The 115,343-nt window shown below is 37.9% G+C and carries 117 protein-coding genes, 1 other RNA gene, 1 pseudogene and 2 riboswitches (2 of these 121 cut by a window edge); of the genes and pseudogenes, 88 read left to right on the top strand and 31 right to left on the bottom strand.

The features are described 5' to 3' along the window. From dinG to AC1DEF_RS16440, 9 genes are all read left to right on the top strand, one after another. Nucleotides 1-2,166, top strand: partial view of an ATP-dependent DNA helicase DinG gene (gene dinG, locus AC1DEF_RS16480; RefSeq protein ID WP_230184587.1) — the 3' portion only. The gene continues 636 nt to the left of window position 1, outside the view; 2,166 of the gene's 2,802 nt are visible here — the last part of the coding sequence; the start codon falls outside the window, past its left edge; it ends in the stop codon at nt 2,164-2,166. A gap of 88 nt (nt 2,167-2,254) precedes the next feature. Next, nucleotides 2,255-3,052: a ComEC/Rec2 family competence protein gene (locus AC1DEF_RS16475; protein ID WP_057241804.1), complete on the top strand. Its 798-nt coding sequence runs from the start codon at nt 2,255-2,257 to the stop codon at nt 3,050-3,052. A 188-nt stretch (nt 3,053-3,240) separates the two neighbouring features. Then, nucleotides 3,241-3,411, top strand: a complete 171-nt coding sequence (locus AC1DEF_RS16470; RefSeq protein ID WP_013056102.1) for a YpmA family protein — start codon at nt 3,241-3,243, stop codon at nt 3,409-3,411. Between the two features lie 11 nt (nt 3,412-3,422). After that, the gene (locus AC1DEF_RS16465; protein WP_013056103.1) at nt 3,423-3,911 is read left to right on the top strand and encodes a cell wall elongation regulator TseB-like domain-containing protein; all 489 of its coding nucleotides are present in this window, start codon (nt 3,423-3,425) and stop codon (nt 3,909-3,911) included. A gap of 133 nt (nt 3,912-4,044) precedes the next feature. Next, complete coding sequence (locus AC1DEF_RS16460; protein WP_013082327.1) at nt 4,045-5,229, top strand: pyridoxal phosphate-dependent aminotransferase; 1,185 nt, start codon at nt 4,045-4,047, stop codon at nt 5,227-5,229. A gap of 157 nt (nt 5,230-5,386) precedes the next feature. Then, the gene (gene asnS / locus AC1DEF_RS16455) at nt 5,387-6,679 is read left to right on the top strand and encodes an asparagine--tRNA ligase (protein ID WP_028407969.1); all 1,293 of its coding nucleotides are present in this window, start codon (nt 5,387-5,389) and stop codon (nt 6,677-6,679) included. A gap of 336 nt (nt 6,680-7,015) precedes the next feature. Then, nucleotides 7,016-7,723 carry a DnaD domain-containing protein gene (locus tag AC1DEF_RS16450; protein ID WP_016763459.1) on the top strand — a complete coding sequence of 236 codons (708 nt, stop codon included), beginning with the start codon at nt 7,016-7,018 and terminating at the stop codon, nt 7,721-7,723. Nucleotides 7,724-7,863: 140 nt separating this feature from the next. Further along, nucleotides 7,864-8,535 (top strand): endonuclease III, encoded by a 672-nt coding sequence (gene nth, locus AC1DEF_RS16445; protein WP_043979488.1) that lies wholly within the window; start codon nt 7,864-7,866, stop codon nt 8,533-8,535. Then, complete coding sequence (locus tag AC1DEF_RS16440) at nt 8,522-9,013, top strand: YpoC family protein (protein ID WP_016763461.1); 492 nt, start codon at nt 8,522-8,524, stop codon at nt 9,011-9,013. Before nth ends, AC1DEF_RS16440 begins: the two co-directional genes overlap by 14 nt. Before the next feature lie 35 nt (nt 9,014-9,048). Here the strand turns inward: AC1DEF_RS16440 and AC1DEF_RS16435 are convergent, their stop codons facing one another. Together AC1DEF_RS16435 and recU are read right to left on the bottom strand one after the other, a co-directional pair. Continuing rightward, complete coding sequence (locus AC1DEF_RS16435) at nt 9,049-11,883, bottom strand: transglycosylase domain-containing protein (protein ID WP_477727445.1); 2,835 nt, start codon at nt 11,881-11,883, stop codon at nt 9,049-9,051. Between the two features lie 63 nt (nt 11,884-11,946). After that, nucleotides 11,947-12,546, bottom strand: coding sequence for a Holliday junction resolvase RecU (recU, locus tag AC1DEF_RS16430; RefSeq protein WP_318331107.1), 600 nt, complete (start codon nt 12,544-12,546; stop codon nt 11,947-11,949). 73 nt (nt 12,547-12,619) lie between these two features. Between recU and AC1DEF_RS16425 the strand changes: the two genes are divergently transcribed. Beyond that, nucleotides 12,620-13,615, top strand: a complete 996-nt coding sequence (locus AC1DEF_RS16425) for a DUF2515 family protein (protein WP_477727444.1) — start codon at nt 12,620-12,622, stop codon at nt 13,613-13,615. Between the two features lie 11 nt (nt 13,616-13,626). On the opposite strand, the gene AC1DEF_RS16420 is transcribed toward AC1DEF_RS16425, so the two are convergent. Further along, nucleotides 13,627-13,728, bottom strand: a complete 102-nt coding sequence (locus tag AC1DEF_RS16420) for a hypothetical protein (protein WP_016763465.1) — start codon at nt 13,726-13,728, stop codon at nt 13,627-13,629. Between the two features lie 227 nt (nt 13,729-13,955). Here AC1DEF_RS16420 and AC1DEF_RS16415 point away from each other — a divergent pair, with 227 nt between their 5' ends. The 3 genes from AC1DEF_RS16415 to AC1DEF_RS16405 all read left to right on the top strand — a co-directional run bounded on the left by AC1DEF_RS16415 (nt 13,956) and on the right by AC1DEF_RS16405 (nt 14,914). Next, nucleotides 13,956-14,210 (top strand): hypothetical protein, encoded by a 255-nt coding sequence (locus tag AC1DEF_RS16415; protein WP_318331109.1) that lies wholly within the window; start codon nt 13,956-13,958, stop codon nt 14,208-14,210. Nucleotides 14,211-14,255: 45 nt separating this feature from the next. Continuing rightward, nucleotides 14,256-14,606, top strand: coding sequence for a YppE family protein (locus AC1DEF_RS16410; protein WP_013056113.1), 351 nt, complete (start codon nt 14,256-14,258; stop codon nt 14,604-14,606). Nucleotides 14,607-14,776: 170 nt separating this feature from the next. Next, on the top strand, nt 14,777-14,914 hold the full coding sequence (locus tag AC1DEF_RS16405) for a hypothetical protein (RefSeq protein ID WP_176521252.1): 138 nt from the start codon (nt 14,777-14,779) through the stop codon (nt 14,912-14,914). A 90-nt stretch (nt 14,915-15,004) separates the two neighbouring features. Here AC1DEF_RS16405 and AC1DEF_RS16400 read toward each other — a convergent pair whose 3' ends face one another. Together AC1DEF_RS16400 and AC1DEF_RS16395 are read right to left on the bottom strand one after the other, a co-directional pair. After that, a complete protein-coding gene (locus AC1DEF_RS16400; protein WP_013082336.1) occupies nt 15,005-15,175 on the bottom strand; it encodes a hypothetical protein in 171 nt (56 codons plus the stop codon). A gap of 125 nt (nt 15,176-15,300) precedes the next feature. Next, complete coding sequence (locus AC1DEF_RS16395; RefSeq protein ID WP_013056115.1) at nt 15,301-15,495, bottom strand: YppF family protein; 195 nt, start codon at nt 15,493-15,495, stop codon at nt 15,301-15,303. Nucleotides 15,496-15,724: 229 nt separating this feature from the next. Between AC1DEF_RS16395 and AC1DEF_RS16390 the strand changes: the two genes are divergently transcribed. Beyond that, nucleotides 15,725-16,138: a YppG family protein gene (locus AC1DEF_RS16390; protein WP_013056116.1), complete on the top strand. Its 414-nt coding sequence runs from the start codon at nt 15,725-15,727 to the stop codon at nt 16,136-16,138. 31 nt (nt 16,139-16,169) lie between these two features. Here AC1DEF_RS16390 and AC1DEF_RS16385 read toward each other — a convergent pair whose 3' ends face one another. Further along, nucleotides 16,170-16,316: a hypothetical protein gene (locus AC1DEF_RS16385; protein ID WP_016763466.1), complete on the bottom strand. Its 147-nt coding sequence runs from the start codon at nt 16,314-16,316 to the stop codon at nt 16,170-16,172. Nucleotides 16,317-16,460: 144 nt separating this feature from the next. Continuing rightward, on the bottom strand, nt 16,461-16,937 hold the full coding sequence (locus AC1DEF_RS16380) for a CotG/ExsB N-terminal domain-containing protein (protein WP_477727443.1): 477 nt from the start codon (nt 16,935-16,937) through the stop codon (nt 16,461-16,463). A gap of 171 nt (nt 16,938-17,108) precedes the next feature. Between AC1DEF_RS16380 and AC1DEF_RS16375 the strand changes: the two genes are divergently transcribed. The 5 genes from AC1DEF_RS16375 to AC1DEF_RS16355 all read left to right on the top strand — a co-directional run bounded on the left by AC1DEF_RS16375 (nt 17,109) and on the right by AC1DEF_RS16355 (nt 22,875). Then, the gene (locus tag AC1DEF_RS16375; protein WP_097823974.1) at nt 17,109-18,194 is read left to right on the top strand and encodes a CotH kinase family protein; all 1,086 of its coding nucleotides are present in this window, start codon (nt 17,109-17,111) and stop codon (nt 18,192-18,194) included. 229 nt (nt 18,195-18,423) lie between these two features. Next, complete coding sequence (locus AC1DEF_RS16370; protein WP_477727514.1) at nt 18,424-19,476, top strand: spore coat protein; 1,053 nt, start codon at nt 18,424-18,426, stop codon at nt 19,474-19,476. A gap of 69 nt (nt 19,477-19,545) precedes the next feature. Continuing rightward, nucleotides 19,546-20,208, top strand: coding sequence for a hypothetical protein (locus AC1DEF_RS16365; RefSeq protein ID WP_014460954.1), 663 nt, complete (start codon nt 19,546-19,548; stop codon nt 20,206-20,208). A 167-nt stretch (nt 20,209-20,375) separates the two neighbouring features. Further along, nucleotides 20,376-20,493: riboswitch (SAM riboswitch) on the top strand. Nucleotides 20,494-20,564: 71 nt separating this feature from the next. Next, entirely contained in the window at nt 20,565-21,710 is a 1,146-nt protein-coding gene (locus AC1DEF_RS16360; RefSeq protein WP_097823972.1) for a trans-sulfuration enzyme family protein, read from the top strand. Beyond that, entirely contained in the window at nt 21,694-22,875 is a 1,182-nt protein-coding gene (locus AC1DEF_RS16355; protein WP_014460952.1) for a trans-sulfuration enzyme family protein, read from the top strand. The genes AC1DEF_RS16360 and AC1DEF_RS16355 overlap by 17 nt, the downstream gene beginning before the upstream one ends. A gap of 182 nt (nt 22,876-23,057) precedes the next feature. On the opposite strand, the gene AC1DEF_RS16350 is transcribed toward AC1DEF_RS16355, so the two are convergent. The 4 genes from AC1DEF_RS16350 to AC1DEF_RS16335 form a co-directional block, all read right to left on the bottom strand. Beyond that, nucleotides 23,058-23,324, bottom strand: coding sequence for a hypothetical protein (locus tag AC1DEF_RS16350; protein ID WP_013082344.1), 267 nt, complete (start codon nt 23,322-23,324; stop codon nt 23,058-23,060). Between the two features lie 62 nt (nt 23,325-23,386). Next, complete coding sequence (locus AC1DEF_RS16345; protein ID WP_097823971.1) at nt 23,387-24,046, bottom strand: SIMPL domain-containing protein; 660 nt, start codon at nt 24,044-24,046, stop codon at nt 23,387-23,389. 100 nt (nt 24,047-24,146) lie between these two features. Then, nucleotides 24,147-25,625 (bottom strand): sodium/proline symporter PutP, encoded by a 1,479-nt coding sequence (gene putP, locus AC1DEF_RS16340; protein ID WP_097823970.1) that lies wholly within the window; start codon nt 25,623-25,625, stop codon nt 24,147-24,149. Between the two features lie 292 nt (nt 25,626-25,917). After that, complete coding sequence (locus AC1DEF_RS16335; RefSeq protein ID WP_016763474.1) at nt 25,918-26,463, bottom strand: YhcN/YlaJ family sporulation lipoprotein; 546 nt, start codon at nt 26,461-26,463, stop codon at nt 25,918-25,920. A gap of 108 nt (nt 26,464-26,571) precedes the next feature. Here AC1DEF_RS16335 and AC1DEF_RS16330 point away from each other — a divergent pair, with 108 nt between their 5' ends. The 3 genes from AC1DEF_RS16330 (at nt 26,572) to AC1DEF_RS16320 (ending at nt 27,510) form a co-directional block, all read left to right on the top strand. Further along, entirely contained in the window at nt 26,572-26,739 is a 168-nt protein-coding gene (locus AC1DEF_RS16330) for a hypothetical protein (protein WP_013056129.1), read from the top strand. Between the two features lie 286 nt (nt 26,740-27,025). Beyond that, the gene (locus AC1DEF_RS16325) at nt 27,026-27,229 is read left to right on the top strand and encodes a cold-shock protein (RefSeq protein ID WP_013056130.1); all 204 of its coding nucleotides are present in this window, start codon (nt 27,026-27,028) and stop codon (nt 27,227-27,229) included. 104 nt (nt 27,230-27,333) lie between these two features. Beyond that, nucleotides 27,334-27,510 (top strand): hypothetical protein, encoded by a 177-nt coding sequence (locus tag AC1DEF_RS16320; protein ID WP_165575379.1) that lies wholly within the window; start codon nt 27,334-27,336, stop codon nt 27,508-27,510. Between the two features lie 224 nt (nt 27,511-27,734). Here the strand turns inward: AC1DEF_RS16320 and AC1DEF_RS16315 are convergent, their stop codons facing one another. The 3 genes from AC1DEF_RS16315 to AC1DEF_RS16305 all read right to left on the bottom strand — a co-directional run bounded on the left by AC1DEF_RS16315 (nt 27,735) and on the right by AC1DEF_RS16305 (nt 30,110). Continuing rightward, complete coding sequence (locus tag AC1DEF_RS16315) at nt 27,735-28,046, bottom strand: DUF6509 family protein (RefSeq protein ID WP_097824378.1); 312 nt, start codon at nt 28,044-28,046, stop codon at nt 27,735-27,737. A 150-nt stretch (nt 28,047-28,196) separates the two neighbouring features. Beyond that, nucleotides 28,197-29,747 carry a sensor domain-containing diguanylate cyclase gene (locus AC1DEF_RS16310; protein WP_477727442.1) on the bottom strand — a complete coding sequence of 517 codons (1,551 nt, stop codon included), beginning with the start codon at nt 29,745-29,747 and terminating at the stop codon, nt 28,197-28,199. Between the two features lie 111 nt (nt 29,748-29,858). After that, nucleotides 29,859-30,110 carry a hypothetical protein gene (locus AC1DEF_RS16305; protein WP_043979463.1) on the bottom strand — a complete coding sequence of 84 codons (252 nt, stop codon included), beginning with the start codon at nt 30,108-30,110 and terminating at the stop codon, nt 29,859-29,861. Nucleotides 30,111-30,231: 121 nt separating this feature from the next. Between AC1DEF_RS16305 and AC1DEF_RS16300 the strand changes: the two genes are divergently transcribed. The 13 genes from AC1DEF_RS16300 to AC1DEF_RS16240 all read left to right on the top strand — a co-directional run bounded on the left by AC1DEF_RS16300 (nt 30,232) and on the right by AC1DEF_RS16240 (nt 43,042). Beyond that, on the top strand, nt 30,232-32,502 hold the full coding sequence (locus AC1DEF_RS16300; protein ID WP_477727441.1) for a DEAD/DEAH box helicase: 2,271 nt from the start codon (nt 30,232-30,234) through the stop codon (nt 32,500-32,502). A 4-nt stretch (nt 32,503-32,506) separates the two neighbouring features. Further along, nucleotides 32,507-33,757 (top strand): ribonuclease H-like domain-containing protein, encoded by a 1,251-nt coding sequence (locus AC1DEF_RS16295; RefSeq protein ID WP_477727440.1) that lies wholly within the window; start codon nt 32,507-32,509, stop codon nt 33,755-33,757. Nucleotides 33,758-34,103: 346 nt separating this feature from the next. Then, nucleotides 34,104-34,601, top strand: coding sequence for a spore coat protein (locus tag AC1DEF_RS16290; RefSeq protein ID WP_043979458.1), 498 nt, complete (start codon nt 34,104-34,106; stop codon nt 34,599-34,601). Between the two features lie 63 nt (nt 34,602-34,664). Further along, nucleotides 34,665-35,216 (top strand): SLOG family protein, encoded by a 552-nt coding sequence (locus AC1DEF_RS16285; protein ID WP_477727439.1) that lies wholly within the window; start codon nt 34,665-34,667, stop codon nt 35,214-35,216. A gap of 104 nt (nt 35,217-35,320) precedes the next feature. Then, nucleotides 35,321-35,653, top strand: a complete 333-nt coding sequence (gpsB, locus tag AC1DEF_RS16280; RefSeq protein ID WP_013056140.1) for a cell division regulator GpsB — start codon at nt 35,321-35,323, stop codon at nt 35,651-35,653. Nucleotides 35,654-35,716: 63 nt separating this feature from the next. Further along, an RNA gene (gene rnpB / locus AC1DEF_RS16275) (RNase P RNA component class B) lies at nt 35,717-36,106 on the top strand. Between the two features lie 247 nt (nt 36,107-36,353). Then, nucleotides 36,354-36,698 (top strand): lmo0954 family membrane protein, encoded by a 345-nt coding sequence (locus AC1DEF_RS16270; protein ID WP_014460940.1) that lies wholly within the window; start codon nt 36,354-36,356, stop codon nt 36,696-36,698. A 36-nt stretch (nt 36,699-36,734) separates the two neighbouring features. Next, nucleotides 36,735-37,361: a PspA/IM30 family protein gene (locus tag AC1DEF_RS16265; RefSeq protein WP_013056142.1), complete on the top strand. Its 627-nt coding sequence runs from the start codon at nt 36,735-36,737 to the stop codon at nt 37,359-37,361. 135 nt (nt 37,362-37,496) lie between these two features. Then, a complete protein-coding gene (gene liaF, locus AC1DEF_RS16260; protein ID WP_013082358.1) occupies nt 37,497-38,225 on the top strand; it encodes a cell wall-active antibiotics response protein LiaF in 729 nt (242 codons plus the stop codon). Then, nucleotides 38,222-39,268, top strand: a complete 1,047-nt coding sequence (locus AC1DEF_RS16255) for a sensor histidine kinase (RefSeq protein ID WP_097823965.1) — start codon at nt 38,222-38,224, stop codon at nt 39,266-39,268. Before liaF ends, AC1DEF_RS16255 begins: the two co-directional genes overlap by 4 nt. After that, entirely contained in the window at nt 39,261-39,887 is a 627-nt protein-coding gene (locus tag AC1DEF_RS16250) for a response regulator (RefSeq protein ID WP_318331112.1), read from the top strand. The genes AC1DEF_RS16255 and AC1DEF_RS16250 overlap by 8 nt, the downstream gene beginning before the upstream one ends. Before the next feature lie 132 nt (nt 39,888-40,019). After that, on the top strand, nt 40,020-41,687 hold the full coding sequence (locus tag AC1DEF_RS16245; RefSeq protein WP_477727438.1) for a glycoside hydrolase family 13 protein: 1,668 nt from the start codon (nt 40,020-40,022) through the stop codon (nt 41,685-41,687). Nucleotides 41,688-41,896: 209 nt separating this feature from the next. Further along, nucleotides 41,897-43,042 carry a THUMP domain-containing class I SAM-dependent RNA methyltransferase gene (locus AC1DEF_RS16240; RefSeq protein WP_025749346.1) on the top strand — a complete coding sequence of 382 codons (1,146 nt, stop codon included), beginning with the start codon at nt 41,897-41,899 and terminating at the stop codon, nt 43,040-43,042. Between the two features lie 44 nt (nt 43,043-43,086). Here the strand turns inward: AC1DEF_RS16240 and AC1DEF_RS16235 are convergent, their stop codons facing one another. Further along, a complete protein-coding gene (locus AC1DEF_RS16235; protein WP_013056148.1) occupies nt 43,087-43,215 on the bottom strand; it encodes a hypothetical protein in 129 nt (42 codons plus the stop codon). 158 nt (nt 43,216-43,373) lie between these two features. Here AC1DEF_RS16235 and AC1DEF_RS16230 point away from each other — a divergent pair, with 158 nt between their 5' ends. Then, nucleotides 43,374-43,868 carry a hypothetical protein gene (locus AC1DEF_RS16230; protein ID WP_025749345.1) on the top strand — a complete coding sequence of 165 codons (495 nt, stop codon included), beginning with the start codon at nt 43,374-43,376 and terminating at the stop codon, nt 43,866-43,868. 34 nt (nt 43,869-43,902) lie between these two features. On the opposite strand, the gene AC1DEF_RS16225 is transcribed toward AC1DEF_RS16230, so the two are convergent. From AC1DEF_RS16225 to AC1DEF_RS16210, 4 genes are read right to left on the bottom strand one after another with little or no spacing between them, the layout of a single operon-like run. Continuing rightward, nucleotides 43,903-44,715, bottom strand: coding sequence for a carbohydrate ABC transporter permease (locus AC1DEF_RS16225; protein ID WP_013056150.1), 813 nt, complete (start codon nt 44,713-44,715; stop codon nt 43,903-43,905). 14 nt (nt 44,716-44,729) lie between these two features. Further along, complete coding sequence (locus AC1DEF_RS16220) at nt 44,730-45,683, bottom strand: carbohydrate ABC transporter permease (protein ID WP_043979440.1); 954 nt, start codon at nt 45,681-45,683, stop codon at nt 44,730-44,732. Further along, the gene (locus AC1DEF_RS16215) at nt 45,667-46,914 is read right to left on the bottom strand and encodes an ABC transporter substrate-binding protein (RefSeq protein ID WP_097823962.1); all 1,248 of its coding nucleotides are present in this window, start codon (nt 46,912-46,914) and stop codon (nt 45,667-45,669) included. Before AC1DEF_RS16215 ends, AC1DEF_RS16220 begins: the two co-directional genes overlap by 17 nt. Before the next feature lie 36 nt (nt 46,915-46,950). Beyond that, nucleotides 46,951-48,042 (bottom strand): ABC transporter ATP-binding protein, encoded by a 1,092-nt coding sequence (locus AC1DEF_RS16210; protein ID WP_477727437.1) that lies wholly within the window; start codon nt 48,040-48,042, stop codon nt 46,951-46,953. Nucleotides 48,043-48,374: 332 nt separating this feature from the next. Between AC1DEF_RS16210 and AC1DEF_RS16205 the strand changes: the two genes are divergently transcribed. From AC1DEF_RS16205 to AC1DEF_RS16185, 5 genes are all read left to right on the top strand, one after another. Next, on the top strand, nt 48,375-48,554 hold the full coding sequence (locus tag AC1DEF_RS16205) for a hypothetical protein (RefSeq protein WP_016763491.1): 180 nt from the start codon (nt 48,375-48,377) through the stop codon (nt 48,552-48,554). 221 nt (nt 48,555-48,775) lie between these two features. Continuing rightward, nucleotides 48,776-50,713, top strand: a complete 1,938-nt coding sequence (locus tag AC1DEF_RS16200; RefSeq protein WP_427075439.1) for an ATP-dependent DNA helicase — start codon at nt 48,776-48,778, stop codon at nt 50,711-50,713. 124 nt (nt 50,714-50,837) lie between these two features. Then, the gene (locus AC1DEF_RS16195) at nt 50,838-52,355 is read left to right on the top strand and encodes a carboxypeptidase M32 (RefSeq protein ID WP_477727436.1); all 1,518 of its coding nucleotides are present in this window, start codon (nt 50,838-50,840) and stop codon (nt 52,353-52,355) included. 97 nt (nt 52,356-52,452) lie between these two features. After that, nucleotides 52,453-52,554, top strand: a riboswitch (purine riboswitch). 103 nt (nt 52,555-52,657) lie between these two features. Continuing rightward, nucleotides 52,658-53,251, top strand: coding sequence for a xanthine phosphoribosyltransferase (locus tag AC1DEF_RS16190; RefSeq protein WP_028414042.1), 594 nt, complete (start codon nt 52,658-52,660; stop codon nt 53,249-53,251). Nucleotide 53,252: 1 nt separating this feature from the next. Next, nucleotides 53,253-54,563, top strand: coding sequence for a nucleobase:cation symporter-2 family protein (locus tag AC1DEF_RS16185; protein WP_013082372.1), 1,311 nt, complete (start codon nt 53,253-53,255; stop codon nt 54,561-54,563). 127 nt (nt 54,564-54,690) lie between these two features. On the opposite strand, the gene AC1DEF_RS16180 is transcribed toward AC1DEF_RS16185, so the two are convergent. Then, entirely contained in the window at nt 54,691-55,551 is an 861-nt protein-coding gene (locus tag AC1DEF_RS16180; protein WP_097823959.1) for a LysR family transcriptional regulator, read from the bottom strand. Nucleotides 55,552-55,681: 130 nt separating this feature from the next. Here AC1DEF_RS16180 and AC1DEF_RS16175 point away from each other — a divergent pair, with 130 nt between their 5' ends. From AC1DEF_RS16175 to AC1DEF_RS16130, 10 genes are all read left to right on the top strand, one after another. Further along, complete coding sequence (locus AC1DEF_RS16175) at nt 55,682-57,106, top strand: NAD-dependent succinate-semialdehyde dehydrogenase (RefSeq protein WP_377575828.1); 1,425 nt, start codon at nt 55,682-55,684, stop codon at nt 57,104-57,106. A gap of 398 nt (nt 57,107-57,504) precedes the next feature. Then, nucleotides 57,505-58,047 (top strand): GNAT family N-acetyltransferase, encoded by a 543-nt coding sequence (locus tag AC1DEF_RS16170; protein ID WP_318331114.1) that lies wholly within the window; start codon nt 57,505-57,507, stop codon nt 58,045-58,047. Between the two features lie 224 nt (nt 58,048-58,271). Then, a complete protein-coding gene (locus tag AC1DEF_RS16165) occupies nt 58,272-59,357 on the top strand; it encodes a type III polyketide synthase (protein ID WP_043979421.1) in 1,086 nt (361 codons plus the stop codon). Between the two features lie 5 nt (nt 59,358-59,362). Next, the gene (locus AC1DEF_RS16160) at nt 59,363-59,920 is read left to right on the top strand and encodes an isoprenylcysteine carboxyl methyltransferase family protein (RefSeq protein WP_230184562.1); all 558 of its coding nucleotides are present in this window, start codon (nt 59,363-59,365) and stop codon (nt 59,918-59,920) included. 374 nt (nt 59,921-60,294) lie between these two features. Then, nucleotides 60,295-63,912 (top strand): dynamin family protein, encoded by a 3,618-nt coding sequence (locus AC1DEF_RS16155; RefSeq protein ID WP_477727435.1) that lies wholly within the window; start codon nt 60,295-60,297, stop codon nt 63,910-63,912. A gap of 5 nt (nt 63,913-63,917) precedes the next feature. After that, on the top strand, nt 63,918-64,691 hold the full coding sequence (locus tag AC1DEF_RS16150) for a nucleotidyltransferase domain-containing protein (RefSeq protein ID WP_097823955.1): 774 nt from the start codon (nt 63,918-63,920) through the stop codon (nt 64,689-64,691). Beyond that, nucleotides 64,688-64,945 (top strand): DUF2533 family protein, encoded by a 258-nt coding sequence (locus AC1DEF_RS16145; RefSeq protein WP_013082381.1) that lies wholly within the window; start codon nt 64,688-64,690, stop codon nt 64,943-64,945. The genes AC1DEF_RS16150 and AC1DEF_RS16145 overlap by 4 nt, the downstream gene beginning before the upstream one ends. Nucleotides 64,946-65,050: 105 nt before the next feature. Then, a complete protein-coding gene (locus AC1DEF_RS16140; RefSeq protein ID WP_013056168.1) occupies nt 65,051-65,365 on the top strand; it encodes a hypothetical protein in 315 nt (104 codons plus the stop codon). Between the two features lie 130 nt (nt 65,366-65,495). Beyond that, the gene (locus tag AC1DEF_RS16135; protein WP_013056169.1) at nt 65,496-65,957 is read left to right on the top strand and encodes a divergent PAP2 family protein; all 462 of its coding nucleotides are present in this window, start codon (nt 65,496-65,498) and stop codon (nt 65,955-65,957) included. A gap of 61 nt (nt 65,958-66,018) precedes the next feature. Further along, nucleotides 66,019-66,294 carry a DUF6123 family protein gene (locus tag AC1DEF_RS16130; protein ID WP_013082383.1) on the top strand — a complete coding sequence of 92 codons (276 nt, stop codon included), beginning with the start codon at nt 66,019-66,021 and terminating at the stop codon, nt 66,292-66,294. Between the two features lie 6 nt (nt 66,295-66,300). Here AC1DEF_RS16130 and AC1DEF_RS16125 read toward each other — a convergent pair whose 3' ends face one another. Beyond that, a complete protein-coding gene (locus AC1DEF_RS16125; protein ID WP_097823954.1) occupies nt 66,301-66,699 on the bottom strand; it encodes a reverse transcriptase-like protein in 399 nt (132 codons plus the stop codon). Nucleotides 66,700-66,918: 219 nt separating this feature from the next. On the opposite strand from AC1DEF_RS16125, the gene AC1DEF_RS16120 reads away from it, so the two are divergent. From AC1DEF_RS16120 to AC1DEF_RS16110, 3 genes are read left to right on the top strand one after another with little or no spacing between them, the layout of a single operon-like run. Then, nucleotides 66,919-67,572, top strand: coding sequence for a ribonuclease H family protein (locus AC1DEF_RS16120; protein WP_016763503.1), 654 nt, complete (start codon nt 66,919-66,921; stop codon nt 67,570-67,572). A gap of 29 nt (nt 67,573-67,601) precedes the next feature. Next, nucleotides 67,602-67,784 carry a zinc-finger domain-containing protein gene (locus AC1DEF_RS16115; protein ID WP_013056173.1) on the top strand — a complete coding sequence of 61 codons (183 nt, stop codon included), beginning with the start codon at nt 67,602-67,604 and terminating at the stop codon, nt 67,782-67,784. Nucleotides 67,785-67,840: 56 nt separating this feature from the next. Next, nucleotides 67,841-68,113 (top strand): DUF2564 family protein, encoded by a 273-nt coding sequence (locus AC1DEF_RS16110; protein WP_013056174.1) that lies wholly within the window; start codon nt 67,841-67,843, stop codon nt 68,111-68,113. 59 nt (nt 68,114-68,172) lie between these two features. On the opposite strand, the gene cspD is transcribed toward AC1DEF_RS16110, so the two are convergent. Next, nucleotides 68,173-68,376, bottom strand: a complete 204-nt coding sequence (cspD, locus tag AC1DEF_RS16105; protein WP_013056175.1) for a cold-shock protein CspD — start codon at nt 68,374-68,376, stop codon at nt 68,173-68,175. A gap of 277 nt (nt 68,377-68,653) precedes the next feature. On the opposite strand from cspD, the gene AC1DEF_RS16100 reads away from it, so the two are divergent. The 3 genes from AC1DEF_RS16100 (at nt 68,654) to AC1DEF_RS16090 (ending at nt 74,858) form a co-directional block, all read left to right on the top strand. Continuing rightward, entirely contained in the window at nt 68,654-68,941 is a 288-nt protein-coding gene (locus tag AC1DEF_RS16100; protein ID WP_013082386.1) for a hypothetical protein, read from the top strand. A 302-nt stretch (nt 68,942-69,243) separates the two neighbouring features. Further along, entirely contained in the window at nt 69,244-70,485 is a 1,242-nt protein-coding gene (locus AC1DEF_RS16095) for an MFS transporter (protein WP_028414028.1), read from the top strand. A 167-nt stretch (nt 70,486-70,652) separates the two neighbouring features. Further along, a complete protein-coding gene (locus tag AC1DEF_RS16090; protein WP_477727434.1) occupies nt 70,653-74,858 on the top strand; it encodes a tetratricopeptide repeat protein in 4,206 nt (1,401 codons plus the stop codon). A gap of 31 nt (nt 74,859-74,889) precedes the next feature. On the opposite strand, the gene AC1DEF_RS16085 is transcribed toward AC1DEF_RS16090, so the two are convergent. Beyond that, entirely contained in the window at nt 74,890-76,185 is a 1,296-nt protein-coding gene (locus AC1DEF_RS16085) for a purine/pyrimidine permease (protein WP_097823952.1), read from the bottom strand. 252 nt (nt 76,186-76,437) lie between these two features. Between AC1DEF_RS16085 and AC1DEF_RS16080 the strand changes: the two genes are divergently transcribed. The 12 genes and pseudogenes from AC1DEF_RS16080 to AC1DEF_RS16025 all read left to right on the top strand — a co-directional run bounded on the left by AC1DEF_RS16080 (nt 76,438) and on the right by AC1DEF_RS16025 (nt 89,967). Then, on the top strand, nt 76,438-77,262 hold the full coding sequence (locus tag AC1DEF_RS16080; protein ID WP_477727433.1) for a M55 family metallopeptidase: 825 nt from the start codon (nt 76,438-76,440) through the stop codon (nt 77,260-77,262). Nucleotides 77,263-77,276: 14 nt separating this feature from the next. Further along, entirely contained in the window at nt 77,277-78,206 is a 930-nt protein-coding gene (locus AC1DEF_RS16075; protein WP_477727432.1) for an ABC transporter permease, read from the top strand. Nucleotides 78,207-78,252: 46 nt separating this feature from the next. Further along, nucleotides 78,253-79,146, top strand: coding sequence for an ABC transporter permease (locus tag AC1DEF_RS16070; RefSeq protein ID WP_477727513.1), 894 nt, complete (start codon nt 78,253-78,255; stop codon nt 79,144-79,146). 4 nt (nt 79,147-79,150) lie between these two features. Next, a complete protein-coding gene (locus tag AC1DEF_RS16065) occupies nt 79,151-80,149 on the top strand; it encodes an ABC transporter ATP-binding protein (RefSeq protein WP_097823950.1) in 999 nt (332 codons plus the stop codon). Nucleotides 80,150-80,172: 23 nt separating this feature from the next. After that, complete coding sequence (locus AC1DEF_RS16060; protein ID WP_078081634.1) at nt 80,173-81,816, top strand: peptide ABC transporter substrate-binding protein; 1,644 nt, start codon at nt 80,173-80,175, stop codon at nt 81,814-81,816. An 88-nt stretch (nt 81,817-81,904) separates the two neighbouring features. Next, a complete protein-coding gene (locus AC1DEF_RS16055) occupies nt 81,905-82,849 on the top strand; it encodes a S66 peptidase family protein (protein ID WP_477727431.1) in 945 nt (314 codons plus the stop codon). Nucleotides 82,850-82,880: 31 nt separating this feature from the next. Continuing rightward, nucleotides 82,881-83,786 (top strand): C40 family peptidase, encoded by a 906-nt coding sequence (locus AC1DEF_RS16050; protein WP_097824377.1) that lies wholly within the window; start codon nt 82,881-82,883, stop codon nt 83,784-83,786. Nucleotides 83,787-83,798: 12 nt separating this feature from the next. Continuing rightward, nucleotides 83,799-84,806: an ABC transporter ATP-binding protein gene (locus AC1DEF_RS16045; protein ID WP_097823948.1), complete on the top strand. Its 1,008-nt coding sequence runs from the start codon at nt 83,799-83,801 to the stop codon at nt 84,804-84,806. A 14-nt stretch (nt 84,807-84,820) separates the two neighbouring features. Further along, nucleotides 84,821-85,582: a serine hydrolase gene (locus tag AC1DEF_RS16040; RefSeq protein WP_255255725.1), complete on the top strand. Its 762-nt coding sequence runs from the start codon at nt 84,821-84,823 to the stop codon at nt 85,580-85,582. Between the two features lie 341 nt (nt 85,583-85,923). Then, complete coding sequence (locus AC1DEF_RS16035) at nt 85,924-86,475, top strand: hypothetical protein (protein WP_097823946.1); 552 nt, start codon at nt 85,924-85,926, stop codon at nt 86,473-86,475. A 151-nt stretch (nt 86,476-86,626) separates the two neighbouring features. Continuing rightward, nucleotides 86,627-87,112, top strand: a pseudogene (locus tag AC1DEF_RS16030) (GNAT family N-acetyltransferase); the annotation flags it as partial. Nucleotides 87,113-87,198: 86 nt separating this feature from the next. Continuing rightward, nucleotides 87,199-89,967 carry a bifunctional diguanylate cyclase/phosphodiesterase gene (locus tag AC1DEF_RS16025; RefSeq protein ID WP_318331119.1) on the top strand — a complete coding sequence of 923 codons (2,769 nt, stop codon included), beginning with the start codon at nt 87,199-87,201 and terminating at the stop codon, nt 89,965-89,967. Between the two features lie 38 nt (nt 89,968-90,005). Here the strand turns inward: AC1DEF_RS16025 and AC1DEF_RS16020 are convergent, their stop codons facing one another. Together AC1DEF_RS16020 and AC1DEF_RS16015 are read right to left on the bottom strand one after the other, a co-directional pair. After that, a complete protein-coding gene (locus AC1DEF_RS16020) occupies nt 90,006-90,842 on the bottom strand; it encodes a TIGR03943 family putative permease subunit (protein WP_028408025.1) in 837 nt (278 codons plus the stop codon). Nucleotides 90,843-90,858: 16 nt separating this feature from the next. Further along, on the bottom strand, nt 90,859-91,728 hold the full coding sequence (locus AC1DEF_RS16015; RefSeq protein WP_043979385.1) for a permease: 870 nt from the start codon (nt 91,726-91,728) through the stop codon (nt 90,859-90,861). Nucleotides 91,729-91,990: 262 nt separating this feature from the next. Between AC1DEF_RS16015 and AC1DEF_RS16010 the strand changes: the two genes are divergently transcribed. From AC1DEF_RS16010 to AC1DEF_RS15995, 4 genes are all read left to right on the top strand, one after another. Continuing rightward, nucleotides 91,991-92,941 carry an ABC transporter substrate-binding protein gene (locus AC1DEF_RS16010; RefSeq protein ID WP_097823943.1) on the top strand — a complete coding sequence of 317 codons (951 nt, stop codon included), beginning with the start codon at nt 91,991-91,993 and terminating at the stop codon, nt 92,939-92,941. 90 nt (nt 92,942-93,031) lie between these two features. Further along, nucleotides 93,032-94,039, top strand: coding sequence for a FecCD family ABC transporter permease (locus AC1DEF_RS16005; protein ID WP_043979380.1), 1,008 nt, complete (start codon nt 93,032-93,034; stop codon nt 94,037-94,039). Then, nucleotides 94,036-95,016, top strand: a complete 981-nt coding sequence (locus AC1DEF_RS16000) for a FecCD family ABC transporter permease (protein WP_097823942.1) — start codon at nt 94,036-94,038, stop codon at nt 95,014-95,016. Before AC1DEF_RS16005 ends, AC1DEF_RS16000 begins: the two co-directional genes overlap by 4 nt. An 18-nt stretch (nt 95,017-95,034) precedes the next feature. Then, complete coding sequence (locus AC1DEF_RS15995; protein WP_097823941.1) at nt 95,035-95,820, top strand: ABC transporter ATP-binding protein; 786 nt, start codon at nt 95,035-95,037, stop codon at nt 95,818-95,820. 21 nt (nt 95,821-95,841) lie between these two features. On the opposite strand, the gene AC1DEF_RS15990 is transcribed toward AC1DEF_RS15995, so the two are convergent. Both AC1DEF_RS15990 and AC1DEF_RS15985 read right to left on the bottom strand, forming a co-directional pair. Next, nucleotides 95,842-96,147: a transposase gene (locus AC1DEF_RS15990; RefSeq protein WP_318331121.1), complete on the bottom strand. Its 306-nt coding sequence runs from the start codon at nt 96,145-96,147 to the stop codon at nt 95,842-95,844. Between the two features lie 85 nt (nt 96,148-96,232). Further along, the gene (locus AC1DEF_RS15985; protein ID WP_097823939.1) at nt 96,233-96,784 is read right to left on the bottom strand and encodes a TVP38/TMEM64 family protein; all 552 of its coding nucleotides are present in this window, start codon (nt 96,782-96,784) and stop codon (nt 96,233-96,235) included. Between the two features lie 494 nt (nt 96,785-97,278). Here AC1DEF_RS15985 and AC1DEF_RS15980 point away from each other — a divergent pair, with 494 nt between their 5' ends. The 3 genes from AC1DEF_RS15980 to AC1DEF_RS15970 all read left to right on the top strand — a co-directional run bounded on the left by AC1DEF_RS15980 (nt 97,279) and on the right by AC1DEF_RS15970 (nt 98,459). Then, nucleotides 97,279-97,596 carry a hypothetical protein gene (locus AC1DEF_RS15980; protein ID WP_097823938.1) on the top strand — a complete coding sequence of 106 codons (318 nt, stop codon included), beginning with the start codon at nt 97,279-97,281 and terminating at the stop codon, nt 97,594-97,596. Between the two features lie 29 nt (nt 97,597-97,625). Continuing rightward, nucleotides 97,626-97,808, top strand: coding sequence for a hypothetical protein (locus tag AC1DEF_RS15975; RefSeq protein WP_029324165.1), 183 nt, complete (start codon nt 97,626-97,628; stop codon nt 97,806-97,808). Between the two features lie 126 nt (nt 97,809-97,934). Then, nucleotides 97,935-98,459, top strand: a complete 525-nt coding sequence (locus AC1DEF_RS15970; protein WP_097823937.1) for a cupin domain-containing protein — start codon at nt 97,935-97,937, stop codon at nt 98,457-98,459. 33 nt (nt 98,460-98,492) lie between these two features. Here AC1DEF_RS15970 and AC1DEF_RS15965 read toward each other — a convergent pair whose 3' ends face one another. The 3 genes from AC1DEF_RS15965 to desA form a co-directional block, all read right to left on the bottom strand. Beyond that, entirely contained in the window at nt 98,493-99,095 is a 603-nt protein-coding gene (locus AC1DEF_RS15965) for a response regulator transcription factor (RefSeq protein WP_013056197.1), read from the bottom strand. Next, nucleotides 99,092-100,234 (bottom strand): sensor histidine kinase, encoded by a 1,143-nt coding sequence (locus AC1DEF_RS15960; protein WP_025749309.1) that lies wholly within the window; start codon nt 100,232-100,234, stop codon nt 99,092-99,094. Before AC1DEF_RS15960 ends, AC1DEF_RS15965 begins: the two co-directional genes overlap by 4 nt. A gap of 117 nt (nt 100,235-100,351) precedes the next feature. Next, the gene (gene desA, locus AC1DEF_RS15955) at nt 100,352-101,395 is read right to left on the bottom strand and encodes a Delta(5) desaturase DesA (RefSeq protein WP_043979367.1); all 1,044 of its coding nucleotides are present in this window, start codon (nt 101,393-101,395) and stop codon (nt 100,352-100,354) included. Between the two features lie 223 nt (nt 101,396-101,618). Between desA and AC1DEF_RS15950 the strand changes: the two genes are divergently transcribed. From AC1DEF_RS15950 to AC1DEF_RS15910, 9 genes are all read left to right on the top strand, one after another. Further along, nucleotides 101,619-102,014 (top strand): ribosomal maturation YjgA family protein, encoded by a 396-nt coding sequence (locus AC1DEF_RS15950; RefSeq protein ID WP_318331122.1) that lies wholly within the window; start codon nt 101,619-101,621, stop codon nt 102,012-102,014. Between the two features lie 158 nt (nt 102,015-102,172). After that, nucleotides 102,173-102,727, top strand: coding sequence for a hypothetical protein (locus AC1DEF_RS15945; protein WP_097823935.1), 555 nt, complete (start codon nt 102,173-102,175; stop codon nt 102,725-102,727). Nucleotides 102,728-102,984: 257 nt separating this feature from the next. Beyond that, complete coding sequence (cls, locus tag AC1DEF_RS15940; RefSeq protein WP_097823934.1) at nt 102,985-104,487, top strand: cardiolipin synthase; 1,503 nt, start codon at nt 102,985-102,987, stop codon at nt 104,485-104,487. Nucleotides 104,488-104,522: 35 nt separating this feature from the next. Further along, nucleotides 104,523-105,377 carry a DUF1206 domain-containing protein gene (locus AC1DEF_RS15935; RefSeq protein ID WP_230184545.1) on the top strand — a complete coding sequence of 285 codons (855 nt, stop codon included), beginning with the start codon at nt 104,523-104,525 and terminating at the stop codon, nt 105,375-105,377. Nucleotides 105,378-105,461: 84 nt separating this feature from the next. Then, nucleotides 105,462-105,683 (top strand): spore germination protein, encoded by a 222-nt coding sequence (locus AC1DEF_RS15930; protein WP_013056204.1) that lies wholly within the window; start codon nt 105,462-105,464, stop codon nt 105,681-105,683. Nucleotides 105,684-105,900: 217 nt separating this feature from the next. Further along, nucleotides 105,901-107,346, top strand: coding sequence for a glycosyl hydrolase family 18 protein (locus tag AC1DEF_RS15925; RefSeq protein WP_097823932.1), 1,446 nt, complete (start codon nt 105,901-105,903; stop codon nt 107,344-107,346). Nucleotides 107,347-107,633: 287 nt separating this feature from the next. After that, nucleotides 107,634-108,836, top strand: a complete 1,203-nt coding sequence (locus AC1DEF_RS15920) for a macrolide family glycosyltransferase (RefSeq protein WP_057241867.1) — start codon at nt 107,634-107,636, stop codon at nt 108,834-108,836. 46 nt (nt 108,837-108,882) lie between these two features. Continuing rightward, complete coding sequence (gene galU, locus AC1DEF_RS15915) at nt 108,883-109,791, top strand: UTP--glucose-1-phosphate uridylyltransferase GalU (RefSeq protein ID WP_097823931.1); 909 nt, start codon at nt 108,883-108,885, stop codon at nt 109,789-109,791. A 104-nt stretch (nt 109,792-109,895) separates the two neighbouring features. Then, on the top strand, nt 109,896-111,107 hold the full coding sequence (locus AC1DEF_RS15910) for an MFS transporter (RefSeq protein ID WP_097823930.1): 1,212 nt from the start codon (nt 109,896-109,898) through the stop codon (nt 111,105-111,107). Between the two features lie 269 nt (nt 111,108-111,376). Here the strand turns inward: AC1DEF_RS15910 and AC1DEF_RS15905 are convergent, their stop codons facing one another. Further along, the gene (locus AC1DEF_RS15905; protein WP_097823929.1) at nt 111,377-112,600 is read right to left on the bottom strand and encodes an MFS transporter; all 1,224 of its coding nucleotides are present in this window, start codon (nt 112,598-112,600) and stop codon (nt 111,377-111,379) included. 419 nt (nt 112,601-113,019) lie between these two features. On the opposite strand from AC1DEF_RS15905, the gene AC1DEF_RS15900 reads away from it, so the two are divergent. From AC1DEF_RS15900 to AC1DEF_RS15890, 3 genes are all read left to right on the top strand, one after another. Then, the gene (locus AC1DEF_RS15900; protein ID WP_028408045.1) at nt 113,020-113,391 is read left to right on the top strand and encodes a thiol-disulfide oxidoreductase DCC family protein; all 372 of its coding nucleotides are present in this window, start codon (nt 113,020-113,022) and stop codon (nt 113,389-113,391) included. 154 nt (nt 113,392-113,545) lie between these two features. Next, the gene (locus tag AC1DEF_RS15895; protein WP_043979342.1) at nt 113,546-114,469 is read left to right on the top strand and encodes an oxidoreductase; all 924 of its coding nucleotides are present in this window, start codon (nt 113,546-113,548) and stop codon (nt 114,467-114,469) included. A gap of 153 nt (nt 114,470-114,622) precedes the next feature. Beyond that, on the top strand, nt 114,623-115,343 hold the 5' portion of the coding sequence (locus tag AC1DEF_RS15890) for an amidohydrolase/deacetylase family metallohydrolase (RefSeq protein ID WP_097823928.1). The gene runs 380 nt beyond the window's last position; 721 of the gene's 1,101 nt are visible here — the first part of the coding sequence; it begins with the start codon at nt 114,623-114,625; its stop codon lies beyond the right edge, outside the window.

The following is a 115,343-nucleotide window of genomic DNA, read 5'->3' as shown; positions in this document are numbered from 1 at the left end:
ATACATGGCATTGCGCTAAACAAATATCAGCCGCATTCAGCTAATGAAAAGCAGCACTCTCATACTTACGAAATATTTGAAACTGAAAAGCAAAAGCTGTTCCATCAGGCTCTGCCATTGTTTGAAGAACGAAAAGGGCAGTGGGAGATGATGAACTTTGTACAAGAGTGCTTTGCAGGTAATGAGCATGCTTTAATTGAAGCCGGGACCGGTATTGGTAAAACCTACGCTTATTTAGTTCCTGCCGTGTTTTATGCTTCTGTTCATCACCGCCCAGTTATTATCTCAACTAACACGGTAACGCTTCAGCAGCAAATCATCGAAAAAGATGTGCCCATTCTAGAAAAGATTGTTCCGTTTCCTGTTACGGCAGCTGTTTTAAAAGGAAGAGAACACTACATTAGTATAAGAAAATTTATTCAGCTCTTAAAAGAGCGCAATAATAATTACGATGCAATTCTTACAAAAGCGAAGCTGCTTATTTGGCTGACGGAAACGGAAACGGGCGATAGCGATGAAATCAACCTGCCTTCTGGCGGCAAACTTTTTTGGGAACAGCTAAATGAAAGCAATCCGTCTCCAAGTGACTTTAAGCATCCTTGGAAACTTTATTCTTTTTATGAACGAGCGCAGAACAGAGCGCAAAATGCCCATATAGTAGTGACAAATCATCGCTTGCTGTTGATGGATGTGATGAGTAATCATGAGCTGCTGCCTGAGTATGAACAGATTATTATTGACGAGGCTCATCACTTAGAAGACATTGCTGGAGAAGAGCTGGGGGAGCGCTTAGATTATTTTGCGGTTCATGCGCTATTAAACCGAATCGGAACCATCCAAGACAAAGGGCTGTTAAAAAAAATTCATCATACGTTTGTAAAGTATAGCATCGAGCTTAACACTGAATTTCTTCAAAACCTGTTTGTGCAGCTCCATTCTGAGTGCGATGACTTATTTCGTTTGATTCATTCTTTTGTCCAAAAAAGAATCGGCAATCAGCAGGGCGAGATTGGAAGAAGCAGCTATCGATATAAAGTGGAAAAAGAGCATGGGCATTACTGGACGGCTATTCAAGAAGCAGCGTCGCGCATTCGTTTTTTAATTCACGATCTTTTTACATGGAATGATGGGGCAAGACATTCCTTTGACGAACTATATGACAAAGTCACAAAAAATGAACAGTCGTCTCTTCATGAATTTCAAACGGCTGTTAAAGGATTTGAACACATATCTCAGCAAATAGAAAAGCTTTTGTTCAAACAGCAGAGTCATCACGTAACGTGGTTTGAGATTGAACCAAAAGGAGCAGCGAATGCTACGTATATCTATAGTCAGCCTACTTCCATTGCCGATACGCTGGCTGATGAATTTTTCGCCAAGAAACAAAGCGTTATTTTAACATCGGCTACATTGACGGTGAATGGAACATTTGATTATTTAATTCAAGAGCTAGGGTTATATGACTTTCAGCCTGCTCAACTCATTCTCCCTTCTGAGTTTGATTATGAGAAGCAAGCTAGAGTCTATATTCCTCAAGATATGCCTGCTGTTAACGAAGTATCATTATATGAGTATAGCGCTATGATGGCAGAAAGTATTCTTGACGTAGCTAAAGTAACAAATGGTCGTATGCTGGTGCTTTTTACTTCATATGACATGCTGAAAGCTACGTATGGTTATTTAAAAGAGTTAAACGATCTTGAAGAGTTTGTACTGCTCGGTCAAGGAGTCACAACTAGAAATCGTAATAGACTGCTAAAGGACTTCAGCCAGTTTGAGCATTCCATTCTATTAGGTACAAACAGCCTTTGGGAAGGAATTGATCTGCCAGGAGATTTATTATCATGTCTCGTAATTGTCAGACTTCCTTTTTCATCTCCAAATCAACCTTTGCTGACAGCTAAATTTGAGCAGATGAAAAAAGAAGGAAAAAGTCCTTTTATGAATTATTCACTTCCTCAGGCCGTTATCCGTTTTAAACAAGGATTTGGACGGTTGATTCGTTCGAAAAGTGACCGAGGAGCTATATTTATTTTTGATAATCGTATTACGCGAACAGCATATGGGTACCATTTCCTTCACTCACTTCCAAAAGTCCAGGTTGTTCAAAAAACGTTTTCGAATATCTTACTGGACTACAAAGAATGGTGGAATGAAAAGACTTGAGCATACGCTTAAGTCTTTTTTTATGCATACTGTTTCTTCACTTGAGAGACGATAGTAATATACTATGATAAGCAAATGAGGACATTGTATGATTAAAATATTAATAAGCGCCGTACTGTTTTTTAGTTTTATGAACTGCTCGGTTTCAGCAGCCGTCATTAAAAACGTAGATTTTGGTTTACAAGCTGATGAAGTAGTGATTACCTTTTTACCTCTTTCAGCTGGAGAAGCGAGTCTGATTCAAGACGGAAGCGGTGAGACTATTTTGATAAATACCGGGAATGCATCTTCCTATCCCGAGCTGAAGAAGTGGTTGAAGCGATATAAAGTGAAAAAAATCAACCAATTAGTGATTACGAAACAGCAAAAGTACTATGATTCAAATGTTCAGCGAGCTGTGAATGATTATCATATAGAGCGTATTATTGTCCCCGCTCAGTACCAGGCGGAATTTCAAACAGAGAAGTGGAAAGAAAATGATTTATTTCAGTTAACAAATAATATACACGTTGATGTCTTGCATGCATCGAAGCAAAAAATAGCGGCTATGGATCTATTATTTACGATCGGAGAACATCGGATTCTATATGCAATGAGCAGCTCAGATGAAGTAGAAGAAAAGTTTTTACGTATTCCTCTTACCCATGTAGATGTATTGAAAATTCCTGATTTTGGAGAGGGAACGTTTTTTTCGAATGCATTTTTGAAGCAATTAGATACACAGCTTGCCGTTTCTTTTACGAAACCAGGCCGTTCCTATTCCCCTCGACTGCTTTCAAATTTAACAGCTGAATGGATTGAATTATATGACGTAAGAGAGGGGAGCGCTTACTCTATTAAAATGTCGCTAAAATCCTATGATGTGATGAAATTTTCTGCAAAATAAACAAATTTCCTTTTGCAAAAAGAGGTAAATTCCTTATAATATTATATATGTTTACTTATTTATTCGGTTTTTACGCAAAACGTACAGACGGGATTGATGAGTGAAAAAGATGACGATGGTTTTTGATACCTGTTATAATACGAATATCGTCATTTTTGCGTCGTGATAGACGAGCTAGGAGGTTTACAATGGAAAGTAGGATTGAAGTATTATCAACTGTCCGCGTGGAAAATTCCTCGGATTTATATAAAATTGTTGATAGTTTGAATCGCACGTTGAAAAAGCAAGATTTGATGTTCGGATTAGCGTTAGATGAAGAAGATCAAAGCAAAGCTGTATTTACAATTTATCGTACATAAGTAGGGATTTTATGAAAAAGTTAATTATTGTAGCGGTAGCTGCTGTGCTTTTAATTATCGGAGGCATTTCTTTTAGCATTTATCACTCGTCCGTGAAGGATGTTCAGTCTGCTGAGGAAAAAGCAGCATCCCAAGCAAAAAAAGAATTTAATTTGAAATCTGTCACAAGCACCCAGCCATATTTCGGCAATCATGCATTTTATGTAGTAGAAGGTACAAACCGAAGCAATCAAAAGGTAATTGCTTGGATGCCTAAAAGCAAAAAGCAAACAGCTGTTTTAAAGAAAGCAAGCAGCGGGATCACAAAAGAGAAAGCCATTTCCATTGTGAAAAATGATAAAAACCCGCAGGAAATTAAGTCGGTGCGCCTAGGCATTGAAAATAAAAAGCCGCTGTGGGAAGTAACATATGTGGATAAAGATAAGAAACATTTAACATACTATTATCTTGATTTCTCTAGCGGTGAATTTATAAAACGATACAGCTTATCTCAATCATAAATCGTTTATACCATATGAAATACCATATGTGTCATAATATAAGGTTTCAGCGCTTTATGAAAATGAAGCCAATTTTTTATCTATAATCAGCTCGCGGGCTGATTATAGCTTTAGTTCATAGGGGGAGATTTTAGTGAAGTTAGCAAAACGTGTATCAGCATTAACGCCATCATCAACATTAGCGATTACAGCAAAAGCGAAAGAATTGAAAGCGGCTGGTCATGATGTGATTGGACTTGGAGCAGGGGAACCTGATTTTAATACGCCGCAGCACATTTTAGAAGCGGCTGTTACAGCAATGAATGATGGTCAGACAAAATATACGCCAGCAGGCGGCCTTGCACCATTAAAAGAAGCGGTAATTGAAAAATTCAAACGCGACCAAGGCCTGACGTATTCACCTTCTGAAATTATTGTTTGTACAGGTGCTAAGCACGCACTGTATACGTTATTTCAAGTTCTGTTAGACGAAGGTGACGAAGTGATTATCCCAACTCCTTACTGGGTGAGTTATCCTGAGCAAGTAAAGTTAGCAGAAGGTACACCAGTATTCGTTGAAGGTTCTGAAAATAACGAATTTAAAATCACACCTGAACAATTAGAAGCGGCTATTACTGCTAAAACCAAAGCTGTTATTATCAATTCACCAAGCAACCCAACAGGTATGATTTACACAAGAGAAGAGCTTCAAGCTTTAGGAGAAGTTTGCTTGAAGCACGATATTTTTATCGTATCAGATGAAATTTATGAAAAGCTTGTGTATGGTCAAAATGAACATGTATCGATTGCACAGCTTTCACCAGCGTTAAAAGAAAAAACAATTATCATTAACGGTGTTTCTAAGTCACATTCCATGACGGGCTGGCGCATTGGATATGCAGCTGGTGATGCTACAGTTATTAAAGCGATGACAAACCTAGCGAGTCACAGCACGTCAAATCCAACATCTATTGCTCAATATGCAACAATTGCTGCTTATAACGGCACTCAGGAGCCGGTGGAAATGATGCGACAAGCTTTTGAAGAGCGTCTAAACGTAATTCATGAAAAGCTGATTAATATTCCAGGATTCTCATGCTTAAAACCACAGGGTGCTTTCTACTTATTCCCTAATGCAATTGAAGCTGCAAAGTTAACTGGTTTTGATACAGTTGATGCATGGGTAGAAGCTATTTTAGAAGAAGAGAAGGTAGCGCTAGTGCCTGGATCAGGATTCGGTTCACCAGAAAACGTACGTCTTTCTTATGCTACATCACTAGATTTGCTAGAAAAGGCATTGGAACGAATTCAATCATTCATGACTCGTCACATGAAATAAAAAAGTAACAATAGGTAGAAACAAAAGAGCCTTTTAGCACAAATCACACGTGTTAGAAGGCTCTTTTTGTTTGTTACTTGTTATTATGTTTGTCGAAATGTATAATAGGATGGCATACATAATTACGAAATGTAAGTTTTTTGGAGGGATATTAATCGTGAAAATTACGATTTCAGAAGCAAGCAAGCATGTAGGAAAAGAAGTAACAATTGGTGCTTGGTTAGCGAATAAACGTTCAAGTGGTAAAATTGCCTTTTTACAGCTGCGCGATGGATCAGGATTTATGCAAGGGGTAGTTGTAAAAGCTGAAGTAGAAGAAGAAACTTTTAAATTAGCTAAATCTATGACGCAAGAATCATCACTATATGTAACAGGTGTAGTACGTGAAGATGAGCGCTCACCGTTTGGCTATGAATTAACAGTTACAAGCCTTGAAGTTATTCATGAAGCTGTTGATTATCCAATTACGCCAAAAGAACATGGAACAGAGTTCTTAATGGATAACCGTCATTTATGGCTGCGTTCTAAACGTCAACATGCTGTTATGAAGGTTCGTAACGAAATTATTCGTGCAACGTATGAATTCTTTAACGAAAACGGGTTTACAAAAGTAGATCCGCCAATCCTAACAGGAAGTGCTCCTGAAGGAACAACAGAATTATTCCACACGAAATATTTTGACGAAGATGCATATCTTTCTCAAAGTGGACAGCTTTATATGGAAGCAGCGGCAATGGCTCTTGGAAAAGTATTTTCATTCGGTCCAACGTTCCGTGCTGAAAAATCTAAAACACGCCGTCATTTAATTGAGTTTTGGATGATTGAACCAGAGATGGCTTTCTACCAATTCGAAGATAACTTGAAAGTACAGGAAGAGTATGTGTCTCATGTCGTACAGTCTGTTTTAACAAACTGTAAGTTAGAGTTAAATGTACTAGGCCGTGATACATCTAAGTTAGAACAAATTAAAGCGCCATTCCCTCGTATTTCGTACGATGACGCTCTTAAATTCTTACATGAAAAAGGATTTACAGACATTCAGTGGGGAGATGACTTTGGAGCACCACATGAAACGGCTATCGCAGAAAGCTATGACAAGCCGGTATTCATTACACACTATCCGACGTCATTAAAACCATTTTATATGCAGCCAGATCCAACAAATGAAGACGTAGTATTATGCGCAGATTTAATCGCACCAGAAGGCTACGGAGAAATCATTGGAGGCTCTGAACGTATTCATGATCAAGAGCTTTTAGCTCAGCGTGTAGAAGAGCACAAATTAGATACTGAAACGTATAAGTGGTATTTAGAGCTTCGTAAGTATGGCTCAGTTCCACATTCAGGATTTGGTTTAGGCCTTGAGCGTACGGTAGCATGGATTAGCGGCGTAGAACACGTTCGTGAAACGATTCCATTCCCACGCTTATTAAACCGTCTATACCCGTAAGGAAGTGAAAAAAGTATTCTGACTCTTGTAGTCAGGATACTTTTTTAGCTTTTTTTATGAATTATAAAAAGAAAAGAAAAACGAGGCTTTTACTTATATCATAAGGAAACAAAGGCAAACATAGAAAAGAGCCTAACTTAAAAGGGAGTTGCAATTCTCGAAAAAATAAGTTAGTGTAATATTCTTGGAAGGAAGTCATCGTTCGTATATATTTTATATGTGCAGAGCAATGGTACGGTTTCAGCGGAAAGTTTTACATAGAAGCTTTTTTAGCTTCGAATAATTATTACTTTGACTATAAACTTCATGATATACTAACTACTGAGGTGTTCGGATATGAAAAAAGAAACGTTAATTGAATGGTTTGAACAAGGCACAGTTTCAATTCCGAAGCTGCTGTTTAATCACTATAGCGATTTGGGAATGAACGAAACGGAATTCATGACGTTAATGCATATTTATGTTTCCATTGAAGGCGGTGAAGGTTTCCCGACACCTAACGAATTGGCGGCAAAAATGAGTATTTCAAGTGCTGTCTGTATGGATACGCTGCGAGCATTAATTCAGCGCGGCTTTTTATCTATTGAGCAAGATCAACAGCAAAACGCCCTTATTTGTGAACGTTATTCATTAAAACCGCTTTGGGAAAAGCTTATTCATCATATGATGCAAGAAACAAGAGAAGTAGAAAAAAGTGAAGAAGAACAAGAAGAGCTTAATTTATATACAATGTTTGAAAAAGAGTTCGGCAGAGCATTGTCTCCGTTTGAATGCGAAACGCTAGCGATGTGGATTGATCAAGATCATCATGATCCCATTATTATTAAAGCGGCACTAAGAGAGTCGGTGATGTCTGGAAAATTAAACTTCCGGTATATTGATCGGATTTTATTTGAATGGAAGAAAAATGGTATTCAGACCATTGATCAAGCCCGCAAGCATAGCCAAAAATTTCGTCAAAATCAACAGCCCAAAAAACTATCTTCTGTTAACCCTTCTCAGTCTACATCAGCCATTCCTTTTTTTAACTGGCTAGAGCAATGACAGGATAAAAAGCTGCTTCAAGATCCAAGTAATTGAATCTTGAAGCAGCTTTTTTAAAAGAATATGGACAAAAGTAGCATTTGACAGGAACCCTATTGTAAAATAGGAGGGAACTACCTGTAAGGAGAAGGAGAACTAGTATGTTAACGTTAAAACAAATCAGACAGTGCCTAGATGCTATGGCGGAAATGTTTCCTGACGCCCACTGTGAGTTAAATCATCGGAATCCCTTTGATTTAGTCATTGCTGTGGCGCTATCTGCTCAGTGCACAGATGCTCTAGTCAACCGCGTAACAGCGGATTTATTCAAAAAATATCAAACGCCTGAAGACTATTTAGCCGTTTCGTTAGAAGAGCTGCAGCAAGATATTAGATCAATCGGCTTATATAGAAACAAAGCTAAAAATATTCAAAAGCTCTGCCGTATGCTCATTGATGAGTATGGAGGAGAAGTTCCAACAGATCGTGATGAGCTGACCAATCTTCCAGGAGTAGGGCGTAAGACGGCTAATGTTGTTGTATCCGTAGCTTTTGGAGTACCGTCAATAGCAGTAGATACGCATGTAGAACGTGTAAGTAAACGCCTTGGGATTTGCAGGTGGAAAGATTCTGTTTTGGAAGTAGAAAAAACGCTAATGAGAAAAGTTCCGAAAGATGAATGGTCAGTCACGCATCATCGACTTATCTTTTTTGGACGCTATCACTGTAAAGCACAGTCTCCTCAATGTCATGTCTGCCCGCTTCTTGATCTTTGCCGAGAAGGAAAGAAACGAATGAAAGGAAGAGAGAAGAAGACAGATGTTACCGATTGAAGTGCCGTCACATTTCATATGCGAACCATTCTATTCAAAAGAAGACCGGATTCTTGAAGTGGGTGGAAAAAATTATTTTGCTTATGATATTTTATACGATGTACATAAAGAAACGAAAACACCTTGGAGGGATGTTCAAAAGAACATACGGCCATTTTTTGAAAAGTGGGAAACTCAAAGGGAAGAACTGTATACGCTTTTTTCTCTGCGAAAAGCAAAAGAAGCAGCCCCTTGTATGAAACAAGCTGCTGCTATGTACATTAGTTTACTGTTTTGGATTAACGGACAGCCCGTTCGGCGTTTAAATCGGCTGCAAGAAGATATAGCGGACCTAACCTATAAGCCTATTAACTGTGCTGAGAGACTTATGTTTTTGCTGCAGCGAGTTTCTTCTTATCAAGCGTATATTCAGCTGACAGAGTTATTTAATGAGCTACGTAAACAGTATGCAAAAATGCTTATTCTTCACAAGAAATAAAGCCCCTACACGTGTAGGGGCTTTTTACTGCTACGTTAATTTTCAGTTGTTGGCTCTTGCTGCGGTGTAGCAGGTGTTGACGGCGTCGATGGTGTAGCAGGGGTTGTTGGTGGTGTCTGACTTCCTGAGTCACTTCCACCATTGTCTGCTGGAGGAGTTGTTGTGCCTCCGTTATTACTGTTGTTGCCGCTGTTACCATCGTTAGCATTGCCGCTATCATTATTGTTATTATTGTTATTATCGGTATTGCCGCTATTGTTACCGCCGTTATTGCTGCCATTATTGTTGTTTTGGTTATCATCCGGCTGAGTAGATGAATCGTCCCCTTGATCAGAGCCGTTGTTTTGATCAGTGTTGCTATTGTCTTCATTTTGATTATCGTCCGTTGTTCCGTCATCTTCAGGCTTAGTAGAATCATCTTCGGTAGCTTGATCTGATGAATCAGGGACTTTTACAGAAGAACTAGCGCTTTCGCCCGTATTTGTTGTTACGGTGAAACTATACGTTGCGCCTGGTGCTGGGTTGGAAATTGTTTTTCCACCGGCTCCTGTGCCAGATGCGAGTTGTTCAGAACCGTTAGGAGATGACATTGTGACTGTAAAAGTCGTATCACTGGCTGCGTTTGCCGCTGACCAGTTAACTGAAATTGCTCCTCCGCTATACGAAGCAGTAATTTTTGGCTTCACATCTTTATTGTCTTTTTTCTCTTTTTTGTCCTCTTTTTTATCTTCTTTCTTTTCTTCTTTTTCTTTCTTCACAAACGTTTGAGATACTTTTGTCGGTGCAGTACCGCGTACAAAGTATTCTTTAGTAATTAAGCTCGAAGGAGTAGAGCCGCTTGGGCGTTTTAAGTCTTTGCCCGTTGGTTTTTCCACGGAACGTTCAACTACGCTGTCCGGCTGCTTGAAACTTCCTTTAGGTTTGCCTTCAGAAATATGAGTAATAACATGCTTAAAGATATTTTTTGCCATGCCTGTTTCATTAGGACTTAAAATATAGCCGTCTTTAGCAGTTTCATAGCCTGTCCATACGGAAATCGTATAGTTTGGCGTAAACCCATTAAACCAAACGTCTTTTTCACCAGCGTCTGGAATGTTGTATCGTTTTTTCTCGTCAGCACTAAAGTTTGAAGTTCCGGTTTTACCCGCAATTTCTAATCCAGGTGTACGAACAGCACGAGCTGTACCATATGATTCGTTTACAACAGATTTCATCATGTCCGTCATCATAAATGCCGTGTAATCTTGCATTGCGCGTTTTGATTTTGGTGTTAAATCAATTTCTGTTCCATCTGGGAATTTTACCTTTGTCACTGTATGAGGTGCATTGTACATACCTTCATTTGCAAAAGCGCTATAGGCTCCAGCCATTTGTAGCGGTGTAACACCTGTACGGAAGCCTCCGATAGAATAAGATTCAGAATAAGCTTCGCCATCTTCTTCGTCTAATTTTAGCCCAAGGCCAGTAGCAAACTCTTTTGCTTTGTCTGCCCCGGTTGCTTGAAACGCTTTTAAAGCAGGGATGTTCAGTGAGCGTCCTAAAGCTTCACGCGCTGAAACCCACCCTTTATAATTGCGTCCGAAATTTCGGATTGGTGTGCCGTTTGAATAATGATATTCTTCATCTTTTATCGGTTGTCCAGTGGACCACTTTAAGTTCTCAATCGCTGGGCCGTAATCTAAGATCGGTTTAATGGTTGAGCCGGGCTGGCGTCTCATATTTGTTGCAAAGTTTAAGCCGCCTGACACACGATTACGTCCGCCTCCAATTGCTTGAATACCGCCTGTTTCATTATCTACAACGACAAGACCTGCTTGGAATTTATCATTCGGGAAGTTGACTACTTTGTTATTCATCACATCATCCACATAGTCCTGAGCATTAGTGTCAAGCGTTGTATAAATTTCTAAGCCCGCAGAAAATGGATCTGCGTCTGTTTTCTTTTTTACTTCTTCGATTACTTGATCAATAAATACATCGTACTTAGATGTTGATTCAGTTTGTTTAGCTAAGTGAGCTTGTACATCTACTTGTTTTGCTTTGTCTGCCTCGGCTTGTGTAATGAAGCCGTTCTTAGCCATTAAGTTCAATACTGTGTTACGGCGTTTAGTAGCATTCTCTGGGTTTGTAACTGGGTTATAAGTAGTTGGCGCTTTTGGTAAGCCTGCCAACATAGCAGCTTCATCAAGAGTTAAATCTTTTACGCTTTTAACTCCGTAAAATTTCTCAGCTGCTCGTTCAATACCGTATACTTCACCTGATGCGAAATATATTTTGTTTAAATACATTTCAAGAATTTGTTGCTTGGAATATTTACGCTCAAGCTGGTAAGCTAACCACATTTCTTGTACTTTACGTTTAACCGTCTTCTTTGGTGATAAGAACGAATTCTTTACCACTTGCTGAGTAATCGTACTACCGCCCTCAGCACCGAAGCCGTTTTTAAAGTTCGCCATTAATGCTCCGCCAATTCGGTAAAAGTCGACGCCGTGATGTTTATAAAAACGAACGTCTTCCGTAGCGATAAATGCGTTTTTGACGACTTGAGGGATTTCATCGTATTGCACATATGTACGTTTTTGAGCTCCAATTTCTTTTACAACTGTCTTTCCATCGTTTGCATATACTTTAGATGAAAAAGAGTTTTTTAATACCGAGTCATCAACTTTTGGAGCATCGCTTATCATAGCAAAAAAAGTTCCCACTCCGGCAATGAGCCCGATGATTCCTATCAGTAAAACTGCGGCAACAATTTTACGAAATAGGCCTCCTTTTTTCTTCTTTTTCGGTTTTCCTTGAGATTTACCTTCTGGTTTGTTGTCATTCAAAGCTCTTCGTCGTTCTTCACGAGAGCGATAATTATCTGACATAAAAACTCCTACCTTTCAACGCATTGTAAGAGAATGATTTCCGTAAACATATATATCATACTCTTAAAAGTATAATTTATCTATAGTTTTTATGTAATCGATTCTCGGATGGTAACCAAGTTCGATGAAATGTCCTTTTTTTTCAATATCTGCCTTAGGGATTGATTTTCGTCCATCTTTTTTCATGGCACCCCAATAAGGAAAAAGGAACTGTGCTTCGAACAAGTATATTTCTTGTAAAGTAGAGAACATTAATATAACGAAACAAATCCCGTTTTGTTTCACAATTTGCTTCATATGTTCAATTTGATGTTCATGAAAATTACGCAGCGGAAATGAGGTTTTATTTCTCGTTTCTTTTGCTTCAAAGTCAAGGTGTTTTCCTTTATAGACTCCATTATAGTCTGTAGTAGAAGCCTGTTTAAAATAAGCTTCTTTAATAACAGCGGCACTTCTCTTCGGATAGTCTACTTTTACAATTTGAACAGGGGTTGGTTTTTTGTGAACAATGGCTATTCCTTTTGAAACATAGTATTCGTTTGTTTCGTTTAAATCGTCCTCCAGCGTCATACCACGATTGCTATAGCTAGCTTCTAGCTTTTTAGGGGAAGGACTGCTGGTATTCAATGGCTTATAGGCCTTTCCGTTAGGATAGCGAATCATAACCATCACTCCTTTAGTGTAAATCTATTAAACAAACAAATTCTATTATACCAAATCCTACAAATAAAAATAGATGAAAGAAGATGAAGAGATGTCACTCAATAGTTCGGAACAAGCGCTGTTGACGGCGATTAAAAAAACCACAGACAAGCTGAATATTGATAATATATCAAGAACCCAGGCTTATGCAACTTTTTATCATAGATATCCTGAAGTAAAGTGGGCATTTCTCGCAAGTATGGTGTCACGAAACGCAGGATGGAATATGTGTGATTTGCAAGGGGAAAACATGAAAAAAGCGTTATCAAAGCAAACGCGCGATTTATTATTTTTGACGTATGAAAGAGCAAATTGGCTTATTTTTAAAGATGTCTTCCCGCAATTACTATTGTATGCTGTTTCACGTAAAAAACATGTCTCTTACGTGCATTTACTTCCCTATTTAAATGTTTCATCTTTTATCGAAGAGAAGTGGAGACAATTTATGCACAGACCTTGTGAACTGCAGCTTATTCATGCGTTAATTGTGAATGAGCAGCATGTTATTCAACTGCCCGTTATTGAACAGCCTTTTTATCAAGATAGAGTGTTTAAAAGTACGCTGTTTTTTTTTCAAGATATATTCCACTTTAGTTCCGTCCTTTTTCCTACTACAAAAGGGGAATTATACGGTTGTTCTGTTCATGATTTTACAAAAGTAAATAATCGGATTGATTTGGGGAAGAAATTAGCGGCTTTATTATTTCATGAAAAGTATTATCCCTTGTTTTATGAATTTTCTTTGAAAACAAAGCATACGGGTTCGAGATACGATTATGAGCAGTATTTTGTGAATAAAACCAGCTGCCGTACACCTGCTCTTCGAAAGGTGTATCCGGCTATTAGACATCATGAAAAGAAGAGAAAAGAGTGGTTTTTAACGAAAAAAGAGGAACAAAAGCTCATGAAAAAGCCGTCTTTTCCAAAGAAAGTTCATTTTACAAAGTGGTATCTTCAAAAGCAAAAGCAGCTGTATATATTAATGAAAGTAGCGCAAGTATTTAATGTAAATAAAAACGGTCACAAGTGACCGTTTTGTTCTTAAGTAGAAGGCTGGTTAGGACCGTTTAACTTTTTAGGATCACCGTAGGTTTTTGTTTCAGGCTTATTTTTAGGCTGTGATTTTTGCTGTTTGTTGGCCATATCTAGGCACCTCCTATCATGTTGTAATAAACGTTCAGCAGCGGAATGTATCTGCTTAGCTGAAATGTCTATACTAGTGTTTTCAATATGTTCACTTTCGATTCACTATAAATGAAAATGTCGAAAACATCTTTCTTTGACGAATAGAAACTAGTTTTGTCATGTGTGAAGGGACAATGAAGAAAAGAGAGAATACGTTATGCAAAGGAAAATTTGGAGGGATGGCGATGAAACAAAGTATGGTTAAAACAAGCGAAATGATGACTTTATTAGATAGCTTACTAGAGCAAGTAGATTTAGTGGATAAAACGATGTCTATATCTATAAATGAAGCATTTACACATTGTGAAGAAACATATATGGAACAAGTTCATCGCATTGACCAATCACTGCAAGAAATTGAAGTAGCTGTGTATGAAAGCATGCCTTCCGAAACAGAATGGAATAGAAGCCGAAGAGAAATGGTTCTTCATACAGTATAAAGACTGTTTATGTTACAATAGTCATCGTAGAGGTGACGAATAACGATGAATGAAGATGTGAAAAAAAGTACGGAGATCATGTTTCAATATAATGAAGTAGCTGTAGAACGATTAGCGTCTATTCAACAGGAAGAAAATTATGAAGTGAAATTTTTTGAAGAAGTAAAGCCTTATGGAGATATTTTCTTCAAAGAACTTGATGAATGGGCTAGTCTCGTAACGGAATGGCTGAAGAAAGAGCGACCAAAATATATTCATGTTAATCAAGTAGAGACGTTAAAAGAAAATTTACAAAACGTTGTACTACAGTCGTTTTATCCTGAGACGCGAGAAAAGAGATTTAAAAAGATGTATCACTCAAATAAGTATGTGCTCGAGTCGATATTGAATAATTAATCCCGGCCTTCCGTTGAGACTTATAAGGTGGGGATTTTCTATGTATGAGATTGTGACAAAAGTATTTTACACGAAATGAAAAACGAACTATCGATCAAAATTTTTGATTCGTAGTTCGTTTTTTTTTTGATGAGAAGCATAGGTTTCATTTGTTTTGTTCCTTCTAGCAGTTGATTGGAGAGCAAGGCGAAGACTCCTGCGGGAAAAGCGGAACAGATGAGACCCCGCAGGAGCGCAAGCGACGAGGAGGCTCATCGGCCGCCCGCGGAAAGCGAAGCCTTGCACGGAGATCAACTGCGGTGTCATAAGCGGTTCAGCTCATGTATCCCATTTGTTCGTCTCAAGATTGGATTCATTTTGTTATGTCCCAGCCTCTTTTTATCATATCAATCAAAAAGTTAATCAAAATCTTTTTGAGATTGGATAGAAACAGCTGGGTGATCTTGTGAAGCGACTGTATCGATATGATAATCAACTTTTTCAGTATGTTTAGAAGCAACGGCGTTATTTGTTTTAGTTGCTGCACTTTGGCCTTGCTTTTTATGATCAAAATGTTTTCCACGACTCATGAGATAGACCTCCTTTATTGAATACTACGTTAAAGCTTTTATAGTATAAACAAGTCAAAAAAGAAGTATGTGTCCACTTTATAGGAAACAAAGAAACCACCGATTTCTCGGTGGTAGTAAAAAAATTAATCATCTTGTGCACTAAAATCGGGCTTAGTAGCTCCAATTTGTTCGAGTTCACGTACAGCGGCTTTGTAATTCATAGGAGTTAAAAAACCTTTTAAATACTGCTGCTGAGCAAAATCGAGTAATTCATTACTTGACTGCGGCTCATACTGTTTCACCGCAATAAAAGCTTCTTGAAGTTCGTTCACATACATGTAAATTCCCTCCTAATCCCCATTTGTGCCACTACGTATCGTAGTATCACTTGTTCTTATCGTACCATATATTTAAATAATCTCGTTTTTTTGAAAAATTTAAACTTTCGACAGAAACCTACATATTTTTGAATGTGTTTTCCAAAAGTACAAGTAGACGAACGTCACCTCTTATTTCTGCATACATACTATATATTATGTAATATTAAAAAGGAGGTATTGATTTTGCATGTATACAAGTAAGCATTATCCGTATTATGAGCAACATCAACCAGAACGTTTTGATTTAAGTCAGGTACATCCATTTCCGCAGTATCATCAGCAGCCATGGACGGAAGCTTATATGCCGCAACATCCGTACGCTCAGCAACAAATGCCTTTTGGTCCTCAGCAAATTCCCTACATGAACGGAATGTACCAGCAGCCCATGTACAATAATGCAGGTGCGCCTTTTAATCCATACCCTAAAGCTCAGCAACAAAAGCCTCAGCCTTCTCAATTTCAGTCATTAATGTCTCAGTTTAAATCGAGTGATGGCAACTACGATATGAACAAGATGATGAATACTGCGGGGCAGATGATGGGAGCCATGAACCAATTAACATCCCTAGTTAAAGGGTTTTCCGGGATTTTTAAAGTATAAGGACTAGAAGGTGTTTTCTAGTCCCTGCTTATTATTTTTTCTTTTGATTTTTCAAATAAGTTTCTCCAAGAAGTGTAAATACTTCATTGTAAGTTAATCCAGACTGAGCATTTAAACGTTTGACTTCTTCGACATCTGTTGTTGATGAAGTTGAAATTTGATGCTTGCTTTTTTTCATAAAACCTCTCCTTCTCTATGTAAAATGAATAACATCCCATCTTAGTATATTTCCAAATGTGCCCTACTATAAGTGGAAAAAAACGCCGAAGACACTCATGGGTCTTCGGCTTTTTTTTGCAATAAAGATGAGTGTTTAGAGAAATTAAGAGCGGCGTGAACGGCGAGCACGACGTGAACGACGAGAAGAACGACGAGAAGAACGACGAGAAGAACGACGTGAACGACGAGTAGAACGACGAGAGCGGCGAGTAGAACGACGAGAGCGGCGAGTAGAACGGCGTGAACGACGAGAAGAACGACGAGAGCGGCGAGTAGAACGGCGTGAACGACGAGAAGAACGACGTGAACGACGAGTAGAACGACGTGAACGACGAGTAGAACGACGAGTAGAACGACGAGTAGAACGACGAGTAGAACGGCGAGTAGAACGACGAGTAGAACGGCGAGTAGAACGACGAGTAGAACGGCGAGTAGAACGACGAGAGCGGCCAGTGCTACGAGAAGAGCGACGCGGCTTTGTTAGTGGACCGGCAGTTGGCTCTTGAAACATAAAAGATTTCAGTTCTGTACATTCTAGGGCTTCAGCAGCCTCTTTAATTTTTTCAGGTGTAATATGCAATACAAAAACCTCCTTGTCAATTGGACTAGGTCTTGCATTAATAGAATACGCACTGATGCTTGTCCTTGATATGAGTCAAAAGTGGAGTTTGCGCAAATAGTTGATGAGGTGGGGTATCATGGAGAATTTACCCTTCATATACTTTAATAATTGAAGAAAGGTGGTCGAATAATGAAGCAAAAAGAAATCCCTCAATACGCTCTGTTTGTGAATGTAAAAGATTTAAAGGAAATACAAAGAGATATTTGGTCAGAAGAAGCGGTTCAGGCAACGATGAAGTTTAACAAAAAACGCTACGATATTGATTTGCTGCTAAGAGGCTCCCACATTCGGAAGATGAAAAAAAAGTCATATTATATTGAATTTTATTCTCCAAAAATATTTCAGCGAGCCAAAGAAATACACCTAAACGCTGAATACAAAGATCCATCGCTTATGCGCAACAAATTGTCCCTCGATTTTTTCTCTTCTTTAGACGTTTTATCTCCTCATTCTCAGTTTGTCACTCTTAAGATTAATGGGAAAAATGAAGGAATATATCTTCAACTCGAATCGGTAGATGAACTATTTTTGAAAAAAAGAAATTTAGCGGATGGATCCATATTTTATGCAGTGGACGGAGATGCTAATTTTTCTTTGATGAGCGATTTGGATAAAAGGCCGAAAACAACTTTGTTATCTGGATATGAAGATAAAGCAGTGAAAGAAGGGGATGAGGAAAAATTAGAAAAGTTTATATTTAATCTTAATACGTGGACAAATAAGGAATTCGAACAGAATATTGAGAAGTACCTGAACGTCGACCGCTACTTATCTTGGTTAGTCGGTATTATTTGTATGCAGAATTACGACGGTTTTGTCCATAACTATGCCCTCTATCTAAATCATGAAAGCGGGCGCTTTGAACTGATTCCATGGGATTATGATGCAACTTGGGGAAGAGATGTAAATGGAAAAGTAATGGAAGGAGACTATGTCCGCGCACAAGGATTTAATACGCTTACAGCTCGCTTACTGGCCGTGAACAGCATTAAAAAGCGGTATATTCAAAAAATGAACAATGTTCTAAATAATCAATTTACAATAGAATACATGAAACCAATCATTTATCAACTGCATGAGTATATTGCTCCTTATGTATTAAAAGATCCTTACGTAAAAGATAACTTGGAACAATTTCACAAAGAACCGGAATTTATGCTGTCTTTTATAAAAGAACGAACAGCATATATTGAAAATAACCTTTTGACTCTTTAAAAAGAGGTAGATTTATAGGCAATTTATAGGCAACAGTGGATTTTGTTAATAATAGGCAAATGCAGGAAATCAATAGCTGTACATGATACGTATATATACAGTATGAATGACCAATAAGGATAACTAATAAGGAGGAAAAACAATGAGTAACTATTACTATGGCCAAGAACAAGGGCAAAATCAAAATCTACGCCAAAAATCAAGCCAAAAACGCAGCCGAAATATACAAATGCCTGATAAAGGCTATTCTTCTCACTTCAAACCCCTAAAAGGAAGAGTGGTGACCGTTTATCGTGGAGGACCTGAATCTAAAACAGGTTATTTGGTTGACGTGCAATCAGATTATTTAATCTTAGCAGTGGAAAGCAACAATAACAATAATAACAATAATGGTGAAAATAACAACCAAAACAACCAAAACAACCAAAACAATCAAAATAATAATCAACAAGAATATACACTTGTATATTATCACTTAGCGCATGTGAAAAGTATCACTGAAGATACTATGTCAAATTCGGCACAAACGTTTACTGGAATTAGCGCAGAATTAGAATTATATCGAGGAAAAACTTTTGCTACAACTTTATCATTGATGAAAACTAAATATGTGCAGGTTAACCAAGGTGGACCTGAGAAAAAAGCAGGTCAGCTTCTTGATGTCTTAGGTTCATTTGAATCTGCTTATATAGTATTACTCACAGAGGACGACGGTGTCGTCTATATTAATACTGAACACGTTAAGAGTGTGAGTGAATATCAAAACAACAATGGAGATCAAACTAGTCAATCTGCAAATGAACTCTTAGTGAGCCAAGAACCAGAATATATGAAATCCAAAAGCTTTAACGATCTTTTTGCCCACCTTTCTCATAAATGGGTATCAATCAATAATGGAGGACCTGAAGCTGTAGAGGGCGTGTTAGTACAAAGCCGAAATGGTACATTTACACTTGTGCAGAATAATCAAGTATTACGCTTACAGCCAAGACACGTTAAAACCATTTGTGTGGGAGCAAAAGGGGCTTTTAAGCAAAACGATAACAATCAAAATAATGAAGAAACAGAAGAAAATGGAGAGGCTGAAGCTGCGAAGTCTACAGAAGAACGTACAGGAAGCCGCACAGGTGATCGCTCGGGAGGACGCCGCACGGGAGGACGCACAGATCGCACGGGAGGACGCCGTACGGGTGGACGCACAGGAGGACGCCGTACCGGTTCACGCTCTTCAGCACCGGCCGAGAAAGTTATTAAAACGAAAAATTATCGTTGGAAAGCATGATGAAATGGAACATAAAAGGTGCTTATAAAGCACCTTTTCTAACATATAGGAAAAAGGAGGAGAATGAGTATGAGTATGAATCATTATATCAATAAAATTGTGGAGTTGGATATTTCAGGTAAAACGACATTTGTTGGCAGACTTATTGATCTTGGATTAGATATTATGGTTTTGTATAATGGACATGATTATTTGTATATTCCTCTTTTACACATGCATCGTTTGCGGGAAGTATCGGAAGAAGACTATACGGTTTTACGTGAAATAGAAGAGAATTTGATAGAAGAAAGTCAGCGGATTTCTTATCGTAATATTTTACAGCAGGCAAAAGGGAAATTTATTGAAATTTATGTAACGGGAGGGAAATCATTGCATGGCTATATCACAAGCGTGCTGAATGATTATCTTGTGTTTTATTCTCCAGTGTATAAAAATGTCTTTGTTTCTCTGCATCATTTGAAATGGCTTACCCCTTACAGTAATGAGTTAACCCCTTATTCTTTAAGTGACAAAGAGCTCCCCGTAAGGCCCGCCTCTGCACCTTTTGTCAGAAACTTTGAAGAGCAGCTTAAAAAATATGAAAATCAGCTGGTCGTATTAGATTTAGGGGATCAATCAGAAAAGATTGGCGTACTTAAAGAAGTTTCTAATAATATTGTTGAACTAATTACGGCAAATGGAGAAAGTATGTATTGGAAGTTAGCTCACGTAAAATCTGTACACTTGCCTTAGAAAAAGAGACCTCGCTTTCGTCTCTTTTTTTTATGTGTTTATCAGGACAAGTATATTGAATAAACAAATGAGATGATTTAAATTTTTTAGAAAATTATGTTGACAATATAGAAAATCTTTATTAAAGTTATTAACAACAAACGTTAACCACCAACAATTATATAGAACTCTTATCCAGAGTGGCGGAGGGACTGGCCCTGCGATGCCCGGCAACCATCAAATGAAACATTCATTTGAACGGTGCTAATTCCTGTGGAACATCAGTATTGTTCTAACAGATGAGAGAAATCGTGTATAAACGAACACTCTTCCATCTGTGAAGAGTGTTTTTTATTTTGAGTTAAGGAGAGAAATAGATGAAAATTGAAACTTTATTAGTTCGTTCAGGAGTAGGTCGTGACCCTTCAACAGGTTCTATTACAACCCCCATTTACCAAGCATCAACATTTGCTCATCCTGCTTTAGGACAAAGTACAGGATTTGACTATGCACGTACGGCAAATCCTACTCGTACAGCATTGGAAGAAGCAATTGCTGCTTTGGAAAAAGGAGAAGTAGGAGTAGCATTCGCTTCAGGAATGGCGGGTGTAATGGCAGTTTTAGCACTATTTAAAAACGGAGATCATTTAATTGTATCAGAGGATTTATACGGAGGAACGTACCGAGTACTAAATGAAATTTTTTCAGAGCAAGGAATTACTGTTTCGTACGTCAACACAGCCCATCTCGAACAAGTAAAAGATGCGCTTCGTCCCAATACGAAAGCTTTATTTATTGAAACACCTACGAATCCAATGATGCACGTGACTGATTTGCCCGAAGCAATTGCGTTAGCCAAACAGCATGATTTACTTACCATCGTTGACAATACCTTCATGTCCCCTTATTATCAGCGTCCTTTAGAGCTTGGAGCAGATATTGTGATACATAGTGCAAGCAAATACATTGGGGGTCATAATGATGTAGTTGCTGGTCTTGTAGTCGCTCGATGTAGTAGCTTAGGAGAGAAAATTCATTTTTATCAAAATGCAGCTGGGGCAATCTTAGGTCCACAGGATAGCTGGCTGTTATTACGAGGTGTTAAAACGCTAGCGCTTCGTATGGAAAAGCATAATGAAAACGCACTGAAAATTGCAAATTGGCTTACTGCTCATGATCTCGTGGAAAAAGTGTATTACCCTGGTCTTGAAACACATCCAGGCTATGAAATCATGAAGAAACAAGCAACTGGATTTGGAGGCATGATTTCTTTTGCTGTCTCACACCCTGACATCGTGTCAGTACTTTTAGAAAATGTCAAAGTTATTACATTTGCAGAAAGCTTAGGAGGCGTGGAAAGTTTAATGACATTCCCAGCTCGTCAAACACATGCTGATATTCCGGAAGAAATTCGAAATCGTGTCGGAGTAACAAACTGTTTACTGCGGTTATCAGTTGGAATTGAGCACGCAGATGATTTAATTAAAGATTTGAAGGAGGCATTTGATGCATACCAACAATAATAAACATAGATTTGGTACGAACTTAATTCATGCAAATACAGGAATTGACGGTCATTTTGGAGCGGTTAACGTACCTATTTATCAGGTATCTACATTTAACCAAGAAGATGAGACGAACAACGGCCGCTATGACTATTCTCGTTCAGGAAATCCAACTCGTGAGGCTTTAGAAAACACCATTGCTCAGCTAGAAAATGGATACGCTGGTTTTGCTTTTTCATCAGGTATGGCTGCTATCTCATCGGTGTTATCTATTTTTGAATCAGGGGATGAAATTTTAGTTTCACATGATACGTACGGCGGGACATATCGTGTATTAACACGATTATTTTCAAAGTTTGGTATCAAAACAACTTTTGTTGATACAACGAAGGTTGAGAAAGTAGAAGAAGCTATCACAAAAGATACGAAGGCTATTTATATCGAAAGCCCTTCAAATCCATTTTTGCAGGTAACGGATATTAAAGCAGTAGCAAGTTTGGCGAAGGAGCGCAACCTCCTTACAATTGTGGATAACACGTTTTTAACACCTTATCTACAGCAGCCCATTGACCTTGGTGTAAATATTGTGATTCATAGTGCTACAAAATATATCAGCGGTCACAGTGACGTCATTGGCGGTCTAGTTGTGGTAAGCGATGAAAAGCTAGCAGAAGAAGTAAAGTTTGTACAAAATGCTTTTGGTGCTATCTTAGGACCGCAGGATTGTTTTTTACTGCTTCGAGGAATTAAGACATTAAAAGTTCGTTTAGATCAGCAGTTAAAAACAGCGCTGCAGTTTGCAAAGTGGCTTGAAGAACAATCTCTAGTGAGCCGTGTATACTACCCGGGCTTAAAAAGTCATCCGGACCACAAACTGATTTCAGAACAAGCAAATGGATACGGAGCTATGATTTCTTTCCAAGTACAGGATGAAAAAGTAGCGCGACATATTTTACAAGGAGTCAAATTGGCTTCAATTGGCGTTAGTCTAGGTGCAGTTGAATCCATTCTAACGCATCCTGCAACAATGTCTCATGCGAGTATCCCAAAAGAAGTGCGTGAAGAAAAAGGAATTACTGATTCACTTCTTCGCCTTTCAGTAGGGTTAGAGGAATTTGAGGATTTGAAGCAAGACTTTAACGCTGTTTTTCAAAGCTTAGAAGAAAAGGCGTTAATTAAATAAAGAAAAGAGACTGGGACAAAAGTATTGTAGTTAAAGTTAAACAAGAACTATTAATCAAAATTACTGATTAATAGTTCTTGTTTTTTGTTGTCACGGTGAACGTAGGTTTCATCTATTTCGTTGCTTCTAGCGGTTCAGCTCCTTTATCCCATTTGTTCGTCTTTACACTGGATTGATATCCGTTATATACAGCTATCTAAAAGGTTTGTGTATAGGGACGTAAGCGCAACTTTTTCATCAGAGGAAAGACTGCTGTTTAGAATTCTTTTTATGCCAAGGTGATATTTTACATACGGTGTTTGCCGGACGCGTGGATGAGTCATTTCATCTTTTAAATCCTTCATAATGGCTTCGTGAAGCTGATCTTCACTTGTCATGGCTTGTTTAGAAGCGAACGAACGGTTCAACCATAGGGTTTGATAAGCTGCTAGTAAATGTTCAGAAGTCATTGTGCAAAGAGCTCCTTTAGATTAGTTTCTTCATTATAATAATCTATAGTTTACCATAAGTATTAATACGTGTACGTAACTTTTACAGAAGCAGATACAGTCAAGGACTGAGCTTGAATAGGGGGAGAGGCTGCTAATAACTTAGGCGAGGAGCCAGATGACTGATAGACGGGGCCTTCTTCGATTAAAATGGGGATTTGGTTAATAGGGAGCTGCAGCGTGTTGGCAATGGTAAAGGCCTTTTCTTTAGCGTTAAGCAAAGCTTTACTTATCGCTTCTTGTTCATATTTATCATCATTTGTAACGTGGAATTGAAGATCTTGCGCTACGTTGGCTCCGCTTGAAAAAGTAGCGTTATAGACATCGCCAGCTTGTTTTACATCTTGTACTCTTACTCTAAATAAGTGCTGTACTTCGTATCCAGTAAGAGTCGATTTTCCATCACTGTAATCATATTTAGGATTTATGGTGAACGAACCTGTTTCAATTTGCTGGTCATTGATTCCAAGTTTTTTTATTTCTTGCAGCAAAGTATTTGAAACAGCTGAATTTTCTTTTAAGGCTTCTTGAACGTCTCGGTTTTCCGTGCGGGTTCCAATCGTCATGGAAATTTCATTTGGAACTGCTGAAACACTTCCTTCACCAATTACTTTAATTTCTCTATTTTGTGTATCTACGCGCAGTTGCTGTGTAGGTTCGTAAGGGAAATAAGAATGTTGCATGTAAAAACCCTCCTTAATCTGTCTTTAGTACATATATATGACAACATGGCTTGCATTAAAAGCAAAAAGTACACAAGTTACGACTTGTGTACTTTTTTTACTATTTTGTATGCTGTTCTAATACGCTTTCCATGTTTCTAAATTGATCTTCTACAGCTTTTGAAGGCTTTTTTGTTAACAGACTTACTACAATAACAGCCAGCAAGCTTAAGAAAAATCCAGGAATCATTTCGTAAAGGGCATCCTTCAATGGAGTATTTACCCAAATTAATACTGTAGCAGCACCTACAATCATCCCTGCAAGTGCTCCCCATCGAGTCATACGTTTCCAGTAAAGACTTAGTAAAATAGCAGGACCAAAAGCTGAACCAAATCCAGCCCAAGCATATCCAACCAGTCCTAAAATCGTATCACTAGGTTTTAAAGAAAGCAAAATGCCAATAATTGCAACACCTAAAACCGCAGCTCTTCCAACCGTTACAAGCTCTTTGTCAGAGGCCTTGCGTCGGAAAAATGTTTTATAAAAGTCTTCTGTAACAGAGCTTGCCGTTACAAGCAGTTGAGAAGAAATAGTACTCATAATTGCGGCCAATAAAGCTGCATATAAAAATCCAGTAATTAATGGATTAAATAAAACATCAGCAAATTTAATAAAGATTGTTTCAGGATCCCCAAGTTTCATCCCAGTTTGATCCACATAAGCAATTCCAACAAGACCGGTTAACATAGCACCAACGATTGATAGGATCATCCAGCCCATACCGATACGACGAGCAGGCTTTAATTCTTTAATAGAAGAAATCGCCATAAATCGAACGATAATATGAGGTTGACCAAAGTAGCCGAGCCCCCAGGCTAAGAAAGAAATAATCCCTACTACGGTTGTCCCTTTAAATAAATCAAGGTAGGTTGGATCGATATTTTTAACAATATTTATTGTTGTTCCAACGCCGCCTAAGTCAGTAAAGGCTACAATGGGCACTAAAACGAGGGCAATGAACATAATAACGCCTTGCACAAAATCTGTTAAACTAACGGCTAAGAAACCGCCGAACAGAGTGTAGGCAATAACGACAGCAGCCGTTATAAACAGTCCGATTTGGTAATTCAAACCAAATGCCGATTCGAATAATCGTCCGCCTGATACCATACCAGCTGAAGTGTAAAGAGTGAAGAAAATAAAGATAACAATCGCTGATACGGTTCGAAGAATCTTGGCATGGTCGCCAAAGCGATTTTCAAAAAAGTCTGGAATTGTAATGGAGTCATTCGCTACTTCCGTATAAGTGCGAAGACGCGGAGCGAGGATTAAATAATTTAAATAAGCACCAATAGATAAACCTACTGCAAGCCATAAACTTGAAAGACCTGTCACATACATGGATCCTGGAAGCCCCATTAACATCCATCCACTCATATCTGAAGCGCCAGCTGAAAGCGCAGTAACGGCCGGACCTAGTCCACGTCCGCCTAGCATGTAACCCGATACGTCCTGAGTTGTTTTTGTGTAGGCATACCATCCTATTCCAAGCATTCCTACAAAATAAATGCCCAGTGAAATGTAAACACCAATATCCACCAAATCTCCCCTTTATGCATTTTTTATGCATGAAACGAGCAGTGCTCGCCATGCAAACATCTTATGGTTTCTAAAACTAACAAACTTTTCCCTTACTATCAACCCACAAAACCGTAAATTACCTAAGTCTAAAATCCCCTAAGCCTTTATATTATAGAAATGAAAACGTTTTCAAAATAAAGTAAAATAAAAATATTCAGAAATTTATAAGCGCATTTTTTATGCAATATTTTATGCAAAAAATAAAATAAAAAGAGCATTTCGTAAAATGCTCTTTTGACATTCATGTATATTAGCGTGAGTTCGGGAATACGCGGCGAACAACTTCTGAAAACTCATCAAACAGTCCAGAGACTGGTTTGCCGGTTTGAAGCTTGTCTACATATCCGTTCATACGGTTTACAAAGTCAGGGTTTGTTGATACAAACACTCGATGAACACTGCCGTCAGCTTTTCTCACTTCATGTGCGATCTTATGCTCCATATCTTTTGTGAGATTACCTTCTTTGTTATCGTCTAATACAGCTGCTACGTAAGCTGTATGATCGGTTACGATTACGTTAGCATCTTTAACGTTTTTTAATGCTACGATACGATCAGCCGCCACATCGGCTACTCTCATTCCGCCCGACTGGTTATATTGTTCTTTTTCGTTACGCTGTACATCTTGCGTATCGTTCACGTCATTCATTTTCGTTTTATTGTTTCCATTTTCATATGTGACGTTGCGGACTGTATCATCATCAATGACGCCATCTTTACCTTGATCTGCTGTGCTGCAGCCGAATAAAGAAAGGGTCGTCATGCAGCCTACAACAAACAAAAACGATTTCTTCATAGTATCACTCCTTATAAGTTTTAACCTTTCTTATAATTTGTTAAAAACGTGTGAAGCATACATGAAAAATATAAAAAAGCCTATACTATCGAAAAAGGAGGAATATGTATGAGTGGAATTCAACAAAGCATATTTGTGCTTCATACAAAAGAAGAAAACCATGAAGAAACAACAACGTTTGCACTAACTTCAGAAGAAGCTAAGTTATTATTTGAGACCCTGCAAAATAAACGAAAAGAAATTATCGACGCCCATATTGATAACATGTTGACGTAAGGAAGATCAATATTTTGCAAAACGGCTGAGCCATATACTAAGAATGGCCCAATATTTGCATTTTACATATAGGTATAGTATAATGTAAACGCAACCAAACTTAATAAATGTAATGAATACTACGTTTGACCATACACTCGAATTAGATTTAGTGAAAATTCACTTGTTATAAAGGAGATCTACTTCGCGTAGGTCTCTTTTATAATATGTGAATTTTTTATTTACGGTATAAATGTAAATATAGAGTAACATATTAAAATTTTTACATTTTTTGGAGGTTTTTTACATGGCTACTACAGGTACAGTAAAATGGTTTAACAGTGAAAAGGGCTTCGGTTTTATCGAAGTACCAGGCGAAAATGACGTATTCGTTCATTTTTCAGCTATCCAATCTGAAGGCTTCAAAACATTAGAAGAAGGCCAAAAAGTTGAATTTGAAATCGTTGAAGGTCAACGTGGACCTCAAGCGGAGAATGTTGTAAAATTATAATTCAACGCTACATATGAAAGCTGCCGACAGGCAGCTTTTTTTATACAAATTTGTTTTATTTGTATGATTAAGAAAATAGATTAAAGTAGGGAAGAAGGGAAGGCATGAGTTCATTTCATTGCTGTGCCACATGTCAACATTTTCAAAGTATTAAATTGGATAAGGGAATGAAATATCGATGCAAAAGACTGGGCTATGAAACCCGTCCTTCTTATCAGTTTACATGCTGGGAGCCAAAAGAAGTAGTTAAAAAGCTAATGGAAAAACGAAATCAAAAATGAGGATTGGACATAACGCAATCAATTCAATCTACAGACGAACAAATGAGATAAATGAGCTAGTAGGGATCGTTTTTTACACAACAGCTAGAAGCAGTTACATACATAAAACCTATGTTCACTCTACCAATGAAAAAATCCGAACGAGTTTGATTCTCCACCAAGAATCTCGATTCATCGTTCGGATTTTCCTTCAACTAAAATACGTTTGTCCCAGTCTCTTTTAATTATTCCTCGTTATTTGTATCTTCCTCTGAAGGTAAGTGCTTCCCGCAAAACTCTTTTACAGCTTCTTCTTCCTCTTCTTCAAGGTCGAAGTCTAAGACTTTATTTGTTGAAACTTCGTAGAAATGAGTTTGGGCAATAGAAGTGTTATCTTTGCCTTTAATATATACTAAGCGTAGTGCTAGGTCGTTGCCCGTATATAATTCGTCATCTTCTTCTACCTCAATGTATAAATGAAATTCATAGCGTTCACCTAGAAGGAGACCAAATGGATCCTGCAATTGTTCAGCTGTATATTCTTTAATTGTAAACATATGTACGTCCTTTCCATATATCAGTAAAATGCTTGCATCATCTATTATAGTTTTTCTTTGCAAAGAAAGAAAGTGTATGCGTAATCCATGCACGGATTTATTCCTTGATCATTCTATTTAGCGAATCGATGGCGCAAGAACTTCGATGATTTACTTAAAGGCGGAAGAAACGCGCGTATGTTTTTGCTTATACATGGCAGCATCTGCTTTTTGAATTAATGTATCTAGGTTGGTGTCGTCTGAAGGCGCACATATAATAAATCCGTAACTCGCAGACAGTGCATATGGCTTATTAAATTCTTTCTTTTTATCTTCTAGCTGTTCATTAATATTTTGCCACAGCTCTTGTACGTATTCTTCCGTTTGTTCAGGAGCAATTAATAAAAACTCATCGCCTCCGTAGCGAAAGAGCGTATCATCTTTGCTAATATAACCACTAATTGATTCTGCTATTGTTTTAATAAGCCAGTCGCCTTCTCTATGACCGTATTGATCATTTACTAGTTTTAAAGAATTAATATCGATAAAACATAATAGAAAAGATGTATGATTGGTTTTAGCTCTCAGCATTTCCAGCTGCAGTTTTTCCATTCCGCTTCTTCGATTTAAAATTCCGGTTAGCATATCAGTTGAAGCGTGCAAGCTCAATTCATGCTCAACCGCTTTTAAATCGGTTATATCGGTAATACCTGCGAGTATGCAGCTTTCGCTTTGATACTCTAGTAATTCATAATTGATCATAACCCACTTAGAATCTCCATGTTCACGTGCTTCTAGGATGTAGTTTTTTACATATTTCTTTTGTTGAAGACGTTTTAAAATATCCTCTCGATCTTCATCAGTAGGATAGATTATAAATCCGTCTATTTGATCAAGATCTTGAGAAGCAAGATTGTAAAAATGAATAGCTTTATTGTTAATGAGCAGCACTTTGTGGTCGGATAATCTCGTTAATAGTAAAGGATAGGGATTAATTTTGAACAGCGTAAAAAAATTACGTTCGCTTTCTTTTAGCTGTAAATGATTCATATATTCTTTGTGACGGTATGTATAAAGAATGTATGAAATAAGTAAAGCGATAGCAACTGCTGCAGTTGTATTGATCTGCTTTGAAATAAGAGAAAAAGAATCCGGTACATATCGTGATAAGCCGTATAGTAAAAAAAGATGGTTAGGAATAAAAATGATGCACAGCTGTTTTAATTTCATAGGACATAAAACAGCTGTGGAAATCAAGAGCATCATATACACGTCTACGCGACCTGTGAAAAGCTGACTGTTAATAGTAGAAAGTGCTGCAGCAAATACGTAATAAAATATATAGCCATATACAATGGTGCTTAAGTAGTTAGCAAACCGTTCTTTTCTCTTACTAACATAATAGAAAAATAAATAAAGAGAGGAGAGAGCAAAACTAGTGAAATGAATACCAATTAGTGTATGTCTAAACTGAGGTGTCCCCGCATGTTGAAGTAAAGAAAACCCTATATAAATATAAATAGGATAGGAAACTACAAGAGCAAGTGAAACTAGCTTGACTCTCTGTTGAAGCATCTCTACATTCGTTTTATCGAACATTTTATCTTCATTAACTTCTCTTCCTGAAGGAAAATGACATTTCTTCAGAAAGGAGAAAGGTAAAAGCGAAAGAAGAAATGACATGACCATCATCTCCATATCTTTTTTTAGGTATTTTAGCATGTTTGTATAAGAAAAGACATGAATTTTTTAGATGAGAATGTCTGCTTTTTGATCAAGAAAAAGCATAAAGATTTACATGATTAAAGGTGAGGCCAAAGAGCCTCACCTTTTTTATTGAAGTTTATTGGTTTCAGCATGTCGTACAAACATGGTCTCATCTTCTACTAAGCCGCAAGCTCCGCACTGAATACGTTTTTGCGGTCCGTTATAAGCAGCGTGAAAGGCATCGAGCGTATCGTTTGTGTATTCTTCTACGACGTCTCCGCTTCTTGGGTCCATTTTTACAGGTTTTGCATTTTGTTCAATAATATTAAAGCGCGTTCGATTTGTTTTGCAGCTAGGGCAAAGATAAGGGCTTCCCATTTTTAACATCTCCTTGAAAAATTTACTGTATTAATACCATGTCCGAATCCCCCAAAAACATACAAAAACTTATGGTTTTCTATCGAACGTTCATTCGTTAAAATAGAAGCAGGTGATGAAAATGAGAATACGAAAAAACTTACAAGAAGTAATGGATATCTTGCAAACGAATCCGTCATATCAAAAAAATATTGTTCATTGGCATACAATCGAAGAGAAAGAAGCTAAAACTGCGCCATTTCCGGCTTCTTTGCATACGAAACTGCGGCAAGCACTTGAGAACCGAGGAATTGGTTCGCTTTATACGCATCAAAAAACAGCGTTTGATTTGGCGACAGCTAAGAAGAATGTTGTGGCTGTGACGCCGACAGCATCGGGGAAAACATTGTGCTACAACTTGCCAGTACTCCAAAGTATTATGGAGAATGATCAGGCTAGAGCTCTTTATTTGTTTCCAACAAAAGCCCTTGCCCAAGATCAAAAAAGTGAATTAAATGAAATCATTGAAGAAATGGAAGTACCAATCAATAGCTACACGTATGATGGAGATACTCCGGCAAATATCCGTCAAAAGGTAAGAAAAGCAGGTCATATTGTTATTACGAATCCAGATATGCTTCATTCAGCTATTTTACCTCATCATACTAAATGGGTATCACTGTTTGAAAACCTGAAATACATTGTGATTGATGAACTTCATACGTACCGCGGTGTTTTTGGAAGCCACGTAGCCAACGTTATACGCCGGTTAAAGCGAATTTGCCGCTACTATGGAAGCAATCCTATCTTTATTTGTACATCAGCCACCATCGCTAACCCAAAAGAACTCGCTGAACATTTAACGGGAGCTCATGTTATGTTAGTAGATAACAACGGAGCGCCTAGCGGCCGCAAGCATTTTATTTTTTATAACCCGCCTATTGTTAATAAACCGTTAAACATTAGAAGAAGTGCTACGCTTGAAGTGCGAAATATTGCAGGAGAGTTTTTGAAAAATAAAATTCAAACGATTGTATTTGCACGAAGCCGAGTACGAGTAGAAATTATTTTAACGTATCTGCAGGAGCTCGTAAAAAACCAGCTTCAAAATAAGTCTATTCAAGGGTACCGCGGAGGATATTTGCCGAAGCAGCGACGGGAAATAGAAAGAGGACTTCGAGAGGGGAGTATTTACGGGGTAGTCAGTACGAATGCTTTAGAGCTAGGAGTGGATATCGGGCAGCTGCAGGTGTGCGTGATGACAGGTTATCCAGGCACGGTTGCAAGCGCTTGGCAGCAAGCAGGACGAGCAGGGAGACGTCACGGAGAAGCCGTCATTGTGATGGTCGCAAGTTCAAGTCCGCTTGATCAGTATATGATTCAGCATCCGGACTACTTTTTTAGCAGAAACCCAGAAACAGCTCGAATTAATCCTGATAATCTTGTTATTTTAGTCGATCATTTAAAATGTGCGTCCTATGAGCTGCCGTTTAAGCAGGGAGAAACATTTGATGGGGTAGAAATTGAAGACGTGCTGGAGTTTTTGCAAGAAGAGCGAGTGATTCATTTTAGCGGAGACAAATGGTACTGGATGAATGATTCGTTCCCAGCTCATAATATCAGTCTGCGTTCTGCATCCCAAGAAAATGTTGTCATCATTGATCAATCGGACGTTGCAAATGTGAAAGTAATTGGAGAAATGGATCGCTTTAGTGCCATGACGCTTCTTCATGATGAGGCGATTTACTTGCATCAAGGCATTCAGTATCAGGTAGAATACTTGGACTGGGATGAGAAAAAAGCGTATGTTCGCGAAGTCGATGTAGACTATTTCACCGATGCAAACTTAGCGGTTAACTTAAAGGTGCTAGAAGCTGATAAAGAACGGATGGAGAGAACATATTCAATTGGTTACGGCGATGTAATGGTCAGCGCTATGGCTACGATATTTAAAAAAATAAAGTTTGAGACGCATGAAAACATAGGGTCAGGTCCCATTTCACTTCCAGAAGAAGAGCTTCATACAAATGCCGTGTGGCTAAGCTTTGAAAAAGAACAGTTTTACGAATCTGAAGAACGATTGGAACAAGCGCTCATTTCCGTGGCAAATGCCCTTCAGTCAATTGCACCGCTTATGGTGATGTGCGATCCGTCTGATTTACATGTAGTGCCTCAGGTAAAAGCGGTGCACAACGAACAGCCGACTATCTTCTTATATGATCGATACCCGGGAGGCATTGGGCTAAGTGACAAAGTGTACGAACAAATGAATGATGTGCTAAGTCAAACCAATCAATTAATTGTAAATTGTTCTTGCGAAAGCGGCTGTCCGTCTTGTATCGGTATGGAAGCACAGGGAGAAAACGCAAAAAGCGATGCGCTCGTGCTGCTACAACAACTGCAAAGTAGGTGAACTCTTGTCTTTTAAAAATAAATTAAACCGTATGAAAAAGCATCTTCATGTTACAGAAGCAAAGCCGCCGGTTGAAAGTAACCCGCAGCGACCTAAGAGCGCATCTATTCCCTATGAGCAGGAATGGAAGGGAAATTATGCTGTGCCTTACTTTGCGGAAGACAGCTACTGTATGATTAGAGAGGTGGTTTACCCGCTCGACTACAAACATGGACATTATGAATTTAATGAGCTGAAAAAAGTAGTGGAAGTATGGAATCGGTCTACAGTTGCTCATCCGCTTTCATCGAAAGGCCACACATATTCAGATTTATTTTTCTTTGATACGGAAACGACGGGGCTTAGTACAGGTACGGGAACGACTATCTTTTTGCTAGGATATGCAAGGGTGCTAAAAGATTCCGTCGTTTTTCGTCAGCATATATTAACGGAGCCAAGTGGAGAAGTAGCATTTTACGAAAGTTTTTTAAAAGAAGTAGACTATACGACGCTTGTGACTTATAATGGGAAATCTTTCGATTGGCCTCACGTGAAGACTCGCCATACGCTATTGAGAGATCATTTGCCCAAGCTGCCTAAGTTCGGTCACTTTGATTTGCTGCATGCGTCAAGAAGGCTGTGGAAACACAAAATGAGTTCGGTGAAGCTTGCGAATGTCGAAAAAGAAATACTTGGAATTGAACGAGTTGATGATATTCCAGGTTTTTTAGCTCCCATGATTTATTTTGATTTTATTGAAACGAAGAATCCAAGAGGCTTATTCGATATTATGAAACATAATGAACATGATATTTTATCGCTTATTACCTTATACATTCATTTATCAAAGCATCTCCTTACTAGTGAGGAGTTTACAGAAAAAGAAACGTACGAAGTAGCAAGGTGGTACGAGCAGTTAGGGGAAAACAAGCACGCTTTCTCTCTTTATCAGGGCGTAGCAGAAAAAGAAAAAGAAGAGCATGAAAAAGCTCAGCTAGCGATGGCTTATCATTATAAAAAAGAGAAGAGTTGGAAAGAGGCAGTGGACATGTTTGAACCCTTGGTTCAAACATGTGAAGGTGACGTCGCTATAGAAGCATTGGTTGAGCTAGCTAAAATTTATGAGCATCGTCTCAAAGATGTTCATAAAGCACTTCTATATACTGAGCTGGCCTTGGAGAAGTGGAATCAACTCAGAGGAATGACTAAAAAAACGTCGAAGGAAGCGCTTGAAAAAAGACTTCTTAGACTAAAAAATAAATCAGCTAAAGCATAGACTTCAGCTGATTTATTTTAAAAAATTCAGAATTATTATTCTTTTGTTTTTGTAGATGTTTTATATTGTTCTATTTTTCAGTCATTGATAAAATTAGTCAATGTAAGACTTATTCTTACAGCTTAAAAACAGAACTTTGGTGAGATGGAGAGAGGCCCCATGAAAAATGTGATTTTAGTATCATTTTTCGCATTAATTTGTTTAACAGTAATTGTCTTAAGCAGTTTAAAAAATTCGTATAACTCCTTTATGTAGGTCAAAAATAGGTGTTTGTCTTAGTACATGTACATTGCCCTTCACATATTGTAATAGTGTAATAACTAAACAGTGAAAGGGGAAAAAGGATATGTATCCAAGACCAACAAAATGTATGCCACCAATTGTGCATCCAACAAAATGCTGCACGCAGTTTACTTCTCAGGAGGTAGTAGTACCTCACATTCATCCAAGTCATAATACATTGGTGAATCATACAAATGTGAAGCACGTACATTACTTCCCGCAGACGCAATCTGTTGTAAATGAAACTTCAAACCAACAGTTTTTTGGCGGCGCGCAGCAATATCCAACTCAAGTAGGAGGAGCAGGCTATCCAGGTCAAATGGGAGGCTATCCAAGTCAAGTAGCAGGTGCTGGTTATCCAGGTCAAATGGGAGGCTATCCAGGCCAAGTAGCAGGTGCTGGTTATCCAGGTCAAATGGGAGGCTATCCAGGTCAAGTGGCAGGAGCAGGCTACCCAGGTCAAGTAGCAGGTGCTAGTTATCCGGGACACAAAGGCTGCGGCCAAGGAAGCTGTCATACAAAAGGCGCGCATCAAGGACCAAATTCAGGGTATTTTAGATAATGTACGCTAATAGGAGCTGATTACATCAGTTCCTATTCTATTTTGTTATAAAGGAGTTATATAATGAAGGTGCTAACAGTTACCGGTTATAAGCCATTCGAACTTGGCATTTTTAATGAAAAACATCAAGGTATTACATATATAAAAAAAGCGCTCTATAAAAAATTACAGGAATTAGTAGAAGATGGATTAGAATGGGTATTGATTAGCGGCCAGCTAGGAGTAGAAATTTGGGCAGCAGAAGTGGTATTTGATCTTCAGCACGATTATCCCGAGCTTCAGTTAGCTGTTTTAACACCGTTTTTGGAGCAAGAAGAAAAATGGAATGACGTCAATAAAGAATTGTATGAATTCGTCTTAAGTCAAGCAGATTATGTAGATAGCATCACAAAAAAGAAATATGAAAGTCCAGCACAGTTTCGGTTGAAAAATCAATTTTTAGTAGAAAAAAGTGAAGGTATTTGTTTAGTTTACGACGAAGAGCACGAAGGAAGTCCTAAATATATGCTAGAAACGGCTAAAAAACGTGCTGAACGAGAAGAATACCCTATTATAATGGTGACGTCTCACGACTTACAGGATATCGTGGATGAAGAAAAATTTTCGTCTTTTTAACGCCACTTGGCGAAACATTTTAAAAGATAAATTGACATTTGAAGCTATTTTTGAAAAAATGAATTATAATAAAGATAAGGTTTATCGTATTCGAGGTGATAGAGATGTTAGCTGATAAAATCCGTTTAACGGCCAAAGAAATTTTAGAAAAAGAATTTAAAACAGGCATGAGAGGCTATAATCAAGAAGAAGTAGATAAGTATCTAGATTCTGTTATTAAAGATTATGAAGCATTTCATGAAGAAATTGAAGCATTACAAACCGAAAATTTACGCTTAAAAAAGCAAGTAGAAGAGTTATCTAAAAAGCCGCAACAACCTTCGTTTACCCCGCCGCCGGCTCAACAGCAGCAGCAAGCGGGTACGACAAACTTTGATATTTTAAAACGTTTGTCGAACTTAGAAAAACATGTGTTTGGAAGTAAATTATACGAATAACCTAAAAATAGGAGTTGCATTCAACTCCTATTTTTATTATACTAAGGAAAGTCGTTATCAATAACGTTCGGGTAATTGCTGCATCACATATGAGGATGTAGAGGAAAGTCCATGCTCGCACAGACTGCGATGTCTGTAGTGTTCGTGCCTAGCGAAGTCATAAGCTAGGGTAGCTGTTAAAAGCTAACGGCGGGGAAAAAGCCTAAGTCTTTTTTAAGATATGGCTTGACTACTCTGAAAGTGCCACAGTGACGAAGTCTTATCAGAAATGGTAAGAGTGGAACGAGGTAAACCCCTCGAGCGAGAAACCCAAATAATGGTAGGGGAACTTTCTGGAAGGAACTGAACGGAAGGAAGGACAAAATGGTTACATTTTGTAGATAGATAATTGCCACCGGAGTACGAGGTAGCTAGCCGCTTGCAGTACAATGGTACAAAACATGGCTTACAGAACGTTATTGAAAAGCAATCGACACTTGTTGTTATACACTATATTTTAATCCAACCCAGCTCTTCGTATAATGGAAGAGCTTTTTTTATGTCAAAATGACAGCTTATCATAAGCTGTCATTTTTTTGTACAATCAGACTGAGCTTGTTGTCAGCCTCAGGTCTTAGGAGAAAATAAAGCTTTAGCTCGTTTTGAAAAAACGTCATAATCCTTAAACTAAGTATATAGATAAGCGAAAGGAGGAGACAAAATGAAAAAAGTTGGGTTGTTTTTGATTGGAGCGGTAGCTGCTATCGTTCTTCTTGCAAATGCCGGTCCGATGGTAGGGCTTGCACTTGGCTTGGTTATTTTGTACGTAGCATTTAAAGGGTTTGTTAAAGCAGAGACCCCCTTTAAAAAATGGCTCTGGGGGTTTATTGGTGTTGTCGTACTCTTAACAACTGTTTCAAACCTCCCGGCCCTTGCTGGTATCATCGCAGCAGTCGTACTTTACATTGTATATAAAAAGTGGAACAGCAGCAGCCCTATAAAAACGGAAAAAGAAGATCCGTTTAAGCATTTTGAACGTCAGTGGGCTGACTTAAATCAAAAATAATAAAAGTTTACTTTATTATCTAAGGAGATGAACAAAATGAGAAACTTATTTACTCGAATGAAAGAAACGATTTCTGCAGACCTTCATCAATTGCTTGATCACAAAGAACAAAAAAATCCAATTGCTGCACTAAACCACTATTTGCGTCAATGCGAGCAGGAGACCGAAAAGGTAAGGCAGCTTGTTGAGCGACAGCACACGTTAAAAGAACAGTTTAATCGCGAATATCATCTGGCCCTTGACATGATGAAAAAGCGCCATGAACAAGCACAAGTAGCACAAGCAGCTGAAGAAGCGGAATTACATGAATTTATTTTAAAAGAACATGCTCACTACGAAGAGAGAGCAAAGCGCGTAAAAGAATCTTATGAAGATGCATCCAAGCAGTTAGAAGAGCTCGAACAAAAGTATGAAGAAATGAAGCATAAGGTAAAAGATATGCATATTCGCCGTATGGAACTAATGGGGCGCGAAAATATTGCTCGTGCGCATCATCGTATGAATTCAGTAATGAAAACAGAAGCATCTTATACGTCTTACAGCCAGTTTGACGAAATGGAAACCTATATTGACCAGCTTGAAAATCAAATTAATACAAATTACTATAGACAAACGGTAGACAGCAAGATTGCTGAATTAGAAAAAAGAGTAAAATCATCGTAAAAAATCAGTGTTTCTGCATAAAACATGGTATTCTAAAAAAGGCGTAGGTTTCTGCGTCTTTTTAAGGTGAGAGAATAGATACCTGCAGCATCCAAAGAACGCTATGTCATCTACGAGGAGAAGGGAGAGAGAGCTGTGCAAAGCGTAAACAAAACAGAATCTCTTATGTTCATTTTTATTTGCAGTTTATTTGTCCTGTTTATTGAAATTATGTTTTTTCACAGCGGCTTGATCTTTTCTGTATTAATTGCCGGTGCGTTCATGTATATTGGGCGAAAAAAAATGAGAAGAAAACTAGGGCGCATTTTATTTTGGATTGGCGTTATTGGGCTTGTGTTGAATATATTTAATACGGTTGCCTTTAAGTTTTTAGTTATTGCTCTTTTTCTGTATTTTTTACTTAGATTTATTCAATCAAGAAAGCATCCGGTTGAATTCAGACCAACTGACGAATTTACCCAGCAGCCAAACCAAAGTTTGGTGCAGGTCCGGCCGGTTTTGACGAATAAACTTCTTGGTAGTCAAAGAACCGAAGACTCCGTATACGAATGGGATGATATTAATATTCAAAGCGTATGGGGCGACATTGTGGTTGATTTAAGCAATACCGTTCTGCCAAAAGGCGATGCGGTTATTTTTATTCGTCAAGTGTTTGGAAATATTAAAGTGCTCATTCCTTACGAAACGGAAGTATCTGTGAATCATTCTAAACTAGCAGGAAACGTAACGGTTTTTGGACATCAGCGCGGCTTTTCGTTCAATGAAAATTTGTCTATCAAAACAGAGGAATTTGATCAATCTGCTCATAGGGTGAAGATTGTTACAACTGTTGTGATTGGAGATTTAGAGGTGCAAAGGATATGAGTATTCTTCAACGGCAGTTATTATGGGGGATTTTCCTAAGTTTTTTTGTATTTGTATCCGTGCTCCTTACCGTGTTTTTTGCATATCCTGTTTTTCAACTTAGCGACTTATGGAAAACAAGCGTATTTGGCATGCCTTTTGTGCTGTTTTCCTTCAGTTTGAGCCTTACGATTGGAAGCGTGATTGGAGGAATCATGGGGTTTATGTGGAGACAGCAGTGGACATATGTTGAAAACCGATTATATGAAATAGAAAATGGCCACCGGCATATGTCGGCAAATGAACCGCTTATTCAAGAAACGTCTCGAATTATAAGCCGTTTAAATAAAGTAGATCATAAAATGATTCTTCAAGCACAGCAATCTCAAAAGATGGCAACGGAAAAAGTGGAAAATCAGCAAAAGCAAGTGCAAGAAATTGTTTCTCAGGAACGAAATCGGCTTGCTAGAGAACTGCATGACTCCGTTAGTCAGCAGCTATTTGCCGCTTCGATGCTTATGTCTGCTATTACGGAGTCCAATCTTAGGCTGCAAGACTCTGAAGCTAAGCAATTAAAGATGGTTGAAAAAATGATTAACCAATCACAGCTTGAAATGAGGGCTTTGCTTCTTCATCTTCGTCCTGCAGCATTAAAAGGAAAATCGCTACAGGCTGGAATGAAAGAACTGATGAATGAGCTTGCTCAAAAAGTACCGCTTGAATTAAATTGGAAAATAGAAGGATTTGAACTTGATAAAGGCATTGAAGACCACTTGTTTAGAATTTTGCAAGAATCCGTATCAAATACGCTGCGTCATGCCAATGCAACAGCTTTAGATGTGCTGCTGATTAAACGTGACTTTTCCATTATTTTACGTATTGTTGATAACGGAGTTGGTTTTGATGTAGAAAAGGAAAAAGTCGGATCGTACGGTCTGCAAAATATGTACGAACGCGCAGTTGAAATTGGGGGCCTATTAAAAATTATTAGCTTGCCCGACAAAGGAACAAAGCTAGAAGTAAAAGTACCGTTAGTAGAAAGAGAGGAGAAGCAAAATGATTAATGTACTGTTAGTGGATGACCATGAAATGGTTCGTATTGGCGTAGGAGCGTATTTATCGTCTCAAGCAGACATCCATGTAATAGCTGAAGCAGCAAACGGCCAACAGGCCGTTGAATTAGGGCTTCAGCTGCGCCCGGATATTATTTTAATGGATTTAGTCATGGAAGAAATGGACGGGATTGAAGCAACAAAACAACTGATTAAGCAGTGGCCAGAAGCGAAAGTGATCATTGTCACTAGCTTTCTAGATGATGAAAAAGTATATCCCGCTCTAGAGGCAGGGGCAACAAGCTACTTATTAAAAACGTCTAAAGCAGGAGAAATTGCAGCTGCTATTCGCCGTACATATGAGGGGCAATCTGTATTAGAGCCCGAAGTAACCGGTAAAATGATGTCTAAAATGAGAAAACCGTCTTTACCTCATGAAGAACTGACGGCTCGTGAAATGGAAATTTTACTGCTAATGACACAAGGCAAAACAAACCAAGAGATTGCAGACGAATTATTTATTGCGCTAAAGACGGTAAAAACACATGTGAGCAATTTGTTAAGTAAGCTGGATGTACAGGACCGGACTCAAGCCGTCATCTACGCCTTTAAACACAAATTAGCGCAGTGAGAATCGTTATTCAAAAGAGAATAACGATTTTTTTTGTGAAAAACCTATTTTTTTGCATGTATTCATTATAAAATAGCGATATGCGTAAAGGCGAACGCTTACGTAAAAGCACTATTTTGAGGGGTTGAGCACATGGAAAAGAAATGGTGGAAAGAAGCTGTTGCGTATCAAATCTACCCGCGAAGCTTCATGGATTCAAACGGCGACGGAATTGGTGACATTCAAGGGGTTATTTCAAAATTAGACTATTTATCTGATCTTGGAATTGATGTCATTTGGATTTGCCCGATTTATCAGTCTCCTAACGACGATAATGGCTACGATATCAGTGATTATAAAGATATTATGAAAGATTTCGGAACAATGGAAGACTTTGATGAGCTGCTAGATGAAGTTCACCATCGCGGAATGAAGCTGATTATGGATTTAGTTATTAATCATACTTCAGATGAACACCCTTGGTTTTTAGAATCCAGGTCTTCTAAAGAGAATCCATATCGTGATTATTATATTTGGCACGAAGGTAAAGATGGCAAAGAGCCAAACAACTGGGAATCTATTTTTAGCGGATCAGCTTGGGAGTTCGACGAAAAGACAAAAGAATATTACATGCACGTATTTTCTAAAAAACAGCCCGATTTAAACTGGGAAAATGAAAAAGTACGTCATGAGCTTTATGAAATGGTTAACTGGTGGTTAGATAAAGGAATTGACGGTTTTCGTGTAGATGCTATTTCGCATATTAAGAAAGTGGCCGGCTTCCCAGACCTACCGAACCCTGAAAAGCTAGATTATGTGCCATCGTTTGAAGGGCATATGAATCGACCGGGAATTCAAGAACATTTAAAAGAGCTAAAAGAAAATACGTTTGCCAAATATGATATTATGACGGTTGGAGAGGCAAATGGTGTAACATCGGACAGCGCAGATGAGTGGGTAGCTGAAGATGGCGGAAACTTCAATATGATTTTTCAGTTCGAGCATATGGGACTATGGGATAAAGGAGAAGAAAAACCGCTTGATTTAATCGAGTTAAAAATGATTTTAACTAATTGGCAAAATGGTTTAGAAAAAATCAACGGCTGGAACGCTTTATATTTAGAAAATCATGACCAAATTCGTTCTGTAAATAAATTCGGCAGCGTAGCTTACCGAGTGGAAAGTGCAAAGTGCTTAGCTGCACTATACTTTTTAATGAAAGGAACACCGTTTATTTATCAAGGACAAGAACTTGGAATGACCAATGTTAAGTTTGATTCTATTGACGATTATGATGATGTTGGTATGATTAACTACTACCGTATTCAGCGTGAAAAAGGCGATACACATGACGAGATTATGAAAGTGATTTGGGAAACAGGCCGCGATAATTCAAGAACGCCAATGCAGTGGAATACAGAAAGAAATGCAGGGTTTTCTACTGGTACCCCTTGGATGAAGGTGAATCCAAATTACGTAGATATTAACGTAGAAGAGCAGAAAATTGATGAAAATTCGGTGCTGAATTTTTACAAACAGCTCATTAAAATTAGAAAACAGCATGATGTGCTGGTGTATGGAACTTATAAGCTATTGGCAGAAGAAGATTCCGCTATTTACGCGTATACGCGAACATTAGAAGGTAAAACCGCTGTTGTTATTTGTAATATGTCACCGAAAAATCAAACGTTCGAGTTTCCTTCAGAGAGCTCGTTTTCAAACAGAGAAGTGCTGATTCATAATTATCCGTTGGATAAAAATGAAACGCTTGAAAAATGTACGCTGCACCCATATGAAACACGTGCGTACTTACTTTCATAAACAAGTTGAGCAACCGATTGCGCAATCTTAAAGTGAAAAGCTTTTAAAAACACATTTATAGGCGACATAGGTGAAGAAACTGCTGGCTCTATCCAAAGCCAGCAGTTTTTGCATTTTAATAAAAAGACGGAGAAAGCTTTGACTACGGCGCATGTATATGGTACTTTTACACTTAGTGTAGATAATTAGAAACAAAATGAGGTTGAAAAATGGCGAAATATAAAATTATTGCAACAGCAGCAATGGGTATTGAAGCACTGGTCGCTAAAGAAGTGCGTGCTTTAGGATATGACTGTGAAGTAGATAATGGCAAGGTTATTTTTGAAGGGGACGAGCTCGCAATTGCTCGCTGCAATTTATGGCTTCGTACAGCAGATCGAATTAAAGTGCAGGTTGGACAGTTCAAAGCTCGTACGTTTGATGAGCTTTTTGAACAAACAAAAGCATTAAATTGGGGAGATTATTTGCCCGTAGATGCACAGTTTCCTGTATCGGGAAAATCAGTTAAATCTAAATTGTTCAGCGTATCAGATTGTCAAAGCATTGTGAAAAAAGCAATTGTTGACAGCATGAAAAAACATTATAACAAAACAACAGGCTGGCTCGAAGAAACAGGGTCAACGTTTAAAATTGAAGTAGCGCTATTAAAAGATGTTGCTACATTAACAATTGACGCAAGCGGTGCAGGACTTCATAAGCGCGGTTACCGCGTTGGGCAAGGGGAAGCTCCTTTAAAAGAAACGCTGGCAGCGGCTCTAATTATGCTAACGCCGTGGAATGCGGATCGTCCGTTTGTCGATGTTTTTTGCGGTTCAGGTACAATCGCTATCGAAGCAGCGCTTATCGGTCAAAATATTGCACCAGGATTTAACCGTGACTTCTTATCAGAAGAATGGCCATGGATGTCAGCAAGTATTTGGGACAAAGCGCGCGAAGAAGCAGAAGACTTAGCGAACTACGACCAAGTGCTAGATATTGCTGGTCATGATATTGACCATCGTATGGTAAAAGTAGCGGAGCAAAATGCATTTGAAGCTGGACTTGGAGATTTAATTCAATTTAAGCAAATGCAAGTGCGCGATTTTACGACGCCGAAAGAATATGGAATTATTATTGGTAACCCTCCGTACGGCGAACGTTTAAGCGATCGTCCTTCGGTTGAAAAAATGTACGCTGAAATGGGCGAAGCGTTTTCTAAGCTTGATACGTGGTCGATTTATATGCTTACATCTCATGAACAATTTGAACAATACTACGGTAAAAAAGCAACGAAAAAACGCAAATTGTTTAACGGGTTTATTAAAACAGACTACTATCAATATTGGGGACCTCGTCCTCCACGCAACGATCAATAAATACAAAAGCCAAGCGGTGTAAAAACCAGCTTGGCTTTTGTACGTTATTTTTTTTTCAAACCTCGATAAGCTAGCATTCCAAACATGCCTATACCGAGCACGACAATTAATAAAATAAACCAAAATGTAGCATTAAGCAGGTATTTATATAGTCCGTCATAATAATCATGCATATACTCACCCCATTATGTTTTTTATAGTATGAGCGAGTAGCAGGGCAATATATGTATTCATTTCTTTTCAATAGCAGGCCTAAAACGAGAAATGATTAGCTTATTTCTAACATACTTACGAAAGGGAAATCTCATACTAAAACCTAAGAGGTGATAAAATGAGAAAAAATCGATCAGCACGGATTTTTGGGGGGCTGATGCTTCTTTCATGGTTAACCATCCCTTTTATAGGACGACAGCATATTAAGCGCTATTTATCATCTACTATGTTTATTTCCTTTTTAATTATGGTTGAAAGCTATATTGCTGAAAAAAAGAAGTGGTGGATATTCCCTAATCCTCCTCATCCATATCTAACAGGTGAAGCTGCTTTACTTTTAGGTCCATTTTTAGCAGGTTCTTTATGGATTAAAAAGTTCACATATGGCCATTTTGGAAGGTATATGTTATTAAATGCAATCGTAGATACATTTTTTGTTTATCCTTTTCAACGAGCTATGAGCCGTGCAAAGCTTTTTAGGGTAGGCACATTTAAAGAGTACCATTTGCTAGGTATCTTTCTGTTGAAAGCTGCTTTAATGTACGTTTACCAACATCTAGTAGTAGAGAAACCGAAACCTCAGCGTGCTTTAAAAAATAATCCTATCGAATAAAGGGGCAGGCAGGGAACCGTGATTTTCTTGCCTGCTATTTTAATGCCCCAGATGTCATTCCTGAAATGAAATGCTTTTGCAAAAACACGTACGCAATCAATAATGGGATAGAAGAAAGAACGACTGCTGAAAACAGCATAGGGTAATTAGTCAGAAATTCCCCTTGAAAGTCCAATAGTGCAATAGGCAGCGTTTTTACTTCTTTAGATTTTAACAACAGCAAAGGGAATAACAGATCATTCCACACAATCACAAACGAAAAAATTCCTACTGTAGCCATTGATGGTATTGAGAGTCGAAGAGCAATTTTTGAATATATTTTCCACTCTGACGCTCCGTCCATGCGAGCAGCTTCGAATAGTTCCCTTGGCAAAGTTTTCATAAACCCCGTGATAATAAACACACCGATGGGAAGCAAAAAACTTATGGAGACGATAATGACGCCTGTTAGCGTATTGACGAGTCCAAGCTTATTCATCAGCAAAAAGACAGGAATCATATTGACTTGAGTAGGGACAATCATTCCGCAAACAAAAAAGCCGTATACAATCCATCCAAGCTTTTGAGGTAGCTGAATAATAGCATAAGCAATCATGCTTGAAAACCATAGAATAAAAAACGTGCTAAAGACGGTAACAATCACGCTGTTTTTAATATAGCCAAAGATGGGTTCATTGACGAGCAGCTGTTTATAATTTTCAATATTCCAGCCTGCTGGTAATCCGATTGGGTTGCTGTAAAGTTCAGGCGTTGTTTTAAAGGTTGTTAATAAAACCAAGCTTAAGGGCAACAGAATGATCAAACCGTATATCCCTAAAATCAGTTGTCTGAATGGGTTTTGTTTCATAAAAGAATCTCCTTTTACATTTTGGTCAAGCGAAGTACGCGAAATTGAAGAAACGTTAAAAGAGCAATTACAATCATAAATACAACTGAAATGGCAGAGGCATAGCCGAAACGAAAATTAATAAAAGCTTCGTGATAAAGAAGTGTCGAAAGAATTTCAGTTGAGTTGGAGGGACCTCCATTTGTCATTGCAATGATTAAATCAAATGCTTTAAAACTTTGTATGGTCGTATAAGCTACAACCATTGTCGTAGCTGGAGCTAACAGAGGCCACGTAATGCGCTTGAATTTTTGCCATCGTGTTGCTCCATCAATACTAGCAGCTTCATATAACTCACTGGGAATAGCTTGAATTCCAGCTACAAAAATAATAAGCATTTGACCAGTATGTGCCCAAAATTGTACAAAAGCCAAGCTGTAAATTGCGATATGTCCATTTCCAATCCAAGACTGGGTCCAATGCTCAAGGCCTATTTTACTTAAAAATAGGTTAACTCCTCCAATGTTGGGGTCATACATAAAGTTCCACGTGAAGGCAATCGACACGGACGAAATAATCGTCGGTACAAAAAAGAGTGAGCGATAAAATGTATTCCATGCAGAATTTTTATAAAGTAAAAGTGCAAATCCCAAGCTCAATAACGTTTGAAAGATCAGCACGCCAATTGTGAACTTTAAGTTGTTTGTAAGAGACTGTGTAAAAATAGCATCGTTTGTTAAAATTTCTTTGAAGTTTTGAAGCCCTACAAATGAGAACTGAGAAGACAATCCATTCCAATCAGTTATGCTTAAAAATAAAGCAGAAAGCGTTGGCAAGGCAAAGAAAACAGTATATATGATAAAGCCGGGAAGTAAAAACAACCATAGATGTCGGCTTTTAGAGATACTTTTAAATGAAAAGAGAGGAAAAGAGAACGAAGGGGTTCTCTTTTCTTCTTCTTGAATAGACGTATTAGTTTTTAGCGACACGTTCTACCTCTCCTTGTGCTTTTTCAGCAGCTTTTTTCGCTGACATACCGGATAGTACGTCCTGTACAGATGTTTCAACAGCTTTTGATACGCGCTCATTTAAAATTGTAAATCGAGGTTGGAAGACCGTTTTTTTGTCTTTCCATTTTGCGCTTTCTTTGAGTTCAGGTGAATCATATTTCACGTCTTTGACCGTTAATAACTGGCCAGTAGCATTCGCATACTCAGAAGAAATCTTTGGATCTGCAAGGAAAGTTAAAAATTTCTCAGCAGCTTCTTTGTGTTTTGATTTTTCAGCAACACCTAATAAGAATGTCGTGGTATGAACACCTTCGTATTTTGCTTTATCTTGATTCACTGTAATCGGTGCAAGCAAACCTTGATCAATCTTCGGATTTTGCTGTTTGACTGTAGCCATCATATAAGAACCTTGAGCAAGCATTGCGCCTTTTTCCTGAGCAAAAAGTGCTGCAGCACTTTCTTTTTTCGTACCAAGAGCATCTTTTTGGAAGTAACCTTTGTCATTTAATTCTTTAATTTGAGATAGAGTTTTGGTAAACCATTCATCAGTTAGCTTGCGCTTGCCCGTTTCTACTTCGTGAAGGGCGTTGTTTGTAGGTTCGTTATTCATAATCATTGGATTAATAAATTGAGAAGGACTTACGTCTCCTGAAAATAAGATCGGCGTGTATCCATTTTTCTTTAATGTTTCAGCTGTTTTTAAAAAGCTATTCCAATCTTTAGGAACATCTAAATTTAATTTTTCAAAAATGCCTTTGTTATAGACAGGGATGTTATAGACTAGCTGATAAGGAAGAGCATATTGCGTATTATCCGCTTTACCCGCTTGGATTAGCTTTTCGTCAAATTTGCTGAGTAAGTTTTGGTCGTCCAGCTTTGCAAAACCGTTTGCTTTGCGAATCGTTTCAAATTGACTTCCTGGAAAACTAGCAAATACATCGATACCTTCTCCAGATAGTAGAGATCCTTGAATTTGTGATTGATAGGAATCAGAAGGAAAGACGGTCATTTCTACATGAATGTTTGGATTTTTCTTTTCAAATTGCTCAATGATAGAATCAAAAGCTTTCGAATCTTCTCCTCGCCAATGCGTAAAGTTAATGGTTACTTTTTTAGAAGAGTCGCTGCTGTCGCCGCTTGTTGAACTGTTTTTGCCGCAGCCCGCGATGATCACGGTGAGCATTGCTAACAGAATTAATAATTTTTTCATTTTAGTTCCCCCACTTATAGAATTCATTTTAGATAGTTATTGGTCAATTTTAATACGGTTGGTAGATGCTTGATCAAAGAAATGAGCATGATTCATTTGAAAATGAAATGGAAAGTGCTGATGAACTTGAATATGTTCATCCCCAGGGATTTTAGCCACAAAGAGCTGGTCTCCTAAACTACTGTATAGTATGTACTCTGCTCCTAATAACTCAGACACATCTACCGGTAATGAAATATGAGGAGCATCAGAAGAGGCCCGCGTAATATGCTCAGGTCGAATTCCTATAGTAACGAACTGATTGTTGTAGCCTTTTTCATGTAACGAATGCATTTGATTTTCTGTCAGTTGAAACTCATGTTCACTGATGTGCAGTTTACGGTTCACTACTTTCCCTGTGAAAAAGTTCATTCCCGGTGATCCTATAAAACTAGCTACAAACGTATTCTCTGGAGCATTATATACTTGCATAGGTGAACCTATTTGCTGAATTTTTCCGTCTTTCATAACTACAATTCTGCTTGCCATCGTCATCGCTTCTGTTTGATCGTGGGTTACATAAATAATGGTCGTCTGCAGCTTCTGATGAAGCTTACTAATTTCAGCTCGCATTTGTACGCGAAGCTTCGCATCAAGGTTAGATAAAGGCTCATCCATTAAAAAAATTTGGGCATTCCGTACAATGGCTCTTCCTAAAGCCACCCGCTGACGCTGCCCTCCTGATAACGCTTTTGGCTTGCGTTTTAAATAGGGTTCTAAGTCCAAAATACGAGCCGCTTCACGAACGCGCTCATCAATTTCTTGTTTTGGGACTTTGCGGAGCTGCAAGCCAAATGCCATGTTGTCGTAAACTGTTAAATGAGGGTAAAGCGCGTAGTTTTGAAACACCATTGCAATATCTCGGTCCTTAGAAGGTAAATCGTTTGCACGATCTCCATTAATAAGCAATTTTCCTTCTGTTATCGATTCAAGGCCAGCGATCATTCGAAGGGTAGTGGATTTGCCGCACCCTGAAGGTCCTACAAATACAATAAATTCTTTGTCTTGAATATGAAGATTGAAATTATCAACTGCAAGACTATCTTTTCCGTATTTTTTATACACATGCTGTAACTGCAGTTCTGCCATTTTTTCTCCTTTCAGCAGGCTTTTAAAAAAATAAAAGCCTCTAATTGCACAGACGGATGGTACGTGTATCTGGCAATTAGAGGCTATCGGTTGACCGGTAAGCCTGTATTATGTAGTTTTGAGTGATTGAATCTGTAAGTAATTTTAAAATATATTATTCCTATATGTCAAGTGAGAATTAAAATATTTTAATAAGTTCGATTATTTTCTTAAATGAAAGAAGCCACTTATTAAGCTAGAGATGCTGGTTTTGAGAATAAAATAAACAGCTGGTGTATAGAATGATAGTATTCACTTTTATAGTAAGCACTACAGAGAGAGGATGTTTATAAATGGATAGAAACACGGAGTTCACTATGATTCGTCAAGCGTTGGAAAACAGCTATCATTTAATGCAGCAGGGAATAGAAGTAAGCGGAGAGACGCTTACTCAGCTGGAACAAGCAAAAGCCGAGTATGAAGCGGCCTTTTTATTGTCTCAGTCCACGGACTCAAAATTCCGCTGTAATTAATTTTTAATAGCACTTATTCCGTTTGCGTTCTACACTCAGCTTTTATACAAAAAGGTTCTGTCCTTACAGGCAGAACTTTTTTATGTTCAGCTCTTTTTATTGACATTTTAGATAAAGTAGTCAATAATTAAGTTTTGCTTACATGAGAAATTTACTAGATAAAAAGAAGTGAAGCTAATTTTTATTGATAGATATTTACATAAATAAAGGAGTCAGTATCGATGATGAGAGAGCGGTTGCCTTTTACAATTGAGCGGGATGAAAACTTTTTTGACAAATTAAATGAATGGATAGGTGATGTTTTTTATGATCATCTTCCAGACGCTGGGTTAGAACTTCGGGATGAACAAATTTTTATGGCTTTTCAAATCGAACGAGCTTTTAAAGAAAAAAATGTAATCTTTGCAGAAGCAGGTGTAGGAACAGGGAAAACTATTGTGTATTTACTGTACGCTATTTGTTATGCAAGGTATATTGGCAAGCCAGCTATTATTGCCTGTGCGGATGAAACATTAATTGAACAGTTAGTAAAAGCCGAAGGAGACATTGCAAAGCTCTCTGGTATTTTAGATATTAACATGGATGTTCGCCTAGCAAAATCTCAAGATCAGTATCTGTGTTTAAAGAAATTAGATGCTGTGACAGCACGAACAGATAATGAAAACATTGAAGAAATTTACGATACGCTTCCTGATTTTGTTCATGATCATAGCGGTATGCAGTCGTTCTATCACTACGGAGACCGTAAAGAATATCCTCATTTAACGGATGAGGAATGGAATCAAATTAACTGGGATACGTTTCAAGACTGCTCTTCCTGTGAGCAGCGTCATAGATGCGGCTTAACGCTTTCACGTGAGCACTATAGAAAAGCACATGACTTAATTATTTGCTCTCACGATTTTTACATGGAGCACATTTGGACATATGAAGCCCGCAAGCGTGAAGGACAGCTTCCCCTTCTTCCTGAAAGCAGCTGTGTTGTATTTGATGAAGGTCACCTGCTGGAATTTGCTGCACAAAAGGCTTTAACATATCGCATTCAAGAAGATACGTTAGAAAACTTGTTAACGCGTCTATTAGAAAATGACGTGCGAGAAGAATTTGCTGTGAAGATCGAGCATGCTATCGATGTATATGCAATGTTCTTTGACCGTTTAAGTGAAGCAAGTACAGAAATCGTTGGTTCTAGCCGTAAAGAAGTAGCCCGTACAAACGGATTACAAAGTGTAGGAAAAGAACTTTTATCGCTGCTTGAGCATATCGGAAACGAGCTTGTGTTTGAGAGTGAGACCTATACAGTAGACGAATATACGCTGCGAATTGTAGATGAGTACCTGGATCAAATTGATTATTCGCTGCGCTTATTTATGGACAACGAAAATGCCATCTACTGGGTAGAAGAAAATAACTGGCAGCTGACGTTGGTTATTATGCCGCAAGCAGTAAAAGACGTCTTAAAAGAACGAGTATTTGCGAAGAAAATACCATATATTTTCACTTCTGCCACTCTTTCAGATAACCAATCGTTCGATTATTTAGCATATAGCTTAGGAATTGCAAAGCCGCTTTCTTTTTCTGTTGAATCGCCATTTGATTATGATGAGCAAATGAAAATTGCGGTAAAAAATGTTTCGGATGATCAAGAAGAAGCGTTTGCTGAAAAATTCGCCTGTGCTGTTGCACAGCTCGAAAAAACGAACGGACGGGCACTTTTACTGTTTAACAGCAAAGAAGAACTAGAGATGTTCAAAGAAGTTTCCAAAGAGTTAAATCAGTACACATTTTTATTTGAAGGCGATCAAGAAATCAGTAAATTAGTATCTCAGTTCCAAAGGGAAGAAGAAACAATTTTATGCGCTGTTCATTTGTGGGAAGGATTGGATATTCCTGGACCTTCGCTATCTAATGTAATTATTTGGTCTCTGCCGTATCCACCAAATGATCCGGTCTTTGAAGCAAAGCGCAATCAAGTAGTCGATCCATTCTGGGATGCAGATATGCCTTATATGCTTCTTCGCTTAAAGCAAGGAGTTGGAAGACTGATTCGCTCTCATAACGATAAGGGTCTAATCACGATCTTTATGCCAAAAAGCACAGATTCAAAAGTGCGTTCAATCATTGAACAAAATGTCCCAACGAAAATAGAAAACATATAAAAAAGCGCGGTTGTAGCCGCGCTTTTTTATATGCATAATAGATTGAATATTCAGTTACATACACGCCGTTACTATTATGATAAAATAATTTATGGTGAAATAAGGAAAGTAAGGAGGAAAAACAATGAGAGAAGACATACAGAAAATTGAGAAACAGTTTTATGAATACATGAATAAAATCAAAAGTTATCACGAGGTAATCGGAGTGATGTACTGGGATTTGAGGACGGGTGCTCCAAAAAAAGGGGCGGATCAGCGTTCTGAAGTTATTGGCATGATGTCATCAGAAGCGTTCAATCTTTCTGTTTCTGATGAAATGGCAGGTTTTATTGAGAAATTAACGAACCCTGAGTCACAGCCTTACATAAACGATATTACGAAAAAAGCAGTGGAAGAATGTAAAAAAGAATATGACTTAAATAAAAAGATTCCTCCGCATGAATATAAAGAATACGTTACGTTAACTTCAAAAGCGGAGTCGGTTTGGGAAGACGCAAAAGAAAAAGCAGATTTTGCTTTATTTCAACCGTACCTCGAAAAAATTGTAGCGTTCAATCAGAAGTTTGTGGAGTATTGGGGTTATGAAGGAAACAAATATAACCGTTTATTGGACCTTTTTGAACCGGGGATGACGGTTGAAATCTTAGACGAGGTATTTGGAAAGCTACGGGAGCATATTGTGCCTCTTGTTCAGCGAATCGCCGGGTCGAATACAAAGCCAAATACGGAATTTTTATTCCGTACTTTCCCAAAAGAAGCGCAAAAGCAATTTAGTCTAGACGTGTTAAAAACGCTTGGCTATGATTTTGAAGCGGGGCGACTTGATGAAACAGTCCATCCTTTTGCTACTGGCCTAAATCCGGGAGATGTGCGCATCACGACTAAATATGCCGAAAACGATTTTCGAACGGCTATTTTTGGAACAATTCACGAATGCGGCCATGCTTTATATGAACAGAATATTTCAAAGAATCTTGTCGGTACGGTTCTATGTGAAGGTACTTCAATGGGAATTCATGAATCACAGTCGCTGTTTTTTGAGCAGTTTGTCGGGAAAAATAAAGCATTTTGGCAGCATCATTACGACGTACTAAAAAAGCATGCGCCGGGACAATTTGACGATGTAGTTTTAGAAGATTTTTACCGAGGAGTAAATGAGGCGAAACCGTCGCTTATTCGTATTGAAGCAGATGAGTTAACGTATCCTCTTCATATTATGATTCGCTATGAGATTGAAAAAGGATTAATAAACGGAGAATATAAAGTTGCAGATTTACCGGAAATTTGGAATGAGAAATACGAAGAATATTTAGGAGTTCGTCCAAGTCACGATGGAGAAGGCGTGCTTCAGGACGTACACTGGGCTGGAGGAAGCTTTGGGTATTTCCCTTCCTACGCTCTTGGCTATATGTACGCAGCGCAGTTTAAGCATACCATGTTAAAAGACTTGCCTAATTATGATGAACTTCTCGAAAAAGGAGAAATTTCGCCGATTACAAATTGGCTAACAGAACATATTCATCAGTACGGAAAAATGAAAAAGCCTCTTGAAATTTTAAACGATGTAACGGGAGAAGGCTTAAATGTAGATTATTTAATTCAGTATCTAGAAAAGAAATATGGAGAAATTTATCACGTATAAAAAGCGCTATAACCGAATATTATGTTTTGTATCGCAAGTAAATGTTCGAAAATATCTGTTTTAGATATTTTCAAATAAAAGATTTGCTGATATAATACAATTAACTCAATAACGCACTCATATAATGACGAGAATAAGGCTCGTAAGTATCTACCAAACTACCGTAAATAGTTTGACTATGGGTGAGCGATGAAGTTTGTTTTTCACTTTTGTGCGTAACAGCTCAAAGACATTGCTCTACTCATATACGAGTGCAGCTATGTTTTTGAGCTTTTTTAATACAAACGTTGGAGGAACGAACTATGAAAGCTTTGCAAAACAAAATTTTAACAGATGGTATCGTATTATCGGACACGGTTTTAAAAGTAGACACATTTTTAAACCACCAAATGGATCCTGTATTAATGAAAGAAATTGGAGAAGAATTTGCTTCGCGTTTTGAAAATGCAGGAATTACGAAGATTTTAACGATTGAATCATCAGGAATTGCTCCAGCGATTATGACCGCATTGAAGCTAAACGTTGAGATGGTGTTTGCTAGAAAAAGAAAATCTTTAACACTTCAAGACGGACTCATTACATCAAAAGTATATTCATTTACAAAAAAAGAAGAAAATGAAATTTCAGTTGCTGATAAATTTATTCGAGAAGATGACGTGATTTTAATTATTGATGACTTTTTAGCAAACGGCCAAGCTGCATTCGGCTTGATGGATATCGTGCAAAAAGCAGGTGCTAAAGTAGGCGGCATTGGTATTGTTATTGAAAAAGCGTTCCAAGATGGAGGAAAACAAATTCGTAAATCAGGCGTTAAAGTAGAATCATTAGCACGCATTCAGTCTTTATCAAATGGTAAAGTGACATTTGCTGAAGATAAACCAACAGTGGAGGTTTAATATGAATAAAGGAAAAGTCTTTTCACTTGGTTTACAGCATGTTTTAGCTATGTACGGAGGTGCGATTGTTGTTCCGCTTATTGTTGGAGGAGCCATTGGCTTGACTCAGCAGCAGCTTACGTATTTAGTGGCGATTGACTTATTTATGTGCGGTGTGGCAACGTTACTGCAAGTATGGAAAAATCGTTTTTTTGGAATTGGTCTTCCAGTTGTATTAGGGTGTACGTTTACTGCCGTAGGACCTATGATTTCAATTGGAGGTTCTTACGGCGTTTCCTCCATATATGGTTCTATTATCGTGGCTGGTTTACTCATCGTCCTTCTTTCTGCTTTTTTAGGTAAATTGGTTAAGTTTTTTCCTCCTTTAGTTACAGGTTCGGTTGTAACGATTATTGGAATTACGTTAATTCCCGTAGCGATTAAAGATTTAGCCGGAGGAGAAGGAAGTAAAGATTTTGGCAGCTTGAGCAATTTAGGTTTAGGTTTTGGCGTTTTGCTATTAATTATTGTTCTGTACCGATTTACAAAAGGGTTTATGCGATCCGTCTCTGTGTTATTAGGATTAGTTGTTGGAACAATTGCAGCGTCTTTTATGGGAAAAGTCGATTTTTCCGGCGTAAAAGAAGAAGCGTGGGTTCATATGCCACATGTGCTGTACTTTGGGATGCCAACTTTTAATATTATGGCCATTCTGACAATGTTTCTTGTTTTACTTGTTGGCATTGTCGAGTCAACAGGCGTTTATTTTGCTGTTAGTGATATTTGTAAAAAAGAAGTGGATGAAAAAGATTTGTCTAAAGGCTATCGTGCAGAAGGATTGGCGATTTTATTAGGCGGATTTTTTAACGCATTTCCTTATACAGCGTACTCTCAAAATGTAGGACTTTTACAGTTGTCAGGTGTTCGCACAAGGAATGTTGTATTTGCAGCGAGTGGAATTTTAATCGTTTTGGGTTTTCTACCTAAAATCGCAGCCGTGACGACAGTTATCCCGAGCTCTGTACTTGGAGGAGCAATGGTAGCTATGTTTGGAATGGTAATTTCTTCAGGTATTAAAATCCTTAGTCAAGTTGATTTAGCCAAACAAGAAAATCTTCTTGTGATTGCATGTTCGGTTGGCATGGGTCTAGGGGTGACGGTTGTGCCTGAACTCTTCAAAAACTTACCAGAGAGTCTTCAAGTGCTTACTGGAAGCGGTATTGTAATGGGGAGTTTTACAGCAATCTTTTTAAATATTGTCTTTAATATGATGAAATCACCACGTACGCAAGTTGCAGAAACAAAGTTAACAAACGAAGTAGTATCGAAATAAAAAGAGGCTAGAACAAAAGTATTTTAGTTAAAAAGATCCGAACGATTAATCGTTCGGATCTTTTCATTGTCATGGGGCGACAAGCGATCCATAGTAAATCATTCATCCAATTTGTTCGTCTTTCCTATTAAGACCGTGTTTTGAAAAACAGTGTATAAAGCATTTTCCCCACGTCAGGGTTTTTTGCCACTAATGAAATTTCTCTTTTGAATTTGAAGTCTGTAATGGGTAACGCTTTAATGTTTGAGCTTTGTAAATGGCGCATAAAAATTTCAGGGAGAATTGAAATACCTAAATTAGCTGAAATAAACCCCATAATACTTTGCGCAAATTCAATTTCATTGACAATGGAAATTTTTAAGTTATGACGCTTGTACGCTTTTTCTACTAGTGTCCGAACATCGCACCCTGGGGGAAGGACTACAATGGGTTCTTCTTTAAAATCTTCAAATGATACGCTTTCTTTTTCGGCTAACGGGTGCTGATCATTCACAAATAAATAAAAGTCTTCTTTGAACAATAGTTTTGACCAATAAGTATGTTGAACCTCTCGATCATCAAATAAAGCCCCGTCAATTTGATTGCTTTCTAACTGCTCCAATAAATCATAATAGTGATGCGAGATTTTTATATCAATATGGCGATTGTGGTCTTTAGCAGAAGCCAGTTGATAAGGTAAGTAAAAAGCAGCCATACTTTGCCACGTTCCGATAGTTAAATCACAGACTTCTTGCGTAGACACTAATTTTTTTTGAAGAGCATGAACGCTTGATAGTATGGATTCACCTTCTTGTAAAAGGATTTTACCTGCTGAGGTTAATTCTACTCCTGTAGCGGAGCGAATAAATAATGTTACTCCTAAATTTTCTTCTAGTTTTCTCATTTGCTTACTGAGCGCGGGCTGCGTCATATGCAGCTGTTCGCTTGCTTTGCTTAAGCTTTTTGTTTTGGCTGTTTCAATAAAAGACTCAAGCCATTCTGTTTTCATATTTATCACCTATAACCTTTTGTTATACCCATAGTATAGAAGGGAAGTTCTCATAAATCAATGAAGATGCTAGTGTATATAGTGTAGTTAACACAGCACAAAGAAATTCACACAACTAGGAGGATGAATGATGTATCCAAACAAACTATATATTAACGGTGAATGGACAACAACAGAAGAGAAAATTGATGTGATTAATCCAGCAACAAAAGAAGTAATAGGACAAATTCCAAAGGCAGGCGCAAAGGAAGCAGCACTTGCCGCTGATGCAGCGGCTGCAGCTTTTAAAACATGGTCGAAAAGAACCGCTCAAGAGCGCAGTGCTATTTTAATGAGATGGCATCAACTAATTGAAAATCATAAAGATGAACTAGCAGAAATTATGACAATGGAACAAGGCAAACCATTTGCAGAAGCAAAAGGTGAAGTGCAGTATGGTAATGATTATATTGCTTGGTTTGCTGAAGAAGGAAAGCGTGTATACGGTGAAACGATTCCAGCTCATCATACGCATAAACGTATTACGGTTAAAAAACAGCCTGTCGGCGTTGTAGCAGCTATTACACCATGGAACTTCCCTGCAGCAATGATTACGCGTAAAGTGGCCCCAGCTCTTGCAGCAGGATGTACAATTGTTCTAAAACCATCTGAAGAAACACCATTTACAGCATATCGTTTAGTAGAGCTCGCAGAAGAAGCGGGAGTTCCAAAAGGTGTGATCAATGTTGTTACTGGAGATGCAGCAGCTATTGGTGACACATGGCAAAAAGACGGACGCATTCGCAAATTAACATTTACTGGTTCAACAGCGGTTGGTAAACATTTAATGCGCGGTGCTGCGGATACTGTGAAAAAATTATCGCTGGAATTAGGCGGTCACGCACCGTTTATCGTAACAGAAAATGCAGATTTAGACGCTGCTGTAAACGGCGTAATTGCTTCTAAGTTTGTCAACGCAGGTCAAACGTGCATCTGCACAAACCGCGTATATGTACAAGAATCCATTGCAGATGCTTTTGTTGAAAAATTTGTAGCAAAAGCGGCGGAATTAACAGTAGGAAATGGATTAGAAGAAGGTACACAAGTTGGACCGTTAATTAACGACAAAGCGGTTGAGAAAGTAAAAGCACAAATTGCGGATGCAAAAAGTAAAGGAGCTAAAGTTGTGGTTGGCGGACAAGCTATAACAACTAAAAAAGGCTTCTTTATGGAGCCGACAATTATTACAAATGTAACTGATGACATGAATTGCATGTTTGAAGAAACGTTTGGACCATTGGCACCTGTAGCAACATTCAAAACAGTAGAAGAAGCCGTAGAACGAGCAAACAATAGCCCTTATGGTTTAGCCGCTTACGTATTTACAGAAAACATTAAAGAAGCAACGTTTGTATCTGAAGAGCTAGAATACGGCATTGTAGGAGTAAATGATGGCTCTCCATCTGCAGCTCAAGCTCCATTCGGCGGCTTTAAAGAAAGTGGTCTTGGACGCGAAGGAAGTCATTACGGCATTGAAGATTATTTAGAAGTAAAATATATCTCAATGGGACTTTAATAAAAAGTAGAGACTGGGACGAAAATATTTTATTCGAAGTGAAATACGAACTAGCAACTAATAATCAAAATTATTGGTTGTTAGTTCGTATTTTTTTGTTGTGGAGATAGACGTAGCTTTCATGTGTTTCGTTGTGTCCCAGCCTCTTTTTTATGCACTTTTGTAAAGAAAATTTGGAATAATAGTTCTTTAACGCAATTAATTGCATTTCTAGAATGTCTGTGCAAGAATAAGTATTTCAAAAATGGTTTAGCTTTGTTTAAAGCGTGGGTAATACAACAAATGCACATGATTGCTTGTTAGATGAAATAAAAAGCAGAACTTTACCACTGATAAATTACCCAAGCTAGAACCAAAATAGTAGTACTGAATGGTGAAAAATATAGGAGTTGATATAGATGATTACAGCAGAGAAAAACATAGTGAAATTTAAAGCAAAAGACGGACGTGAAGTCACTATTCGCCCTGCACAGGCCAGCGATGCAGAGCATATTACAACAGCGGTAAGAGAAATTATTGAGGCTGGGGAATTTATTCAAAAAGATGAGCCGCGTACAGTCGAAGAAGAGCAAGATTTTATTGCATTAGTAGAAAAGAACAATCACATGTACGTTGTAGCTGAAGTCGAAGGTGAAGTGCTTGGAATTGCACGTGTTCTTAGAGGCGAAATTAAAATGAAGAGCCACACGGGGCTCTTCCGTACATGGCTTATTTCAAAAGCACAGGGAATGGGAATAGGAAAACAGTTTATGAATTATACGCTAAACTGGTGCAAAGAAAATCATCTTCATAAACTTTCTTTAACTGTGTTTGCTTCGAATAAAGTGGCATACGAATTGTATAAAAAGGTAGGATTTGAACAAGAAGGCGTTATGAAAGAACAAGCTTATTTCAACAATGAATATGTAGATGAAATCTATATGTCCATTTTCTTTTCATAAAAAATAAGCACTTATTTTCGTCAATCCATAAATTGTATCTGTACATTCAGATTATTTGCGCTATAATAAAAGTGCACAACAAACATACACTTCTTCAAAACGTAGACTTTCCTGAGTTACAGGAAAGTTTTTTTATGTTTCGCCTCCATTCCACTAAAAAAGAATTGAATAAATCCCCAGCTATTACAAATGTTAAATGTAACGCAATCAAAGAGGTGAAGTGTATGCCAAAGATTATCTCGGTTGGATTTGGAGTTCCCCCTTACGAATTAACTCAGCAAGACACGCTGCTATTTGCAAAAGAACTTTTTTCCGAATCATTTAAAGATATTAATCGTCTGCTAACCGTTTTTCAAAATGGTCAAATTGAGAAACGTAATTTTGCCAAAGACTTATCTTGGTTTCAAGAAGACCATACATTCGAAGAAAAAAATGATGCTTTTATAGAATCTGCTGTTGAATTAGGTACAAAAGCAATTGAAGACTGCTTAACAAATAAGAACCATGTAAGTACCCCTTTGCCGTGTGGAGAAATTGAGGCTGTTTTTTATGTTTCAACAAGCGGTTTAGCTACGCCTAGCATTGAAGCGCGAATTATGAATAAGCTTGCGTTCTCAGACCATACAAAAAGAATTCCTATTTGGGGATTAGGGTGTGCTGGAGGAGCGTCTGGGCTTTCAAGAGCTTATGAGTATTGCAAAGCCTTTCCGCGTGCCAAAGTCCTTGTTTTATCCATTGAGCTTTGCAGTTTAACTTTTCAGCGAAATGATCGTTCAAAAAGCAACTTAATTGGTACGTCTTTATTTGCAGATGGAGTAGCGGCTGCTTTAGTCGCAGGTGACGAAGCTGATACCACTTTTGCTCTTGCAAAAAGCTATCCTAACATTTTACATACACAATCGACGCTCATGCCCAATTCAGAAGATGTAATGGGGTGGGAGATTAAAAATGATGGACTATTTGTTGTCTTTTCAAAAGACATTCCCACGATTATCGATTCGTGGTTAGGCGGAGAAGTTGAGTCATTTTTACAAACTCAGCATTTGACCAGTCGCGATTTGAAGCATTTTGTTGCTCATCCTGGAGGGAAAAAAGTGCTTGAAGCATATGTATCAACGCTGTCGTTAAACGAAAATATGATTGCTGATTCCCTAGATGTACTTAAAAACCATGGAAACATGTCTTCGGCAACCGTTTTGTATGTGCTAGACCGCTTTATGAAGAAAGAAATTCCGAGTAAAGAATATGGTTTATTAACAGCTCTTGGCCCTGGATTTAGTTCTGAAATGCTTCTATTAGAGTGGAGGTAAAGCGATTGTTTTTTTATAGCTTTTTTGTATTTATTATCTTACAGCGTCTATGTGAATTGGTTATTGCCAAAAGAAATGAAGCTTGGATGAAGAAGCAGGGAGCATACGAAGCTGGTCAAAGTCACTACAAATGGATGGTAAGCATGCATGCCGCTTTTTTTGCTGCTCTTTTTACGGAAGTGTATGTGTTAAACGATGGAATGTATCACTTTTCTTTTTTGTTGTTTAGCTTTTTTGCGCTTGTGCAACTTGCAAGAATATGGGCTATTTCTTCGTTAGGAAAGTATTGGAATACAAAAATTATCGTTTTGCCTAATGCGAAGGTTGTGCTAAGAGGTCCTTATCGTTTTATGAAGCACCCTAACTATACAGTAGTAGCGGCAGAATTGGTGTTAGTTCCGCTTATGTTTCAGGCATACTGGACGTTAGCTATTTTTTCTGTTTTCAATTTGTGTATATTAGCCGTCAGAATTCCCTTAGAAGAGCAAGCGTTAACGAATGAAACAAATTACGGCGAAGTGATGCAAAACAGGGGAAGTTTCTTTCCTGTAAAAAAATCTTAAAACTAATTGAAAATGATTATCTTTCATGATAAGATGAAACAAATGATAAAGATTATCAATTTCATCAAGTAGAAACGGTGGTGGACGTAATGGTTAGTCTTTTTGTGATCGGAGCACTTGCTACATATGTTGGCGTCACAACGTATGTAATGAAAAATATTGAAAAAGCCCAAAAGGCGTAACATACATGCGATGAATAAAAAAAGCTGTCAAATTATTGACAGCTTTTTTTATTGTTTTTGTAACTAAAAATTCAGTTTTTTATGGGAAAACGCATGCGAATCAAGTAAAATAGAGAAAGAATAAGCAGAAATGAAGATGGATAGAGCACATTTAAATACAGTCTTGAATGAGGCAAAAGGGGTAGAGTAATAATGGGTAAAGTGAGTGTGAAACATCAAGAAAATCTCCGATTGGAAGCATCTCTTTTTCATTTACATAAGCAATTTCAAGCAGCTGGAGATGAACAGCAGGCAGCAAAAGCAATACAGCTGTTAAAAAAGTGGGTGAACGGCGAATTTGTTGTAGCATTTTGCGGACATTTTTCGGCTGGAAAATCGAGCATGATTAACGAATTAATGGGGCAAGCAATTTTGCCTGCAAGTCCTATTCCAACAAGCGCAAACTTAGTATCAGTAAAAGCAGGGGATGAGCATGCAACCGTTTATTATCGCAAACAGCCGCCGGTGCGTTATGAAGCACCTTATGAGTATGAGCAAATTAAGCAGTTTGCTGTGGATGGAGATGAAGTAGAGTCCATTCATTTATCGATAGATACAGATGCTATTCCTAAAAATGTTGTGGTGATGGACACACCAGGAATTGATTCAACAGATGATGCACATCGTGTATCGACCGAGTCAGCTCTTCACTTAGCGGACGTTATTTTCTACGTAATGGATTATAATCATGTGCAGGCAGAATTAAATCTTCAATTTGCAAAACAGCTGCAAGAAGCTAATAAAACGCTTTATTTAATTGTAAATCAAATCGATAAACACCAAGAAGATCAGCTAACATTCCAAGCATTTAAAGAATCTGTAGAAACGTCATTTTTAAAGTGGAATGTGAGACCAGAAGGAATTTTCTATACGTCGTTAAAAGAGCCAATCAACCGTCATAATGACCTTTCGTACGTAAAATCTCTATTACTTGCTATGATGACGGAAAAAGAAAACCGACATCAGCATATTCAACATGCGATGCAAATGTTAATTGACGATCACCTTGCCTTTATTGAAGACCAAGAAGAAGAAAAGTTAACGATTCATGACGAGCTGCGCCATAAGCTGACGCTTGAGAATCATGAAATGAATAAGCAGCAAAAAGAGCAGCTTCTCGAAAAAGAAGCGGAAATAAGGCGTGCTGAAAAGCAGCTAGCAGAAACGTATCAACAAGAAACAGGTAAGATACTAAGCAACGCTAATTTAACACCATATGAAATGAGAGAAAAAGCTAGGCTGTTTTTAGAAACGACAAAGCCTGATTTTAAAGTAGGTCTTTTATTTGCTAAGAAAAAGACCGAGGAAGTAAAAAAAGAGCGGCTGACGTTATTTTTTGATGATATGAAAGAACGAGCAGCTTCTCAGCTGCAGTGGCACTTGCAGCAATATGTGCAAGAGCTGGTGAAAAATCAAAATCTTACCGATCCGGATCTTATACGCCAGGTTCAGCAGTTTGAAATTCCGTTAGAGCCGTATGATTTAATTGAAACCGTAAAGGCAGGAGCTACGATTAATGGTGATTATGTTTTAACATACGCAAAAGATGTAGCCGATCATATTAAGAAAAAAGCGACGCGATTATTATACGAGCTTTATGCGCAAATTGAACAGAGCAAAATCGAGCAAGATGAAGTAAAGCGTAAAAAAATTTATCAACACTTGCAGGAATGTGAAGTATTTGAAGAAGCGTATACATCTCTTCAGGAAATGAAATCAAAATTGGCACGTACAAAAGCTTTGCTTCAATCTTTACAGCAAACTGATGACGACCTAACGGCAGAAGATACAAACGAGTTGTCATATATGTTACAAGAAGAATATGAAACAGGCATCATGAAAGCTGAAGAAAAGCAAGAAGCTGTGAGTGAGCAGCAGTTAGTTTCACAGCCTGAGGAAGCTGTGCATGAAACAGGAACGGAAAAGGTTCTTCAAGATGTATCAGCTGTTCTCGAACAGCTCCGTTCATTTGGAAAGTTAGACCGCTTTATTACCAGGCTTCAAGAAAAGCGTAAAAAGCTATCAAATCAAACGTTTACTGTAGCTTTATTCGGAGCATTCAGTGCCGGTAAGTCATCTTTTGCTAATGCGTTGATTGGAGAAAGATTACTTCCAGTATCTCCGAACCCAACAACAGCAACCATCAATAAAATTATGCCTCCAACAGAAAAACGGCCGCATAAAACAGCTGTTGTGCAAATGAAAACAAACGAGCAGATGATCCAAGATTTAAATGGTGCACTTAAGCTGTTTCACCATGAAGTAGAATCAATTGACGAAGCGTTAACAATTATTCCAACACTGCAGGCAACAGAAGAGCTGCAGCTGCATTTGTCGTTTTTACAGGCAGTAGAAAAAGGCTACGGCGAAGTCAAGAAGCATATCGGTTCAGAAGTAGTGGTAGATACAGAAGGATTTCATGATTATGTAGCCAAAGAAGAAAAAGCGTGTTTTGTTCAATTTATTAACCTGTATTATGACTGTGAATTTACTCGCTTAGGCATTACGCTCGTTGATACACCCGGAGCTGATTCAATCAATGCGAGACACACTGGAGTAGCTTTTGAGTATATCAAAAATGCAGACGCCATTTTATTTGTAACATATTATAATCATGCGTTTTCAAAAGCTGACCGCGAATTTCTTATTCAGCTTGGCCGTGTAAAAGATGTATTTGCGCTTGATAAAATGTTTTTCTTAGTAAATGCAGCGGACCTAGCCAGCTCGGATACAGAGCTGCAGTTAGTTCAGACCTATGTAAAAGAACAGCTTGAACAGTATGGTATACGTTTTCCGCGCTTATACCCGGTATCAAGCTTGCAGGCTTTGCAAAACCACGAGGATAAAATGTTTCTGCCATTCAAAAATGCGTTTTACCGCTTCATAAATTATGAATTACCAGAGCTTGCTATCCAAAGTGTCTATGCAGATTTCGAACAAATTTTAGCAGTTTCCAATGAAATGAAACAGGTGCAAACAAAATCAGAAGTGGATAAAAAGCGATACATTCAATCTCTTCACATAAAAAATGAGCAGGTAGCAGCAAAACTGCATGAAATTCATTTTGAATATGAACAACAGCAGTTAGACCGAGAATTAGAAGAGCTCTTATTTTATGTAAAAAAACGTCTGTTTGTGAGGTACGATGACTTCTTTAAAGAAGCCTTCAGTCCGGCAAACTTAAGGGATGATCGAGGTGAAAAGCAAAAGCAGCTGCGCCTTTGTTTGCAGGAGTTGTTAACGTCTATTTCCTTCGATGCAACGCAAGAAGTGCGTGCGACCACTTTGCGAATCGAAAAATACATCGTAAAATTAATCGAAGACTGGCATCGAATGATCATTACAAAGCTACATCGCTATGAACCGACGTTTACTCCAACGCTGAACTCGTTAGAGCCTCCAAATGGCAGTGAAGTTGTGACAAGTCATCAATTTGATGAGAATGAATCGTATCAAAAAGAGCTTTCACTGTATAAAAACAATAAAAGCTTTTTTGAAAAAAATGAGAAAGTAAAGCTTCATGCTGCTTTACTAGAACGTATTAAGCCGGATGTTAATCACTACATTGCGAAAGAAGAAGCCGCTCTTCATTCACACTATACCCATTTAGTGAATCAGTACGTTCTAGCGCATAAACAGTCTGTATCTGAAGAATGGTATGATTATTACAAACAGCTGCAAGCGGCCGTGTCTGAAGAATTTCCAATTCAAGAATTGGTAAGTACAATGACGGTGCTAGAACATGTATTGGAGGAAAGAAAGGGTCATTAATTTTTATGTCTACACACATAAATAAACGGTTACAGGAAATTGAAAAAGAATATAATGTGGAAATTTTGTTTGCATGTGAATCAGGCAGCCGTGCTTACGGACTCGACACGTTAGCGAGTGATTTTGACGTCCGCTTTATATACAAGTATAAAGCATCACGCTATCTTCATCTCAATAGACCTCAAGAGGTCATTAATGTAGCAGAAGGCAATTATGATATGCAAGGGTGGGATTTGTACAAAACCATTTATTTGTTTACAAAATCAAACCCTTCGCTTTATGAGTGGCTATGGTCGCCTTTTGTTTATTATCAGAAGCCATCGTTTGCTGAGCCACTGCGGCAAATGATGGCTCACTCATATTCCTTAAAAGCATTGGGGTATCATTATTTTAAAATTTTAACGACAAATAGTAAAAGAAATCTGACATCTTCTGTTACAATAGAGGATATAAAAGTGATGCTTCAACTGATTCGTGCATTTTTATCACTGAAAGTAGTAGTAAAGCAGCGCAGTTTCCCTGTCATTTTATTTGCCAATTTATGTAAGCAGGCAAATCTCGACGATAGGCAGCAATCCATCATTGAGCAATTTGTACAGTGCAAGATAAGCGGGAAAGTTGCTTTTAATGTAAAGATGAAAAACTTTTTGGACAGCATTAAGAAAGAAGCTGCAGCGATAGAAAAAAGCTTAAAAGAATTACCGGAAAAGCAAATCAGTTATGAGGACATTAACTTATTTTTACTAAATCAGCATAATATAATGGAGGAACGAACATGAGTGTACATAAAGAAATTTCAGCCCATTCTAAAAAACAACACGAATTAGTACGTGCTTTTGCAAGCTTAGAAGCTCGACGCGAGCAAGCTATTGAAGCAGCTGTGCTTCTTTGCAAAGAAGGGAAACCCTTTTCTGTAGACGGTATTAATGCTGTAACAGCAGAAATTAATGAGCTGTCTCAAAAATATACCATCATTCCAGGCCGTAAAGTAGTGACAGAAGAAATGGTTAAAGAGTACGTAGCAAGAATATAAACGTGCTAAGCTCTGGTGTTTTTACCTTAATTTGAACAGGATATGACGTGCCGCTTGATCCATACTAATAGTGTACCAACGAGGTACAAATAGGAGGAGATAGCGATGGGTCGTCAAAAATTAGGTAATAAAAATGCGCAAGCGAATAACAATGCAAAGCATAATTATAACCAAGAGTTCTCTTCTGAGTTTAAAGCAAATCAGGCTCAAAAAGCAAAGCGTGCAAAAAGTGCAAATGACACTTATGCTGGGGAGTTTGCTTCTGAGTTCAACGTGCAACAAAACCAAAACAATTCTGTTAACAAGAAGTTAGAAGCTAATAAAAGTGCAAATAATCAATATGGCCAAGAATTCGGCTCTTATGCTGAAGTTGAATCTGCCAAAATGAATAATGCTGCACAAAAAAAGCGTAAAAAATAACAGAACTGTTTCCAAAAGCGCCGGGATTAGTCTGCTCTGTCAGCAGATTAGCCCGGCGTTTTTTGTTGGGCAATATTTGCTTGGGTACGAGATGTCAATCCATCGCAAACTATAGATGAGGTGAAGCAATATGAATAAAGGAATTGTCATTGCTCTTTCATCAATCGGTTTAGCCCAAGCCTTAAAAATCCCCATTAAAAAGTATCAAACAGGAAAATGGGATATGCGGATGATTGCTGCGTCGGGTGGAATGCCAAGCTCTCATTCAGCCGGCGTATCTTCTTTAGCGACCTATGTAGCGTTAAAAAGAGGTGTTTCTACGATTGATTTTGCGTTAGCATCTGTTTTTGGAATTATTGTGATGTACGATGCACAAGGAATTCGAAGGCAGACTGGCGAAATTACTATTAAAGTGAATACGTTAGATGAAGAAATTGAAAAGCTTGCGGGTCTTCCAGACGGAGGCTTTCACGATTTGACGGAACAGCGCTTGAAAGAAATGCTTGGGCATCAGCCTGAAGAAGTAATTGGGGGAGCCATTTTAGGAGTAGCACTTGGAGCGATTGGCTATTTTTTAGAAGGGAAATCATAGTCAAATAGCCAAAAGTAAGCTAAGATAAAGAAGAACCTTTGCAAAAGGATGGGACGAAAAAGTGACAAAAACAGCTCAAACCGTTGAAGAGTATCTTCTTTATCTTGAAGAAAAAGGCTTTCATTTAGCAGAAGATGCACGTGGATTTATTTCATTTGGTCAGCAGTATACGCGTGCAGCTGACGAGATGGTCATATTTACAATTGAATGGACACTAAAAGTACAAAAAGAATTTGACGGCAGTTTTTTTGTATCGCTCCTCGAGAATTTGACATCAAATCGTATTAGCAATCAAAAACAAGCCATTCAATATTTAAAGTCATCAGGTATGATTTAAGCAGGATTACATTCCTGCTTCTTTTTGATTAATGGCTTGTCTGGCCAGCTGATCAGCACCTGCATTTTGAGAGCTAGGGATCCACTTTATAAAAAATAACTCAAATTGACTGGACAATCTGAGGGCTTCTTCCAGTAAAGGAGCAAACGCTTTATTTTTAACGTATTCTTGGTTCATTGCGCGGTCTACTAGCTGAGAGTCCGTTCGAAAGGATACGCTCGTATACTTTTTTTCTAAACAAATTTTTAATGCATGAAGAAGTGCATGGTACTCTGCTTCATGATTCGTCATTGTCCCAAGAGCAATAGCGTAACGATGATGTTCACCATTTCCTTTAATTAAAATACCAGCTCCAGAAGGACCAGGGTTGCCAGCAGTGGCTCCGTCTATATAAACTTCAATCATCATACAGCCTCCTTGTTAAAACAATATAAGCTTAAACCATGTTTTTTCAACAATAGTATTGTATCATAAGTACTTCAGCTATTTTATATTAGCACGTATAAACGCTAAAATCCGCTTATTAGGTAAGAAAACTGTCATGAAAAGACATAATAGAAGATAAAATACAAAAAAGCAGAAAAAGTGTTGAATTCAAAATTGCTGATGAAAGGAATGCTCGTTATGAATTTCCAAATTGAATGGCATTATAAATCCTCGAAACATAAACAGTTAATTTTCACATCCGATTTCACAGATGCGAATGAGGCGCTAATGATTGTGGGTGATTTAGAAAAAACAGGTCGAACGAAGGAAATTTTTCTACTTGATGAGCAGCAGCAAAAATGGACTGTAAAAGAAGCGAAAAAGCTCTTACAGGAAGTACAGACAGAGCCTCACGATATTGTGGCATATTTTGACGGAGGCTATGAGCATGATACGCTCTTAGCGGGGCTTGGGGTTGTGATTTATTTTAAACAGAACAACAACTCTTACCGAATACGACGCAACTCAAGGCTGCAAGAGATTGAATCAAATAATGAGGCAGAGTATGCTGCTTTTTATTATTTAATACAAGAGCTTGAGGAACTTGGTGTTCATCATATACCGGTAACGTTTAGAGGTGACTCTCAGGTTGTATTAAATCAGCTGGCTGGGGAGTGGCCCTGTTTCGAAGAAGAGTTTAATCGGTACTTAGATCGAATAGAAGATAAAATGCAGGAGCTTGGTATCCGACCGGTATATGAGCCTATTTCAAGGAAGGAAAATGAAGAGGCTGACCAGCTTGCTACTCAAGCTCTTCAGGGGATACCAATTGCTAGCAGGAAGCAAGTGTAACACACAGAACGAAATGGAGATGAACGAGAGTGGAACGTAAACAATTATTAGAAGAAGTAACGGAGTTATTGGATTACTACTGTAGTGATTGTTTTGTAAAAAAAACGTTTAACAAAGAAAAGGGCAAAACATACGCTCAGACGTTTTGTATTAAAGAGTGTACCGTAGGAGAAAAAATTAAGCAGTATGGAGATTTGCTGACTAAAAAGTAAGCGTGTATAATTTGCCGGCAGCAGCTTCATTCTATCCATATGGAGGTGTTCTTTCAATGGATAAGTTTTCAAATGAAGAAGTAACAACAGGATATAATGATTTAAAGCAAGTAGAAGTGTCTATTCAATCTGCTCAAAAGATGATTGGGACAGCTACGATGAGTATGAGTCCTCAGCAGCTTGAAGAGGCAACGAATGCGCTTAATGATGCAAAAGCACAGCTTCAATCTGCCAAAGCTCATGGCACAGGAGTAGACGAGCAATTTCTTCAGCAGTGCATGCAGTCTATTCAAACATGTGAACAGCAGCTTACTGAGGCCAAACGCTAGGTATAACAAAAAAGAGACTCGGAAAAGAGTCTCTTTTACTATAAAATAAAAAGATCTATTTATGATAGCTTAGTGACATTAGCGGCTTGCGGGCCTCTATTGCCTTCTACAATTTCAAAAGATACCTCTTGGCCTTCTTCCAAGGATTTATAACCTTCGCTTTGGATGGCAGAAAAATGTACAAATACGTCGCTGCCGCCTTCAACTTCAATAAAGCCATAGCCTTTTTCATTGTTGAACCATTTTACTTTACCATTTTGCATAACTTGAATCCCCCTAGTACTGTGCAGCCTCATGCTGCTGAAACTCGAATTATCATTTCCAATAGAGGTAAATGATTGTTTATATTATATAATAAGAAGAAATAAAATTTCAACATTAAAATTTAACTTTTCTGAAAATTAAATTTTTATTTAACGTAGGCGTAGTACAATTATAACTAAAAAAATTTCGTATAAGATGAAAAATAACTGAAAATTTAGTTTATAATAAAAGTATAGTCAGCATAATTTTAAAGCGGTGATAAGGAGTGGGTCGTGTATGTATCGTACACAAGTAAATGGAAAAGAAATCATTTTGTTATTTTCAACGCTCGAAGCAGCAAAGAGCCGCAGCAACCTAGAGAAAGAGCAAATTTATAAGCGCGTATTGCATTTAAATGAGCAGCTGCTAATGTTTCAAAATGGAACAAGCTTCACCATTGGTGATCCGTTAGGATTAATTGTAGCTCAAGTGAAAAAAAGTGATTTGACAACCATATATATCGAACATATCATTGATAAACAGTTTATGTATGATGGAGAGGGTCATCGAGGTGAAGTAGTGTAACAAGATGACACCTATATATGAAGAAGCGTACGGAGATACTCGTACGCTTCTTCATATATAGGATTAAAAATATGCGATTTTACAAGTATTAACAGGGATAAATAACAAAGTTCAATAAATTAAAGAAGAACAGTGAAACCATGAATAGCAATCACCTTTTTAGCTAAAAAATATAGATACACATCATCTTATGTAATGAGATAGTTAAGCTTTAAAATCAATGAACACGAGAGGTTTTATAAAGCTTAAATTGAAAAACGTGTGATTGTGACGTTAATTAGAAGTAAGGTTTGGAGGACGCTATGGAAAGTAGAAAAAAATTGGATTTACTTGCTCTTGCTTCTGTGCCACTTATCATGACCCTCGGAAATTCAATGTTAATTCCGGTATTGCCGGTGATTGAAAAACGTCTACAGATAAGCTCGCTGCAGGTATCCATGATTATCACGGTCTATTCAATTTTCGCTATTTTTTTAATCCCGATTGCTGGTTATTTATCAGATCGATTTGGCCGCAAGAAAATTATTATTCCCAGTTTGCTGCTTGCTGCAGTAGGAGGGGCTTTAACAGGTTGGGCTTCATGGCAAATGGCCAATCCTTTCTGGGTTATTTTAATTGGCCGCGCGATTCAAGGAATAGGTTCAGCGGGAGCTATGCCTGTTGTGATGCCTTGTGTAGGAGATATGTTCAAAGACGAGCAAGAAATTACAAAAGGACTAGGTTTAATTGAAACAGCTAATACGTTTGGGAAAGTACTAAGCCCAATACTGGGAGCTTTTTTAGCGGCTATGATTTGGTTTCTTCCTTTTTGGTTCATTCCTATTCTTTGTCTTATTTCGATTCTTTTGGTTATCTTTTTAGTAAAAGTTCCGAAAAATGATAGTTCTTCTGAATCTGAACAAAAAAAGAAAAGTATTACGCAGTTTTTGAAGGATTTGAAGAAAACGCTCAAAGAAAATATTGGATGGCTTATGGCTATTTTTATTTTAGGCGCCATTATTATGCTTGTATTATTCGGTGTTTTATTTTACCTGTCGACCATACTAGAGGAGCGTTATCATATTGTGAATACGAAAAAAGGTTTAGTGATGGCTATTCCTTTGCTCGCTTTATCTATTTCTTCTTTTGTGGCGGGGAAAAAAGTTGGCAACAATAAAATCGTTATGAAGTGGTCTGCTTTTTTTGGCTTCTTATTGTTAACGTGTTCTTTCATCATTTTATTTTTTAATACGTCTCTTTTTAGTATTTTACTCACTTTAGTGCTTGGTGGAATTGGAATTGGAGCAGCTCTTCCCAGTCTTGATGCGCTTATTACAGAAGGAATTGAAAAGGAAGAGAGAGGAACCATTACGTCTCTTTACAGTTCGATGCGCTTTGTCGGAGTAGCAGCTGGACCTCCTCTTTATACACTGCTTATGAAGTGGTCGGACATGGCTGTGTTCCAAACGTCTCTAGGGGTTAGTGCGGTAGGTGCCATTTTAGTTTTAAAAGCTATTAAACCAAAGCCTGAAGGCGGCGTAAAACTGAAGAAAGCTGAAGTGTGATTTTATGGAGCTGTCTTATGATAAAAGACAGCTCTTTGCTATTTAAAGACCCGTCAATATGCTTAAATTTATATTGTGTCTAGAAAAAATCCTTGAAATTTCTTATACTTCAATTTATAGACAGCAGATGCAATAGTTCTTATTTTATTGAATAAGGTGGTTTTGAATTGAGTATAAATTATCAGAAATTAAAAAGCATGGTGGATCATTATCAAATATTTGATCTTGTAGCGTATATAACAGAAGAAGTACAAAGCCTTCAACCAAAGTGCCTTGCCGGGATTGTGAAAGAATGGTTAACAAATTTACAAACGGAAGAAGAGCTGTACGAGCTTATCCGCTTTTGTGATGAAGCTTTATTAAATCGTTTAAGTCGAATGTTAACGACATATGGCTATCGTCGATTTGGCTCGATTCGAATGGTGACTCTTTATTGTGATGATCTCCTGCGAGAAGGCAAGATACTCGACGCTGATGATAGACTTTCTGTATTAATTTCTCAGCTGGATACGGAATCAGTTAAAGAGGAACAGCTTGAGAAAATCTATTTTTTAAAGGTAAGAATTCTTTTAGAAATGAAACAAGTGGATGAAGCTTCTAAGTGGATGAAACAAGTAACGTCACATAATCAAAAGGGTATGGCTGACAGATGGGGATATTTTTATTTGCAGCTCAACGACAGAATGAAAGCTGAAGCCTGCTTAAAAGAAGGAACAACATATAAGGAGAATGGAGATTTTTGCTATGCAATGCTCGCAGACTTATATGCGTATGAAGGGAAGCATAAACAATCGCTTGAAACAATTAACGAGGCTATTGTCCGCTATCCACAGCTTCCGTCTTTATATATGGATAAAGTGATGCGATTAAAAGATTTAAAAGAGTATTCTCTCTTGCTTGAAACGATTGAATTTATCGACTCAAAGTTACCCTATCACGATTATCAAGATTTTTTTACGCTGCTGCGCGCAGACATTTATTTTGAACAGCAGCAGCAATCTCAGCTTACGCATCTGCTCTCGACTAAGCGATGTTTAAAAGATTCACCTTATCAAAAATTAATCGGAAAGCATACAGACGATAAATTCAGTACAATCAAGCTTCCTATTGTACCAATTGTTCAAAAAGATAATTATTGCGTGCCAGCCAGTATGAGTATGATGTTAAGGCTTTTACATACCGAAAAAACACAGGATGAGATTGGAATGCGTATTTACGGAGGCTTAGGATCCAAATTATCAACTGCGGTGAGCTACTTTGAATCTCTTGGCTTTGCAGCGATGTTTTTTACAGGCACAGTTGAACAGTTTAAAGAACTATTAGACAAAGGGCTGCCTATTTTGGTCAGTCTGGAATTTGAACAAGCTTCCCACGTTCAAGTTGTATTTGGCTATGATGATGAACTTGAACTTTTTCATGTACAAGATGCTAATTTTCTAAGTCCAACGTATGTAGAATATAAAAATTTTGATCAGCATTACGCTAATTCGGGGTTTTTATCAATTGTTGCTTCTAAAGCGGCAGCGGATCTCGCTTCACTTTCTAAAGAGCAAGATGTGTTTATTCGTCAGCTGTATGACTTAATCGAACTAGTTGAAGCGGATGAAGAGGCACACATTAATGATCTCGTTTCTTTACTAAAAGCAAATGAGCATGTTCCATTTGCCGCTATTTACAGTATGAAGCATTTGTATAGAAAAGAGCATGAAGCCTATATTCGTACGTGTATTAACCATGTGTTAGCGAAGTATAGCAATCATGATTATCTTAAGCTTCACGCTGCATATGCCTTTTTTAAACTTGACGACAGTAAGGGAGCATCTTCCTTGTTACACCACATAGATAACAAAAAGCATAGCTCTTTTTATCACTATCTTAAAGGAAGAATTGCGCTGGATGAAGAGAAGTATGATGAGGCTGTTGAAGCACTGCGCAGCTCCCTGCAATTAGACGTAGAGCAGCATTTGAACTGGAGCTATTTAGCACTTGCATATATGTACAAAGGAAACCTGGAAAAGGCTTTTGAATGCTCGACCATTTCCTTAAATATGTATGGCGATGAATCTTATACACAAATCAATCACGGACTTATTTTAATGGAGAAAGAAAGATATGCAGAAGCCAGAAATCTTTTCGACGCGTTATTAAAAGAAAACCCAAAAGATGCGCACAGCTGGTTTGAAAGAGCCCGTTGTGATGAACATTTAAAAAAGTTTCGTAAAGCTTACCGGGGATTTCAAGTAGCTAAACAGCTTTTGCCCACTGTTCCTTATCCATATCTTTCGATAGCTGATTTGCTACAATATCAACTAGAAAAAACAGACGAAGCTGAAAGCTATCTCAAAGAAGGCATGAAGCATCTCCCAAGCGACATGACAATTCGAGGAAGACTAGGCGATTTATACGTCGCGAATCAAAGGTACGAAGAAGCTATTGCTCTGTATAAAGAAGGCTTAAAAATAGAAGAAGATGCCCTTATGTATTTGGGCTTATCTTATGCGTATCTAGAAACAGGTGAACATTTAACGGCCGTTGATACGCTCACGCTTATTGCGCAGAAGTTTTCATCGAACAGCGACGTCCTGTTGGATGCAGGCAGCATGCTTTTGGATGCAGCAAAAGAGAAGAATCTAGACGACCAAACGATAGAGTTTGGATTTGCTCTTTATGAAGAAGGAATTCATTTTGCTCAAACAGCGCTAGCTGAAGTGTTAGAAGCATATACGAGTTATTTAGAAGACACGGCTTTACTGACTCGTGGAATTAAGTTTTTAACTGCAGAACATCAAGAGCACCCTAATGAGATTTTGTACATGTGCTACTTAGGCATATTATACGAACAAGTCAAGCAGCTAACAAAAAGTGAGAAACTTTATCAACAAGCGCTTCGTATCAAGCAAGATGCTTTGCCATATTATCGGTTAGGTGAAATATATCAATCAATGAATCGCATCACTGAAGCAAAAGAGGCCTTCCAAAAATGCTTAACTCTTGATAAAACATTTGAAGCCGCTTGTATGAAGCTTGCTGAAATGGCTTGTGAAGAACAAAATCGAACGGCTGAAAGGAATTGGCTGCTTCAATGGATACAGCTGAATCCTATGGAAGTAAACGTTGAGCACGCAGCTTCACTTTGTGAAACAGAGAAAGAGTATGAAGAGCTGTTAGAGGTATTAAAAAGCGTAAAGGAAATCGTTTTGCCTCAGTGGCTTGCTGACAGCCAGGCCCATGTGTATCGCCTAAAAGGAGACATTTCACAGGCTGAAACGTATTTAGAGAAGGCGCTTGAACTAGATCCACAGAATCCTGCTATTCGCCACCATCAGGCAAAATGGCTCATCATGGAGCATAGATATGAAGAAGCTAGAACAATTCTTACAGAGCTACTAAGTGAGAATCCGGAAGATTACGCTCTATTTCAAACGTTCATGTCTAGCTTTCCAAATGGAAAAAAACTGTCTGGGCTTACGGCAGATTTAAAAAAGATAAAAATGGAAAAACACAGCAAAAGCTTGTTATTTAAAAACGCAGCCGAGGCTTTAAATGAGTATGTCGATTCGATCGTAGAAGAGCAGCAAGGATCTATCTTCAAACGAAGCTTAGCAAAGTTCAAAGCAAAAGCAAAAACGGTTACGCTGCTCGGCTTAACGATTGAACTGTATGAACTTGCTATAAAAACGGATCCGAATAATAAAGAGGCTGTGCATGCATTTGCGGCTTTTTACGAAGAGAAAGGATTAATTGAAGATAGCATCACCGTGCTGAAAAAGTCGCTGCATCAAAGCTGGGATTTTGATGTTGGCTATCATTTAGCCAATATACTCGTTAATATCCATGAAAATGAACAGGCTGCACATGAAGCGCTAAACTTAGTTCAAAAACTTCTTGAACAGCAGCCGTATCATATAGATTTGCAGATATACCGGGCATTTATTTTGAGTAGCCTTGAAGAGGTAGAAAAATCGGAGACAGCTTTTCAAGAATTACTTCAACAGGAGATTTATCAGCCTGACATATATGCAGGACTAGCAAAACTGTATAATAAAACAGAACGTTATCATGAAACTGTTCAGCTTCTTCAAAAAGCGATTGAACAGCGTCAAGAGTATGAAGGGATGTATACTGATTTAGGTATCGCGTATCATTTAGAAGGTGAAACGGAAGCAGCAGCTTCGCTTATGATAACCAGAGTAGAAAGTGGAGACGAAGATCTTTTTATTCGCTATAACTTGGCATGCTATCTAGCTGTTCTTGGAAAAACTGCTTCTGCTCAGGAAGAGTTGGATTATGTTTTAGCACACGATGAAACGGGAGAATTCTATGAAATGGCTATGGCAGACGATGAACTAAAAGGATTAACGGTAAGAAGGTAAAAAAAAGAAGCTGGGTTTCAGCTTCTTTTTTTTATCCCTCTTTTGCACCTTGTCTTTTCAAAGAAATGGATTCAGAGATTTCCAGTGCAAGAATGATAATTGTGCCAAGAACTAATCCGTTGCTTAAAAACGTAGTAACTAAAGGTGGCAGTGTTGAAAAAGCTTGAGAAGGCAAAAACATAACCCCTATCCCCGACAGCAACGCAATACCGGCTTTTTTCATTGCTTTTTCGGGCTGTTTGGCATGCTTGAATTCTCCAATTCCAAGAGCCATCATACCTGTAAAAACAGGAAAGATTGCCGCGTATCCGACAGCAGGAGGAAGAGCGGACATAATGGATGTTAAAGGAGTAAAGATACTCAAAAAAAGCAAAAGACACGATGCTACAATAAAAGGAACTCGGCTATAAAGATTTGTAGCTGAAATAAATCCGCCGGAACCTGAAATAGGAACGGCACCGACACCTGAAAACAATCCTCCAAGCAGCTGACTTATACCCGAAACCATCCCGGAACGCTTAATATTGTCTTTTTCAATTTTTTCTCCTTTGTGTTTATAAACAGACTCAACAACACGAATAGAAGCGAGCATGTTTGTAATTAAAATGAGCGTCACAAAAAAAGCAGTGACAACCATATTCCATTCAACGCGAGGAGCTCCAAATACAAACACTTTAGGTATGTAAAATAACTGCGCCTGAAACTCGATAGGTTTAGCTAACCCTAGCATTGCAAATACTCCCCAGCCTACACCAATACTAATAATAATGCTGAGCTTATTTAACGTCCGGTGTGATAATAAATAAAAAGTCAGCAGCAAAATCGCAGCTGAAGCCAGCGCAATAGGAAGTTTAATAGCTGAATTCGTTTCTGTAATACCAAACATTCCTTTTAAAAAGGAACCGCTGAGCTGCGTCACTAATAAAATTAAATATGTACCGGTAACTGTCGGGGTAAAGTATTTTGCTAGTTTATCAATGAGACCAAACAGGCTCATCAAAATAGCGATTATCCCGCTTATAAGGAGGGTGAACTGCAGTACGCGGAGCGTTTCAGAGTGAGAACCAAATAGAACGGTTCCAAGACTCGCATACAGAGAAAAGACGCCCCACCAAACACCAGCTGGCCCTTCCATGATGGGATATTTATGCCCTATAAATACCTGCAAGAGCCCGGATAAAGCTAAAATAAATAACGTTCGCTGTAAAAATTGAATAGAATCCGCTGCGTTTAAATGAAACTGAGAAGCAATTACAATAGGAACAATCATACTATTAGAAATCATAAATAAAAACCATTGTAGTGAAGCAATGGAAACTCGAAACATTCTTAACACCTCAATTAATGCCGACGAGCGGCTGAATGAACCAACAGGCTGCTCTATTATTTTACCATGGGATTTCCAATTTGTAAGCGATATCTTGTTAAAAGGAAGATGAATAAAGTGTCAAAAAATTCAATATATTGTTGTAAAAAAAAGAAAGATAATTTATAATTTTCTTACAATTATAAATTATAAACATAAGAATAATTTATAATGAACTGACTAACAGTCAAGGAAGGAGGAGGAATAAGACAAATGAAACTATATCTGTCGGTTGATATGGAAGGAATTACGGGACTCGTCGATCACACAAATGTTCTGCGACAGAAAGAAAATTATGAGAGAAGCCGCAAAATAATGACGGATGAAGCAAATGCAGTAATTTATGCAGGATTTAGAGAACAGTGCTCAGAAGTTGTGGTAAATGACAGTCATTCGATTATGAATAATCTCCTTGTTGAACGGCTTCATCCAGAAACTCAGCTTATTTCAGGAAGCGTAAAACCATATTCAATGGTACAGGGATTAGATCAGACTTTTGATGGTGCTATGTTTCTAGGGTATCATGCTAAAGCATCCATGCCTGGTGTCATGTCTCATTCGATGATATTTGGTGCTCGCAATATGTACATAGACGATACGAATATTGGAGAGTTAGGCTTCAATGCATACGTCGCAGGCTATTACGGCGTGCCAGTTTTAATGGTAGCCGGTGATGACCAAACGGCGCTGGAAGCACAGCAGCTTATTCCAAACGTGACGACTGCTATCGTCAAACAGGCCATTTCACGTTCTGCAGCCAAAACATTAACCCCTAAGAAAGCAGAACAATTACTTCAAGAAAAAACAGCCGCAGCTATTCAAAACAAACACCTTGTTAAACCTTTAATTCCACCTAAACATCCAACCTTACAAATAGAATTTGCAAATTACGGTCAAGCAGAGTGGGCGCATTTAATGCCGGGAACAGAAATTGAGCCTGGAACGACGACCGTTCGGTTTCAAGCAAAAGATATTTTAGAAGCTTATCAGGCCATGCTTGTTATGACTGAATTAGCTACGCGCACAACATTCTGTTAGAAGGTGGGATAAAGGTGAAAAGTTATATTCTGAAACGATTTTTATCCATGCTTGTTACGCTGTGGGTAATTGTGACCTTAACCTTCTTTTTAATGCATTCGATTCCTGGATCTCCATTTAATGAAGAACGAGCGACAAGCGATGCAGTTCAAAAAAACCTGGAATCATTTTATCACTTAGATGAGCCGCTAGCTGTGCAATATATTCTTTATTTAAAATCCATTGTTACCTTTGACTTTGGTCCTTCCATTAAACAGCCGTCTCAAACGGTTAACGACCTTCTAGGAAGAGGGTTTCCCGTGTCATTTGAACTTGGAATGGTGACGTTAATTCTTGCGATAATTTCCGGTATTACACTAGGCATTATCGCTGCTCTTAGAAGGAATGGAATAATTGATTACATGGCGATGAGCATAGCAGTTATCGGATTGTCGGTTCCAAATTTTGTTATGGCCACGTTGTTAATTCAACAGCTTTCTGTTAATTTGAAAATTTTACCTGCCGCTACGTGGACGAGCCCTTTACATATGATTCTTCCGACTCTAGCTCTTGCCACAGGTCCTATGGCTATTATTGCACGTTTGACTCGCTCAAGTATGATAGAAATACTAACTCAAGATTATATTCGAACAGCACGTGCAAAAGGGCTTTCACCAGTAAAAATTGTATTTAAGCATGCGCTTAGAAATGCTTTAATGCCCGTTATAACAGTTCTTGGAACGATTGCGGCCAGCGTATTAACCGGCACATTTGTTATTGAACAAATCTTTGCTATTCCTGGCATGGGAAAATATTTTGTGGACAGTATTAATACGAGAGACTACCCGGTAATTATGGGCACGACGGTCTTTTACAGTTCGATTCTCATCATTATGCTTTTTTTAGTAGACATTGCTTACGGAATACTTGATCCACGAATCAAACTGTATAAGAAGGAGGGATAACGTGCTGGAAAAACAGGAGCATAAGCAAATTCCTGATGAGTGGTTTATGCCAAAGAAAAAAAAGAAATCTGAAGCTGAAGCAGTTGTAAGGCCGAGTCTTTCTTATTGGCATGATGCTTGGCGCAGGCTTGTAAAAAACAAGTTGGCCATGCTGGGTCTCTTTTTTTTAGTCATTCTCGCTGTGATGGCTATATTCGGTCCTATGTTTTCCCCCTACAGTGTAACGAAAGCTTCTTTTACAGAGCAAAATCTTCCTCCTTCAGCTAGTCATTGGTTTGGAACGGATGACTTAGGCAGAGATATGTACACCCGGACATGGTACGGGGCTAGAATCTCTTTATTTGTAGGACTGATGGCAGCGCTTATTGATTTTATCATCGGTGTCATTTACGGGGGATTCTCAGGCTACAAAGGCGAAAAAACAGATAATGTCATGATGCGCGTAATTGAAATTTTATACGGTCTTCCTTATTTATTAGTCGTGATTTTACTAATGGTAGTCATGGGCCCCGGGCTTTCTACGATTATTGTGGCACTTTCCGTTACAGGTTGGATCGGGATGGCGAGAATTGTACGGGGGCAAGTATTGCAAATAAAAAACTATGAATACGTGCTTGCATCCAAAACGTTTGGAACAAAAACTAGTCGTATCATTAAGCGAAACCTGCTTCCAAATACGATGGGACCGATTATCGTTCAAATGACACTAACCGTACCAACTGCCATTTTTGCTGAAGCTTTTTTAAGCTTTTTAGGGCTGGGTGTACAAGCTCCTTATGCCAGCTGGGGAGTAATGGCAAACGATGGTTTATCAACGATTCTATCAGGCTATTGGTGGCGTTTGTTTTTTCCCGCTTTTTTTATTTCTCTTACCATGTTTGCTTTTAATGTCCTTGGAGACGGACTGCAAGATGCACTTGATCCGAAATTAAGGAGGTAAGCAAATGGAAACAATGCTCCAAATCAAAAACTTACACGTACAGTTTTCAACTTACGGAGGGCGAGTTCAAGCTGTAAGAGGCGTTAGTTTTGATTTACATAAAGGAGAAACACTAGCGATTGTCGGAGAGTCAGGGTGCGGAAAAAGCGTGACATCTCAAAGTATTATGAGGTTAATTCCGACACCTCCGGGCAGGATCACAAGCGGATCTATTTTATTTAAAGGCCAGGATTTAACGAAACTATCAGAAAAGAAAATGCGAGACATTCGAGGCGCTGATATTTCGATGATTTTTCAGGATCCCATGACTGCGCTTAATCCAACTCTTCGCGTAGGTGAGCAAATTGCAGAAAATATTATGCAACATGAAAACATTTCAAAAGAAAAAGCCAAAGAAAAAGCATTTGAAATGCTGGAGCTAGTCGGAATTCCAAATCCTAAAGAACGCCTAAAGCAATATCCTCATGAATTTAGCGGGGGAATGAGACAGCGTATTGTCATTGCAATGGCTCTTGTATGCAATCCTGAAGTGCTAATTGCTGATGAACCTACCACAGCTCTTGACGTCACGATACAAGCGCAGATTTTAGAATTGTTTAAGGATATTCAGCAGAAAACGGATGTCTCTATCGTTTTAATTACCCATGATTTAGGTGTAGTTGCTCAAGTAGCTGACCGTGTTGCCGTAATGTATGCAGGAAAGATTGTAGAGATTGGAACAAGAAGGGACATCTTTTATACGCCGCAGCATCCGTATACAAAAGGATTGCTGCGTTCAGTTCCTCGGTTAGATTTATACGAAAGTGAACTTGTGCCTATTACAGGATCACCTCCCGATTTATTTGCACCTCCATCCGGATGTTCGTTCGCACCTCGCTGTCCTTACGTAATGGAAGTATGTGACCGCATGTATCCTGCGTCAACAAAGCTGAAAGAAAGTCACCAAGTGCACTGCTGGCTTCAAGATGAGAGAGCCCAAAAATTTGTAACAACTATAAGCTAGATTTATAGATGAATAGAGAACTTATGAAAGAGGGGGAAATGATGAAAAAAATAGGGTCTTTACTAATGATGTGTGTACTTATATTTGCACTTGCTGCCTGTACGGCCACAAAAGATTCAGGCGCGGAGCCAGAAAAGAAAAGCAGTACAGCAAAAGAAGACGGTAAGGTCCTTTATATGAATAATGGCGCAGAACCTACGTCTTTTGATCCGCCTATTGGATTTGATTCATATTCATGGAATATGCTTAATAACTTAATGGAAGGGCTGACTCGTTTAGGAAAAAGCGATGAGCCTGAAGGAGCAATGGCCGAGAAATGGGATATCTCTGAGGACAAAAAGGTCTATACGTTTCATTTACGAAAAGATGCTAAATGGTCAAATGGAGATGACGTGAAAGCAAGTGATTTCGTATTTGCTTGGAAGAGGCTGTTAGATCCTAAGACGGGTTCACCAGCGGCATTTTTAGGTTATTTCATCCAAGGTGGAGAAGAATTTAATACGGGTAAAGGTAGTGCTGATCAAGTAGGGGTAAAAGCGCTAGATGACAAAACCTTTGAAGTTACGCTTAAAAGCCCTCAAGCCTATTTCTTAAGCGTAGTTTCCAATCCAGCGTTCTTCCCAATTAATGAAAAAGTAGCAACAAAAAATCCGAAATGGTTTGCAGAAGCAGACTCGTTTGTTGCTAATGGTCCCTTCAAATTAACTCAATGGAAGCATAACAGTAATCTAGTCATGGAAAGAAACGATCAGTATTGGGATGCTGAAAATGTAAAGCTCGACAAGGTAAAATGGGCAATTGTTGAAAATACAAACACAGAATATCAAATGTATCAAAATGGAGAACTAGATGTTTCTGAAATTCCATCGGATTTAAGTGAAAAGCTGCTGAAAGATGGAGATGTTCATATCGAAGACCAAGCGGGAACTTACTTCTATCGCTTTAACTTAGATAAAGAGCCCTTTCAAAACAAAAATATCCGTAAAGCATTTGCAATGGCTGTAGATCAAGATCAAATTGTTAATTTTGTTACAAAAAATAAAGAAAAACCAGCTCGTGGGTTCGTATCTTACGGATTTAAAGATGCAGATGGAAAGGATTTCCGTAAAACGGGCGGCGATTTATTAAAAACAGATAGCAAAGAAGCAAAAGCACTTCTGAAAAAAGGAATGAAAGAAGAAGGATATAAAAAGCTGCCAGCTATTACGCTAACATACAGTACAGACGATACGCATAAAAAAATAGCAGAAGCACTGCAGCAAATGTTCAAAGAAAATCTAGGCGTAGATGTGAAGCTTGCCAATATGGAATGGAATGTTTTCCAAGAAGAACAAAAAGCGTTAAAGTTTCAGCTGTCACGAAGTTCATTTTTAGCTGATTATGCAGATCCAATTAACTTTTTAGAGAGCTTCCAGACGGGTCATTCAATGAACCGTACAGCTTGGAGCAATAAAGAATATGATGAGTTAATTAAACAAGCTATGAACGAAACGGATAATAAAAAACGTTTTGAGCTTATGTATAAAGCAGAAGGTATTTTATTTGATGAGATGCCAATCATTCCTATCCATTTCTACAACTATGTGTTTTTAATAAAAGATAACGTATCTGGAATTGTTCGTCATCCTGTTGGCTATTTAGATTTGAAGTGGGCAGATAAACAGTAAAGTGGAACTTTTCGTCAGAGGGGATTTCGATACCCTTCTGACCCAAGTTTCACTTTCTTCATTTCTTTACACAAAAGGAGTGTAACAAATGATAAAACCAAAACCATTACAAAAAGGTGATACAGTAGCTGTTATTGCACCTGCTAGTCCGCCTAATCAGCACAATCTAAAAAAAGGAATAGAATATTTAAAGGAAATAGGATTAAACGTAGTAACAGGCGCGCATTTATATAAAAAAAACGGGTACTTGGCAGGGACGGATGAACAGCGAGCAGCCGATATACATGCGATGTTTGCCAATAAGAAAGTAAAGGCAATTATTTGTGCATGCGGAGGTTACGGGACTGCTAGACTTGCCTCGCAATTAAACTACGATTTAATTAAGCGAAACCCAAAGGTTTTTTGGGGATATAGCGATATTACGTTTTTACATACGGCTATTCATCAGCACACAGGTTTGGTTACCTTTCACGGGCCAATGCTTTCGTCGGATCTCGGAAAAGAAGATGTTCATATAGAGACGAAGCAAGCTTTTTATCAATTATTTTCTCACCGTTCTTTGTGCTATACGGATCAAATTAGTCCCCTCGACACCATTTGTGAAGGAGAAGCAACTGGTCAGCTGATAGGAGGAAATCTGACTTTGCTGGTAAGCACGCTTGGCACACCATTTGAACTAGATACAAAAAATCGAATTTTATTTATTGAAGATATTGATGAAGAACCGTATGAAATTGACCGCATGATGACACAGCTGTATATGGCCAATAAACTGCAGGATGCAGCGGGAATTATTATCGGAGATTTTCATAACTGCTATCCTAAAAAACGTACGGAGTCGCTTTCTTTAGAGGAGGCATTAACAAGTTACCTGACTTCTTTAAAAAAACCTGTGATGAGAGGGTTTCGCATCGGGCATTGCTCGCCTCAAACAGCTGTGGCGATTGGAAGCTATGCCACGATGTCGACTTATGAACGAATGGTGGAATTTGAATCCGGTATTACATTACCAAAAGATAAAGTCGAACGCTGAAGGTTAAACCTGCGGGGAGGATAAATAAGTGATGGATAAAAAAACGTATTACGTTTGTGTAGCTGTGGCGACTGTTTGGACTTCCTATGACTCTAGCAGAGAAATAGATGACAATGCAATAAGTGTCCCAGTAAAACTGGATAAATGGCTAGAACAATTAACGTATACACGCCGGTTGGAGCTTTGTGAGAAAAATTTAGTTCAAACGCAGCTGTTACTAGGAGAAGAAGTATATGTAACAGAAATGAAAGGTAAATGGGCAAAAATCGTTATTCCTTCTCAGTTTTCTTCTAAAGATGAAAGAGGATATCCCGGGTGGGTTCCTTTTCACCAACTGATTTCTCAAACTGAATATTTTCCGTTGAATAAACCAACGGCGGTGGTATCAGCAACCATTGCGACCCTGCACCTAGCGGAAGAAGCCTTGCAAATTAGTTATCAAACGCAGCTGCCTCTTTTAAAAGAAGATAAAGAATGGCTAGAAGTTCAAACGCCGGTTGGCAGTGGGAAAATAAAACGTCAAGATGCTGTTGTAATAGAGGATAGAAACCGTAAAGTAAAAGGAACTGGGGATATGATTATTGCAGCGGGAGAACAGTTTTTGAATCTTCCATATTTATGGGGTGGCATGAGTGCCTGGGGATATGATTGTTCCGGGTTTGCCTATGCTACTCATAAAGCAAACGGATATCTTATTCCAAGAGATGCAACCGATCAAGCAAGGCAAGGAAAAGAAGTAGGGTTAGCCTCTATTCAACCTGGAGATTTGCTGTTTTTCGCTCATGAAAAAGGTGAAGGGTCTATCCACCATGTTGGTATTTATTATGGTAAAGGAAAAATGCTTCATTCACCTAAAACAGGTAAAACCGTTGAACTGATTGAATTAAAAGGAACGCTTTATGAAGAAGAGCTGTGCGCAGCCCGGCGCTATTATTAGGAGGTGGCAGTTATGACAACGAAGCATTTGTTAGAAGTAAAGCAGCTGAGCAAATATTTTTCGATTACGAATAAGCAGGTTTTGAAAGCAGTAGACGGCGTGTCTTTTCATATTTCAAAAGGAGAAACCTTTGGACTTGTTGGTGAATCCGGCTGCGGAAAATCAACTGCCGGGCGAACAATCATTGGGTTGTATAACCGTACATCAGGAGAGGTGCTTTATAAAGGGAAAAACGTGCATGAGCTATCAGAGAAAGAAAAATTTGCTTTTCATCGTAATATGCAAATGATTTTTCAAGATCCATATGCTTCACTAAACCCTCGTTCTACCGTGAAGGAGATTATCTCAGAACCAATGGAGGTTCACGGACTTTATTCGAATAAAAAAGAGATGCTGAACCGCGTGTATGAGCTGCTAGAAGATGTCGGGCTAAACCGTGATCATGCCAATCGCTATCCTCATGAATTCAGCGGCGGGCAGCGCCAGCGTATAGGGATTGCGAGAGCTTTAGCACTAAATCCAGAATGCATTATTGCAGACGAACCTATTTCTGCTTTAGATGTGTCTGTACAGGCTCAAGTAGTTAATTTATTAAAAAAACTCCAAAAAGAAAAAGGGTTAACTTATTTATTTATTGCACATGACTTGTCGATGGTAAAGCATATAAGCAATCGTATTGGAGTTATGTATTTAGGGCATTTAGTAGAATTAACAACAAGTTCGGAGCTGTATCAAAAACCGCTTCACCCTTACACTCAAGCTCTACTGTCAGCTATTCCTATCCCTGATCCTGACGTTGAGGATAATCGGAAGCGAATTGTTCTTAAAGGAGAATTACCGAGTCCAATTAACCCGCCCTCTGGCTGCGTGTTTAATACGCGCTGTCCTCTTGCAGTAGCAGCCTGTAAGACTCAAAAGCCAGAGTGGCAGGAAGTTGAAGACAATCACTTTGTAGCCTGTCACTTATACAATCAAAAGATAATGAGTAACAACTATATTGAAACAGCTGCGACAAAATGATGGAAAGAGCGAGAATGAAAATCGAAGATGCAGTTACTACATGGAAGCGGAGTAATAATGGACTTGTACGTATTCATATTGAAGGAAAAGAATCCATACAGATTAATTCTTTTATCCAACAACGAGCAGCAAGTACAATCAAGCTGCTGCTTGCAATAGAAGCGTTTCGTCAAATTGATGCGGGCATCTTGGCTTTAACATCTGTCATTCAAAGAACGGAAAAAAACACGGTTGGCGGAGCAGGCGTACTTAGAGCTCTTCCGCGGTTAACATATATTAAAGTGGAAGAGCTGCTTACCCTTATGATAATTGTTTCTGACAACACAGCTACAAATGAACTCATCTCTTTAGTAGGATTTGAAAAAATTAACGAATGTGCTAAAAATCTAGGATTAAAGAAAACCGTTTTAAACCGCTATATGATGGACGAAATCGCTGTTGAAAAAGAGATTGATAATTATACGTGTGCCTCTGATGTAGTAAAGTGTCTAAGGGAAATATATGAAGGAAACCTTTTGCAAAAATCTAGTCGCGGAAAAATAATGAGAATGTTAGAAATGCAGCAGTTTCAGCATAAGCTTCCAGCACGTATAGGATCAGCGTTTCAAGCTGCGAATAAGACTGGAGAACTACAGGGAGCAGAACATGATAGTGCTATTCTCATGCGAGGTAACGAAACGTATTATGCCGTTGTTTTGATAGATGGACTAAGTGACAATGCACAGGGAAGGAGATTAATTGCTGATATTGGATACCTTCTGTCATCTAACATCTAAAAATCTTTTGACCATATACTTCAATAAGCGGGATTGGTTTGGTCCCTTTTATTTAATGTCTTCTATCAAAGAAAAACTCACATTTATTAATAATAAATGCTTGTCTTCTCAGATTTTGGCGAGACCATTGTTTGCTGTGCTGGATTTGTGCTAGTAGTAGATAAACATGTTCTTTTTCATGAAATTTTATGAAAAAATAATGATAAATCATTCATCCTATACCAACTTATTCATATTTTTTATATAATAGAATAATAGTATATATTTTAAACGAATAGTGAATGTCTATGCAAAGCAGCAAGGAGCATGAAATTATTCGATTCATAAATGGTGGTGTATGTATGGCAAACGAACATGTAATGATAGATATTATAAAAGCATTTAAACGCAATTCAACTGAATCCATTGCCATGGATTTAATTAAGGAAGTGCGAGGGACATTTAGTCCATTACCTAAATATATAGCGGATTTAATTGATGAGCTGAGAAAATTAAATTTAAAAGACGAAGTGATCAGTGTAATCTTGTATCAATCTGTATATGTGGCAGATCATCAATTTAATATTAAAGATAACATTACCAATCGTCAGTTTGTAAAAGATACGATTGAAATGGGCAGAAGATGGGTGCATCAGTACGGCCGAATTGAAACAGTAGAAGAAGCAATTCATATTGCAGAGCAAGTATCTACAAAAGAGGACTTGCCTCATCATTTGCAAACAGCAACAATTGACGAAAAAATTACGCTTGAGGTGCAGCTTGATCATCAAACGTATGAAATGTTAAAAAATATAGCGGTTTATTATGATCATCATTCCTATGAACAGTCAATGACTGTAGCAATTAATCGTTTATATACGCAGCTGCGCGATGCACAATCAAAAAATAGTTAAATGTCAAATCTCACATGTTCCGTGCACCATGTGAGATTTTTTAAGATGTGAAAGAGGCGCAGATGAAAATATCTTGCTCCATCATTCACCAAAAGGAGGGAGAACATAGATGAGGGTATATTTATCTCCTCTTTAAAAAAAAGATGCTTCTAAAGTTTTTGAATATTGGTCGGATGAAGAGGTTACTAGATATATGAATATTGAGCCCTTTACGACGCTTTATCAAGCGGAAAGCATGATTGCACTTCTCCAAAGTTTGACGAAAGAAAGGAAAGCAACACGCTATGCTATTCGATTAAAGACTTCCGATGAGATCATTGGAACCTGCGGTCTAAACCGTATTGATTATGTTAAAAAGCAAGCAGAGATTGGGTATGATTTAGGCAGACCTTTTTGGAAAAAAGGCCTCATGACAGAAGCGATCTGCCTTTTGCTAGAAAAAGCTTTTGAAGAGTTTCATATACAAGAAATTGAAGCAAAAGTTGATCCTAATAATAAAGATTCAATTACTCTTTTAAAAACATTTTCGTTTCAACTAGAAGAGGCGTATGAGTCAGATGATTGTACTTGTTTATACACCGTCAACAAGGAAAAAGTGAGCGCAATATTGTCAGGACGTTCAAAAGGTAAGAAGTAAATCAAGCATAAGTTCTTTTGAAATAGTAAATATTTTTAGGCCTTAACCGATAACAAAGAAAAGAACGAATTGAAGGAAGGTCATGGATGAATCATCATACACATTTACTAGAAGGGACGTACAATGAGTTACTCGTTACACTCTCTTTCCTTATCGCTATTACTGCGGCGTACGCTTCTTTTGGGTTAGCTAATCGTGTGAAAATTTCCCGGGCAAAATTTATTCAGTTTTGGTTAATCAGCGGGGCATTTACATTGGGGATAGGCATTTGGTCAATGCATTTTATCGCCATGCTTGCTTTTCACCTGCCCGTAGATGTTTCATATAATTTATGGTTTGTTCTTCTCTCAATCTTGGGAGCGATAACGGGATGTTATATAGGCCTCTACCTCATTCACAAACAAAAGAAAAGTATAAAAGCACTTATCATTGCAGGGAGCTTTATGGGAGCGGGAATTGTTTTTATGCACTATTTGGGCATGATGGCTATGGACCCAATTATGATTTCGTATGATCCATTTATCGTTTTTCTCTCTATTCTTATTGCTGTTGCTGCTTCTAATACAGCTTTGTGGCTTGGTTTTTATTCAAAGCTAAATGAAGGGAAGCTTACCGTTTTTGCTAAGGTTATTTGTTCTACTATTATGGGCATTGCTATTGCAGGTATGCACTATACGGGCATGCAGGCAGCTTCTTTTTCAGGAATGTCAATGTCTGAACACTCAAACGGTTTTGCCTTAAATCCAATATATTTATCCGTCGTTATTGTTTTTTTTATTGTCTGCCTATTTACGGCTGTGTTTTTAACCATTTTTATGGATCGACGCGTACAAAAACAAGAAGTTTTAAAATGGGCTTTTTTTGAATCCGCTCTGGATGCTATTTTGGTGATCGATGAAAAAAGACATGTTTTATCGCTCAATTATGCAGCGGAAACGCTTTTCTCTCTTAAAGCATCAGATGTAATCGGGAGTAATGTTGTTAAGCTGCTGCCCTTCTACGAATTTTCTTCTCTACAAGATGGACGAACTGAGCACTCCCTTTTGATAAGTAATAGAGAAGTTACGGTTGAGATAACGGTGATGGCGGTAGGAATTGAAGAGACGGTTGAGTATATGCTGTATATCCGCAATATGACGCAAGAGCGCGAAGCGGAAAAAACGTTGATTGAAGCAAAAAATCGCTATGAAAACTTGTTTTACTCCTCTCCATTGGCAATTATGGTCCATCGAGAAGAAGAGGTCGTGTCTGTGAATGATGCTATGATTCAGCTTTTAGGAGTAACGGAAGACCAGCTCGTTGGTAAATCGTTATATGATTTCTTTTCATATGAACAAGTTCCCGATATTAAAAAAGGATTGAAGGCAGTAAAGGATAGAAAAGATGAGCCAAGATCTCCATTAGCTCAGTTGAAAATGTTTAATGCGTTAGGTAAGGAACTCTTTTTAGAAGTAAAATCTACGCTCATTCAAATTAATGGAGAGACGCTTTTTCAGACAGTAACTAGAGATGTAACGGAACAGAAAAAAGCTCAAGAATCGCTTCAATATATGGCTTTTCACGATATGCTAACAGATTTACCAAATCGAAGTATGTTTTCAAGCATTGTAGAGAAATCCATTGATTCAGCAGCTGCTTCAGGAAAAAAGCTTCATTTCTTATTTTTAGACCTAGATCGTTTCAAACAGGTAAATGACACGCTTGGTCATCATGCTGGAGATCAGCTTATGCTTCAGGTTGTCGATCGAATGAAGAGCTGCATAAGAAACCAAGATGTGCTTTCGCGTTTTGGAGGAGATGAGTTTTTAGTTTTACTGCATGATAGGACTGATGAAGAAGTGAAAAAAATCTGTCAATCATTAAATGACTGCTTATCCACTCCTTTTGTAGTGCTATCGAGAGATGTTTATTTAGGGGTAAGCATCGGAGTTAGTTTATTTCCTAAAGATGGAAAATTGCTTGAAGTGCTAGTTCGCCATGCTGATTTAGCGATGTACGAAGTCAAAAAACAAGGGCGTAATCATTATCTGTTTTATCAAAAAGAAATGCAGGTTCATACTACGCGACGAATGAGAATTGAAGATGGGTTACGCAAGGCTTTTGAGCTGGGCGAAATGGAGCTTCACTATCAGCCGAAAGTCAATATTCAAAGTGGCCATATTGTTGGAGTGGAGGCTTTAATCCGGTGGACTCATGCCGAGATGGGCGTCATTTCTCCCGCAGAATTTATTCCGATTGCTGAAGAAACAGGCGTTATTGTTACACTGACGAAATGGGTATTAAAAAAAGCGTGCCATCAAAATAAGTATTGGCAGCTTCAAGGACTTCCTCCCTTAAAAATGAGTGTGAACATATCAAGCGTGGATTTTGGCACAACTGATTTTGTTGATTATGTGTTAGGTGTCTTGCGTGAAGTAGAGTTAGAATCACGATATTTAGAACTTGAAATTACAGAAAGTGTAACGATGAAGCATGTTGAGCAAACAATCGAAAAGCTACAAATCTTAAAAGATGCAGGAGTATTTATTTCAATTGATGATTTTGGCTCAGGATACTCCTCGTTTAGCTATATTCAGAAGCTGCCTATTCATACGCTGAAAATTGACCGGTCTTTTATTAAAGATTTAGATCCTAATACAACGGAAGTATCGATTGTCAGAGCCATTATTACACTAGCCAAAAGTTTGCAGCTATCCGTCGTAGCAGAAGGTGTAGAAGAAGTTGAACAAGTAGAACTTCTTCATAAAGAAAAATGTGATGAAGTGCAGGGATACTATTTCTCCAAACCGATTTCAGCGGAGGAATTTTATGAGAAATTTCATAAAATCGAAGAAAAAATGGAATTTGTTCATTAATGTAAAAAGCCGTTCTTATTTAAAAGAACGGCTTTTAATTATTGGTTATTTCGATATACATAAGGGTCCTTTGGAGCCTGCTCCCGCTTCACTTTTGTTACTTTCAAAACAGGAATGGTTTTTTTGAACGGCTGATAATACATTGTACTGACTTCACCTGTAACAGTTGCCCAGTCGTCATTTTTAAAAGCAGCGTCATCTGGAAACTCAATGAGCATTCCAAACACCCCTGAATCTGCAATACAATGAATAATACCAAAGCGAAAGAGAAAATACTGATTCTTTTTTAGCTCCTTCGTTTGATACATAAATCCTTTAAATGAGATGGTTTTGCCACTGAATTGACCAGGATATCGGTAAATAGTTTCCATTGCATTTAAAAATTCCTCATCTTCTAAGTTGATATTCTCTCCTTTAGAAAATTTTTTAAGGTCATGATGAATCATTTGGTCATAGGCTTCTTCGCCGTAAAAAGAACTTGTATCCGGCTGTAAAAATTGATGAGAAGAATAAGGATCTTTTTTATCATAAATAGGAAAATGAAATCCTTTAGCTTCAACAATGTTAGAATCAAGGGTTGCGACAGGTAAAAATAAGACAGTGAATACAGGTAAAATATAAATTGGGTACCATGCTCTTCGTTTCCATTTGCTTTCTTGATGGTTATGGGCGCATCCGCAGCTACAATCATCATCATGTTTTTTAGGGCCTATCATGTAAAAGATTAATTCTGCGATAGTTAAAAACCAAAGTACAAAGATAGTACCAAATGAAATCCAAGAATATTTCATATTAATATATTTTGAGATATCCCCAGTTGCATGAAGGTGCATGAAGATGAACGTAAACCCTATTAAAATTAAAATACGAATCATGCTAAATCCCTCCTTATTAATGAACAATTAAGATCGAAACAATAAGTACTAAAATAAAGACATAAGCCAAAAGTGTAAAGACAAATTTAGTCTTAAACTGGCCTAGCATCATCAGCGTATTCTTAATGTCAAACATTGGGCCGAATACCAAGAATGAAACAATAGCACTGTCTGTAAACGTACTGCGAAACGAGGAAGCGATAAACGCATCTGCAGAAGAGCAAAGCGATAATACATATGCAAGTCCCATCATTACCGCGTTTGATGAAACATCGCCTTGACCTAATGAAAATAGAGTAGATGTCTTAACAAACGTCTGCATCCCGGCTGCAATTAATCCTCCGATAATCAGAAATTTCCCAACAGAAAAAAACTCATCAATAGTATGACGGGTAGCTTCTGAAACCTTCGCACTCATTTTTTTGGGGGAAGTATGCAGGTGAACCTCACGTTTCGTCTGAGGTGTTTTAAACTGAAAACTTAAAATGAAACCTACAAGTAAGGAAACAATAAAAGCCACTCCTGCACGATACAATACTATCTTCCAATCATTACCGAAGGCTACAAAGGTAGAAAATAAAACAACTGGATTAATAATAGGACCTGTTAACATAAAAGGAATAGCAGCATAAAGAGGAACTCCTTTTGCCATTAAACGTCTAGTAATAGGAACAATTCCACATTCGCAGGCTGGAAAAAGAGCTCCAATCACACTAGCTAATAGGACAGCACCTATTTTATTTTTAGGAATAACTCGAGCCATCATTTCATCAGTTACAAAAATTTGAATAATTCCTGAAATGATCACGCCCAGTAATACAAAGGGAAGGGCTTCAATGAGAATACTAATAAATATAGTATTCATTTGTAATAGAGACGAATTCACTATCTTCACTCCAAAATTAAGATTATTTAAAAGTGCGTTAGTACAATAAAGTTGAATATGGTCAACTTACAGATAGTGTATCGTAAAAAAGGGAGGGAATAAAGCTTTTTCAAGAAAGGGATTAAAAGGATTCTTCTGTTATTTATTCAAGAAATGTCCCATATTACGAGAAAACTATTGACGCACCTTTAATTAACAGATAACATTGATGATAATGATTATCAGCGTCAAACAGAGTATATACATAGGAGGAAGCGTTAAAATGAAGCAAGTTAAAAAGATTAGACTTGCCAGTGTAGCTGCTATTGTTTCTATTTTATTTGTTCTAGCAGGATGCGGGTCAACTCAAAATTCATCAAAAGAAAATTCAGATAATAGTCAAAAGATATCTGTGCAGCATGAGCTGGGAAAAACAAAAGTTCCTGAAAATCCCAAAAAAGTAGTTGTGCTTGAACTATCCTTTGTAGATGCTTTGCAAGGTTTAGGAATGAAGCCAGTAGGAATTGCAGACGACAACAAAAAAGATATGATTGAAAAACTCGTAGATGGGAAGATCAATTATACTTCAGTAGGAACACGTCAACAGCCAAATTTAGAAGTAATTAGTTCCCTGCAGCCGGACTTAATTATTGCCGATGTGCAGCGTCATAAAGCAATCTATAAAGAATTAAACAAAATTGCACCTACAATTGAATTGAAAAGTCGTGAATCTACATATGAAGAAAATATAGATTCATTTAAAACAATTGCGAAAGCAGTAGGAAAAGAAAAAAAAGCACAACAGCGCTTAAATGAGCATGAAGAAACAATTTCAAAATTAAAAAATGAGTTAAAAGAAGAAAGTGGTCAGATAGTCTTACCAGCAGTTGTCAGAGATACTTCTTTCCAAGCGCATACATCTTCTTCTTATGACGGAGAGTTCCTTGAAAAGCTAGGATTGAAGAACGCTGTACAAGACAAAGAAGCATATGCTGAGATGAATTTAGAACAGTTGTCAGACATTAATCCAGATATTTTAATCCTAGCAAATAACGAAGGTAAACTTGTAACAGATGAATGGAAAACAAATCCTCTTTGGAAAAATTTAAAAGCTGTTAAAAATGATAAAGTTTTTGTAGTAGACCGTGATTTATGGACAAGATTCCGAGGAGTGATTTCAGCTGAGGCAATTGGAAAAGATACGGTTAAGTTACTAAACAATAAGCAGCAGTAACATAACAGAGTCTGACAAAGAGGCGAGAATAGTTATTCTATTCTTGCTTCTATTTGTTTAGAAAAGAAAACTGTAGAAAGTGTGTTGGAAATGACAAATCTTGTCCAAAAGCAAAAAATGAATAAATACATTGTGTTGGTAGCTAGCGTTTGTTTGTTAATCATTGGAATGATTTTGCATGTGGCTGTGGGATCTTCTGCTGTCAGCTTTACAGAAGTAATTAAAGCAATTTTTGCGCCTGATGACTCTAAGCAGACAACAATCGTACAGACGCTTAGACTGCCAAGAGCTGTGCTGGCAGCTCTTATTGGAGCCAGCTTGGCAGTTGCTGGAGCATTGATGCAAGCTATTACACGAAATTCGCTTGCCTCACCCCAAGTGTTTGGAGTAAATGCTGGTGCTTCATTAGCGATTGTAATAGCTTTTATTTTATTTCCTGACCTTACCTCTCAATCAACTGTTTATATTGCCTTTTTAGGAGCAGCTTTAGGAGGAATAACTGTTTATTTGTTCGCATCGGGCGGAAAGATAACTCATGTGAAACTAGCACTTGCCGGAATGGCTGTGCATTTATTTTTATCGTCACTTACTCAAGGAGTAATTGTGCTAAATGAACAAGCTACGGACGTTTTGTATTGGCTTGTAGGTTCTATTAACGGGAAAGACTGGACTCATGTGAAAATTCTTTTACCTTGGTCGTTTCTAGGTCTTCTCCTAGCTTTTGGATCATCTCGCTCTATATCGATCCTAGTATTAGGAGAAAATATGGCAACAGGATTAGGAGAAAAGGTAAAATGGATTCGCTTTTTTGCAGGTATACTAGTCATTATGCTCGCCGGTGCATCTGTTGCCGTTGCGGGGCCAATTGGATTTGTAGGTCTCATTGTACCTCATATAGCTAGAAAATTGGTAGGAGGAGACTACCAGCGAATTCTGCCATTTTCAGCTATATTAGGAGCCATTTTGCTTGTTTATGCTGATGTACTGTCTCGTTTCATTGCATATCCTTTTGAGTCGCCAGTAGGGATTGTAACAGCTCTTATTGGAGCGCCTTTCTTTTTATACCTTGCTAGAAAGGGGAGGAATATTAAGCAATGAAAAGAAAACACCCTTATCAAATGTTAAGTATCTTATTGTTAGGTTTAATAATTACGATTGTAATTAGCTTAGGGATAGGAGCCGTTTATATTTCCCCGGGAGAAATCTTTCAGCAAATAATTGGAAGTTCTCAAGGGAGTTCATTTATTTTAACGAATTATCGTATTCCACGCACCCTCATTGCTATTGTTGTAGGTGCGGCTTTAGCAGTAGCAGGAGCTATTTTGCAAGGGATATTAAAAAATCCACTAGCTTCTCCCGATGTTATCGGTGTCACAAAAGGAGCGGGGCTATTCGCCGTTTTTATCTTAATTGTATTTCCAACTGCTTCTGTGCTTCTGCTGCCACTTTCAGCTTTTTTAGGAGCAGCAGCTATAGCCGTTATACTTATGGTGTTTTCCTACTCTCAAGGAGCTAAACCTCATACGCTGGCTTTAGTTGGCGTAGCGTTAGGAGCTATTTGTCAGGCTGGAATTCAGTATTTTATGATTAAGTTTCCAGATGACGTGAATACAACTCTTCTTTGGCTCACAGGAAGTTTATGGGGAAGAGGCTGGAGTGAGCTTGGGATGTTAATTCCTTGTGTTGTACTCGTGCCTGTTATTATTATATTTGCATCTAAGCTCGACATTTTAAACTTAGGGGATGAGATTGCAGTTGGCTTAGGAGAGCGAACAACATACGTTCGTTATACACTATTGAGTATGGCTGTGATATTGGCAGGGTTATCTGTAGCTGTGGTTGGGTCAATTGGTTTTATTGGTTTAATTGCTCCTCATATTGGTAGGAGGCTAGTAGGAAGCCGTTCGAAGTTCTTGTTACCAGTTTCAGCAGCAGTAGGTGCTTTATTCCTGCTAATTGCTGACAGTTTAGGAAGAGGGGTTATGCCGCCCGTTGAGATTCCAGCTGGAATTGTAACAGCTGTTATTGGCGCCCCTTATTTTCTATATTTACTGCGCCGTGAACAGAAAAAATAGAGGAAAGGAGGAACAGTAATGACAAAATTAACTGCTGAAAAGCTTTCACTATCATATGATTCAACTTCAGTTATTCATAATATTGACCTTCACATTCCAGAAGGAAAGGTAAGTATAATCATTGGATCAAATGGCTCTGGAAAGTCAACAATCCTTCGTTCATTGGCTCGTTTATTAAAGCCTACAGAAGGAAGTATATATTTAAATGGAAAAGATATTCATCGTCATTCATCAAAAGAAGTAGCAAAAAAACTGGCTATTTTGCCTCAAGCTCCTGAAGCTCCTGAAGATTTAACAGTAAAAGAGCTTTGCTATTACGGTCGTCACCCTCATAAGGGCTTATTTGCTCGCTATTCTGCTGAAGATCATCAAATTGTAGAGGAGGCTTTACAGGCAACCAAACTGTCTGATTTAAGTCATCGTACACTGGATGCTCTCTCTGGAGGACAGCGTCAGAGGGCCTGGATTGCAATGGCATTAGCGCAGGGTACGGAGCTTCTACTTTTGGATGAGCCTACCACATATTTAGATTTAGCTCATCAGATTGAAGTGCTTGAACTTCTTCGTTCTTTAAACCAAAAGAGAAATTGTACAATTGTGATGGTCTTACACGATCTAAACCAAGCAGCTCGCTATGCAGACCATTTAATCAGTATTTCAAACGGCCAGATTTACAAAGAAGGTTCTTCTGCTCAAGTATTTACAGAAGAAATGATAAGAGATGTGTTTAATTTATCTTCAACTATCATTCAAAATCCGGTCGATGGTTCACCTTTATGCATACCAACTGGAATCATAAAATAAACTGCATTTTAAAACAGCGTACTATTTTTGCATAGTACGCTGTTTTACATTTAAGGTCAGAGCTAACAGTTTATACAATACATAGATTCCAAGGTATGCCCCGGTTGATAAAAAAGCTGAATTTAAAAAGATTGCATGGATGCTCGTCATAAAAACAGCATGGTTTTTTAAGATACGATAGATAGAAGCAGCGGCTATATTTCCAAATACTAGCGCTGAAAGAAGGGCTAGCGTATTAAAAACTAGCTCTGCTCCTTTCCATTTGAGTGAGAAAAAGAGCATGATAATAGGAATAATGACACTTCCAGAAACTAACAGAAAAATCAATGGACCATCTCCAATACGTTATCTTATTATTACATAAGATAATGTTTTTGCTTATTTTTAGATAGTCTTCCCTTTTTATAGTCTGTTAAGCTTTTTTCTTCCATTTTTTACTTATATAAAAAAGTAAGATGATGGATAAAACCATTAAAATTATTTTGCCTTGCATAGATCCTTGTGAAAGATGATAAACCGAATAAACTTCAATAAAAAGCGCTGGAATTTTTCCAAGTGCGCTAGCAGAAATGAATACCGCAAAGGAGCCTTTTCCTACAGCGCTGAAGAATGTAATGAGGCCTGATGGAACAAAGGGAAGTAAACGCAAAGAAAGAATCAATATAAAACTCTCTTTCCCTTGTACGCGCAGCAGTTTCAGCGACTTGGAGCGAGAAAGTGTTTTTGTATGAACAAGTGTACGGAAACCTTTTCGATACAGCCAAAAAGAGAGAGCTGCACCTAAAACTTCTCCAATAAAAGAAAGTAAAAATCCGTTCCAAAAACCAAATAATTTTACGTTTACGAACGTAAGGGGTGCACTTGGAAATACGCCCGTAATGCTAATAAGAATGTTCAAGAGAATGCTGATAAACCCAGCTGCTTCTAAATGTTCAAGCAGAAATGTTTGAAGATAGTCAGTCATGGTTATACTCCCATTTATGTTTTACTTGTAGGGCTATTTTAGATGGTTTTCTACTATTATATAATTTTTGGCATGAAATAAGTAGGTAAGCAGTTTATAAAAAACGAAACAGGGTAACTACTTACTAATGAAAGATGATTTACTGATTTGAAGGGATGGACAACTCATGTTGAAATTTTTGCTTGTTATTGTAGTGGTATTATTAATTATTATGATTTTTAAACGCTTTATCCGAAAATGAAAATGCTAACTAAGCAGCTCGTGGGATCTTTCTCACGAGCTCTTTTGCGGAGCTATTCAATAGCTCAACAATACACTTTTTACCTGTGATGAATATCACTGCAGCTAGGGAAATGAAGGGATAAGATAGAAATGGGAGGGAGGTATATGGAATTATTATTCTATCTCAGCACTTATTTATCAGGGGGAGCTATTGCATTATGGCTAATTAATGCAGCATTTAATGGATTATTAAAATAACAGAGGGAGAGAAAATGAACGATTCTAAAGGTATATTTAACGATAAAGAAAGAAAGCTTGCTCGCTATTTGGAGACGTACACAACTGAGCAGATTTTAACTGAAGCAGGCATGTCTTCGTCTGTTGCGCTATATGAGTTGAAAAAAATAAGATTACCGCGGGCAGTTGCTAATACGATTGTTTATTACGTACTGGCAACAAATAATCAAAAGCTGGTTATGTACAAACTGCTCATGTTAGCTGGCGTTTGTAAAAAGCTTGGCATTCAAGATGCACAGGCAGCCCTCACTTTTATCAAAAAATATTACGTTTGTCATCAGCATTTACACTAGAAAGTACATTTGTCTGAGGGGGAAAAGAGATGAATATTGTCCCGTTTAAGCAGCGTTCATCTGCAAAAAATGATCAAGGCAGAGAACAGCCGTTTCAATGTTTCATTGAGGGAGATCGATTTCAGTTAGATTTGTATATGACATATTTATTTCATCGCTGCCATTCTAGCAGGTATAGATATAACCGTGCTAACAGAAAGGGTAGGATGTAATGATAAAATACCAGTGGTAGCGGCTTCATTTTTCCTGATGGAATAATGAAGCCGTTTGTTGTGTTAGAAAGAATGATTTACTATGATGTAGTTAATGATAAAAGAAAAAGGAAGGGAAGGAACGTAATGGATTTACGTAAGTGGGAATATTGGATTTCAAAGCTCGAGCTTCAGCCTCATCCAGAAGGAGGGTTTTATAAACAAACCTATCGCTCCAATGATGAAATTTCTGATAAAGAAGTGTCATCGCAGTTTGATGATAAACGATTTCTATACACGAGTATTTACTTTTTATTAAGGTCTCAAGATGTATCGCATTTCCACCGGCTGCAATCAGATGAACTATGGTACTATCATGGGGGAAGTCCTTTAACCATTCATATTATTTACCGCGACGGAACCTATCAAGAAGTAAAACTAGGTACAAACTTAGAAAATGGAGAAGTTCCTCAATTTTTAGTTCCAAGAGATACGATTTTTGGTTCTTCTGTGGCAAATGAGAATACGTTTTCTCTCGTTGGATGCATGGTCGCACCAGGTTTTGATTTCCGTGACTTTGAATTATTCACAAAACAACAGCTGCTTGATGAATTCCCCGAGCATGTTGTGATCATCGACAAATTAGGGTACGATAAATTGCCAAATGCTTAAAAAGCATGCATCTCGGTTTGATGCATGCTTTTTTCATTTGAACCAGCCTTTTTCCTTAAAGCGAGTAATGGCTTCAATGCGGTTCTTTACTTCGAGTTTGTCCAGAATGGTAGAAATATAATTGCGCACCGTTCCAGTCTTAATAGATAGTTCGTCAGCAATTTCTTTTGTGTTTTTTCCATCAGCTACTAGAGCTAATACTTCTTTCTCTCTAGCTGTAAGAGGACTGGTAGATTCACTATATAAGTCATCCACTAATTCTGGAGCATAGAGGCGTCTGCCTGCCATCACGCTTCGAATGGAATTTGCGAGTTCTTCACTCGGACTATCTTTTAGCAAGTATCCGCTTACGCCTGCTTTCAAAGCTCTTTGAAAATAGCCGGAGCGAGCGAACGTTGTCAAAATGATGACTTTGCAGTTTAAATCTTTCAGTTCCTCTGCAGCTTCAAGCCCAGTTTTAAGAGGCATCTCGATATCCATTACGCATATATCTGGCTGGTGCTGCTTAGCAAGTGATACCGCTTGTTCCCCATTTGAAGCTTTTCCGACAACTTCCATGTCATCTTCCAAATTTAACAAAGAGCCTAAAGCCCCTAACATCATTTGCTGATCTTCGGCAATAACAATTCGAATCATAATTGTTCCTCCTTAATATGTTTAACGATGTTTGGAACTGTAATATGAATAATCGTCCCCCCTTGACTGGAGATATCAAGATGGCCGTTTACAAACTCCAGCCGTTCTTTCATTCCTAAAAGACCGTTTCCTTTCCAGCAGGTTTTCTTCGTATTAATACCAACTCCATTGTCTTCTACCGTTATGCCTACTTCTTTTGCAGACTGATGTAAAGTAATCGTGCAAACGGTGGCTTGACTATGTTTGACCACATTGGTTACTGCTTCTTTTAAGCACATGCTAAGAATATTTTCAATTAGCAACGACACATTCTCTAATGAAATGGCTTCTTCTCCTACAAACTTAATTTCGGCAGCTTCTAAAAGCTCTTGAACGCGTTTTAGTTCTTCACTAAGGCGGATTCCACGCATTTGAGAAACCATGTTTCTCACTTCATTAAGAGCCGTGCGCGCTGTTTGCTGGACATCTTTTAATTCTGATTTTGCTTTTTCAGGATCTTTTGTAATAAGTTTTCTTGCTAAATCACTTTTTAGACCGATAAGAGACAGCTTTTGTCCTAACGTATCGTGCAGATCGCGAGCTATCCGCTGGCGTTCTTCCTGTTTTACAAGCTCAGAAATACGTTTATTTGCATCTTCAAGCTGTTCTTCCAGCCGGTCTCGCTTCTTCCGATTATAAATGCTAAATGGCAGTACAATCACACTGATGGAAATTACAAAAATGAAAGGCAGCTGTTTTAAAAAGATCTCTTCTTGCATAACAACGTTAAAGTTTACCGAAATAACGGTGCTAATTAAATGAACAGCATACAAAGTGAAGAAAGCGAGTCGTTTTTGGATATTTCCAATAAAATAAGCGATAAAAAAAGCAAAGTAAAAGGCAAAGTAAATATAATTGAAAATAGTTGTCAGGGCTAAGGAAATAACGATTAACAAAGCCGTCCATACGTAAACGGACTTGCCTGTTGAAACAAACGCAAAACGATAGAAAATAAAAAATAAGATGGTGAGTAACGAACCAACAATAATGTGATTCATGGATGAAGACTGTAAAATAAAATAAAATGGTAGAATGACAAATACCGTCCATATGTACGGAGATAGCCCAGTGATTTTTTGGAAAAACGTATATTTTTTCATAAAGAACCTCGTTTACTTGTTAAAATACACTATTAGTTTACCACAAAGTAGAACGAAATAAGTTTAGAGAGATAGATAAAACAGTCAAGCTTTTGAAAGCTTGACTGTTTTGTTTTATTAAAGTTCTGCTTTTGTTTGAGATGACATTCTGCTTGCTTTTGGTGCAGCTGAGCGTGTTTTTATTTCTTTAAAGCTCACAAACATTTTGTTTTCTTCATCCCATAGACGGAATCGAAGAGAGCGAAGACTTGTTGCGAGTGTAATGGTTGGTACATTTTGAAGAGGCTGCGTGTGTTGATGAACAGCTTCAAGCTTATAGTTTGGCACTCTTGGGCTTAAATGATGTACATGGTGAAACCCAATATTGCCTGTTAGCCATTGCAATAGTTTTGGAAGCTTGTAAAATGAACTTCCTTCAACGGCAGCTTTTACATAATCCCAGTGCTCATCTTCTTCAAAATAAGAATCTTCAAACTGATGCTGTACATAAAACAGCCAAATTCCAATTGAACCTGAAATGAAGAAAATCGGTCCTTGAATTAATAGGAACGCCTGCCACCCTACCAACCAGCAGGTCGCTGCTGCTAATGCAACGATCAATACATTTGTAAGATACGTATTCATTCTTTCTTGTTTCTTCGCATTTTTTTGATTGAATCGGTTTGTAATCAAAAATACATATATAGGTCCCACGCCGAACATAATGAACGGATTGCGATAGATACGGTAAGCGATTTTTTTCCAAATAGAAGCTTCTTTATATTCTGTTACGGTTAACACCCAAATGTCACCCGTACCTCTTTTATCTAAGTTGCTGCTTGTTGCATGGTGAATTGCATGGCTATGTCCCCATTGACTGTAAGGGAACATCGTTAAGACACCGGTAATGGTTCCGAGAATTTTATTGTGTTGTCTACTTTTAAAGAAAGAGTAGTGACAACAGTCATGAAAAATAATGAATATTCTTACTAAAAATCCTGCTGCGATAACAGTTAGCGGAAATGCTAAAAAATAAGAAATTGATAGGCTCTCATAAGCGAGAAACCACAGTGTGAAAAAAGGTAAAAAAGTATTAATCAATTGTCTTATGCTGTCTTTCATTACTGCTTTTTCAAAAGGTGCAACTTGTTTTCGTAAATTCTTTTGTTTTTGTATAGTCATATGAAATTCCTTTCATCACCGTATATTACCCTCAGTATAAAGAGATTTTTCTGACTATTTAAGACATACGTGTCATATAGAAACCATGACAGTTGTCATATATACGTAGGGGGAAGCTGTAAAAAATGAAAAAAAGCGGTATTTAACAGTCTGCGGTTCTGATAAAATTATACAGTGAAGGCTTATTGCTACGGAGTATTTAAGAAGAAAAAAGGAGTTTGAAATGAATAAAAGAAATAGATGGGTATATCTTCTTCTAGCTTTTGGGATCATGGGAGCAGGCCTTTTATCAAGAAAACTTACCGCGTATCTTCCTCACATCGTAAATATATATGCGGGAGATTCGTTATGGGCCTTAATGATTTTTGTCAGCGCGGGTTTTTTGTTTCCTGCATGGAGGATAAAAATGACTGGTATGTTTGCTATAGTGTTTTGTTACTTCATTGAATTTACACAGTTGTATCACGCTCGGTGGATTGATGACATAAGAAAGACTGCGCTAGGAGGGCTCATTCTGGGGTATGGCTTCTTATGGAGCGATATACTGGCTTATTCGATTGGAGTCGGGGTAGGAATGAGCTCGGAATATTATAGATATCGATTTAAAAGATCCGCCTAGCAAATACGGTTCAACGAATTTTAGAACTCAGCTGAGGATGGAATAAGACGTAAGGTTATGAAGCAGGATGTATATACATAAAAATAAACTTATGCATAAAAATTTTTCACTTAAAACCAATTGTCTATTCGTTGAACGAGAGGAAGAGAGGGGATTATTTGAACTTAATAGCCTGGATGATTATTGCATGTGAAATCGCTTTTTGGATAGTCATCCTTTTAGGATTAGCAGCAAGGTATATGTTTAAAAAACAAAAGCTCAGTTTTTTTATTTTAGCTCTAACACCTGTTGTTGATTTTTTTCTTCTGATTGTGACGAGCGTAGACCTTTACGGAGGTGCTACAGCGACCTATGCTCACGCTATTGCAGCCGTGTATATTGGAATTTCGATCGCTTTTGGAAAAAGTATGATTCAATGGGCAGACGAACGCTTTCAATATTATGTGATGAAAAGCGGAGAAAAACCCCGTAGGCGCTATGGAAAAGAATATGCAAAGCATTATTTTAAGTCATGGCTACAGCATCTTGTTGCTTACGCTATTGGAGCAGCTCTTTTAGCGGCGATGATGTATATAGTACCAAATGGAAAAACCAACGTGCTGCAAAATGTAGTGGAATTTTGGACAGTTATTGTAGGAATTGATTTCTTATTATCTCTTTCTAATTTCGTTTGGCCTAAAAAAGAAAAAGAGTCCGGTTATACCAACTTATAAAAAGACATCGTCATGCGTGTGAAGCAAAAAACCTCCCCGTAAGGAGGTTTTTTGTTTTACCATCCAGGGTATAGGTATATGAATGATGCTTGTCTAAGGTAGTTCAGTTTAGTTGCTTAAGCGGCTAAACTGCTTTTTGTGCAAATATATGTACAATTTAGGTAGCATGCATGATAAGAATTCTGTGTATTCCATATACTACCTCATATGAAAGATAGACAAGTGATACAATACAGTTTGTTTTTAGGAGAGCTTTTATGAAAAAACGCCGGTTGGACTTTATTTTTTTATTTATTATTTTACTTTCCATTTATGCTTTCTTTTTTACCTCTATTGATGTTCATTGGAAGTATGCCTTAGTTGGATTATATGGTGTCATCATTTTCATTTGTATGTATTCACTTATGCTTGAAAATCGAACGCCTGAAAGTACGTTGGTTTGGATGTATGTCCTCTTTTTCTTCCCTGTTGCAGGTTTTTTCTTTTATTTGTATTCAGGACAGCTCTATTTAAAGGGGCATATGTTTAAAAAAAAGCGTATGCATAACCGAGAGATGCTTAGAAAGATGGCAGACAAAGAAACGACGCCTGATCTATCGCCGCTTCAATCGCATCAGCGTTACTTTGCTCAGTATCTTCAATGTGTATCTTTGACAAAGATGAATGTTCATACAAAAACCTACGTCCTTAAGAACGGGCAAGAAACGTTTAATGAAATCAAAAAGCATCTGCAATCAGCACAACAGTTTATTCATATGGAATACTATATGTTTCACTCAGATTCTCTAGGAAAAGAAATCATTGATATTTTAATAAAAAAAGCAAGCGAAGGTATAGAAGTGCGCTTTACATTCGATACAATGGGAAGTTTTACACTATCGGGTTCAGATATTAAACGAATGAAAAAAGCGAATATTAAAGTGCATCCTTTCTTACCTATTAAGTATGGATTTTTCAATCAAAAATTCAACTTTCGAAACCACCGTAAAATAGTCGTAATTGACGGGGAAGTAGGTTTTGTAGGGGGATTGAATGTTGGGGATGAGTATTTAGGAAAAAACAAAAAAATTGGTTTTTGGAGAGATACTCATCTGATGCTAAAAGGAGAATCTGTTCAAACCTTGCATTCGATCTTTATGTTCGATTGGGAATACGTTTCTGGGGAATGCTTAATTAACGATGAAGCGTATACAAAGCCTCATCCTGTTGAAGGAGAAGGCTTTGTGCAAGTGGTGGCGACAGGGCCAGATACGCAGGAAAATATGAGTGATTATTACTATACTATGATTACAAGCGCGACGAAATCAATCTGGATTTCAACTCCTTATTTTGTTCCAAATGAAGCCATAAGAACCGCCCTTCGTATTGCGGCTAGAAAAGGTGTAGAGGTACGGATTATGGTACCCGAAATTAATGATGGCTTTCTGACTCAATATGGAACTAGGTCATATTTTGCTGAACTTCTTCGATGTGGAATTGAAGTATATTCGTATAGAAAAGGGTTTTTGCATCAAAAAATTGTGATTATAGACGGAGATATGGCTTCGGTCGGTACTGCAAATATGGATATGAGAAGTTTTCATCTGAACTTTGAAGTTAATGCATTTTTAATTGAAGGAGAGACGATTCAAACGCTCATCAAAAATTACGAAGAAGATATTGAAGACAGTCATTTGATCAAACCAGTAGCATTTTACAAGCGAAGCTTAGTAGAACGTTCGAAAGAGTCATTTGCACGCTTATTTTCAGGTGTTTTATAAAATAAAGTTTGTTTTCAAAAAGCAGGAGGAAACGTATGGGTGAATCTCCATTTGTTAAAAAAGATACGTTTGGTCGAAAGTTACATCGCTTAAAAGAACGTACTAAGCCATTTGTCGTACGTTTTTCACGGTTTGGTCATGTGGCTCAAGGTGTGGTCTATTTTATCATCGGTATATTAGCGATTCAGACAGCTTTCGGATTAAAAGGCGATTTAGTTACTTCTCAAGGAGCCCTGCACACAATTGCAAAGCAGCCGTTTGGATTTTTGATTTTAATTGTCTTGGCAGTAGGTTTAAGTGGATATGCGTTTTGGCAAATCATTTCTGCTATTTTTGATCCTCACCACGTTGGGCATGGGGTAAAAGGCGTTTTCACTCGTTTGGGCTATTTAGTTGTAGCGACGTTTTATATTAGTCTTTGTGCGAGTTCGGTGAAAATTTTGCTTCATGCTCACGTTCATACCTCAGGTAAGCATTATCAAACGGTATCAGCCAAGCTGTTATCTTATCCCTTTGGGCAAACCATCATTGCGCTTACAGGTATCGGCGTTATTATCTTTGGGATTGGACAAGTATATTGGGCTCTTTCAGGACGCTTCTTAAAAAAACTAAAGAAAAACGAAATGTCAAAAGAAGAGTGGCGATGGAGCGGGCATATTGGAAAAGCAGGTATTATTGCTCGAAGTATCGTCTTTGGCATTATTGGTTTCTTTCTTATTCGCACGGCTCTTCAAGCGGATCCAGACGAAACGAAAGGATTAGATGGAGCCCTTGCTGAAGTAGCACAGCGTCCTTTTGGGTCTATACTGCTGGCTATCGTATCAATCGGGCTTATGGCATACGGAGTATATATGTTTGCAGAATCAAGGTATAAACGAATTGATCCTTAATAAAATTAAAAAGATGAAAAAGCTACTTTTTGACCTTCTGCTCATATCATATAGCAGATAGATAATGAACAGGAGGAGAGGCAGATGCCATCGGTAGTAGGAGCCGTAAATATCTCGAATGTATTGGTTTCATCTTCAGTGGAGTTTGGTGATTGTCTGGCTATTAAGCCAAAAAGTACAGCTTTTACAACAGTCGGTTCTGGCAGCGGGAACACAGGGAATTTTATGAATATTACAAGCAGTTCCAGTACCGCTAATACAATTGATATGGATATTAAGGATCAAAATGTAGTGGGAAATGCATAAGAAACGAAAGCTTATCGTCATCGGACGGTAAGCTTTTTTATTTGTATTTCACGTATACCCAGACGTTTCTTTACCACAATGTACCTCTAGGATTCTATCTTATAGGAGTAGTAAACTAGACAGGTGATGTCAAAAAGTGGGGAGGCGAAATTATAAAATGAAGAAAATATGTATGAGCCTGATCGTTCTCTGTCTTTTCAGTGGAGGATTGGCCCCGATGAGTAAAGGAGCCGCTGCTTCTTCAGTGGGCACTGTCAAAGGTGACAACGTAAACGTATATCGTTCTCCTTCCTTACATTCTTCTGTTATGCAGACAGTGAAAAAAGGAGAAGAATTTCCTGTCATTTCATCTGAAGCTGGAGATGCAGCTCAGGTTACTACTCATACGGTAGTGCCGGGAAATACACTATGGTTATTAGCTAAGCAATACGGTGTAACAGTCAGTGATCTAATAAAACAAAATCAGCTAAAAAAGACGGAGCTGATTCCAGGGCAAACGCTGAAAATACCACCAAAAGGCTTGTTACATAAAGTAGTATCAGGAGATACGCTTTGGAAAGTCTCCGTAAAGTACGGTGTAAAAGCAAATGAATTAACAAAGTTAAATCAGCTATCCTCAACAAATATTAAGCCCGGACAAACGCTTATTATTCCTGATTACTATATACAAGTACAGCTTTTGGAAGGGAAAAAGGGCTGGATCAAAAAATCTGATTTAGTGCAAAAGAAGCATCAGCCTGTAGTTATGGGTTGGAGCTTTAATGAAAAAACAGCAGGCTATACAGAATCGATGAAGCAAAAGAATTTAGACGTTGTTTCACCTCGTTGGTTTACGCTAACGTCGAATGACAAAGTTGTTTCATCTTCTATAAATGAATCATATGTTCAAACGGCTCATAAAAACGGCAAAAAAGTCTGGCCGCTTATTGGCAACAATTTTGATGATGTACTTACAAGTGATGTGCTAAGCAATAAAGCAAAGCGGAAAAAGCTTGTATCATCAATAGAAAGTTCGCTAGTAAAAACAAACAGCGATGGGATCAATGTTGACTTTGAAAACATTAATATCAAAAACAAACAAGATTTTGTTTTATTTATTAAAGAATTAAAAGCAGTGTTAAAACCTCATGGTATGACTATTTCAGTAGACGTAACAAGAGAAAATAATGATCCTTTTTGGTCGGGAAGCTTTGATAGGAAACAGATTGGTCAAGTGGCAGACTATGTCATTATGATGGGATATGAAGAACACTGGGGAGGAAGTCAGGTTCCAGGATCTGTTGCTTCACTGCCTTGGGTGAAAGAAGGCGCACAACTTCTTATGAAAGATGTACCTGCACACAAAATCCTTCTGGGAGTTCCTTTTTATACGCGAGAATGGAAAACGGACCTATCGACCAAAAAAGTTGTCACAAAAGACTTAACGATGAAAGAAGCCGAAGCTGTTATCTCTTCTAAAAAGTTAGCTGAAAAATGGGATAGCCAAGCCTCACAGTACTATGTAGAATACACGGAAAATGGTACGAAGCATCAAATATGGCTCGAAGACAAAGCATCTATGCAGCGCCGGGTTAAATTAATTAATGACTATCATTTAGGTGGGGCGGCAGCTTGGTATATTGGTTCAGAAACCTCAGATATATGGGAGTTATACAACTTTTAAATAAAAAACACACCTCTTGCTTGATTTAGTGAGGTGTGTTTTTTATTTGCATCATAATGAAGCGCATACATCTATTTACAAACGAGATAAATTTTACAATATTTGTTTTTCTTGAGTTAATTTATAACTATATTCCAAAATGAGCCTATTTAACCTTTTTTTAGTTGAAAACGCTTAATGACTTTACGATAAAGATAATTTATAGTAAATTCAGTTTCTATACAATAAATTTACTAAATTAACAATTAAGTGATTTAATTATTAACTAAGTGAAAGGAATGAATGTTATGGGAAAAGTATTAGTAATAGGCTTTCCAGGTGAAGGACATGTGAATCCTTCTTTAGGAATTGTAAAAGAGTTGATGGCTCAAGGGGAAAAGGTCGTCTATTATGGCATTGAAGACTATGCTGAAAAAATTCGGAAATCAGGCGCGGAATTTCGTGAATACGAAGATTTTCGTCCAAGTCTTGATATGAGCAACCGGATGACAAATGAAGAGTCTTATGACCGCTATGAAATAATGAATTTGTTTTTAAATGAATCTGAAAATATTATTACTAAAATTATGAGTGAAACGAAACATGAAACATATGATTATGTACTTTATGATTATCACCTTTTAGCAGGTTCCGCTGTGGCCGACCTTCTTCAGCTTCCGAAGGTTTCTCTTTGTACAACATTTGCGTTAAATAAGGAGTTAGCAACTTGTATGATGCCAAGTGGTCAAACAGAACCTGACCAATCTTCCTTTTATCCTCAATTCGAAAAATCATTAAATAAGTTCAACAACCAATATAATACTCAGTTAAAAGATTCCATTGACATTATGTCGAATCCAGGGGATATTACGCTAGTATTTACGTCAGAATTCTTTCAGCCAAACGTATCTGAATTTACGAGTGAGTACAAGTTTATTGGTCCTTCAATTGTTAAACGATTAGACATTGAAGATCCTTCTTACTTACAAAATGAAAATGAAAAAATTATTTTTGTTTCTATGGGAACTATTTTTAATCAGCAGCTAGAAATCTATAACTTATGTGTAGAAGCATTAAAAGATTTTGAGGGTAAAGTTATTTTATCTATTGGTAAAAATACCAAACCTGAAGAATTAGCACACATTCCAGAAAACTTCGTTGTGAAACAATACGTACCGCAGCTAGAAATTTTAAAACGTGCGGATTTATTCATTACTCACGGCGGAATGAACAGCAGCAGTGAAGGTTTATACTACGATACGCCCCTTGTCGTTATTCCAATGGCAGTGGATCAATTTATGGTTGGCGATCGCGTGCAGGAGTTAGGAGCAGGTGTAAAATTAGATAAAAATAATGTATCTGCTGAGCTAATCAAAAAGACAGTTAACGACGTTTTAACTACTCACACATATAAACAGCATGCACAACAAATTGGAGAATCACTTCGCTCAGCGGGAGGATACAAGCAAGGAGTGAAAGAAATTTTCAATGTGGTGCCTGTCAAAGCGTAATAGATGTAAGGCAGCTAGATAACTAACAGAGAGGAGTAAATATAATATGCAGACTATAAAAAAAGCAGTTATACCAGCAGCAGGGTTAGGTACTCGTTTTTTACCCGTTACAAAATCTATCCCAAAAGAAATGCTTCCAATTGTAAATAAGCCCGTAATTCAATTTATTGTAGAAGAAGCCTTAAAATCAGGAATCGAAGATATTTTAATTGTTACAGGAAACGGGAAACAAGCAATTGAAAATCATTTTGATCACAATATTCAACTGGAGCACTTGCTTCATCAAAAGGGAAAAACTGAACTATTAGAAGAAATGGAGCATATCTCTGAATTAGCGAATATTCATTACGTTCGTCAAAAAGAAATGAAGGGCCTTGGCCATGCAATTGGCTGTGCTCGACAGTTTATTGGAAACGAACCGTTTGCAGTTTTACTTGGAGATGACTTAACAGACCCAGATCAGCCTTGTTTAAAACAGCTGATTGACCAGTATAATCAAACGGGATCATCGGTTATCGGCGTACAGCGCGTAGAGGAAGAATCCGTTCACCGTTACGGGATTATAGATCCAAAAGCAAATAAAAACCGGTTATACGAAGTGAATGGTTTTGTAGAAAAACCATCAGTCGAAGAAGCTCCGTCTAATTTAGGAATTATTGGACGCTATGTATTTACACCTGACATTTTTGATTATCTTGAAACGCAGGAAGCTGGAAAAGGCGGGGAAATTCAGCTAACAGATGCTATTCAGCGTATGAATATAGACCGTTCTATTTATGCTTACGAATTCGAGGGCGAACGTTATGATGCAGGAGAAAAGTTAGATTTTATTTTTACGACTCTTGCTTTTGCATTAAAAGATGAAGAATTAAAAGCACCTCTTTTGACCAAATTCAAAGAACTTATCAGCAAAGAAGAACAAAAAGAAAAAATTGCTGTACAAATTGGAAAATAACCTTCATTTACACACCTTTCTTCTACTTTTTCTTGAAGAAAGGTGCATTTTTTTTGCGGAAATGGAACGTTTGACAGCTGGATAGAAAGGGTTGAAATGAGTTTATGTCGAAAATAGAAAATTCGTTTGTATCAGGCATAAAGATTGTGTTTACAGACCGGGATTTTCGAACGATTTTTATTTCATTATTTATTATTGGATTATCCGTTGGCGGCTTTATGCCTTATTTAACGGTTTGGGCAACAAATACATTGCATGCCACTTCTTTTCAAGCAGGATTTTTATTTGTGCCAATGAGCATTATTGGTTTAATCGTATCGTTTTATTTAGCTTCGTTATCAGACAAATGGGGGAAACGAAAGCCATTTATTATTTGGGCGTTACTGATTGGAACCATTTCAAGAGTGCCGTTAGCGTTTACGCATTCTTATACAATAGCACTCATTTTACTTGCTATAGGAGGGTTTAATGCGTTTTCTTTTTTCTTTGCCCTGCTGAATGATTTTATTGTTAAAAAGCAAGAAAGCAAATCGCAGGCAGGTACGATTACTGGTACCGTGCGAATGGCTTTTTCACAAGGCTATATTTTTGGACCTATGCTTGGCGCTTTAATTATTGACCACGGAGGGTATACTCTTTTATTTTTATTATCAGGGTTGTTATCGCTAGCAACTTTAGGGTGGGTTCTTTTTGCGCTTAAAGAAGACAGTATGCCTCAAACTTCAGCTCATGCATCTTCAAAAGCGCCAGCCGGTATACCTTCTATATTAATAGCTGTATTCGTAGCAGCTCTTTTCATTTTTGCGGGTGATTCCGGGCGTTCTATGTATTTGCCGCTCTACATAACGGATACGTTAAAACAATCCGTTTCGATTGTAGGGATTCTCTTTACCGTTACATCTGTTTTTGAGCTAGTATTTATGCCGTTAGGGGGCTATTTTTCTGATAAGATCGGAGTTAAACGATTCTTTATCATTGGAATTGCTTGCCAAGTGCTTTATTTTATTTTAACGAGCCTTCATTTACCGCTGAGTGGGTTAATTGTGCTTCAAGTATTTTATGCTTTTATTCTGTCCGCTACAATGGGAGTGGGAATGGTGTATGCTCAGTCACTGGCTCCGCGTCAAATTGGACTAGCCACAACGGCATATATGACGGCTATACAAACTTCAGCAGTTGTCAGCAGCTTAGCTATGGGGTCATTAGTCAGCGTGATTCCGCTGCCTTCTACTTTTTACATTTTAGCTGTTTTCGCGGTTATTTCAGGTGTGATGTTCCTGTTTATGAAGCAAAAATCAGCTGAGAAAATGAGTTGAAAAGAAAAGTTAAGAAGAGGTTGAGACATTACCAAATTAATTCAATCTAAAGGCGGACAAATAGTATACATGAGCTCGTATGGATTGCTTGTGCCACCGCAGTTGATTTCCGTACAAGTCTTCGCTTTCCGCGGGTGGCCGATGAGCCTCCTCGTCGTTTGCGCTCCTGCGGGGTCTGATCTGTTCCACTTTATAACAAAAAAACGAACCATTGATTAATGGTTCGTTTTTTTTACTTTCTCTAAAATATTTTTGCCCCAGCCTCTTTTTTATGAGGCTGTTTCTTGAATTTGTTCGCTGCGTGTTTTATTTAAAATTTTGCGGTAGCGGTAATTAACAAAAGCTGCCGCTGCCATACCTACTACTGAAAGCATCGCATCAAAAATAAAGATAATTGAAATATGTCCCGTTTTAGACATAAGCCCTGTTGCTAAAGGCAATAAAATAGCAGCTAGTCCAGCAGCCGTCGCTACAATTCCAGTAACCGTTCCTTTTTTGTTCCAGAAAAGCTCGGTCATAACAGTAATCGCTAATTGAAAGACTCCAGCCGTAGAAAATCCCATGAAAAAAGCAGCTGCAATTGCAATAGCAGGTACTTTAACAAAAAGAAGCGTAAGTACGGCTATAAGGGTAATCATCGGGTAAACGAGAATAACCGTTACAGGACGAAGCACTTTGCTTAATAATACAGCTAATACTAAAACAGAGATTAAAGCTCCGATGCTGTAGTAGCTTAAAAGGCGGACCGAGCTGCTTTCAGCCATACCTAATACTTGTTGACCATAAGTAGGGAGCCAAATTTGAGCCACCGTAAAAAGCGCTGTAGAAGTAAATCCAATCACAATAAGAGCAATTCCTTCTTGTTTCATTTTAGGAGCAGAGATAAATTTATTCTCTGCTGTATTTTGCTGTTGAACTGTACTCTGTTCGCGTTTATGATTGGGAAAAGACAGTTTGAACATAAAGATCATATTTAGTAAATAAATAAGAGCAGGAAGAAAAAAAGCATACCCATAAAACAAATCACGATCTGCAAAAAAGGCAATCATAAACGGCAGAAGTGCCGCTCCTGCAGAAATAAATGCTTTTACAAGAACACTGGCTGAGCCTGAAGATTTAGGAAAGACCTCAATCAAAGCAGGGTACGTTCCAGCATCCATAGCAGAGTTTGCAATACCAGCGATAATAGCAAAGATAAAGGCTGTTTGATAATTTGGCGATAATGGAATTCCTATTAAAAAAATCGCCATCGTCAGAGACGAAACAATAATCAAAGGCTTTCGTCCGACTTTATCAGACAAGACGCCTGATAGAGAATACGAAAGCAATTTTCCAATTCCGATAGCAGAAATGATATAGCTGATTCCAGCACCGTCGGTATTTAATTGTTTTGTCAAAAATGACATATTTGATGCAAGCATGATATTGACCATGCCCAGTAGAAAGTAGTTAATATACATACCTGAAGCTGACAGCATGTACTTATTTTTCATCGTTTACACATCCTTACGTAAAAAAGCTTATATGAAAGGGATAAAAGTAACCACCCGTTCCTCCTTTTTTCTTCGTTATTTATAAACCTACTTCCATGATAAGTTTATGAAGACATTACCTTTACCTTTTATCATTACCTTTATTTAGTCCTTTTTAGTATGTGACTAAATGCGTGCACCTACTGCTTCAAATCAATATGAAATCTATTCTAACATGTTTTTAGTGCTTTAAACCAAAAAAGTGATATTTTATAAAAAAATCCTGTCTTCTTTCGCGGCTTCACAAAAGAAACCCCACAAAAAATGTTTGTTTTAAAGCCAGGATGCACAAGAAGTGCCTCCCAATAGTGGTTATTAAAAAGGAGAAAAGGGTATTTATAAATTAAGGAAAAAGAAACAAAAGAAGAAAGGTGGAAACAATGAAACACAAAGTATTTTTTGATGCGCAATGTCCTTTATGTTACAACGTAAAAAAAATAATTAAAGCGCTGGACTGGACGAACCAAATTCAGTGGATTCCAGTTCAATACATTGAACGAACGGAGTATAGTTACTTAAAAGAAGAGGGAAGAGACTTATATGATCAAATTCATATGGTGACCAAAAAAGGGGAAGTTCTAGCAGGATTTGAAACGGTCAGACGGCTTTTAGCTGTTTTGCCTCTTACATTCCCAATAGGTGTGCTTTTGCATTTACCATTAATGAACAAAGCGTTTAGTCCGCTATACAAATGGGTTTCCACAAACCGATACGACTGGTTTGGACGCTACGATTCTCCGCGAACCACATAAACAAACAAAAGGGACAAGCTTTGAAAAAGCTTGTCCCTTTTGTTTTGAAGACATTATACTTTATACATACCTTAATTTTAAAAAAACGTTAATTTAGTGTGACTTAGACGCGTGAATTTTAGAAAAACAGCTATAGCTGAAAGGGAGAACCTATATGATAACAAAATGGACAGCTGAACGAATGCCCGGTGTAACGGGAAAAACAGCTCTTATAACGGGAGGAAACAGCGGTATTGGATTTGAAGCAGCAAGGGCTCTAGCAGCTCGCGGAGCAGAAATCATTCTTGCTGTGCGTAATGAGGAAAAAGGGAAAGAAGCTAAGAAGAGAATTAAAGCGGATAACGGAAATGCTAAAGTGACTATTATGTCATTAGATCTCAGTGACTTGAGCTCTATTCGGCATTTTGCTAATCAATTTCTTCAACAATACTCGTCTTTGGATCTTCTCATTAATAATGCAGGCGTGATGGTTCCGCCTCACAGCAAAACGAAAGACGGATTTGAACTGCAGTTTGGCTGTAATCATTTAGGACATTTTGCGCTTACGGGTTTGCTGCTTCCTTTACTAATGGCAACTCCACATTCAAGAGTCGTAACGGTAAGCAGTATAGCTGCTAATTCTGGAAAAATCTATTTTGATAATCTAGACGGGGAAAAAGGCTACAGTCCAATGAAGTTCTATAGGCAAAGTAAACTCGCCAACCTATTGTTTGCTAAAGAACTGCAAAACCGCTTAGAAGCAGCTGGATCGACGACAATTAGTGCTGCGGTACATCCGGGTATTTCAAATACTAACCTATTATCACGAGGTTCAGGTAAAGAGCCAAACGGCTTGCTGAAATTTTTAGTCAAGCTATTTAGTCAATCTGCAGAAATGGGCGCGCTGCCTACTCTTTATGCAGCCACTGAATCAATAGAAGGCGGTACATATATTGGGCCAGACGGAAAAGATGCTAAAAAAGGATATCCTGCAAAAGATAGAATGGGAGATGTTTTATTCAAACCGGACGTAGCTGAAAGGCTATGGAGCATATCGGAAGAATTAACAAAAGTGACATATATATTCAAGAAAAGATAAAAACCAGCGGCTATTGGTCGCTTTTTATCTTTTTTAAACTTAAACATTATAACGTTATATTTACTTATTTATTTCTTTATGTTATTCTACATTTGTAAGAACAGAAAAATAATTAATATTAGTGTAAGCGCCACCATAAGAGGAGTGAACGAAATGAAGAATCGGTTTCTATTAAGGAATGTCAAATCGGTCACTGAAAAAGAGTTTGATATTGTTATAGAAAATGGAAAAATCTCTGAGATAGCAAAAGCTGGTGAAGGAAAAGCACCGCTTGTTTATGATTACTCAGGAACCTACATATCCAGCGGATGGATTGATTTACATGTTCATGCGTTTCCAGATTTCGAACCATATGGAGATGAGATAGACGAGATAGGAGTGAAGCAAGGAGTAACAACACTAGTGGATGCAGGAAGCTGCGGTGCTGATCAAATAGCAGATTTAATTCAAAGCCAATATGCAGCAAAAACTAATTTGTTAGCGTTTTTAAACATTTCACATATTGGTTTAAAACGCACAGATGAGCTTTCAAATATGGACTGGCTAAAAGCGGAAAACATTTTTGAAGCCATGAAGGCATATAGAAACAATATTGTAGGTTTAAAAGCCCGTATAAGCAAAAGTGTAGTAGGTAAAAGCGGTATTGAGCCTTTATATTTTGCTCGAAAAATGTCTAGTAAAATTTCACTTCCATTAATGGTTCATGTCGGGTCTGGTCCTCCTGCTATTGAGGAAGTTGTTTCGATTCTAGAAAAAGGAGACATTATTACTCACTATTTGAATGGAAAAGCTAATAATCTATTTGATGATGAAGGAAAGCCGCTTCCACTCCTAATGGAGGCCATCCAACGAGGTGTTCATTTAGATGTAGGGC

The sequence above is a fragment of the Priestia sp. 10L35 genome (assembly GCF_056395685.1).
Note: the sequence above shows the minus strand (reverse complement) of the source record. Positions and strands in the feature narration are given on the sequence as shown.

Coding starts and splice junctions, on each gene's coding strand:
- AC1DEF_RS16475 (WP_057241804.1), top strand. CDS start 2,255: ATGATTAAAATATTAATAAGCGCCGTACTGTTTTTTAGTTTTATGAAC.
- AC1DEF_RS16470 (WP_013056102.1), top strand. CDS start 3,241: ATGGAAAGTAGGATTGAAGTATTATCAACTGTCCGCGTGGAAAATTCC.
- AC1DEF_RS16465 (WP_013056103.1), top strand. CDS start 3,423: ATGAAAAAGTTAATTATTGTAGCGGTAGCTGCTGTGCTTTTAATTATC.
- AC1DEF_RS16450 (WP_016763459.1), top strand. CDS start 7,016: ATGAAAAAAGAAACGTTAATTGAATGGTTTGAACAAGGCACAGTTTCA.
- nth (WP_043979488.1), top strand. CDS start 7,864: ATGTTAACGTTAAAACAAATCAGACAGTGCCTAGATGCTATGGCGGAA.
- AC1DEF_RS16440 (WP_016763461.1), top strand. CDS start 8,522: ATGTTACCGATTGAAGTGCCGTCACATTTCATATGCGAACCATTCTAT.
- AC1DEF_RS16435 (WP_477727445.1), bottom strand. CDS start 11,883: ATGTCAGATAATTATCGCTCTCGTGAAGAACGACGAAGAGCTTTGAAT.
- recU (WP_318331107.1), bottom strand. CDS start 12,546: ATGATTCGCTATCCTAACGGAAAGGCCTATAAGCCATTGAATACCAGC.
- AC1DEF_RS16425 (WP_477727444.1), top strand. CDS start 12,620: ATGAAAGAAGATGAAGAGATGTCACTCAATAGTTCGGAACAAGCGCTG.
- AC1DEF_RS16420 (WP_016763465.1), bottom strand. CDS start 13,728: ATGGCCAACAAACAGCAAAAATCACAGCCTAAAAATAAGCCTGAAACA.
- AC1DEF_RS16415 (WP_318331109.1), top strand. CDS start 13,956: ATGAAACAAAGTATGGTTAAAACAAGCGAAATGATGACTTTATTAGAT.
- AC1DEF_RS16410 (WP_013056113.1), top strand. CDS start 14,256: ATGAATGAAGATGTGAAAAAAAGTACGGAGATCATGTTTCAATATAAT.
- AC1DEF_RS16400 (WP_013082336.1), bottom strand. CDS start 15,175: ATGAGTCGTGGAAAACATTTTGATCATAAAAAGCAAGGCCAAAGTGCA.
- AC1DEF_RS16395 (WP_013056115.1), bottom strand. CDS start 15,495: ATGTATGTGAACGAACTTCAAGAAGCTTTTATTGCGGTGAAACAGTAT.
- AC1DEF_RS16390 (WP_013056116.1), top strand. CDS start 15,725: ATGTATACAAGTAAGCATTATCCGTATTATGAGCAACATCAACCAGAA.
- AC1DEF_RS16385 (WP_016763466.1), bottom strand. CDS start 16,316: ATGAAAAAAAGCAAGCATCAAATTTCAACTTCATCAACAACAGATGTC.
- AC1DEF_RS16375 (WP_097823974.1), top strand. CDS start 17,109: ATGAAGCAAAAAGAAATCCCTCAATACGCTCTGTTTGTGAATGTAAAA.
- AC1DEF_RS16370 (WP_477727514.1), top strand. CDS start 18,424: ATGCCTGATAAAGGCTATTCTTCTCACTTCAAACCCCTAAAAGGAAGA.
- AC1DEF_RS16365 (WP_014460954.1), top strand. CDS start 19,546: ATGAGTATGAATCATTATATCAATAAAATTGTGGAGTTGGATATTTCA.
- AC1DEF_RS16360 (WP_097823972.1), top strand. CDS start 20,565: ATGAAAATTGAAACTTTATTAGTTCGTTCAGGAGTAGGTCGTGACCCT.
- AC1DEF_RS16355 (WP_014460952.1), top strand. CDS start 21,694: ATGCATACCAACAATAATAAACATAGATTTGGTACGAACTTAATTCAT.
- AC1DEF_RS16350 (WP_013082344.1), bottom strand. CDS start 23,324: ATGACTTCTGAACATTTACTAGCAGCTTATCAAACCCTATGGTTGAAC.
- AC1DEF_RS16345 (WP_097823971.1), bottom strand. CDS start 24,046: ATGCAACATTCTTATTTCCCTTACGAACCTACACAGCAACTGCGCGTA.
- AC1DEF_RS16335 (WP_016763474.1), bottom strand. CDS start 26,463: ATGAAGAAATCGTTTTTGTTTGTTGTAGGCTGCATGACGACCCTTTCT.
- AC1DEF_RS16330 (WP_013056129.1), top strand. CDS start 26,572: ATGAGTGGAATTCAACAAAGCATATTTGTGCTTCATACAAAAGAAGAA.
- AC1DEF_RS16325 (WP_013056130.1), top strand. CDS start 27,026: ATGGCTACTACAGGTACAGTAAAATGGTTTAACAGTGAAAAGGGCTTC.
- AC1DEF_RS16320 (WP_165575379.1), top strand. CDS start 27,334: ATGAGTTCATTTCATTGCTGTGCCACATGTCAACATTTTCAAAGTATT.
- AC1DEF_RS16315 (WP_097824378.1), bottom strand. CDS start 28,046: ATGTTTACAATTAAAGAATATACAGCTGAACAATTGCAGGATCCATTT.
- AC1DEF_RS16310 (WP_477727442.1), bottom strand. CDS start 29,747: ATGCTAAAATACCTAAAAAAAGATATGGAGATGATGGTCATGTCATTT.
- AC1DEF_RS16305 (WP_043979463.1), bottom strand. CDS start 30,110: ATGGGAAGCCCTTATCTTTGCCCTAGCTGCAAAACAAATCGAACGCGC.
- AC1DEF_RS16300 (WP_477727441.1), top strand. CDS start 30,232: ATGAGAATACGAAAAAACTTACAAGAAGTAATGGATATCTTGCAAACG.
- AC1DEF_RS16290 (WP_043979458.1), top strand. CDS start 34,104: ATGTATCCAAGACCAACAAAATGTATGCCACCAATTGTGCATCCAACA.
- AC1DEF_RS16285 (WP_477727439.1), top strand. CDS start 34,665: ATGAAGGTGCTAACAGTTACCGGTTATAAGCCATTCGAACTTGGCATT.
- gpsB (WP_013056140.1), top strand. CDS start 35,321: ATGTTAGCTGATAAAATCCGTTTAACGGCCAAAGAAATTTTAGAAAAA.
- AC1DEF_RS16270 (WP_014460940.1), top strand. CDS start 36,354: ATGAAAAAAGTTGGGTTGTTTTTGATTGGAGCGGTAGCTGCTATCGTT.
- AC1DEF_RS16265 (WP_013056142.1), top strand. CDS start 36,735: ATGAGAAACTTATTTACTCGAATGAAAGAAACGATTTCTGCAGACCTT.
- AC1DEF_RS16255 (WP_097823965.1), top strand. CDS start 38,222: ATGAGTATTCTTCAACGGCAGTTATTATGGGGGATTTTCCTAAGTTTT.
- AC1DEF_RS16250 (WP_318331112.1), top strand. CDS start 39,261: ATGATTAATGTACTGTTAGTGGATGACCATGAAATGGTTCGTATTGGC.
- AC1DEF_RS16245 (WP_477727438.1), top strand. CDS start 40,020: ATGGAAAAGAAATGGTGGAAAGAAGCTGTTGCGTATCAAATCTACCCG.
- AC1DEF_RS16240 (WP_025749346.1), top strand. CDS start 41,897: ATGGCGAAATATAAAATTATTGCAACAGCAGCAATGGGTATTGAAGCA.
- AC1DEF_RS16235 (WP_013056148.1), bottom strand. CDS start 43,215: ATGCATGATTATTATGACGGACTATATAAATACCTGCTTAATGCTACA.
- AC1DEF_RS16230 (WP_025749345.1), top strand. CDS start 43,374: ATGAGAAAAAATCGATCAGCACGGATTTTTGGGGGGCTGATGCTTCTT.
- AC1DEF_RS16225 (WP_013056150.1), bottom strand. CDS start 44,715: ATGAAACAAAACCCATTCAGACAACTGATTTTAGGGATATACGGTTTG.
- AC1DEF_RS16215 (WP_097823962.1), bottom strand. CDS start 46,914: ATGAAAAAATTATTAATTCTGTTAGCAATGCTCACCGTGATCATCGCG.
- AC1DEF_RS16210 (WP_477727437.1), bottom strand. CDS start 48,042: ATGGCAGAACTGCAGTTACAGCATGTGTATAAAAAATACGGAAAAGAT.
- AC1DEF_RS16205 (WP_016763491.1), top strand. CDS start 48,375: ATGGATAGAAACACGGAGTTCACTATGATTCGTCAAGCGTTGGAAAAC.
- AC1DEF_RS16200 (WP_427075439.1), top strand. CDS start 48,776: ATGATGAGAGAGCGGTTGCCTTTTACAATTGAGCGGGATGAAAACTTT.
- AC1DEF_RS16195 (WP_477727436.1), top strand. CDS start 50,838: ATGAGAGAAGACATACAGAAAATTGAGAAACAGTTTTATGAATACATG.
- AC1DEF_RS16190 (WP_028414042.1), top strand. CDS start 52,658: ATGAAAGCTTTGCAAAACAAAATTTTAACAGATGGTATCGTATTATCG.
- AC1DEF_RS16185 (WP_013082372.1), top strand. CDS start 53,253: ATGAATAAAGGAAAAGTCTTTTCACTTGGTTTACAGCATGTTTTAGCT.
- AC1DEF_RS16180 (WP_097823959.1), bottom strand. CDS start 55,551: ATGAAAACAGAATGGCTTGAGTCTTTTATTGAAACAGCCAAAACAAAA.
- AC1DEF_RS16175 (WP_377575828.1), top strand. CDS start 55,682: ATGTATCCAAACAAACTATATATTAACGGTGAATGGACAACAACAGAA.
- AC1DEF_RS16170 (WP_318331114.1), top strand. CDS start 57,505: ATGATTACAGCAGAGAAAAACATAGTGAAATTTAAAGCAAAAGACGGA.
- AC1DEF_RS16165 (WP_043979421.1), top strand. CDS start 58,272: ATGCCAAAGATTATCTCGGTTGGATTTGGAGTTCCCCCTTACGAATTA.
- AC1DEF_RS16155 (WP_477727435.1), top strand. CDS start 60,295: ATGGGTAAAGTGAGTGTGAAACATCAAGAAAATCTCCGATTGGAAGCA.
- AC1DEF_RS16150 (WP_097823955.1), top strand. CDS start 63,918: ATGTCTACACACATAAATAAACGGTTACAGGAAATTGAAAAAGAATAT.
- AC1DEF_RS16145 (WP_013082381.1), top strand. CDS start 64,688: ATGAGTGTACATAAAGAAATTTCAGCCCATTCTAAAAAACAACACGAA.
- AC1DEF_RS16140 (WP_013056168.1), top strand. CDS start 65,051: ATGGGTCGTCAAAAATTAGGTAATAAAAATGCGCAAGCGAATAACAAT.
- AC1DEF_RS16135 (WP_013056169.1), top strand. CDS start 65,496: ATGAATAAAGGAATTGTCATTGCTCTTTCATCAATCGGTTTAGCCCAA.
- AC1DEF_RS16125 (WP_097823954.1), bottom strand. CDS start 66,699: ATGATTGAAGTTTATATAGACGGAGCCACTGCTGGCAACCCTGGTCCT.
- AC1DEF_RS16120 (WP_016763503.1), top strand. CDS start 66,919: ATGAATTTCCAAATTGAATGGCATTATAAATCCTCGAAACATAAACAG.
- AC1DEF_RS16110 (WP_013056174.1), top strand. CDS start 67,841: ATGGATAAGTTTTCAAATGAAGAAGTAACAACAGGATATAATGATTTA.
- cspD (WP_013056175.1), bottom strand. CDS start 68,376: ATGCAAAATGGTAAAGTAAAATGGTTCAACAATGAAAAAGGCTATGGC.
- AC1DEF_RS16100 (WP_013082386.1), top strand. CDS start 68,654: ATGTATCGTACACAAGTAAATGGAAAAGAAATCATTTTGTTATTTTCA.
- AC1DEF_RS16095 (WP_028414028.1), top strand. CDS start 69,244: ATGGAAAGTAGAAAAAAATTGGATTTACTTGCTCTTGCTTCTGTGCCA.
- AC1DEF_RS16085 (WP_097823952.1), bottom strand. CDS start 76,185: ATGTTTCGAGTTTCCATTGCTTCACTACAATGGTTTTTATTTATGATT.
- AC1DEF_RS16080 (WP_477727433.1), top strand. CDS start 76,438: ATGAAACTATATCTGTCGGTTGATATGGAAGGAATTACGGGACTCGTC.
- AC1DEF_RS16070 (WP_477727513.1), top strand. CDS start 78,253: ATGCCAAAGAAAAAAAAGAAATCTGAAGCTGAAGCAGTTGTAAGGCCG.
- AC1DEF_RS16065 (WP_097823950.1), top strand. CDS start 79,151: ATGGAAACAATGCTCCAAATCAAAAACTTACACGTACAGTTTTCAACT.
- AC1DEF_RS16060 (WP_078081634.1), top strand. CDS start 80,173: ATGAAAGAGGGGGAAATGATGAAAAAAATAGGGTCTTTACTAATGATG.
- AC1DEF_RS16055 (WP_477727431.1), top strand. CDS start 81,905: ATGATAAAACCAAAACCATTACAAAAAGGTGATACAGTAGCTGTTATT.
- AC1DEF_RS16050 (WP_097824377.1), top strand. CDS start 82,881: ATGGATAAAAAAACGTATTACGTTTGTGTAGCTGTGGCGACTGTTTGG.
- AC1DEF_RS16045 (WP_097823948.1), top strand. CDS start 83,799: ATGACAACGAAGCATTTGTTAGAAGTAAAGCAGCTGAGCAAATATTTT.
- AC1DEF_RS16040 (WP_255255725.1), top strand. CDS start 84,821: ATGAAAATCGAAGATGCAGTTACTACATGGAAGCGGAGTAATAATGGA.
- AC1DEF_RS16035 (WP_097823946.1), top strand. CDS start 85,924: ATGGCAAACGAACATGTAATGATAGATATTATAAAAGCATTTAAACGC.
- AC1DEF_RS16025 (WP_318331119.1), top strand. CDS start 87,199: ATGAATCATCATACACATTTACTAGAAGGGACGTACAATGAGTTACTC.
- AC1DEF_RS16020 (WP_028408025.1), bottom strand. CDS start 90,842: ATGATTCGTATTTTAATTTTAATAGGGTTTACGTTCATCTTCATGCAC.
- AC1DEF_RS16010 (WP_097823943.1), top strand. CDS start 91,991: ATGAAGCAAGTTAAAAAGATTAGACTTGCCAGTGTAGCTGCTATTGTT.
- AC1DEF_RS16005 (WP_043979380.1), top strand. CDS start 93,032: ATGACAAATCTTGTCCAAAAGCAAAAAATGAATAAATACATTGTGTTG.
- AC1DEF_RS16000 (WP_097823942.1), top strand. CDS start 94,036: ATGAAAAGAAAACACCCTTATCAAATGTTAAGTATCTTATTGTTAGGT.
- AC1DEF_RS15995 (WP_097823941.1), top strand. CDS start 95,035: ATGACAAAATTAACTGCTGAAAAGCTTTCACTATCATATGATTCAACT.
- AC1DEF_RS15985 (WP_097823939.1), bottom strand. CDS start 96,784: ATGACTGACTATCTTCAAACATTTCTGCTTGAACATTTAGAAGCAGCT.
- AC1DEF_RS15980 (WP_097823938.1), top strand. CDS start 97,279: ATGAACGATTCTAAAGGTATATTTAACGATAAAGAAAGAAAGCTTGCT.
- AC1DEF_RS15975 (WP_029324165.1), top strand. CDS start 97,626: ATGAATATTGTCCCGTTTAAGCAGCGTTCATCTGCAAAAAATGATCAA.
- AC1DEF_RS15970 (WP_097823937.1), top strand. CDS start 97,935: ATGGATTTACGTAAGTGGGAATATTGGATTTCAAAGCTCGAGCTTCAG.
- AC1DEF_RS15965 (WP_013056197.1), bottom strand. CDS start 99,095: ATGATTCGAATTGTTATTGCCGAAGATCAGCAAATGATGTTAGGGGCT.
- AC1DEF_RS15960 (WP_025749309.1), bottom strand. CDS start 100,234: ATGAAAAAATATACGTTTTTCCAAAAAATCACTGGGCTATCTCCGTAC.
- desA (WP_043979367.1), bottom strand. CDS start 101,395: ATGACTATACAAAAACAAAAGAATTTACGAAAACAAGTTGCACCTTTT.
- AC1DEF_RS15950 (WP_318331122.1), top strand. CDS start 101,619: ATGAATAAAAGAAATAGATGGGTATATCTTCTTCTAGCTTTTGGGATC.
- cls (WP_097823934.1), top strand. CDS start 102,985: ATGAAAAAACGCCGGTTGGACTTTATTTTTTTATTTATTATTTTACTT.
- AC1DEF_RS15935 (WP_230184545.1), top strand. CDS start 104,523: ATGGGTGAATCTCCATTTGTTAAAAAAGATACGTTTGGTCGAAAGTTA.
- AC1DEF_RS15930 (WP_013056204.1), top strand. CDS start 105,462: ATGCCATCGGTAGTAGGAGCCGTAAATATCTCGAATGTATTGGTTTCA.
- AC1DEF_RS15925 (WP_097823932.1), top strand. CDS start 105,901: ATGAGTAAAGGAGCCGCTGCTTCTTCAGTGGGCACTGTCAAAGGTGAC.
- AC1DEF_RS15920 (WP_057241867.1), top strand. CDS start 107,634: ATGGGAAAAGTATTAGTAATAGGCTTTCCAGGTGAAGGACATGTGAAT.
- galU (WP_097823931.1), top strand. CDS start 108,883: ATGCAGACTATAAAAAAAGCAGTTATACCAGCAGCAGGGTTAGGTACT.
- AC1DEF_RS15910 (WP_097823930.1), top strand. CDS start 109,896: ATGTCGAAAATAGAAAATTCGTTTGTATCAGGCATAAAGATTGTGTTT.
- AC1DEF_RS15905 (WP_097823929.1), bottom strand. CDS start 112,600: ATGAAAAATAAGTACATGCTGTCAGCTTCAGGTATGTATATTAACTAC.
- AC1DEF_RS15900 (WP_028408045.1), top strand. CDS start 113,020: ATGAAACACAAAGTATTTTTTGATGCGCAATGTCCTTTATGTTACAAC.
- AC1DEF_RS15895 (WP_043979342.1), top strand. CDS start 113,546: ATGATAACAAAATGGACAGCTGAACGAATGCCCGGTGTAACGGGAAAA.